Here is a 115,343-nt window from a genome sequence, read left to right as displayed (position 1 = left end):
AGTGAGTGCTGCTGCAGCTTCTTGTGCCGGACCTTCACCAAAAATCTTCCAGGGGCGGGTTTTGTAAATACTTTCACCATTCTCCCGCATCCATTGGCCAATCTCTTCTACAATTTTAGTTTCCAGTTCATCCATGGTTCCGTCACCCCTTAATGGTATGTTTAACATCAGGTTTCCATTTTTACTGACCACATCGATAAGTGTATGTATAACAGACTGTGGAGTCTTGTACCTGTTCTGATTATAAACTTCCCGGTTATAATGCCAATCTCCTATACAAGTATCAGTTTGCCATGGAAGCGGCTCAATGGCATTGCTTTGCCCCCGCTCAATATCCCATACCATAGCCTTACGCTGTTCCACATCCAGAATTTTACCTGTAATTACTGCCTGAAGGCTTCCTTTGTCCTTTATACTTTTATTATAGAAATGAGATGCGATCTTTAGTCCGGCATCACTAATTGGCCATAACGGAAGTTGAGAATCATCAAAATAAACCATGTCTGGCCCATATTTATCAATGAGTTCGATTGTACGTTTATAAAATTTTTCGATATATTTTTGATCGGGTATGCTCACACCATTGCCCCAATTCCATTGGCGATGTATGGCACCATCATCCAGGCTATCTTTCCCTAAAGCATGGTTCTGGGCATAAAGTTCCTGAGGATCAAGCCCCTCCCACCATTGGCCTTTACCCTGAGCTTTTGTAAGCTTTCCATCATATGGAACACCTGCCAGCGGCCCCGTTTTATCCGAACGTTGCGCTGTTTCCAGCCAGCTCCAGGTATGTGCCGCATGTACGCTTACGCCAAAGTGTAACCCTCTTTTGCGGGCTGCATCAGACCAGCCTTTAACAATATCTTTTTTGGGGCCAACTTTGGTAGAATTCCAGTTTTTCTGGTAAGTACTGTCATATAAATCCAGATTATCATGATGGTTAGCCAACGCCATAAAATATTTTGCGCCTGTGCGGTGATAAAGATCTACAATGGCCTGTGGATCCCATTTTTCTGCTTTCCAGGTATTAATCACATCCTTAAAACCAAATTTTGAGGGATGACCATATTTTTTAAGGTGAAACTTGTATTGACCGGAACCTTCCATATACATATGCCTGGCGTACCAGTCGCCTGCCTCTGGCTGGCACTGAGGCCCCCAATGTGCCCACATCCCAAATTTTGCATCGCGAAACCACTCGGGTGTCTGATAGTTTTTTAAGGATTCCCAAGTGGGTTGAAAGGAACCCTCTGGCAAACCAGTATTGGGGCTACCTATAATATGTTGGAGTAATGATGCATTGGCAGCCTGTGTAAGATAAAGTCCGGGGATACCTGCCGCAATGTACCTAAGTAATGTTCGTCTCTTCATAATATATTTGGCAAAAAAGATTAGAAACAAATATACATGCCTCCCTACTTACAATTCTTGTATCAGTGCGACAAATTATTGTACTGATCCGACTTTTCACTAAATAGCCTAACCATAAATTTGCTAATTTTTGCTAGAAATCAGAGAATAGATTTCGAGATAGCAAAAGCACAAACGACTCTTGACAACCTACTGATGGACCAGAATAAATCTGCCGTAACTAAGGCACGGCAGAAAATTTTATTTTTTAATTACTGTTGCTTCTGCAGCTTTAGGAATCTTTAACCCGGAGGTAGATAATTGATTTGTATTTCTATAAACAATTACCGGAAGTACGGCATCTTCTGGAATACTCAGGTCATTCAGTTTTAATCCAGAAACATCATCAAAAATCATAGCCGGACGGAAATCAGCAGCTTTTAGGCTTATTTTAACATTAATCAGTTTAATATCTTTTGCATGTCTTACGTATAATCCCCAGGATGGTAATTCGCCAAACATGGTAAATTCCGGATAACCTGCAGCATTTTCTGTTACTGTAGATAACGAATCAATACTGTGGTAGGCCTTTGATTTGGTAGCTCCACCGCCATAAGAGATTTCGATATCTTTTAAGGTAACGTTTTCTACCAAATGACCTGGTAGCCCTGTAATGGAGGCGGGTACCAGATTATGTGCAGCTACTTTTGGTGCAGGCCCTTCAAGGGGATAACCAATATCTGGCTTACCTGCCGGAACCTCTACCTTCACATCCTCAATCCATACATTTTTAATGGAGCTATATCTTTCATCCTGATTTCTATGACCAAGCCTGATGAATACGGCGTTTCCGGTATTCTTTCCACGCACATTCGTAACCTTAATATTTTCTAAAAAGCCTCCATCAACAGCTTCAATCGCAACTGCAGAACGGTAAGTATCAAAAACAGTAAGATTTTTAGCGGTAATATTCCTGAAGCCACCGAGAGAAGCGGTACCAATTTTAAATCCGTTTGCACTAGATCGCATGATGCAGTTTTCAATCCACACATCTTCACAAAAACCATCCTTAATTTCCGATTTCAGACAGATAGCATCATCAGCAGCATTAAAATAACTGTTGGTAATGCGTACCTTTTTAGAGTCTACAATATCAATGGCATCATTGTTCCAATAGGCGGTGCTCAATACGGTCATACTATCGATTACGACATTGTTGCACTCTTTATAATTCTGTACCCAGCTAGCGGCATCCTTCAGTGTAATTCCTATTACGCGAACACCCTGGCACCCTTTAAAGAATATAAGATTAGGCCTGTTTTCTTCACGGGGGCGTTTGGCCAGGTATTGCGTATCCTGCAATTCTCCTTTTCTAAGCAGCTCGAACATGTTAAACATCAATTCATGTGCCTGGCCATTTATAATACCTTTACCTGTAATGGCGATATTTTTTTGCCCATAGGCAGAGATAACCGCCATTCTTTCTGGCGTGTAGTCTTTACGCATGGTGCTCCCTAACAAAACAGCCCCTTTTACCAAATGGAGTTCTACGTTATTTTTTAAAGTTAACGGGCCAGTAACAAAATTCCCTTCTGGAATGGTAACTTTTCCTCCGCCCATAGTAGAAGCCTCGTCTATCGCTTTTTGAATAAATATGGCATTATTATCCATTCCGACTTTTGCACCATATTGAATAATATTAAAATTCTTTTGTGCGTGAACAGCTGTTGCCGACCATAAAAGTGCAATAAGGAGTAGTGTGTTCTTTATCATATAGGGATTGTGTTAATGCCTGCCATCTTTTGTTGAGGCGAATTTGTTATCGAGAGATGAAAAATTGTGATATAAGCGCCACCATTTAGTGGCGCTTTGATATTTATTTAAAAATTTAATTATCAAACTCAGGTTAATAACCTGGGTTCTGCGGAAAGGCAGCACCCGAGTTCAGATCAATCTGACTTTGAGGAATTGGACGAAGCAAGTGAAAGCTTTTTAAGGTATTAGATGCCTTGGCTTCATCGTTATAAGTAAGCACTCTGGAAATCAATTTACCCGTTCTCTTCAATTCATACCACCTAAATTCCTCACCTGATAGTTCGCGGGCACGTTCATCAAGGATATCATCCAGGCTTAAACTGGTCACCTGCATTTCTGCAGCATATGATAAACCTGATGCAGGGTTTGTTCCTGTTTTTGCTGCACGGGTACGAATGGCATTGAAAAACTGCAAGGCTTTTGGCAAATTTCCGGCCTGCAGAGAAGCCTCTGCAGCCAACAGATAGGTTTCTCCTAAACGAAAAATATAAGTATCTCTGGTTCCGCCATTATCGGCAAAGGCCGCATTTGGATCTCTAAATTTTTTAAAGAGCGGGAAGGTTCTGGTATTTCCGCTAAATGGTGTAGTGCGGTATTCGCCTGGATTGAACACGTAATATTTACGGGTAGCTTTTTGTGCTGTGGTAAATGCCACATCAGGATAGTAAACAACGGTATCTCCGGCTACAAAACTCTTCCCATTTGCGCTCCCTGCCGTTTGCGCAATCAATGCAGTCCAAACAGTAGCTTGATAACGACTGTCTCGGGTTTTATCAAATAAGCTAAAAAAGTATGGATCAGGAACCGAGGCATGTGCTGTGGCGGGCCTGTTATAAAGTACCGACCGACCGATTGGTTGTATAACTGAAGTATCCCATAAGAAATATTGTTGCAATGCATTTCCTACAGCAGCGGTACCTGCAGCAATTGTTCCTCCTGCCACACTTGGCAAACCAGCCTTACCCAAAAAATAAACCTGATTGGAAGCGACATTTGTGCTGTACTGTACAGAAAATATCACTTCAGAATTGACCTGAAAATTTGAAATGGAAGGATCAAACATACTGGCAAAAGTCGGCCTTAAAGAATATGTTCCTGAATTAATCAGGGCATCAGCAATACTTGCCGCCTGGTTAAAATCTGCAACACCTTGTCCATAAGTTTTGTAACCTCGGGTGAGGTATACTTTGGCTAAAAGATGCTGTGCGAATCCCCTCGTAATCCTTCCAAAGTCTGTTGTTACCACTGGTAAAGTTGCTATTGCCTCATTTAGGTCTTTGATAATTTGCGTGTACACTTCACTTTCAGGTGTACGACTGAATGAGGTACTTACATCCACTGTCCGCGTTAATACCAAAGGTACATCGCCAAAGGTTTCTGCCAACAGATAATAGCAATATGCCCTCATGGCCTTTGCCTCTCCTATTCTGGCATTTAATGTAGCTGCATCCATGTTCTGCACCTGAGTTGCCCAATATAAGGTGGTATTGTTACCGCCAATGGTGTAGTAGAGTTGTTTCCAAAGGTTATCCACATCAGCTAGGGATGAATTGAGCGATACATTGTACATGTTCAGCGCATTTACATCCGTTGTTTGCAATGAAGAATAGGTATCTGTTCCCAGGTTGTACAGATTGCTCATGCTGGCAATATAACGGAGATTGGGGTAATTTGACCTGGAAAGATCTTCAAAACCTTGTTTGGTTACATAATAAAGTTGGTCTGTTGCAGCACCAAGGTTAGTTTCTTCAATATACTTTTTGCAGCCTGTGCTACCTGCTACCAAAGCTAAAAACAGAATGGGCAGCATTTTATTTTTTAAATATTTCATATCAAATATCTTACGATGTAGAGGAAAATTATAAAGTTAAATTAACACCAAAAATGAACGTACGGCTTCTGAATCCCTGTAATCCAAATGAATTTAAATCAGCCGTTTCCGGATCCCATCCAATAAATTTAGTCCAGATGAATGGGTTGTAAGCAGTAGAATAAACCCTCAAACTGCTCATGCCCAATTTTTCTGCAAGTGCTTTCGGCGCAGTATAACCTAGAGTCATGTTACTGATTTTGGTGTAAGATGAGTTTTGGTAGGTGGCTATTGTTCTTCTTGTGGCATCGGTTTCAATGGCGTTATTTGCCCAGGTATTACTTGGGTTGGTTGGTGTCCAATAGCTGCGGTCATAGGCGCCAAAGCGGGCCCTGTTCTGATCGCCATTTAAAAACTGATCTAAAAATGTACTCTGCTGCATGGTGCCCTGGCGTGTATAAACTGTAATGCCGAAATCGAAATTTTTGAAGGTAAAGTTATTGGTAATTCCACCGAACCAATCCGGAATATCGCTACCCTGAATTACCCGGTCATCAGCAGTAATCTTATTATCATTGTTTACATCAAGCATTTTATATTGACCCGGTTTCTGTCCGTAAACCGCTGCCTGTGTTGCTTCGCTGGTTTGCCAAACGCCTATAATTTTATAGTTATAAAGTACACGGGCCTTTTCGCCAATAAAGCGGGCATTACCCACATCGTTGGCTCCATTTCCGAATAAATCAATAATCCGGTTATTATTTTTTGAGTAATTGATGTTAGTGGTCCATTTAAAATCTTTTGTAGTGATGTTTACTGTATTCAATCCAAGTTCTACGCCACTGTTACGGATAGTACCAATGTTAGCAGTAACACTTGCATAACCATTTGCCGCTGGAATTTGCTGTGGCAATAAAGTACCATTAGCAGTTTTGTTGTAATAATCAAAAGTTAGGGCAATGCGGTTAGCGAGCACATTAAGTTCCATCCCGGCATTGTATTCGGTCGTTTTTTCCCATGTTAAATTATTTGGCGCCAGGTTAACCACGCCAGAACCATTTGCCGTTGTGCCATTAAAGTCGTAAAAACTGGTTGATACGGCAGACTGGGTAACATATGGATAAAAATAGGTTCCATTAACCGCAGCATTACCACTCTTACCATAACTGAACCTGAATTTCAGGAAGCTGATAAAATCAATATCTTTAATAAAATCTTCTTCACTGGCTACCCAACCCACTGCTGCAGAAGGGAATAACCCCCATTTATTCCCTTCTGAGAAAATAGAGTTGCCATCTGCACGACCGGTTAGGGTTAACAAATATTTGCTTTTATAAGTGTAATTGGCCCTGGCAAAATATGAATTAATGGTTTGTTTGCTGTAGGCACTGGAAACAGTGGTTGCAGGTGCAACTCCGTTAATGGTGGTTACATTACCCACGTTATACCAGAGTGAACGATATGGCAAACCAGAAACCGTAATCAGGTTGTTATCACTCTGATAATAATTCATGGAGCTACCCAGGGTAAACTCAATTTTATGAACATCCTTAACCGTTTTATTGTAAATTAAAAGGTTATCGAAAGTATAGTTCACCAAATGGCTGGCACTATTGGTTGCTGCATTTGGCCTGGTGCCTGCTCCAATTTTAGAGTAGGTATCTGTGTAAGTTCCAGCACGCTGGAAAGTAAGGTCGGGTGTAAAAGAAGAACGGAACTTCAGGTCTTTAAAAAGAGTAAGTTCTGCGAAGATATTAGGCAGCATCCGCACATATTGTGTTTTGCGCACCTCATTATCAAAATCAAACAATGGATTGGTGATCTGTGCCTCTGTTTCGTAAGCAAAAAAGCGTTGACTGCCATCAGCATTATAGGCACTACCTGTTGGACGCAAACGGTAAGCGCTTCTAAAAGCCTCTCCACTACCCAGATTCAAATCGGTATAAGCACCATAAAGGGAGGCTCCAACTTTTATCGTTTTGTTAAAAGTTTTTTCCAGCCCCACCTTCAAAGTATATTTCTTAGTGTTTTCTACCTTAACGGTTCCTTCATAAAGCTGATAACCTGCAGATAAAAAGTAAGTGGTTTTGGCATCTCCGCCGGTAATGGATAAATTATGATTGGTTTGCAGGCCATTCTGTTTAATCAGGCTTACCCAATCGGTATAGTTTCCGCTGGCGATATTGGATAATTCTGTTGGTGAAAAAATCTGGGCATCTGTATAGGTTACCGCTGGCGTAACATTACTTCCCAGCGTTTTGTAAAACTCCCTGGCATAATCTACAAATTCCGGTCCGGTCATTACATCGGGCAAATTGTAGGCGTTTACAAAGCCAACATAACCATCATAACTGATTTTTGTCTGCCCGCTGTTTCCCCGTTTGGTAGTTACAATCACCACACCGTTTGCACCACGTGATCCAAATATAGCCGTAGATGAAGCATCTTTTAACACATCCATCCGCTCAATGTCGGCCGGATTAATGTCATTGATGTTGGATACCGGAATACCATCTACCACGTAAAGCGGCTGTGTATTTCCATAGATGGAATTTACGCCCCTGATTTCAATGGTCATATCCGCACCTGGCTTGCCCGAACTTCTTTTTACATCTACACCTGCCATTCGGCCCTGTAAGGCTTCCTGAGCATTTGGCGCACGTGATTTTACAATGTCTTCAGCATTCAAAGAGGCAACACTTCCAGTTAAATCACTCTTTTTCTTGGTTCCATAACCCACTACCACCACATCATTTAATGATTGATTATCGGCAACAAGCTTAACCATAAGCGGTGTAGTTCCATTCACGGGAAGCTCTTGTGCATTATAGCCAACATACCTAAATACCAGCACATCACTATTGCCCGAAACAGAAATTTTAAAATTCCCGTTTGGATCGGTAATGGTTCCTTTACTGGTACCCTTAATGGTTACGCTTACACCCGGAATGGGCAAATCCTTTTCATCTACCACTTTTCCGGTCACCTCAATGGCTACAGATGGTTTGTTAATCCCCGCCGTTGTTTCCAGCTGGGCATCAATCAGGATAACTTTTGTTTTAAAAACCTGGTAGGAAATATGATACTGTGATAAAAGTTTATCAAGCACTTGCTTGATGGTTTGCTGATCAAAAGTTGCTGAAATTTTTTCACTGGACTGTACCACATCCTGGTTGTAAATAAATTCAACCTGATGGGTTTTAGCAAGTACTTTCAACACCTCGTTCAGCGTTTTATCTTTTACCGAGAGGTTAATTTTCTTATTCAGTATCTCCTGCGCAGCAGTTGGTTTAGAATAAGTAATACCCGTCATCAGTATAATGAATAAAATTTGACTGAGTGTAATTTTCATAATCTTGCACCAGGGGTGCGAATGAAGTAAACAAAAATTCATAAATTTGAGAAGATTGTATTTTGAAAAAAAATATAATAAGAAGCCCTTCACCAATTATATTGATGTGCTACATGGGCTGAAATTCCAGGTACAAAAGTGTGACAGCACTTTTGTACCCTTTTAGGAAATACGGTAGCCGTTAAGTTTTAATTGAATTGCTCATCATCATTTATTTATTTGGTTAGTTATTTATTTATTGGTTTTATAAGCGTGATTTGTTCGCCGCTTATCTCATAATCTATGCTCATAGAAGCTTTTAAAACTTCAAGCACTTCCGGCAAGTTAAGTCCGGAGAAGTCAGCCGTCATCTCCTCATCCTTCAGGTGGTTATCCTGAATTTTGATGTTAGCATTGAACCTGGTATTTAACTCCTTTACTATAGTAGAAAATTTTGTGTGATCATAGGAAAGATTAATATGTTTCCATAAATCCATATCCTGCATATCTGTTCTTGATGTGGTTGAAAGCGCGTCATTAATTCCATCATATGTAGCCTTTTGATTTGGTTGCAGCATAACCTCTCCTTTAGTTAGTTGAGTAGTATTGCTTTCAACTGTTTCATTTTTTTTACTTACAGATACTTTCCCAGTAATTACTTTTACCACGGCCTGGGCAGACTTACTATAATCAATTACCTTGAAACTGGTGCCCCATACCTTTGTGATGATATGAGCACTTTTAATGATAAAGGGTGATGATGGATTCTTTGTGATTTCAAAAAAACATTCTCCATCCATAGATACCGTTCTCGAAGCCTTGTTAAAAGCTTTGGGTACAGAAAGCATTGCATTTGGCTTTAACCATACCAGGCTACCATCGGCCAGGGTTTGCTTAATAATTTTTTGGGTGTTGTTGGTATAATGAATGACAGATTCAACCTGACCATTTTTTTGATGCTGATGCTGCGGATTAAAAATCAGTACTTTAATTAATATTAAAACAATTGATGCAGCTGCAATGCCAATCCACCATTTTTTAGCCGGCGGAAACATTTTTACTTTAACGGCATCATCATTCAAATGTGAATTTTCGGCTTCTATTTTATTGACCATACGATCCAACATTCTCTTTTTCAAAATGGCGTTATGGCTTGGAGAAAGGTTGTCGAGGTATTCAGGCTGATTTTCTTTTGATTGGTACCACTGATCTACAATGGCAATTTCCTCTTCAGAACAATGTCCTTTAATATACTTATCCAGTAAATTAGAAAGCTGGAAGCTCGTCATAACTGCAAAATTAATGTGGGTTTATATACTGGTTATATGAGGTAGTCGAATGAAACCACCAATACCCTTGGTTTATTTTCAAAAAAAATTATTTTATTAAAATTGCCAGCAGGAGCATAGAAAAATCAGCCAGTGAAATTTTAAGTAATTTCAATGCATGGGTTAGGTGGCCTTCAACTGTTTTTTCAGAGATGTTTAACAGGGATGCTATTTCTTTATTGTTTTTATTTTCTATTCTGCTTAACTGATAAACAGATTTACACTTGGGAGGAAGTGTATCTATAATTTTTTCAACCAAACGCCTCAAATCCATCAGATAAATATGCTCTTCATTTGAGTTATCTGCTGTTTCTGCTAATCGGCTTACTTGAAGATATTTGTCTTTTAACAATTCTTTCCGGTAATAATCAATAACAGAATATTTAATTGCCGTATGCAAATAATTGCTTAATCCAACGGATAATATAATCGTAGCTCTTTTTTCCCAATATTTAAGAAACACATCCTGCACCACCTCTTCACACAAAGCATCATTGCGAAGCCGCTTATGGGCAGCATTATAGAGTTTTGACCAATAGCGTTCATAAACTTCAGTAAAGGCATCAACATTGTTCTCCCTTATCAGGCAAATAAGGTCATGATCAGAATGTTTTGAAAATGCCCCCATCACTCGCTATTTTTTTTAATAATTTTAAGGTATAAAGTAAGTAAATTATTCGTTGATAACAAACTCCGGAAACAAGATCAGTTGCCATCGCCTAAAACGATAAAGCCCGGATGGAAATTAATTAGCAAAGGACCTTATTTGATTTCTGATTTAAAATGATAAACGCCTGATCCAATATGATAAACTGCATAAGGGGCCTCATATTTTATCCATTTAATACCGGGTACCTGAATGGCTTTTTTCGATCCTTCCATTACAAGATCAGGATTTGCTGCAGGCACATATATTGTGGCCTCGGTATTTGCCGGAATTTGAAGATCAAGAGATAACTGGTTTCCATTGCGGAGCCAGTAACTTTTAATCTCTCCACTCACACTTTTATAACTTCCCTTTATCCATTTTAAATTTCCGGTTACTGTTGGCTTAATAATCATTTTTCGAAATCCAGGTCCATTTTCATCCTCACTGATACCCGCCAAACCATGAAAAAACCATTCATTAATCTGCCCGGACATGAAATGATTTTGAGAACCAAAACTGCCCACACTGGCATCCCACTTTTCAGTAAGTGCTGTTGCGCCCATTTTAAGCTGATAGCCATAACCCGGTCGGTCAGATTGATTGTTCATATCGTAAATCACGTCCGAATAACCTTCCCTGTCCAGCGCTCCTAAAAGAAAACGGTACCCCACCTCGCCCGAATTAAATGAATTACCAGCTTTTCGGATATCAGCCACCAGGTTTTTAATCAGCGCTTCCCGATGTTCAGGCGCAGCAATCTTTAAAAATAATGGCATGGCATAGGTGGTATTTGAGCCAGTTGAATAGCTATTGGTAGCTGGATTAAAAAATTCATCATTAAAAGCTTTTTTAATGATTTCAGCTTTCTTTAAATATGCTTTAGCCTCTTCGGGCTTACCAATTAAAGCGGCCATCTTTCCCATTAACTGATAATCATAAAAATAAATGGCAGAAGCGGTAAAGCTAATCGGCGTTAGTTGTGATCCCCAGGCAGGCTTAGGCCCAATATCATACCAATCGCCAAGCCCTGAATGCAACAGATTTTTCTTTGCTGATGCATCCAGAAAGGCCAGATATTTCTGCATTTTAGCATAATAGTTTCTGACCAGGGAAACATCGCCATTAAATAAATATTGTTGCCATGGCACAATGATGAATGAACTCCCCCACTCTGGTGAGTTTCTAAAGCCATTATTAATAATATCTGCCCCGGCCATAAAAAACTCTGGTGCAATGTTAGGAACAAGGCCATTATCCAGCTGGCTATCAGCCATATCATTCATGATTTTACGGAACATGGGCGCAAGATCAAAGTTATATCGGAGTGATGGGCCGTTTAAATGATACTGTTCCAGCCATCCTTGCTTTTCACGCTGCGGGCAGTCTGTCATTACGCTCATCATGTTACTGCGCTGCGCCCATCTCACCAATGAATAAATGCGATTAAAAAGTTCGTTGCTGGATGAGAAACTACCAATCGGTGCAGCAGATGAATGTACGACAACGCCTTTAAGTTCTTCCAAAACAGGATATTGAGAGTCACCTTCGGCAGGAAAAAGTTCTACCTCCAGGTATCTGGCTCCCTGATAGAAAAATTTAGGAAACCATTTTTCTACTTTTGATGATCCCATTGTGTATTGCCACCATGCCGGACGTACGCCATCCTGGGTAACTGAAGCACGATCAACATGTCCGTCAGGTTTCAATAATTCTGCCGGAGTAATTCTAACCATTGATCCGGCATTGCCTTTTACCATAATTTCGGGCATGATGGATGCATTCTGACCTAAATCATAAACCCAATTATTTGCCGAAAGCTGAGTCGCTTTTATCGGTGTTAAATTTTCAATAGCCATAATTGGGGCAGCGGCGCATGACAGGCCCTTGAGTTTCCCTCCAGGCGTACTACATGTTTCGGCAGCCGCCCATTGAGTTTTGGGAATAAAATTTGGTTCATCCCACCCTTGCTGAGCTAAACGCTCATCATAATCTTCACCACCAAAAAGGTTGGAATAGGTTACCGGGCCTGGCGATACTTGCCAGGACTGGTCTGTACCCATTACTTCAGCAGAACCATCTGCATATTGCAAGTGAATGCTGGCAATTGCCTTTAACTGACCATAAGAAACCAAAAACTTTACATACCTGACCGAATCAGGCTGGATGTTATACATTCCATTGCTTAAGATTATACCAATGGCATTTTCTCCATTTTTAAGCTGTGCTGTAATATCAAAGGTATCATACAAAACGGTTTTAGTGTAATCAGACCAGCCTGGTGACAAAATATCTTTTCCTACCTTTTCGCCATTTATGGTCAATTCATATTGCCCTAGCCCGCTGATGTGAATAATAGCACTTTTAAGTTTGGGCTTAACCATAAAAGATTTGCGCAACAACATGGAAGAGAAATTCGGATCTGATGATTTAGGTCCATACATTCTATATTCAGGCAAATCTCGCTTAAGGTTAAAGTCTGATTTTGCAGATTGATATTGATGCGCAAATTTTTCTGCACCTTTTGCAGAAATCCATTTAGCATGGATTGGCGCATCACCTAATAACCCGGTAATCCACCTGGCGGGCAGACTATAATCCGAAGAGATTCCTTTTTCATCCCAGATCTTTACTTTCCACCAATAGAATGAGGTGGATTTAAGTATTTTACCAGCATAATGAATGTTATTCATCTGTGCTGATTTTACTTGTCCAGAGTCCCAAACATCTCCAATGTTTTTAGCCAGGTTTTCTTTACTCGTAGAAACGATGATGCGATAGGCCGTTTGTATCAGTCCTCTTCTATTTGCCTTACTTTGGATTGTCCAGCTTAATGATGGGTTTAAAACATCAATTCCCTGTGGATTTTCAATAGATTCGCATTTTAACTGCTGTGGCTTTACAGATGTAACTAAAATAGCTTTTGCTTGCATTGTGAACCCGATAATGATACAGGCAATATTTAAAAGCAATGATAAATAACGGTGGTATTTAGGTTGATCAACTGATTTCATATCAAATAATTATGACCTTTTGTAATGACGAGTGCAAAGGTTTCAATCGGGCCTCACCCGGAATTTTACGATTCAGACAAGATAATAAAAAAATAAACTTCAACTTAACATCTATAAATACCTTATTAATCGTTAATGTTTATGACTTGTAATAAATTGAGAAACCCAGGCTAGCCTATTTATTAAATTAATATCTTAAAATATTATGAAAGTTTGGCTCATCAGTTTCTTTTTCCTTTTAGTTGGCACAGCTGTCTCTTATGGCCAGATAGATACCTTAATTAACGTTGGAAACTATAAACTGCACTTTAAAATACTGGAGGGAAAGGAAACACCAATATTGTTCGAATCTGGCGGTGGGCTTGATGCGAGCCAATGGGATTCTATTTCTACCGTACTTCATCAAAAATTAAATGCAACAATCATTACTTATGATCGGCAGGGCTTTGGCTTAAGTGGATTGGATACCGCAGCATATCATATCCAAAATGAAGCTAAAGGCCTCACATTTGCCCTTCAAAAACTTGGCTATGCGCATCAAGATCTATTATTGGTTTCTCACTCATTAGGGGCATTTTATTCTACCCTGTTCGCATCAAATCATCCAACCTCTGTTAAAGGGATGATCATGTTAGACCCCAGAATCTCCTCCTATGCAGATATGCGCTTTGCCCGTAAAGTATTTAAAAACTTAAACCTAAGTAATTTTGGCAAAAATGAACTCGGTTTATATTATGTGCTTGCTCAAATGGAGCAGAATAGTAGCTTCATCAGAAAGAAAGTTATTCCATCCAATATTCCGGTATTGGTAGTGATGGCTGAAAAAGGACCATTTGATAACCAAGTTGACAATGATCGATTTCAAGAAGCTCAACGGCAGTTTATTAAAAAGCGGGAAAAAGGAAGTTTGATCTTAGCCAAAGGAAGTTCTCATAACATACCACAAGATCAGCCTGAATTGGTGATTTCGGAAATTGAGAATTTTTATAGGAGGTATGTGTTGGAATAACCAATTGATAGGTTATGGCAATCGCAACTCCCCTCCTTTTTTTTAAGGATGGGTGCCTGAAAGGCAGGGTGGTTAGCCCCTATCCGCCTATCGGCACCTTTCCCCTGAAAGGGAAAGGGCGATGAAAAAATATTTAATTTCGGTCGGTATTATATCGATAGATAAAGTCACCTTCTGCCAGCAGATAAAATAATCCTCCAGCGTATTATATCACACGCTATATAAACCAGTAAATTCAGCTTTCAATTATGCTCCATTTTGAAAAAATTTTTGATTTTAATTCGGATACTAAGTAGTTATTTTAGTTCAAATACATATTGACCAGCACTTATATTAATGGTATTACCAATTTGCTTTCCATCTAAATAAACCTTTGTACCTGCGATAACCGGAATTTCGACACTGGCAGTTGAATTTGCAGGGATCACCAAATCATATTTCACCCCTTTAGCGGTTCGTTTCCAGGAAGATAGGATAGCGCCATAAGGCCCGTTATGAGTTGCTTCAAAATGATTTAAACCTGTAACAAAATGTGGTTTCAACAAAATATTCTTAAAACCAGGCTGTTTTTCATCAATTTTTATTCCGCCGATTCCTTTAAAAAACCAGCCACCTATTTCTCCAAACATCATGTGGTTATCAGAAATATCACGGGTAGCCTGCATGTCCCAATTCTCATGTAAGGTAGTGGCTCCGTTAACAATCCACCAGCCCCATCCCGGATACGTTTCTTGTGATGCCAGCTGATAAGCAATATCACTATGACCATTATCACTTAATGCATTCAAAACTGCCTTGGCACCCAATACGCCAACATCAATGTGCATCCCATCTGCTTTCACCCGTGCAGCTAAATTATCTGCTACCATTTGTCGTGAGGCATCAGGTACAATATTCCATTGCAATGCCATTGATAATTCTGTTTGAACGCCTTTGCCATAAATGCCTGTGGCCGGATTAAAAAACTTGGCATTGATGGCCTTTTTAATCTTATCGGCCAGTGCGCTGTATTGCAAATAGTCGTTTTGATGACCAAAAAGTTTGGCTGCTTTTGCCAGAATATCGACATCTACATAAAAATAAACAGAAGAAGTGTATTCTAAATCTGAAGTTGATTTAACCGGAACCCAATCTCCCCTTCCAAATGTGGTCAGGTAGCCTTTGCTTGTGCCTTCTACGTAGTCGACATAACTTTTAATGCTCTGGTAATTATCGCCCAATAGTTTACTATCCCCATAAAACAGGTAAATATTCCATGGTATAATGGCTATGGTACTCGTCCAGTCTGTGCCGTTTGCCGTTCCATAACCCCATCCACTTGTCGGGATGATATCAGGTAAAACGCCGTTTGGTTGCTGTTCATCTCGGTGGTCACCCATCCATTTTTCATAAACGGTGATACCGTCGAAATTATATAAACCGGTTTCAACTGCAAAGTGTCCATCACCTGTCCAACCATTTTTTTCCCTTTGCGGACAATCAGTCGGAAAACCATAAAGATTTGATAAATAAGAATTATTTGTAGCCCACCATAATTTATCCACCAGGCTGTTGGATGATGATATTTTACCTACGGCAGGTACATCGCTATGCATAAAATAACCTACCAGACTTTTTCCACTTAATACAATTGGCTTAGAACTCATCACCTCCACATATTGAAAACCCTTATAATTAAAAAGGGGCATAAACGTTTCCTCACCTTCGCCGTTCAGGATAAAAATATCAGTTTGAAAGGGATCGGTTTGATCTTTCGGACGGTGATAAACATCTATATTCGATAGATCGCTATGGCCATTTGCATATAAACGTTCGGCATGCCTTAAACGGATTACGGTACCTTTTTCTCCCTTAACTTTTATCTGACTTACGCCTGCTATATTTCTACCCAAATCAAATACATAAGTGGTATCGTTGAATTTACGTATGGTTTTTACTGTAATTTCCTCCACGTTTCTAATGGGATGCATCACCTGCGAGACAATATTTTTGGATGGAGCGGCCCTTAAAGTGATGCCACCCCATTTTGAATCGTCAAAATCTGCTGTATTCCAGCCTTTCTGTTCTAATCGGGCATCGTAATGTTCGGCGGTATAAATGCTATTCGAAATGATCGGACTTAAACTTGTTTTCCAGTCATCACCAGATTTGATCACTTCTACGGTGCCATCTGTATAGGTAATTCTTAAATCGAGGCAGAAAGTGGGCCTGGCCCGCCATGGCGCTTTATCAAAATTCCAAACTGCTAAAGATTGGTGGTTATACCAGCCATTGCCTAACAATACGCCAATGGCATTATTGCCTGTTTTCAGGTTTGAGGTTACATCATAGCTTACATACAGGTTTCTCCTGTCGAAACGGGTATACATCGGATCAAGGCGATGATCGCCAACTTTTTTCCCGTTGAGATAAAGTTCGTATAATCCTGCCGCCGCGATATAGGCCCTCGCTGATTTGATTTGCTTTGCCGGACTAAAAACTTTTCTAAAATAGGGCGCTGGCAGTGTGTTAATGTCATTCCGATCACTAATCCAGGTTCCTTTCCAGTTTTCCATGCCCATCATCCCCATTTCAAAATTAGCGATAGCAGTTTGCAAAGGCTTTCCTTCCTTATCCCACAACACCAATTGCCAGTAATATTTTGTAAACGGCCTGAGTGCTGCACCTTTATAAGTGATTAAATTAGTCGCAGCCAAAATCTTTCCCGAATCCCAGACAATGCCGGTTTTATTGATCAGCTGAATAGAATCCGTTCCTACTAAAATCCTGTAAGCTTGCTGAACAGCGCCTTTTCTATGATCAAGCATCTGCCAGGAAAGCCGTGGTGAGGCATTATCAATCCCAATCGGGTTCACGAGGTATTCACATTTTAAAGCCGAGGGCTGGGCTGCCACAGCAGCTATGCTGAAGAGCGTTAATAAAAAGAAATGGGTAAGTAGTGAAATCAGGCGAATGTGGAAATTCATAAATGTATTAATTGTAGAAATAAATAATAGCGTATTCTCTTTTAACCACCCCGCCCTTTGGGTTACCCTCCAAAGGGCGGGAATGGCGCCCGTAACTCCCCTCTTTCACAAGGTCGGTCGCGGACCGGGATGTTAAATCAGTAAAGAGTTATCCAACTCAAGTTATAGGATAGTAAAGCATACCCTTACCTTAAATTCTCATACCCTTACCGGCATTATTTTACGCTAGTTGCTAAATTTAGTGAAATCAAATTGTCTTGCGGCATCATTCTAAACACGGCCCCGTTAGATGGCTTTGAAAAAGCACCTTTATTTATTAAAAGGCTGTAATCCATCCCTTCAAAATGATAGGCAATATTGCTTTTGTTGATGTTTTAAAAGGAAGCGTTGCGCCCGGTGCCGAATTTAAAGCCAGGTACCAGTTCAATTTTTCCTTTGTAAAAATCTTGATGGTGAAGGTTTGTTCATTGAAATCCATTTGCAGATTTCCTATAAGCGGCATCTAAATTTCAGAGCCTTCTGCACCTTCCAAACAAATAAATTTCCCTCACCGGTTTTGATAGGATTTCATAATCATAGGCATAATGAACACAGAAATTGATAAATCCTGTAAGAATAGTTTTGAAATAGTATTTGTTATTTTACACTTATGCTGATCATCATTAAAAAAATGAGAAATAATAACAACTTGATTACACAGGTCTTCAATTAATTTTTTTAGGGAAGGCATGAAGACTTCTTAATCTAAGTCTTAAGCAATGTGTTTCAAAAGACGTAAAACATGTAACTTAGCTTTTGACAAATGTACCTTTTAGTTCAGCAATCTGATTCCCCCATTCCAGTATTGAATTTAAAAGCGGTATACATGACCTACCGAATTCTGTTAAACTATAAATGACTTTAATAGGAGGTTTTTCTCCAAATACCGTTCTGGAAACCAGTCCATCTTCTTCCAGTTGCTTTAACTGTAAGCTCAAGGTTCTTTCAGTAACTCCGGGCATTTCTTTTCTAAGCTGATTGTATCGTTTTGAAGCATCTTTCAAATGATACAAAATCACAGTCTTCCACTTGCCACCAATCAAATCCATCGCAATACTCACGGTACAGGGATAGAGCTTATTATCTATACTTACAAAATCATCTTGACATTCAAAGCTTGTTTTTTTCATAACACATACTATCCAATTGGATAGTTATTGCAAATTTATTTAACTATAAATAATATTGCAACTATAATTTTTATAGTACTAATTTTTAATAGAATGATAGCATCTAAAAATAATAACTTGGAAAAGCCGCTAATCACAATTGTTGGCGTTTTAGGTAAACAAGGCCAAAGCGCTGCACGAACACTTTTAGAGAGCGGGCGGTATCGAGTTCGTGGAATTACCCGTCGTCTTGATTCTCAGGTAGCTCAAGAGTTAATTGATCTCGGAGCAGAACTGATTAGCATACCCCTTAATTCAGGCCATCAACAAGATTTTCAGAAAGCCTTTAGGGGCTCATATGGAGTGTTTATGATGACGCCTAATATATCTCCACCACAAACACATGAATTTGAATTGGGTAAAGAGCTGGCAGATGCAGCTGTTTTTGCTGGCGTACAACATTTAATTTTCAGCAGTCTGGAAAATGTAGACAAACTTACTAATGGAAAAATGTTCGCACCTCATTTCACAGATAAGGCTGAAATAGAAGAATACATTCGCACGTTGCCCATCACCAGTTCCTTCATCTATATGGCATTCTTCTATACTAACCTCATGGAATTTTATACACCCAGGTTTGATGGGGATAAACTTATCTTTCCTATTTATCTGCCAAGAGATTTTAAGGCTCCCTTTGTCGATCCTCTAACGGCCACAGGACCTGCTGTTTTAGAAATATTCTCTGATCCAATAAAATATGCAGACCAGGCACTACCTGTTATTGGCGATTTCATTTCTCCTCAAGAGATGATTGATACTTTTGTAAAAGTTACCGGAAAAAAAGCAGTTTACAGTTCTGCCTATACCAAGTCAGAATTTTTACATCATTTTCCATCTATGGAAACCAATGATACTTTGGTAAATGAAATTGTAGGAATGGCAAGTTTCGCAGTTGAACATGGTTATTTCAACAAAGACCGCGACTGGCAATGGAGCCGTAAAGTAAATCGAAATAGCCTGAGCTGGGAAGCTTTTCTTCTAAAAACCAACTGGAAGGGTGAACAAATTTTATTCTGATTCGAAGATTTATTATACATCAGCTTTAGCACTATCTTTTTTGGGGTGTTAACGCTAAAAATGATAATGGCCAGAATATCCATCCTGGCCATTTATCAATCATCATTAACTATAAATTTTCTATTTTTTTAATTACCGAATATTTTTATTGATCCAGTTTTTGATGATGATGAGGGCATCTTCAGAAAAACCAGTTTTGATTTTTGAACTTTCGGCGTTATCGCAGGTTACACAGGTTAGAAATAAATGATTCAGCCCTGGCAACTTGATAGTGGTTACTTTTTTATTTCCTCCGGCTAACGAATATTTTTTCCAGTTCGACAAATTCTCATCGGCAGCAACCATTAGATCTTTATCGCCATTTAGCGCCAGAATAGGTACCTTGATTTTAGAAATGGTTTGTTCAGCATTGTATTTTATAAAATAGCGATACCAGGCACCAGTTGCGTTGCGTACATAGCTATAGATTGGAAATCGAAAATGATCGAACTGAATATTCAATGTTTTAAAATATGCATCATCTTTTATTTTCCAGGTTTTGTATGTATCATTCAATTTCACTTCCATGCTATCAGAATCTGCATATTTCAGAGCAGTTTCAAACATGATTCGATTAATTTCATTTGATCGTTTTTTATCGTAATCAGGCAGAATAGAGTGATTAACCAGATCTTCATTTTGCTTAATCTGTGCATCAAATCCGTTCATGGCCAATCCAGCTAAACTGATTAGAAACTTAACATCTTTACTTTTTGCTGCTGCCAATGAAATAACGGCCCCACCCTCGCTATGACCTAATAAACCAATCTCTTTAGGATTAATATCTTTTCTACTCTTCAGGTAGGCTATGGCATCAATTGCATCATTGGCAAAGTCTGCTGTGGTTGATGTTTCATATACGCCTGTTGTTTTACCTTCCCCACGGTCGTCTGTTCTCAGAACTGCAATTCCATGCTGATTAAGATAACTTGCTATTTCAAGGAAAATTTTATGCCCCGCCATGTTGCCATCGCGATCTTGTTTCCCTGTTCCTGAAATGATGACCAATGTAGGAAAAGATTTAACACCCAAAGGTTTGCTGAATGTGCCTCCGAAAGTAATTTTTCCATCTGTACTTCTAAAAGTAACGCTATCACTAACAATTTTTGTTTGTTGTGCAAAGGAGGTAAAGCCGGAAAATAGGATTAGAATAAAGAATAATTGTTTCATTATTGAATTGTTTTAGTGATGTCTACCATGGTCGAAATCTCGTCTGCCAATTCAGTGGCACTCCCATTAAAACCAATTGATCTGAATCTTGCTATTCCATTATGATCGACAACTATTTTTTGTGGAATACCGGAAATCTTGAATGTTTTACAAACTCGATCAAAAACTTCACCGGTTGCTTTACCATCTGCTGCTTTGTTATCAAACAAAATATTAAAAGGATAATTATTGGCCTTAATGTAGGCTGCAATTTCTTTTTTATAGGTTTCACCACGTTCCTCGGTATCTACAAAATAGAAAACTACATTTGGGTCTTTTGCATATTTCTCCACAGCAAGTTTCATCCCTGGAAAGGATGCTTTACAAGGAACGCACCAGGTTGCCCAGAAATCAAAAACAACTGTTTTGCCTTTGAAATCACTTAGCTTAACCGTTTTTCCATTTAAGTCCTGCATCGCAAAATCTACCATTGGAATTTCCATTTGTTCTTTTAAAATATCATCCTTCATTTTTTTACTATCAGCAGTATTTTTAAGGCTTGCCAGATAGGTGTCAAAACCTTCTTCATTGCCTTTTGCTTTTATATAGGAGTTTTTTAACATGGCTAGCATTTCTGTACTGGCCTGGTTTTCATAAACGCTTTTAGCCAATAATGTAGAAAGGCGCTCTTTATCGCTAAGTTTATCTAAAGTGATTGAAAGCTCATTATTAAATGCTGCATTTTTATATCCTAAAATCGGTTGCGCATTGTCGGCATAAGTTAAAGCGGCTTTATATCTCCCCGCACTGTTTAACAGATGGATATGATCGGTAACCATTTGTTTTGCCATGTTATTGTTTACCATTTCAACCCACTCCTTTGGAGATAAATAACTATAATCTTCTGGCCTGTTTGCCCTGATAAATTCCAATCGTTTTATCAATTTCTCCGAAACAGCGAGCAAGGTTTTTTCATCTACTTCCTTTCTTTTCAAAGGAATATCTACAATCTTATAGTATAGGTTATTGATCATTCCATAAGACAGCTCATTTAAATGTTTGTCTAAATCAGCATAGTTTTTATCTGCGTAACTACTGAAAATAATAATATTCTGCTTAATGATGTCGTAGTTAATTCGGTTCTCTTCATTAAATGTTTTATCTGTTCCTTCTTCCGGAAAATCAGCTAAAAATTTTTTAAATCCAGCCAACATTATTTTCATATCGTTGCCTCTGGGTATGGCTTTAAATGCAGCCAAACGTGCTAAACTGCCTTTTGGAAATTTTTGCGCCAATACCTTGTCAACTGAATCGGCTGTTTTTTTATCCTGTAATAATCCCAATAAAATCTTTCTGGCATTCAACAGATCACTTTCTGTTGCATCAGCTCTTTTTAAATAGGTTAGAACACGTTGTAATCTGGGTAGCGCATCTCCTTTAAAAGTTGCATTAACAGCTATTGCGTAAGGATAAACCAAAACTGATTTTGATTCCTGATTGAAACTGATTTCCTGATTTAACCAGTGGTAAGTAGCAGAGTCTTTAATCCCCTCAAATTTGATATAATCTGGAATGTCTTTTCCATATTTCGGTGAGCGTGAAAATGCCCAACCAGCGTACGCACCCTTAGCCATCAAACCAGCCCTTTTCTTATCCCTCATCATAAGAAAGTAACCTTGATCATGATTATTATCTATGAGCGTATCCGCCTTAAATTTAAAAGCGAGTAAACCACAATCTTTTGGAACCTTTACTGTAACACTCCAATTATTTCCAGTCCCATTTAAGGTAATATCACTGGCATACCATTTATAATTTTGATAGCTGTACATTATCGCTGATACGTTTTTCTGATTTTTTAAAACAGTGCCACTTGCATCATATTCTATTTTGATCGTATCGCCATTATTTACAAATTCAGGCACAGACCTAAAATTGGGTTTAGTTTGCGATGAGGCAACCGTAACAAAAAGAGAGAACGAAATTAAGAGTAGGAAGAATCTGATTTGTATTTTCATCTGAGTTTCATTACCTGCCAGACTTTCGCCTGGCAGTAATTTATAATTGTGTGTTGTGTTTAAGGATTTTTTTCCAGTTCTGGATTTAAATTGGTTAGGTATTCTGCAATTGGGAATACATAACGGTTACTGTTTGGTGCTAGCGTATAAGTTACGCCACTAACGGTACGGGTATATGTTTTTTGAAATGCAGTTTCACTCTTCAAACGGCGCATATCCCACCAACGCAGCATGCGACAGAAAAATTCACGTCTGCGTTCATCAATAACTTTACTTAATGCGTCAGCCGGAGATGTTGCCGTTAATGGTATATAATCAGCTGGCTTAAAGCGTTTAATTCTCAAGTTATTTACCCACAGCATGGCATTGGCTGCATCATTATTTCTTGCATAGTACTCGGCTTTAATTAACATCATTTCAGGAACATTTGGTCCAACGTTACGGTTTTCACCAATTCTAGCTTCCCTGTATGCATAACGACCAGTGTAAGTTGATGATATGGTTGATGCCGGAACAGTAAATAATGTGTAGCGCTGATCAGTAGTGCCCAAAACAGCCAATAAATCATCACTTAACCGTAAAGCAGTTGGCGCAAAACTTAAAGCATTGCCATAAGCTGTTTTGGATAATAAAATCTCCGGATCGGTAATTCGACGTGGATAATTAGCACTGCTCACGCTCGTTAACGCGCCTAAATCATTTAAAGTACTGCGTAAAGACAAAGCTAGATCTGCATATCGATTTGCATTTGCATAATCATTCATATACAAATAACAACGGGCCAGTTCTCCATAAGCGCTTACTTTTGATGGTAAGGTATTATAAGCTTGTGATGCTGGTAATGCTGGGATAGCACTGGTTAAATCTTCAATAATCTGGTTATAAACCGCCTGTATAGATGGTCGGCTTAAACTTTGTGTAACCGTTTGTGTAAGAATTAAAGGCACACCCAGATCTGATGCTGCAGTTGAGCTATTGTAGGGTTTGGCATAGGTATTAATCAATGCCAAATAGGAATCGGCTCGGTGTACTTTTGCCTCTGCGGTCATTTCTGCCTTTTCTACATCTGTTCCCGTTGCTGATGGCAATTCTGCAATAATGGTATTGCTGTACAAAATGTTATTATACATCCGGTTCCAGTTATCATCTTGTTCATAGGTTGAACCTAAGGTATAAATAACTGGTTTCCAAGTATAAGAATTGATAAAATAAGCATAAAATAAACTTCCTGAAAGGGAGTTTATTTGGGCTGCATCGGCAATATTGATATCATCAGATGCAAAATCTGCCAAGTTCGGGTTAGATTCGAAGTTACTCGTTCCATTTAACAGGTAACGATAATTGATTGCCTGACTTGGAACCAAATTTCCTTGCGTTTTAATCTCGACGTATTTTTCGCATCCAGATGCAAATAAAGCAGTTAAACCAATAATGAATAATTTGTATGATGTTTTCATGTTGAGTTCGATTAGAAGTTAACATTAAGTGAAAAATTATAAGAAACTGTTGCGGGCAAGCCCAATGTAGTTGAATTTAAGCCACTCGTAAAATCAGGGTCTATGCCTTCTTTATTAGCAGTCCACAATAAACCAAGATTACGAACAGCAAATGCAAAATTTGCGCCTTTAACTGCTTTGGTGATATGCTCAAAAGGTATTCTGTAGGATAGTGAAAGTTCTCTCAACCTGATATAATCTCCTTTTAAAACATTGATATCTGATTGCTGATAACGGGTTAAACTAACGGTGGCAAAACTACCAGCAACCCCGGGAACTGAGGTGAACTGCTCATCACCAGCTTTTTGCCAACGCTTAGCTACGTCTTCACTTAAATCATAAATGACCCCCACCCGTGATGATGGATAAGAACTTACGGTTGGTTTTAAGAATACGTTACCAAATTGATAAGTTGCCACAGCCATTAAGGTAAAATCTTTAAAACGAACTGTTTGCGTATAACTACCAAAATGTGGTGCTATTGTTCTGCCCGCATAGGCTAGGGCATCAATTGAGTTTAAGTTTACATTTGGGGCAATTTTGTTTCCATTTTGATCATAAATCAAAGTCATACCTGTAGCATCCAGACCGGCATTGCGATACACTAAAAGTTTATCGGTTGGGTAACCTGCAATTAACGACCCATAAGCAGGATTTGCATAAAATGACGAAGTAGGTATAAAACGGGTATCTTTGACATCATTGGTATTATAAGCATACGTTAATCTTCCATTGATATCCCAATTTTTAGCGACGTAAAAAATACCTCCTAATGATAAATCAACTCCTCGTCCATTTAATTCGCTGGTATTACGGGTTAAACTTGTTACACCGTAGGTTCCGCTAATTGGAAAATTATAAAATAAATCTGTACCATGTTTACGATAAACTTCTACCGAACCATTAATTCGATTGTTTAAGAATCCAAAGTCTAAGCCTAAGTTAGTTACATAAGTTTTTTCCCAACGTAGTTCCGGGTTTGCAGGTGCAATAATACTTGATGTACTTAAACCTGTTGAAGCATCTACCCCACCCAAAGAGATATAGGTAAAAGGATACAAAGAAGTAGAAATGTTCCCATTTACCCCATAAGTTCCCCTCAAACTAAAATTAGAAACCCATTTTATATTGTTAAAAAATGATTCCTTTGCGGCATCCCATTTTCCGCCAAATGAATAAAGCGGCGTTGCCCTGAATTTCCGATCTACCCCAAAGTTATTATAGTCATCATATCTAACGCTGGCAGAAACCGTATATTTAGATTTATAAGTATAAGCTGCATTACTGTAGTAAGATAAATATCTCCGGGTTTTATCCTGTTGGCTAGGCGCTCCGCCAATACTGTTTGTTGAGCCAGAAATTGTAGTATATGGGGTAAAGAAATTCACTGGGCGGGCAATACCTGTGCCCATATTGTATCCATAAAGCGTAGACAAGCTTTCACCCTGTTGCGTTTGTCTGATTTCAGAACCGGCAATTGCGTTGATTTGGTGATTGGTACCTAAGGTTGTATCGTAATTTAATTGCCCCCTAACTGTGTAATTATTGGTATTGCCGTTACCTACATTATAGATCCCACTACCGCCTGATAAACCCAGGCTGTTTGTGGCTCTTCCTGATGTAGGAATCGGTGTAAATCCATTTACAAAATCCCGGTAGTAATAGGTATTATCGTTATAAAAGTTTCTACTGGTGATAAAACTCCGTTCTGTATTGAAGAAAGCATTAGCTGAAAGCCCTTTTAGAATAGGTACATTTAAATTGAAATTGGCTGAATAGTTATTGTCTCTTTGACTATTATCAGCGTTATCAATTTCATCTAAAGCATTATATCCCCAGTTTAAGAAACCGCTTGGATATATCGTGTTTAACCAGCCGGTGTAAAATCTTTTTGAATAAGAAACGCGGTTGCCATTATCATCAACAATTTGGCTATAAGGCATAAATGTTGCCAATGTTGGGCTATAAAGGCTATTTAAGCTTATGCCGTTAGTTTTATAATTTAAAAATGCCCCTTTTAAATTTGTAGTTAAGGTAGCGATCTTGAATAACTTAAATGTATTATTTAGCGTTACTGTTAGGCGTTGGCCGCTATTGCCCACAGCATAAGGGTTTTCTTTTGAATAAGATGCTGCATAGAAATAGCTAGAGAAATTATTGCCGCCACTAATTGAAAAATTATAGGTTTGTGATGTAGCGGGCTTTAACAGGTATTGCTCAATCTGGCTTCTGCTATTTCTGGTAGAGTATTGTTCAATAATGTTATTGTAAGCCGCTTGAGTAATGGTTCCAGCCCTGAGTTTAAAAGTTAAATCTGTTACATCAGCTACATTTGTACTAAGAGCGGTAGTACTGCTAGGTGCCGAAATTACGTTTTTTGCTACCAGCTCTTGTTCATAAGCAATTGCTTGCGCAGCATTCATTGTCCTCAAATAACCCAGATCCGGATGATTGGAAACTGACGCATTTATTGAAAAATTAATTACGGGTGCCTGGCCAATTTTACCTGTTTTTGTGGTAATAACCATTACGCCGTTAGCAGCTCTTGTTCCCCATATGGAGGCCGCAGCAGCATCTTTTAAGAAAGTTACGGACGCCACATCATTAGGGTTGATAGCAGAAATATCATTTTCGGTAATTGCACCATCAACAACAATCAATGGAAGTAATTCTGTTTCAGGTGAAATGGTACTCGTTCCCCTTACAAGAAAGCTATAATCGCTACGTCCCCTGGTACGCGACCCTCCATTAATAGACTTACGTGTATTACCATAAACAAAGCTGTTATCACCAGAATTAATGTTGATTTTAACACCGGGCACCATAGATTCCATACGGTACAATAAATTCGGAACAGGAACTTTTTCCAATTGTGCAGCAGTTACCAATTCCGCAGAACCCGTACTTCTTTCCTTTGATATTTTTTGTAAACCTGTAGAAATTACATTTACTTCGCTAAGCTGATTAGCTGTAGACGCTCTCATTACTATGGTTAAATTACCTTGCGGACCATTAATAGGATAGTTGTAGTTTTCGTAACCGATATAGGAAAAGCCAAGCATAGTATTGCCAGGTTGAACCCGCATACTAAATCGTCCGTTTGCATCAGTAGCAATCACAGTATTGGATCCATTACCTTTAATTGATGCCCCGGGAAGCGAATTACCGGTTTCATCTATCACTTTTCCAGTGATGTAAATCTCATTGTTTTCTGCTCCTGATTGCCCTGCAGGTGTTGTTCTGGGCGCAAACAAACGTTCATCACGGGTTACGATAGTATAGTTTCCATCACTTACATATAAAAACAACAAGTTGTTAGGATATAATACTTGTTTCAAAGCTTCGTCTAAACTTTTCGCTTTTGTGCTTTCAGCTGATGTTGTTTTCCCTTGAACAATGTCGTGTTCATAAGCAAATTTGGTGTTATATTTCCTGGAAATGATATTTAGCGCAGCCTCTACTGTTATCCGATTTACAGATTGTTGTGCCATTAATGGCACTGCAAATCCGATAATTAATAACATAGAGAAACAGCCGAAAAATCGGGTAAATCTTTTTTTCATTTTGTACTGGTTTGGTTTGGTTGTTGATTTTAGTTAAACAGTTGTTATCTGTTCTTCAGGTAGATTGTTTTTCCTTCTTTTTGTATGTTTACATTTAAAATGTTTTTGAGGGTAAAGAGTAAACTTTCTTCGCTTCTTATAGATATGGCGCCATCTATTTTTTTATTTCCAAGTGCAGGACTATCAAGAATTACTTTATAGCCATACAAGTCTTCAAATTCTCTTAAAATTTCGTTTACAGTGGTTTGGTTCACAATGATTTTTCCACTTAACCAGGCGGTTTGATTGTTTAAAGTATTAGCCTTTTCAATACGGTTTCCATCATGATCAAAATCGATAAAATCGCCTGGATGCATCATGTAGCTTTTGCCAGTTTTATTTGAACTCACCCGAATTTTACCTTTTATTAAGGCTACAGCGGTTATATTGTGACGGTATTTGAGGTTAAATTCTGTTCCCAGCACCTGGACTTTTGCCCCATCTGTTACGGCAACAAACAGTTCCCCTTTTTTTACCTGATCAGGATTGATATTAATGTGTTTTACCTTGAAATAGGCTTCACCTTTTAAGTGAACTTCTCTGCGGGCTTTCCATTTAAAAGCACGGGCATAAGTTAAAACTGAATTCGCATTTAATTGAATTTCTGATCCATCAGGCAAATGCACCAAACGGTTTTCTGCGAAATTGGATTTAACTGTAACGGTAGAAAGGAAAAACCATGAAATAAAGGCAAAAACCAACAAACTGGCAGCAATTCCCAAATTCAATACTAAACGAATGGTTTTTCTTTGCTTATTTTTTTGGATAACATCAATTGATCCATTAATATCCAGCAAAAGCTGATCACGAAAATTAATTGTTTCAACTCTTGGTTGATCACTTAGAATAATTTGTAGTTGTAATTTTGCCTCGTTAAACGATTTTAAATTTTCTGGAGCAGTAGATTGCCAAATATCCCAAAAAGAAACATCAGTAGAATTATTGTATTTTACATAACGCAAAAAGTCTGCGTCATCTAAAAAATTCTCAGTATTGTATGAAGTATATGTTTTGTTTGGCATAACTTTGAATGATTTAATGATCATTCAATTATACAAACAGGAAAGAATTAAAAATTACCCCACAGAAATTGAATTATTTTAATCTTTTTTCAAAAAAAATCAAAAAACTATCTTTTTATCGCCAACAAAACCGCCAAGAGCATGGCTTTATCTACATTTAGTATTTCTCTTAAGGCTTCTAATGCTCTTGCACTAAGTTTATAAGTCCCTTTTTTACTTAAATCCATTATCTCAGCGATTTCATCATAATCCATCTCTTCAAAATACTTCAAGTAGATAATTTCTTTTTGCCTGGGTGTAAGCTTGTTCATTGCATCGCTAAGCTGCATTACCTTTTGGCTTTGTTCTTCTTTCTTAATGTATTCAGCTTCAACGGTGAACTTTAAATCAAAAACTTCGTTCTCATGAATATCAACCTTTTGGATTTTTTTTTCCTGGGCTTTATAATTAATAATACTATTGCGTAAGGCAGATATTAAATAATATTTGATGTTATCAGTTGGTTTAAGTGTTTTGTGATTAACCCAGATTTTCACAAAAAGATTATGCAAACAGTCTCGCACTGCATCTTCATCTTGAAGCATACGCATACCATACTGATAAAGTGGAGATAAGCTTCTTTCGTAAATTTCATTTAACGCAAGCCTATCCCCATCTAACAGGTTCTGCCAGAGATCATAGTCAGTAATTGCTTTTTTCAATGAGATTGATAAGGGTTATTCAAAGTAATAGAAAAATTAGGTTAATTTTATTTATTAAGAACATTTTTTTTTGAAGATTGTCAAGCTCTTCTGAATATTCTATTTCAAAATAACCAGTACACCCTTTTATTAATGAGAAGTTTAAAATTATTTTTTCAACCTATTTAATAATTGATGTTACTGTAGTCCTTGTCCAAAAAGATTTGGTTTGAATAGGAATTCCCTTTTTTTAAATTTTTATGAATTTGAGAATAAGATTTTCGCTTGGCCGGTAAATTTGCGATTGATCTTTAGAAGTCTGAGGCCGTATTTTGGCAGACTTTGCAGTTGATAGACAGTTAGTTCCTGTCTATCAATGCATTCTGAGTTGTGGTGGAGAATATCGGATTCGAACCGATCACCTCTTCACTGCCAGCGAAGCGCTCTAGCCAAATGAGCTAATCCCCCTTGTGCTGCAAAAATAGTAATTTGTTTAGCTTATGCAAATGATAATTCATAATTATTTAATATCATTTACAAAGCCTTAAATTTTAATAGCAAAGAATGCCATCATCACCACTACGCTTAATGCAGATGGCAAGGGATAGTTGATACAAAGGAAAAGAATAAAGGTAGCCATCAAAACCAATACCATAAACATCATTGCCTTCAAAAACGTATCCATGTAAAACATGGCTATGATGGCTAGCGTGTAAATGGGAACAGAGATGGTCATCAGAAACATTAAACCTAAATTATAAGCTTAATGTTAAGTCATCATTATATTGAAATTAACTTGCCGTTTTTTTTGATTAAGAAGGTCCTGATAAGTATTAACAAATTCCGAAACATGGAATCCATCCATCAAGGCATGGTTTACGTGAATTGAAACAGTCATAATTTTACAACCATTCTCCTCCCTAACCTGACCAAAAGATATTTTCGGGCAACTGTCTTTAAAAGAAAAACTACGGGCATGCGATAGTGATTTGAAATTAAGCCATGGCAATGCTGAGAAATGGATCACATTTTCACCGGAAGAAGAAGGTATAAGTCCAGTGCTATTTTCCACCTTCTTAATTTCTTTTATGGCTTCGGCTTTAAATAATTCAAAATCCGGATAGAAATCCAGGTATCCAAAACCGAAAGTTCCGTTAGCTCTGTTAATGGTGGCTGAGGCATGAACCTGCTCATAGACCCACACATCGCCATCTATAATGCGATAACGAAATGGCTCAACCCTATTGGCTGCCTGTAAGGATTTGTACAGGTAAAGCAAGAAGAATGATATGCCTTTTTCTTTCGCTTCAAGATAAGTTAGCGTACAATCTACGTCAACTGTCACTCCAAAAAAGGGTTCTTCGAATGTATTAAAAAATTCAAAATGATCTTTTCTACTCCAATTATTTAAATCTAATTTCTCTCTCATGGTATTAATTTTAATAAAACTTCAGATAGACTTTCCATCTGATAAAAATTAGGATGCTCAATAGTATGATCAATATGTTCATGCATCCAGGTGGTATGAAATGGAATGTGAACCGCACTTCCGCCAATGGCCAAAACAGGCAACACATCCGATTTTAAGGAATTACCAAGCATCAAAAACTCATCGGGCTTACAATCCAGGTGCTTAATTAATTTTTGATAATCATTTTCCTGCTTATCGCTCATAATCTCGATATGATGAAAATAATGATCCAGACCAGACTTCGTTAATTTTCTTTGCTGATCAAGCAAATCGCCCTTGGTGGCTACCACCAGTCTAAATTTTCCATATAAAGCTTTAAGCACCTCCTCCACACCATCAAGCAATTCAACAGGTTTATTTAACATTTCCTGCCCTAAATCAATAGCCTTTTGAATAATTAGAGGATCTACCTTTCCTTCGGTAATTTGCAAAGTAGCCTCTATCATACTCAACATAAAGCCTTTAATGCCATAACCATACAAAGATAGATTTGCAATTTCTGTTTGATATAACTTTGCTATAATGCTATGCCTTGGTAGAAAATCTTCTAATAATGCGGCGAACAGTTCTTCTGCTTCACGAAAATAGGGTTCATTTACCCAAAGGGTATCATCAGCATCAAATGCAATGACCGAAATTTGATTATTCATGTTTATGCTTAAATTTAGTGCGACAAAAGTAAAATAACAGCACTATTTAATAAAGGACATTTGTCCTCCATCAGCCATATGCTAAGAACGAACCTGGAATTTCTTTCCTTTATTGAAAAGTTTTATGCCGAAAACGCGGATTCCAACATTCTGCAAAAAACATTTGAACCCGGCCATAAAATTATTCAGCAAGGTGAAACCATCTCCCATGTTTACCTGATAAAGGATGGCATAACGAAATGTTTTATCTCTGAAGAAAATGGAAAGGATTTCATCATCGAATTTTTAGGCAAAGGTGAGGTGATGGGCGAACTGGAAGCGCTAAAGAAAATAAATTGCCTCTGCAACGTTGAAGCCATAAGTGAAGTAATGGTCTATTCAATTCCTGATTACAGGTTCTTTGAATTAATTGAGAAAAACACGGCCTTTACAAAAATCCTGTTGCAGGAGTTATCTACAAGAATCATTCAGACCAGCACCAGGGCATCCTATCAACAATTATATACACTGGAATATGGTCTATTAAAATTACAACAGCTTCAGCATGAAGCTCAAATTACCATCTCTAAAGAGGATATGGCCGCTTACTTAGGCATCTCAGTAAGGAGTTTTAACAGAACATTAAAGGCTATTATGAAAAGAAATACTATGTAATAATACCGCAGAAGCAGGGCTTAAAAGGAAAGACTACCCAAATCAGAAAAATAAATCTAGTGTAATTATATTTTTAATAAAATGATATGTCACTGTAACGTTTTTAATAATTCTTGCGTTTAAAGGTATAAATAAATAATATTAAGAATATATTTGCAACGTTTAACTAACAAATTAACCTCTAAAACACAATGAGCATATTAATTTCTAACCTAATTTTCTGAGAGGCTATATAAGCTTGCAATTGCAAACTTTAACTATTGCTTAATATTAATTGATAAACCTGTGCTTCGAAACAGATTTATATTGTTGATTTAATAAAAAAATTATGAGTGCTTATATAAACATATATACCAATTCTTTAAAAGACGAACTAATTCCTGAAATTTTAGAGCGCTTAAATCAACACGAAAATGTATTGAGTCTGGAGAAGTCATTTACATTTGAAAATCCGAGAAGTATCTTATCGTTAATATTCCGATGGACTAAACCCAGTATTGAAATATTAAATACAAGTGATTTAAAAGTCCAGTTTAGCACATCCTTTAAGCCATTTGAGCTTGCAGAATTTAAAAGAAAAAACTTCCGTCAGAAAGTGGTTAAACAAAGTTTCATTGATAAGCTATTGCGCAAGAAAAAAAAGAAAGTATATAAGCCCATAAAAATTAGCGCTGAAGTAGAAGTACAACTTAAAAGGTATAATAAAGTTTTCTCTATTAAATACTATCCTGGAAATTTGTTCGAACACCACCTGGCTTCTTTATTTGGAAGCATTGTAACTGAAATGGGCCTGGGCATTTGTCATTTCACAAATGATGATGTTTGGTATACGCATAAAAATGCTGTTGCAGAATGTATGGCAAACCTCTATTCTTTAGAAGAACTATCAAACGTAGTAGAAGAAAAGCCCCTTTCAATTCCACTTGTAAAAACACACTCTTAATTCCGCTTCATCTTCTCTAACTTCAAGCTCTTTAGCAAAGCATTACTATAAATCAATAACGCTTACTGCTTACCAAAGCCATTTTTTGGTTGTTGGGTCATTGCTATACCATTAGAATGACAAACATTTTATATTTTAGTTTGTTAAAAAATATACAATAGGTTTGATGTTCCCATCGTTAAATATGGGATCAAATCTAAGGAATGCCTGATCCAACTGAATTCAATTAATGATATACACCGAAATAATATTTAACAGGTTATTTTTGTTTACAACTACCTTTCCTTTGGATGGGTTGCTGCAGACCGGAGTGTAAAAAGTAATAAGCAATTATCGAACTCAGGTTGAAAGGAAAATTTTTATTTTTGGAATAAATCATCATCCATGGTTTATTCCAACGTAACTATAAATTAAAAGAAAGAATATGAATGTAGAGCAAGTTTTTAAAAATAATGAAGAATGGATTGGCAAAAAATTAGCTAACAATCCGGATTATTTTACTGAATTGGCAAAAGGACAAACTCCTGAGTTTTTATATATTGGCTGTTCTGATAGCCGGGTAACTGCAGAAGATTTAATGGGGATACAACCTGGCCAAGCTTTTATCCATAGAAATATTGCCAACCTGGTAAATAATGTAGATTTAAGTGTAATGACGGTTTTAAATTACGCAGTACGCCATTTAAAGGTTAAACACATTATTGTTTGCGGCCATTACAATTGCGGAGGTGTAAAAGCGGCCATGCAACCAGCAGATATGGGTATTTTGAACCCTTGGCTTAGAAACATTCGTGATGTTTATCGCACACATCGTGATGAATTGAATGCCATTGAAGATGAGAGTAAGCGCTACAATAGATTAGTGGAATTAAATGTACAGGAACAGTGCGTTAATTTACTTAAAACCGCAGCTGTACAAGAAGCAATCACATTAAGAGGTCTAACCGTGCAAGGTTGGGTTTTTGATATCCATACAGGTCGCCTAATTGATTTAAAAATCGATTTTGATAGTATTCTGAAAGACATTAAAGAAATTTACAACCTTTATTCGTAAAATAAAGATTTTTAAAGAAGAAGACTGGTATCTGAAGTAAAGCGTGTTTGCACGTGCTAACTTCGGATACCAGTCTTTATTTTTTTTGACTCTGGACTTAAGACTCCAAACTAACTACCGTCCCATCCAGCCGCCATCAACGGTTAATATTGTTCCATGAACATAGTCACTGGCACTTGAAGCCAAAAATAAGGTTGGGCCTTTAAAATCTTCTGGTGTTCCCCATCTTCCGGCAGGAATACGAGATAATATGGAAGCACTTCTTTCCTCATCATCACGTAATGCTGATGTATTATCTGTTGCGATATAACCTGGGGCAATCGCATTAACATTTACACCTTTCGAAGCCCACTCATTAGCAAATGCTTTTGTTAATGAAGCAATAGCACCTTTACTCGCCGCATAACCAGGAACGGTAATACCACCTTGAAATGATAACAAAGATGCTGTAAAAATAACCTTGCCACTGCCTCTTGACACCATATCTCTCCCAATTTCCCGGGTTAAAATAAAAGGTGCATTTTGGTTAACGGCAATTACTTCATCCCACATCTCATCCGGATGTTCTGCAATGGGCTTACGTAAAATGGTTCCGGCATTGTTCACCAAGATATCAATGATGGGATGATCTGCTTTAACTTTTTCCGCAAAGGCCAGTGTAGATTCACGCTTACCAAAATCACATTGATAGGCATAAAACTTTCTACCTAAACGGATCACTTCATTTTCTATTGAGCTTCCTTCGAGTTCCAGGCTTGCTGAAACACCAATGATATCAGCACCAGCCTCGGCCAAAGCCAAGGCCATTGCTTTTCCAATTCCTCTTTTACAACCTGTTACTAATGCAGTTTTACCTGCCAAATCAAATATATTAGCTGACATTTTTGTTTAGTTATAAATGGTATTCAACCTGCTAAAATTGGCAGAAAGCTTAAATACCATTTTTTAAAAATTATTTTAATTCAGTTATTGCACAATGATCCATATCACCATAATCAAGATTTTCACCTGCCATACCCCAAATGAAAGTATAATTACTGGTTCCGGCGCCAGAATGAATTGACCAGTTTGGAGAAATTACGGCCTGATCATTTTGCATCCAAATGTGCCGGGTTTCTTGTGGCTGCCCCATGAAGTGGCAAACACTCTGGCCCTGTGGAACTTCAAAATAAAAATAAGCTTCCATCCTTCTATCATGTGTATGTGCTGGCATGGTATTCCAAACACTTCCTGATTTTAGTTCTGTCATCCCCATTTGTAACTGGCAGGTTGGCAAAACACTGTTAACCAAAAGCTTATTAATAATCCGGTGGTTAGCCGTTTCAGTAGTTCCCAATTCAACAATTTCAGCTTCAGCCTTACTTACCTTTTTGGTTGGATAGGTATGGTGTGCAGGCGCTGAATTGAGGTATAGTTTTGCAGGTTCATTGGTATTTACCGAGGCAAACGAAACTTCTTTTGTTCCCTTCCCGATATATAAAGCCTCTTTGTAGTTAAGCTCATATTGTTCACCATCAGCGGTGATAATTGCCTTGCCACCAACATTGATCATTCCCAATTCTCTGCGTTCTAAAAAATAACTGGCTTTTAAATCGTCAGGGTTGGGTAAAGCTAATTGCTGATTTACGGGCATTGCTCCGCCAACAATATATCTGTCAAAGTGCGATAAGGTTAAGTTAACTTGGTTAGCTTCAAAAATGCTTTCGATTAAGAAATTTTCCCGCAGTGCTGCGGTATCCATTTGTTTAACTTCTTTCGGGCTCTGAGCGTAACGGCTTTCGAATTTATTCATTGGTTAAAAATTTGAGATGTGGTTGGGGTTGAAGGATCAACCCTCTATTGCAAATATATTTAACCCATCGCTATTAAAGGCATTAATATTCAACTTTGTATCAAATCTCGGCAATATAGATTATCCCTCCCCTGTATTGGGTAATGAAACTTGTGGTCGCTTATTTTGTTATCAAAGAAATTCAAATAAGATGTCAAACCGTTTTTTACACTTCCTATTTTTTGTACTGATTTCCTTAACACTATTTTCCTGCAAAACTGGTTCTGTGAATCTGTTTAAAGCCGCTACTCCTCATGAGCAATATCAGCGAAAGTTAATTAATGCCGGCCTTGATCAAACAGCTATGGGTTCAGCCTGGATTAAATCAGCATCATTAAGCCTCGAAAAAGCTTTAAATATCACCTTGCCTTATCAGGAAACAGGCTATTTTGCTTCGGATAAGGCGCCAGCTGCTGCTTATCAATTTACGGCAACCAAAGGTCAGAAGATCAATATCTCCATTACTAAAAAACCTGCTAATGCCGCAATGCTTTATCTTGATGTTTGGCATTTTCCTGTAGGCGGAAGCAGTAAATTAGTGGCATCAGCAGACACCTTAAATAACCCCATTCAATATGAGATAGATGTTACGGGAAATTACCTGATCAGATTACAGCCAGAACTTTTACAAAGTGTTCAATACACTTTAGAAATTACTACCGGGCCATCTTTATCATTTCCAACATCAACTAACAGCAGTAAAAGTATTGGCAGCTATTGGGGTGATGGCCGGGATAATAATGCCAGGAAACACGAAGGTGTAGATATTTTTGGAAAATTTAGAAGCCCAGTGCTCGCCATTGCTGAAGGCACCGTTACCAGGGTAAATGAAAATAACCTGGGCGGCAAAGTAGTTTGGTTAAGGCCAAAAGGCAAAGATTATACGCTTTATTACGCACATTTGGATGAACAAATTGCTTCGGAGGGACAGGAAGTAAAGGTAGGCGATACCATTGGCTTAATGGGAAATACTGGTAATGCCAAAAATACAGCCACCCACCTCCATTTTGGAATATATGCTCCTGATGGCGCTATGAATCCCTTACCTTTTATTGATCCGGTTACCAAAACACCTCAAAAGATTACGGCCTCAGTTAATAACCTCAATAAAACCTTAAGAACTTCAAAGGCTGTTAACTTTTTAAATGCACCCTTACCAGATGCTGCGGTTGTTGAGCGTTTAAGTATCGCTTCTATTGTAAATATTCAATCGGCCACGGGCACCTTTTACAAAGCCGAACTACCAGATGGTAAAATTGGATTTGTGCAAAGTACAGCATTAAGCGAAATCACCAGGCCCTTAAAAAAGATTAAAATTAATATGTTACAAAAAATGGTTTATGATCAGCCTGAGCGAACCGCAGCCATAAAAAAGACCTTAACAAACGGGCAATTAGTGAATGTATTGGGTAGTTTTGGAGATTATCAGTTTATTAGTGATGAAGGTGCACTAACTGGCTGGATTGTTAAGTAATTTTGAAAATGAAAGTTTATCAGCAAGCCCTTTCACTAAGAGAAAGAAAAAGAGGATTTCACATCATCACCGATGAAGTAGAAAATGCCCTACCGGAAATTAGTTTAATCAAAGCCGGAATTTGTCAGGTATTTATTCAGCACACATCTGCTTCTTTAACCATTAACGAAAATGCAGATCCTACCGTACGCGTAGATTTTGAAATGTTTTTTAATAAGACAGTACGGGAAAACGATCCGGCTTACAAGCATGATTATGAAGGTTCGGATGATATGCCGGCACACCTTAAATCGGCATTGCTGGGTAGTTCAGTAACCATTCCTATACGCAATGGGCAGTTGGCTCTTGGCACATGGCAGGGTATTTATCTAGGTGAGCATCGAGATTATGGTGGATCCAGGCAACTGATCATTACGGCCTGGGGAGAATAGTGGTATCAGCATAAATTCCCAATCACTTATACAAAAATGACTGGGAATTTCGCTTTTATTACCTCGCTTAACTTACCAGAGAGTTATTTGAGTATTTATCTTGTGTTACTTCCTAAGGAATTAATCATTAGCATTATTTACTTTCTTGTTCCGCTCTCTTTACCTCTTCAATTAATTCTGGATGATTATCCTGAATAGAAACACGGCCTGTTTCCACTTCTACTTCCTTCATCGTTACCGCATAATGAGAAGGATAAATTTCAGATCCGTAGGCGATGGCATATGCCTTAGTAAATTCAGCACCAAAATATAAAATGATAGATGAGTAATAAGTCCAAAGTAATACCACTACTAATGAACCTGTAGCACCATAAGTTCCGCCCACATCACTCTGTCCGATATAAAGAGAAATGGCAAACTTACCAATCATAAATAGAATTGCAGTCACAATTGCGCCGGCAATTACATCTCTCCATTTAATAATCGCATCTGGTAAAACCTTAAATATCACACCAAATATAAGAGAAATCACAGCCAGTGTAACCAACTGATTAATGACATAAAAAACATAATAAGATACGTCTGCAAAGCGTGCCTGTAATCTTCCGCTAAAGGCATCTAAAAGTGATGTTACGGCCAGTGAAACCAGAAGTACGAATCCTAAACTGATGATCACAGAAAAAGATAAGAAACGATTTTGAAGCATTTTTACCCAGCCTCTTTTTGGTTTGGGCTTAATTCCCCAAATGGTATTAATAGAATCTTGAATATCACCGAAAATGGTAGTAGAACCAATTAATAAAGTAATTATACCAATAATTAAGGCGATGGTACTTTTACCATCCAGATAAGCATTTTTAATTAATGATTGTAAAGAGGTAGCAGACTCACGACCTAAAAATCCTTCTAATTGAGTATAAACCTGCCCTTCGGCTATTTCCCTACCTAAAAAAACACCACACAAAGAAATGATCACCACTAAAAGTGGTGCCATAGAAAACACGGTATAATAAGCTAATGAGCCACTAAGTTTGGTCACTTTATGATCGCCAAAGCCTGTAAAAGCTGCCTTAAGTACGCCCCATATTCCTTTAAGAGTGATTTTATTTTTCGCCATAGGTAAATTAGATAGGTATTATATAATACTATCTTTAACCTCCTATTAACTGAATTGTTTAGATTTTATCAAATTGACCAACAAATTTATGTTCTGTTTATCCATTTACAGGAATAGAAAAACAAAAAGTAGAGCCTTTACCTTCTACAGAATCTACCCAAATTTTTCCACCTACCCTTTTTACAATTTCTGATGAAATATAAAGGCCTAAACCTAAGCCAGGAAAGGTGTGCTCTTTATCTCCACTAACCCTATAAAACTGTTCAAATACATGGTCTTTTAAATCAGGGCTAATACCAATACCATAATCCCTGACGGATACCTGAACATGATCACCAAGATCAAGCGTATTGATCACTACTTCATTAGCGTCTGGAGAATACTTTACAGCATTGGTTAACAAATTGGTTACCACCTGGCAAATCCGATCCCGATCTCCAACAATATTCTTTTTGAAACTGAGTTCAGGATGGATAAGGTGTTTAAATGAAGTTCGCTGAACATCTTCAATTACTTCTTCCACCATTTCATTAAAATCAAATTCGGTTTCATTAAACTGTAGCCTTCCTGAATTAATCTTTGTTACATCCAGTAAGTCGTTAATTAGATTACTTAACCTGTTTACCTGCTTGTTCATCCGACCTAAGAGATCGGCATTTTTGAAATCTCCTGAACGCTTAAACATCGATTCCATCACCTGTGCATAAGCTTTAAGACTAGTTACAGGGGTTTTCAACTCATGACTTGCAATGCCTAAAAAATCATCCTTTTGTTTTTCCAGTTCCTTTTGGTGATGGATATCCGTATTGGTTCCATACCATTTTATAACATTTCCATCGCTATCTTTTAGGGGAATTGCCCTTACCAAATACCATCGGTATGTGCCTGATTTATCTAAGCTACGGAACTCAATTTCATAAGGATTTCCAGTTTGGAGAGATGAATTCCAGGTTTTTATTGCATGCTGAACATCATCCGGATGTACATTTTCTATCCAACGGCTACCTAATGTTTCTTCATCACTTTTACCTGTTTGATCAAACCATCTTTTATTGATATAATCAAGGTATCCATCCGGCTTACTGGACCATACTACCGGAGGCACACTATTGGCTAAAAATTCGAGCTCCTGCACAGCACTTTGCAACGCTAAATTTTTATCAGCAAGCATTTGCCTAATGTTCAACTCTGGCCGTAAATCTCTCGCTATTGCTGCAATAGCCACAGGGGTATTGGTAAATTCTTCCCTAATCATATAAAACTGCTTATGGATAGGGATAATTTCTTTAGTTACCTGATGGATCAATTCCAATTCTCCAGACCATTTCCCTTCTGTAAAAAGAACAGGGAAGATCTCTTGTCTAATTATTTCATTAGATGATTCGCTGTGATAGTCAAAAAGTCTATAACTTCGAATTTGATCTTGATCAATGCCAATCAGGGCAATACCTGAAGGATTGATGTATTGAATATGACCATCAATATCACAATAATTACAAAAATCTTCACTGCTACTAATAATAGCTGCCAATTTCTGAAGATCTGCTTTCACTTTAATATCCGGACGTAAATCTCTTGCAGTGGCTCCTCTTCCAATAACTTCACCAGTTTCCAGGTCTTTGATTAATAGATAACTTACCATACAGGGGATATTTTCCTTTGTTTGATAGTTAACCAAAGTGATATGACCAGTCCAGCCATTTATCTCATCAATTTCTTTAATGATGTGATTTTGAACACGATCTAACTCATGAGGGGTATAGAAATCTTTAGCACTAAATTTACTTACATCGGCATCCAGTGCAACACCCAACATTTTTCTGGATGACTCATTCATATAAATGACTTTACCTTCCAGGGTTGTAATAGTCATGTGATCAGCATTCTGATTAATTAAGGTTAAAAGCTGGTGCTCCCTTTGCCTGGCCCTTACATCGTGGGTGATATCCTGTACGATGCCAGAAAAACGATAGGCTACATTTTCCTCATTAAAATAAGCTTTTCCTTTACAATGAACCCACCTCACCTGGCCATTTACCTGACTGGTGGTTCGGTGCTTAATATCGTATAGGCCATCATTGTGGCCATTAATCGCATTAGCCATAGCATCACGAACCAAAGCGACATCTTTGGAGTGAATACTGGATAAAAGCGTTTCATACTTAATAATAGCATCCGGATGAAAGCCAAAAATAGATTTACATTTCTCATCCCAGTTTACCTGTTCATGAATTGGATCTAAATCCCAGGTACCGATTTCAGCCGATGAAAGCGCAAATGATAAGCGTTGCTGCGTTTCAATAATCTGTTTTTTTGCATTAACCAGTTCGGTTAGGTGTGCTGCGGTATTAATGATGGCAAAAATTTCGCCCTGCTCATTTTTTATAGGCTTATAGGTAAAGGTGAAATAGAAAGTTTGCAAAACACCATCTACCACCAGATCTGCCGGAGATTCTTTAGTGTGATAGGTTTCCCCACTTCTAAAAACATGGCTTAAGATGTCAAAAAAAGGCTGCCCTTCCAGTTCCGGGAGCGCATCCATCAGTTTCGTTCCAAGGATGGATGCAGGTTTACCCCACAAATCAAGCATAGCCTGGTTTGCAGCACTTACCACCATATCTTCCCCTACATATATAGCTGTTGGCATGGGCGATGCCTCTACAAGTGAATTATATCTTTCCTGCTCAGAAAATAGCGATACCATCGAATAAGTTTGTTCAATAAAGATAACAAATACTATCAAATGAAAACTAAAAGCAAAAAAAAAGCCTTGATAAAATCAAAGCTTTAGAGAATATTTTATTGTTATTTGCTTTTAATCCAGGTAGCGACATCATTAACCACCACTTCTGAAACACTTTTAGGGATCTGGTATTGTGCTGTACTTCCTTTTTCGGTTTGTACACTTAACAAGTGATTGAGTTCCGGATAATATTTAAGCTGAACATTTTTCTTCTTTCCTAGTGCCGCATTCCAGAGATCAAAATCCGTTTTACTTACCTGAAAATCATTTCCACCCTGCAGTATATAAATTTTCTGCTTACTTAGCCCTTTCGCCACATTAACCTGGTTGTAAGCATTTAAGTCAGCCCAGTATTTTGCAGGTATACCCAATATAACCGAATCTGGTTTGATGGTTGTGCCCAATTGCGCAATTCTGCTTTTATTAATCTGTTTAATGGCTTCATCTAGTTGCGCCTTATTGGCAGCTGAAGTATCTTTAGAAAACTCAAACATATATTTATTCTGCTCCAGAATAATATCAGTTAGCTTTCTTGCTGGTGCTGCTGCCATGATAATGCCGGCAAGATCTGGTATGTTAGTTGCGATTCTTGGTGCCAACATACCACCCAGACTATGTCCAAATAGGTATACTTGCTTTACATTTGCACCCGTAATGGTTTTGGCCAGGGCAATTGCAGCCGAAGCATCATCTAGCACTTCCTCTTTTACGGTGTAAATATTCGAAAATTCATTTGGGTATACTAATGTTCTTTTCACATAACGTACTGATCCGATGCCTTTTGAAGCCAGGCCACTGGCCAAATCTTTAAAAGGTTTATTTGCGCCAATGGTTTCATCCATATCGCTAGGTCCTGAACCATGAACAAAAACCACTACCGGAAAATTTTTAAGGTTTTTAGGTGTGGTAATAATGGCCGCCAGTTGCTTGCCTGCTCCACCAATATAAACTGATTTTTCACTATAGAGATTCGTGTCGGCATAGGTAGGTTTTATATAAGCCGCTGCACTTTTAGGTGGAACTAGAAAAATACCTACAATTTTTTGAGCTTTATTAAAGCCTAAAATAAAATTCTGATCTGCATTACTGAATTTACCTTCAACCGTTACTGCAAAAAATTCACCTTGTGATTTACTTTGAATGGCATCAAAAGACTCTGCCTTACCAAATTTGGTTCCCATATCTAACCAGAGCTTTTTTAAACCGTCTTCAGTTAGCTTTGATTTTAAAGTATCATCAAAAATGGCATGTGCATCTGCAAATTTCTCTTCTTGTAATAATTTAAAAAAATCATTTGCGCCATTAAACAGTTGGATCACATTTTGAGCAAATGCGCCAGTGGTAAATAAAAGCGCAATAATAATTAAGATACTTTTTTTCATCTATGGTTTGAATTGTATTAGGATACTCAAAGTTAATAATATTTGCTTCTCAAAAGGATTTAGGTCTACCAGCCTTTTCGCTTTAACTTTTTTTAACATTTAATTGATGGTTAAATCAAGAATAATTAATTTAATAAAAAATATTACCAATTAATTATTAACAACTGATAAACAACAAGTTGATGTTTTAAAAATTTAAAATTTTCGCAATCTGCATCATGATTTGGGTTTCGATTATTATTTTTTTTTAAAATAAAATACTTGCCTGGGCAATAATTCCAGATCTGTGCGTTTATGTATGTGAGAGCGTTAATTTAGATGACGGGGATACTGCCTTAATGGTGGAATCCCCGTTTCTTTTTTTAAGAAGATTTTTAGCAAGTCTTACAATAAAAAAAGGGACAATTACTAAAATGTCCCTTGTTCACTGATATGATAGAGTGATGAATTTTAAAATTTAATTTCTTCCTTTTTTGAAGATGGGTTTTGAAAATAATAATTAAATTTCTTAGTCTTATTTGGTTTCATGATTACATATAAACCAAGTGCAATTAAGATTAATGCGGCGCTGATTCTGGATAAATCAAAGTCGAATACCGTAATATCTTTTAAAGTGAAAATTGCTCCGATAATGGTAAGTGCCAGCCAGCTGCTGCCTTGAAAATTTTTACGATAACCAATCCACAAACCTGCACCTAACATAACCGTATGCCAGCTTAAGATCCAATGCGGAATATCTAAACCTGTGTTTCTTAATAAGAATACGGAACCGATGAATACAATTAAAATGCCTAATCCAAATTGTTTATTTTCTTGATTGTTTTTAGTTAAATTTTCCATGATTGTTTTGATTTATATTCAAATGTATCATGAAAAAGAAAGCGGAAGAATGCCTTATCCCTCAGTTACTTTAATTTATCGGTGAGTTAAATAAATTGATCGGTTAAAATATTTTCCAATATCCTATGTTAGTGTATTAATCGGTTAATGGAGATGTTTTAGACTGAAAGTTCCTGAATCAAGTTCAGATGGACGCATAAGACAGAAGTTCATTATTCAAAAATGATAATTTCTGATTGATCACTCATGATAACCCTGGAAGTTAAATCAATAAATAAACCGTGAGCCAATAATCCATCAATTTTGTTTAACGCATCAGCAAGTGCTTTAGGATCATCTATCAAGCCAAAATCTGCATCAATAATAAAATTCCCGTTATCTGTGATGTAATCTATTTCGTTACTTTTTCTTTTCTTCCCTTTACCATTCAGTTTTGAGATCTGATCAAAAACATATTGATAGGCAAATGGAATGACCTCGATTGGTAAAGTAAAGGCACCTAGTTTTTTTACCTTTTTCGAAGCATCAGTTACAATGATGGCTTTATTACTCAACGAAGCCATAATTTTTTCTCTAAATAAGGCACCGCCGCCTCCTTTTATTAAATCTAAAGATTCTGTAAATTCATCTGCACCATCTATACTAATATCTACAAACGAAATTTCTCCCAGTTCAAGCACTTCAATTCCTAAAGATCTGGCCAGTTCTTCCGTCCGGATGGAACTTGCCACTGCTTTAATACTAAGGCCCTCACCTACCAGCCTACCCAGTTCTTTTATGGCAAATGTTGCAGTAGTTCCTGTCCCCAATCCTACAATATCTCCGTTTTTCACATATTTTACTGCAGCCTTGGCTGCCGCAAGTTTTTCTGCATCTTGTTGGTTTTGATTGATAACTCCCATGAAGTAAAACTAATAAAATTTGTCGAGCGTTTTTGTGGTGCGTTATTCGTTGATCGTTTTTAGCTAGTCATTTGATGTCATAAAAACCAAGCTATATTTAAATTCAGGTACAAAACGATAAGCCAGATCAAAAGCAAAAAAAATTATTGCGCAATGCAATAATTTCCTTTAAAGTTAGTTTATATTATTGAGAGCGTTAATTTAGATGATGGGGATTCTGCAATTGTGGAATCCCCATTTCTTTTTTCAGCCTCATTTTAAAGATAAACCAGACTGCATTATTAACTACAGTCTGATTCTTTTTATTTCTCTGTTGATAATGAATAAGGAAAATCAACTGGTTTAGATCCCCTCACTTTATTCGGAGTGGCTGTCATATTGAAATTCAATACCGCACCTTTTTGTAAGCCACTATGGCTGATCCAGTTTTTAGAATAAGGCTTGCCATTCATTTGTAGCGACTGCACATAACGGTTACTATCACTGTTTGCCGCAGCATTGATGGTAACTGTTTTACCATTTTCCAATGTTAAAGTTATCTTTTTAAATAACGGAGCACCTAAAACATACTGATCAGTAGCAGGCGTTACCGGATAAAATCCCATCGCTGAGAAAACATACCATGCAGAAGTTTGTCCGTTATCCTCATCTCCGCAATAACCATCTGGTGTGGGCTTGTACATTCTGTTCATGGTTTCCCTTACCCAATATTGGGTTTTGTAAGGTGCACCACCATAATTGTACAGATAAATCATGTGCTGAATAGGTTGATTGCCATGCGCATACTGACCCATATTTGCAATCTGCATTTCACGAATTTCGTGAATCACACCACCATAAGCACTTTCATCAAATACTGGTGGCATAGAAAACACAGAATCCAGCTTGGTTACAAACTGATTATGACCGCCCATTAACTGAGCAAGACCATCTACATCCTGAAATACAGACCAGGTGTAATGCCAGCTATTTCCTTCAGTGAAAGCACCACCCCATTTAAAAGGACTAAAAGGCGTTTGGAAACTTCCATCTTTATTTTTCCCTCTCATTAATCCGGAAGCCGGATCGAAAAGGTTTTTGTAGTTCATGGCTCTTTTCTTGTAAATATCAATTTCAGATGCAGGTTTACCCAACGCTCTTCCCAATTGGTAAATGGTAAAGTCATCATATGAATATTCTAATGTCTTAGCCGCATTTTCATTTTTCTTCACATCAAAAGGAACGTATCCTAACTCATTGTAATATTTCACGCCATCGCGGCCAACCGCTTCTATTGGTCCTTCATTATTGGCTCCATGTTTTAAGGCTTCCCAAAGGGTTTGTATATCATATCCACGCAATCCTTTGATATAGGCATCAGCAACCACAGATGCAGAGTTATTCCCCACCATGATATTGGCATAACCCGGACTGCTCCATTCTGGCAACCAGCCTCCTTCTTTATAATCGTTAATGAGGCCTTCCTGCATTTCTTTATTGATCGAAGGATAAACTAAATTCAGGAACGGATACAAAGCCCTGAAGGTATCCCAGAAACCAGTTCCGGCAAACATATAGCCAGGCAAAGTCTTTCCATTATAAGGACTCCAATGCACCACTTTATTATTGGCATCTATTTCATAAAGCTTATTCGGGAAAAATAGCGTACGGTATAAACAAGAATAAAAGGTACGGGTTTGATCAATTGATCCGCCTTCTACCGCAATTTTATTGAGGGTTTTATTCCAGATCGCCCTTCCCTTCACTTTTGTAGCATCAAAACCATCATTAGCCAATTCTCTTTTCAGGTTCAAATCTGCCTGTTCAAAACTAATGAAAGAGGAAGCCACTTTAGCCGTTACCTGTTCGCCTTTAGTGGTTTTGAAACCAATAATGGCGCCACTGTGGTCGCTTTCTAATTCCAGTTTATCGTCATTTAATTTATTTTCGCTCCAGGTTTTGGCCAGTTTGAAATCTTTATTAAAGTAGATTATGAAGTAGTTTTTAAAGTTTTTAGGTAGCGGTCCACGTGCATATTTTGTGGTATAACCAATAATCTTACGTTCTGCAGGAATAATCTTGATATAAGATCCCTTGTTCAGGGCATCTACTACTACATATGAGCTATCAGTTTTAGGAAAAGTAAACCTGAATTGCGCTGCACGCTCAGTTGGTGTAATTTCTGTAGTTACATCTGCATCAGCCAGGTAAACACTATAGTAATAAGGCTTTGAAACCTCTGCCTTATGGCTGAACCAGCTGGCACGGTCATCTTCTGCAAATCTAAGTTTACCGGTTACCGGCATGATGGAAAACGCAGCATAATCATTCATCCATGGAGATGGCTGATGGGTTTGTTTAAAACCGCGGATTTTATCAGCATCGTAAGTATAGGCCCAACCATCACCCATTTTACCAGTTTGGGGTGTCCACATGTTCATGCCCCAAGGCAAGCCAATGGCTGGATAGGTATTGCCGTTTGATAAGCTTGGCTTGGACTGCGTGCCCATCAAAGGATTGATCCAATCTACGGGGTCAATAATTTTGCCAACCGTTTGCGCAAAGCTTGCTGATGCAGCAAAGCTGAGGAAGGCAATAAATAGTTTTTTCATTCGTGTATATCGGTTTATGTGTTTCTATAAATTAAAGTTGAGGATTTTTAGTGTAATCTGCCCAAAGTGCATCCAAATCTTTGCCTGTTAATGTAGTCCAGATTTCTGGCTGATAAGTATGATCTCTTAAAGATGCATCAACTTCTTTGATGGTACCTGCCTTTACATTTTTTTCTATCCAGGCAAAAAACCTTGCCGTAATTCTGTAACTGTTCTGATAACTGTGTTCAGGTTTTAAAGCTGGTAAGGTCCATTTTGCACCTGCATTATCTACACCGAACTTAAAGCGTGCATAATCTGCAATACCCTCTGTAAGCCAACCTGGCCCAACACTGTTGCCATAATCCTGAACAATGTGCATCACTTCATGCGTAACCACATCAATATCTTCAGGATGCTTGTCCATCCAGATCGAACTATAGGTTACTTTACCATCAGCAGTTGCTGCCACGCCTTTATAAGCTGTATCTACAAAAAACTGAACTGATTTTAAAGTATTTGGGTTATACTCCTTTGCCAGCTTTGGATACACCACAAAAAACGTTTCTATTAATCTTTTCTTTAGTTTTGGATCAAGCGCAGCATCATTACTTTCAAAAGATAGCGTGTAGCCATTTTTTTTAATGGTTTCCTGTGCCGAAAGCTTCGATAAAGGTAATAGGGCTGTAATGGCTAATGAAGCTAAAAAGGATATTTTTTTCATTTAAATTTGTTTTTCTTTCTTTTGGCTAGCGTATGATGACGCAAAATAAAGATAATATGTAAAACGTTTTAGTAATTACTCAAAAATTTTACGTTAGCTGATAATTCAGGTTATCAATTGTGATAAAATGCAGTTTATGGATCTTGACAATAATTTAACCTTTTGCTGCTTTATTACTATATTTCAACTCAATCTGATCTGGATTTTTAGCATATGCTTCCCACAATTGATCAATAGATTTTCCGGTTAAACTGATCCAGCTTTGCGCAGTATATTCATGTGCCCTCAATTGTTTATCCAGTGCAGCAACCTTGCCCGGCTTAACATTTTGCTCCAACCAGGCGAAAAACCGGGCTGTAATCCGATAGCTATTCTGGTAATTTTGTTTTTCATTAAAAGCAGGTAAACTCCATTTCGAACCTACATTATCTACACCGTATTGGTAACGAACATAATCTGCAATGCCTTCTGTCAACCAAACCGGCCCAGCGCTATATCCGTATCCCTGTACAATGTGCATGGTTTCATGCGTTACTACATCAATATCCGTTGGATGTGCCTTTAGATACCCGGCACTAAACAAAATGCGGTTACCGCTGGCTTCAGCCACAGCTTTATAGGCCGTATCTACCACAAAAAGTACATTATGGGTAGATTGTTTATTAAAATTTTTAACCAGGGTTGGGTAGATTTCAAAATAGGTATCAATTAAATTTTGCTTTAACTGAGGATTAAGAAACGGATCTTTGCTGATAAAGGTGAGTTCATAACCTTTCTTTTTTTGCGTTGAAAAACTTAACCAGTTATTGGTAAAAGCACGTCGTAACTGTTTTTCAATTTTCTTTTGTGATTTCCCTTTGATCCAATCTTCGTTAACAATGATTTCACCCGCTTTGGCTTTAATATCTGCTGTCTCATTTTTAGAAAACTTTAAATCTGCATTGCGCTTGGTGCGGTATCCATCTGCCGCTGCAAACCAGGGATAAATGTTATAAAATGCAGTCACAAGCTTATCTTTCGTTTTTTGATCAACACTATTTTGATCATCCTTTATCCAAATTTGATAGCCTTTCTCTTGTGAGAATGCTGATACAGAGGCTAACCAGAATGCTGCCAGTGTAATAATTTTTTTGATCATACTTATTGTGTTTTAATTGCTTATGAATAAATTGTATTGATTTTTAAAATGAGCTACATTGCAGATAAAGACAACGCTGCGTAACTTTCATTTGTACGCAACGCTGTCTTTTAATCATGTTCTTGTTTACCAGCCCGGATTTTGAACCAGTAACGGAACTTTCTGTATTTCGGCATTTGGAATGGGCCACAAATAATGTCTGTTTTGGAACACCCTGTTTTCTTGCGTAACAATGTTGTAAAAACCGGTGGCTAAGTTTTTAGAAATGTCTAACCCCAAAACCTGAATGTCGGTTTGAGCGGCAATCTTCCATCTGCGTGTGTCGAAATAGCGGTGGTTTTCAAAAGCGAGCTCTACCCTTCTTTCCCTCCTGATGGCATCTCTTAAATTTGCAGGTACAGGAAGCTGGCTACTACCAGAACCATAAGTAGGTACACCAGCGCGTTCACGAATTTTATTGAGGTATATCAAAACTTCCGGATCACCAGCATTGGCTTCATAAGCGGCTTCAGCATAATCTAAATAAATTTCTGCCAGTCGAATAAAAATGTTGGTTCTGCCACTTGCCTGCCAGCCACTTGTAGATAAATTTTTACGTTGGGTGTAACCTGTTGTACTGTAATCATCATTTCCAATATTTGCTCTTCCGGCATTGCCATTAAAAGTAAAATCAGTAATGATGTTAGAATTTGGATTGATCCATTTTCTTCCTGTGTAAGTAATGCCTACATAAAAACGGGGTTCACGGTTGACGTACATATTTGAAATAGACCTGGGCGTATCGCCGGTTTCCGGACCTTGATAATTACTAAATCCTGTACGGGAATAACCTGATGTAACATCATCAGTTGCTTTACCATTTGCCATAAAATAAGCTTCTACCATTTGCTGCGTAGCTGCCCTGAATGATCCACCTTTGTCGCCGCCACTTGCACCTGTATGGTTTGGCGACATATCATACTGTAAATAAGTAATGTTGGCATTTCCTTTGGCAAAAATGACTTCCTGGTTCCAATCGGTTAGCATGACATCCCTGCAAGATAGAAATGCAGTTTGGAAAGCGTTTGTACCGCTTTTGGTAAATAGCTGGAAAGATGGATAGGTATTGATAAAAGCTTTAGCCGCATCAGCAGCTCTTTTCCATTTTTCAATACTATAAGTCTGATTGATTAATGGCGTTCCATCTGCATTGCGCAGGGATGCATAATCTGTATTGCCATTAAAAAGCGGACTGGCAGCTGTTAAATACAATTGTACTTTAAAAGCCTGCAGAACAGCCTTATTTAAATGTCCGTAATCATCATTTGACTGTGGTAAGGCTGGTAATCCTTCTGCAGCAGCATCCAATTCAGCGGCAATGAAGGTTACACAGGCATCAAATGGACTTCTCGGCACACTAATGGCACTCACTGGTGCATCAGGGATGTTTGGATCATTACCCAAAAGTGGAACAGGACCATATGTACGGAGCAAATAGTAATAATAAATGGCTCTTATTCCACGTGCTTCATTGCGGTAACGGCTCACATAATCGATCCCGTTTAGGTTACAGTCATTACAACGACCTACGTTTGCCATAAAATTACTGGCCGCCTGGATGCCACGAAAATAATTCGTCCACATGTCGTTCACCAAGCCAGAAGTAGGATCCCAGTTACCGGTATTGATATTGTTTGCAAAGTTATTACCAGTGATATTCACCTCATCTGAAGCACCTGTCCACGGGCCGGCATTACCCAATCCGGGCGAACGTTGGTTCATTTCATCTGGCAAAGTTGAATATACATTCGCAAGGAACTGATCAACGGTTGACTTCTGTGCAAAACCCTGATCGAAGGTTAAACGGTCATCAGGTACCTGATCTAAGAATTTTTTACAGCCATAGTTCCCTGTTAAAAATAACGAGGCCAGGGCAAAAAGATATATTTTTTTCATTTTATTAGAAGCTAGCGGTTAAACCTAAAGTGTAAGTGGAGGTTAGCGGATATTTGGTTCCGTTGCCAGATGCAAGTTCCGGATCCCAGAGTTTAAATTTGCTGAAGGTTAGTACGTTGTATCCTGTGGCATAAACACGTAATCCTTTAATGCCAGCTTTTTTAATCCCATCCTTAAACGTATAACCCAACTGTGCATTTTTCAGCCGCAGGTAACTGATATCGCGCAACCACCAGGTACTGGTTTGATAGTTATTATCATTTGGTCCGTAAGATAACCTTGGGAAAAATGCATCCTGCCGTGGATTATCTACCGTCCAGCGATCTGTAGTGATGGCGTGTAGATTACCTAAGCCACCCGATGCACGGAAAGGTTGAATAGCATTACCTTCCAAAACAATATCGGCATTATTCTGACCTTGAAAGAAGGCGCCTAAATCAAACTGTTTATAGCGCATGGTAAAGCCAAAGCCATAAATAGATGAAGGTACATCGCCACGACCGATAATGGTACGATCAAAGGCATCAATCCTGCCATCGCCATTTAAATCTTTGTATTTAATATCTCCTGGAAGTAATTTACCAAATTGTGCCGGACTGCTATTGATTTCTTCCTGACTGGTAAATAATCCTTCGGCTATATATCCAACCCTTGCCAGTGGTGTAGAGCCGCGAAGTTCCATCCAAGGGTAACGGGTTGGCGCCTGGTCATTCTCTACGATTACAGCTTGATTATAGGTATAATTGGCCCGAACTGAAAAATCAAAATCATCAGAAATTTTTGCGTTGTACTCTAGCGTACCATCTATTCCTTTATTTTTGGTTTCTCCAAGGTTACCAGATGGATTGGAAACCAAACCAATATAATTTGGCACTACTCCCCTACCCAAAAATTGCCCGGTTCTATTTTCTTTAAATAAATCTACAATGAGGGATAAATTATTATGGAGTGTTCTTAATTCGATACCTAAATCTTTCTTACGGCTTTCGGCCCAGGTAATGTCAACTCCATAAGCCGTTACATTAAGTCCACGCAAATTTACATTTCGGGTTTGCCCAAAAGTATAGCCCGGTACGTCGGCATTGTTAAACCTGTCGCCAATTTGCGTGAGGTAATAAAACCGTTGAGAATCATTGGTTACATAGCCATTTGTACTTGCACCACTACCCGCAATACCATCAGAATATCTAAATTTAACCAACTGGAAGATGTTTTTTAGGGGTTCAAAAAATTTCTCATTGGACAGGATATAACCTACGCCCACCGCCGGGAAGAAGCCATAACGCTTATCAGGTGCAAAGTTTTCAGAACCATTATAACCACCGTTAAACTCAATAAAATAACGGTTATCATAAGCGTATGCTACCCTTGCCGCAAGGCCTTGTAAACGGTAAGGTATAGATAAGGTAAAAGTGCCGCTGAAGGGGTTTAGGTTATCGCTTTGGTTGTAAAGTAATAATCCGGTCACATCATGTTTTCCGAAACTTCTCTTGTAATTAAACCCAAACTCTCCATATAACTTTTTATCTCCATCATTCGTTACAGCATATCCCAAAAAAGATTGACCTGTATAAATCCGATCATAATTATAAGTACCATCTGCGTTTACAGGATTACTGCTTCTGATCCGAAAAGTATTATCCAGTTTGTTTCTGTTTACACTGTTCTGGTTCTGGGCGTCAAAAGAGAACATCCCTGTAAATGATAGTCCGGGCGTTACAAATTTTAAGTCCTGAGATAAACGAAGGTTGGAATATACTTGATTAGTGTAGTTTGTACGGTAGCCACGGCGGGTAACTTCCGCATAAGGATTTCGCTGATCGCTTTGCGCACTGATGCCCGGAATCAATCCATTGGGATATAACACTGGGTAAGTGGTGGGATTAATTAAAAACATCTGATTATAAATACCCTGCGTGTTTTCTGCACCTGGATTTTGCCCTTGAGCCAGAATACCTTTGATTCCTAAATTCAGTTTAGTGGTCCCGGTAATGTCCCAATCCAGATTGGCATTCACATTAAAGCGTTGAAAAGTCTGTTTTGTGCTGTAGGATTGGGAATCATCAGTGGTTAGTAAGCCTGTTTCATCATAATAGCCTAATGAAACATAATATTTAGCGGCATTTACACCGCCAGAAAGATTTGCTGTGGCGGTACGGTTCTGGCCCACATCATCAAAAATTTCATCCAGCCAATTTACATTCGGGTAACGATAAATGTCTTCGCCTGATGCGGTACGGTTAATATAATCCTGTGTATATTGAGGGGTGTAAGGTGCATTGCTTCTTACAGATTCTGTTAATTTTGCCTCATTGGCTAAATTCATATAATCAATTCCATCAATTAAGGTAGGTTTTTTAGTGAAGCGAGTGATGCCTTGAAAGAAATCTACGTTTACAGATGGAGATCCGGTTTTACCTGCTTTGGTAACCACCAGGATTACGCCGTTAGCACCACGAATCCCATATACAGCTGTTGCTGCTGCATCTTTTAATATTGTAAAGGATTCGATATCATAAGTATTTAGTGTGTTTAAATCACGACCGGGAACACCATCTACGATAATTAGTGGTGCACTGCTGTTGCCGCCAATGGCAGAAATTCCACGAATCCAAATATCGGCGTTACTGGCGCCAGGCTCTCCGTTTCTGTTCACACCAATTACACCAGAAATACGCCCCGCCAGCATGGAACTGATATTGGCTACGGGTTGCCTTAATTCTGTAGCTTTAATGGTAGACTGTGCCCCAACCAGGCTCTCTTTTTTTTGAGTACCAAATGCAACGACTGCTACTTCCTGAAGGTCATTGCCTGCTGTAGGTTTAAGCTGTACCTGTAACAGAGTTTGTGTACCTACCATAATTTCCTGCACATCATAACCTACATAAGAGATCAGTAGCACTGAATTTTGATCTGGAACGCTAATGCTAAATGCACCGTTAACATCTGAGGATACGGTGATTGATGTTCCTTTCACTTTGATCCCTGCACCTGGAAGTGCAATTCCATTCTCATCTTTAACAATTCCTCGAATAACAATCTCTTTCTGATACGGATGTTTAACAGTTGGGTTTATACTAGAGATGTTGATTGCCATGGCTGACGAATCATAACAAATGCCGAAGACTAGTGATGCCACTGAAAGTTTAAGGGCACACTTCTTCCACCAAAGCTTTCGCTTTAGAAAAGGGTTAAAATTTTTCTTCATAAATTTAGGGTTAGTTTGTTTAGTTTTTTCCGCACATGCGGTTGGTTAGTTAGGTAATTGGTTTAATTCATATCTTTCCGGTGTTTGGTTAATAAAATTTAAATAACTTTAATAATAAACTAAAACGTTTTAGCATTAACTGATAAAAAAAACTGCTTTTTGGGCAGACTTTTACTTCTTAAAAATCAAGAAAATATTTGATCAGTTATGGTAATTACTAAAACGTTTTAAACCAATACAATAATAACAATATTCATTTAATAAAAATTATTTTTCTAGAAAAAAATTAGCTTTTAAGCTTGTATTCCATTTATATTAAGAAGCTATCATATATAGTGCTGCGGGGCATCTGGTAAACCAAAAAAGGGTAGAAAATTCTTCCACCCTTTTTAAAATAAAATCTTGGTCAATTAAATAACACTCACATCACAACAACTGGCAGCTCCAATTAAAGTGGCATGCTCTTTTAGTTCTGAAACTTTAATACTGGCATCAATATCATTACCCTTTAAGGCAGCAATGAGTTCTGGCGCAAAAGCAGGAAAGGCTTGTGATATATTTCCACCAATGATAACGGCATCTATCTTATGTTCATTAATAGTAGGGATAAGAAATTGGGCCAGGTTATAGCCAAACTCCATAAATACACGGGTAGCCAAATGATCTTCGTTTACAATTTCGACCAATTCTTTTACTCCAGCGAGTTCTTTTCCACTGAGTTGCAGATATCTTTTTACAAACCACCGGGTAGACAGGTAATCTTCAGCAATACCATCTAGAAACGGAGCATTCCATAAATCGGCATCTATTGCCCTTGTTTTTAAACTCAATGATGACCCAAGGCCAGTTCCCAGGGTTAAACCCAGTACATTCGAATTTCCTTTTGCAGCACCGGCGAAAACCTCACCTTGCAAAAATCCTGCAGCATCATTAATGAAATGAATATTTTCCAGAGGAACATCTAAACGTTTGGCCAATTCTGCTTTAACATTTACCTGATAAAGTGATTTAAACTTATCCTGATCCTTGATTAGGGATATTCCTTCCTGGTAATCAAATGGGCCAGGCATGGCAATTCCAATATTTCGGTTACCATTTTTTATATTCTTAAATGATTGATTGATGACCTCACACCAGGCTGATAAGATATCTTCTTTACTCTCCTGAGAATTTACAGGGCTACGTTTGATTGAATCATCAATCAGACTTCTTGTTTCTAAATCTACTAACGCGGCTGTTATATGCGAGCCGCCGATATCTACACCCAGTGCTACAGGCTTTTCCATTATTTATGTATTTCTATTTTAATTTATTTCAAATGTATCGTTAAACGTTTTACTAAACGAAAAATAAGATCAACTTGATGCAAGATTTGTATCACTATTTATTGCTCCACACGGGCTTTCAAAGTAATTTAACTGAATACCTGCCTTTGAATAAAATCTTTTATCGCTGCGAAAATAAAGAATCTAAACCAGCAACAAAATTTTCATTGCATGGATGAATAGCCAAACGTTGCTTTTTATGATTTTATTTGAAACCAACTACAATTTAAGCCGCCCTTGAGGATTGATTTTCTACTTTATATCCCATTTGTCGGCCAGCATTTTTATAAAATATCCGCCAACAACGCTTCTAGCCTGGAACCCCACCTGCTTACCCGTTTTGGTTTCATGCCAATCTGTTAACGGTACTTTACTCGTTGTTTCTGTAGCAAATTTGTGAATAGGGCTAATAAATTTCTCAAAATCAGCCTGATTGTCTGTTAATGTGGCTGTCCACATAATCCAGTCCGATTTAGTGTAGTCTTTCCGGCTATCTAATGGCAAGCCAAACTCATTTTGTTTCGTCAGGTAAAAATCTATTTCCTTTTTATACACTTCTTCCGGAAATAGATTTAGTTTTAAAAGCTTATCCCAAACGAGGTTATATTTCTGGCTCCAGGTATTTTTATCATTAAAAGTTAAGGCAAAATGATCACCACTGTTTGCTAAAGTCTGCCAGTTTTTTGCCATTTCTAACGCTGCATTTTTGTATTTAGTTGCGATATCTTTTTTACCTAATTTTTCTGCCATTTGTGCATAAGCGCCTAAACCCACAATTGCCTTTACTGATAAGTTCGCATTTCGGGCTAGATGACCTGCAAAATCATCTGTACACAATTGATTGGCCGGATCAAAACCTTCCTTTAAAAGATAGTCTGCCCAGATGGACATCACTGCCCAATGTTTATCTGCATAAGTGGTATTGCCATCTGCCCTGGTAATTGCTGCAGCTAAAATAAGCATGTTACCTGCTTCTTCTACAGGCATATCTTCTCCATAAATTTGTCCGTTGGCAATTGGATAGACGCCAATATCATGCGCTGGATAAGGTTTTTTCCACCTCCCACTTTCCGCATAATAAAAAATACCATTGAGCATACCCTTTAATAATTCAGGGTTGTATAACAAATATTGGGGTGCTGAAGGATACGTTACATCAACTGTATTGATAAAGCCACCACTAAAATTTTCTTTTGAGAGAAATAACAGATCTCCATTTGGTGCATAAACAATTTTATGTGCAGCTATACTCTGCCTGTACACCAGTTTACATAAATCTGCATATTCCTTACCACCAGATTGGGTTGCCTCAGCCAGCAGTTTGGCATCAAATGCCTTTGTCTTTGCCTTCAAAGATTCATAATCCTTACTGGCAGACACCAGTTGATCTTCAAAAGCATTCGCTGCAGATTTTCTCCAGATGGGAAGCAATTGATTCCCAAAATATTCGATAGATTTCAGGTCATCATAGCCCAACATGAGATATTTCTCTACTGGCTTAGAATTAACCGTTCCAAATGGAATCACTGTACTTAAGTTTTGTGTTTTAACATTCAAAGCCTGTGTGGTTTGTGGGTATTTTCCTGTTTTGAAATTGCGGAGATTATTCGTCGGTGTGCCCAAAAATTGGGTGGCCTTAAATTGAGCTGGCACAGCGATATACAGGTAACCCCAATCAATTCTTAAGTCATCGTTTTTCTTTTTCAGAACAGGTTGTTCAACTGATCCGGCTTTTAAAATGGAAAGGTTATTTTGGCTCTTTTTCCAAACAGAAACTGGTTGATTGGGCGTATTTACAGCTAGATTAGATGATGCACCGAAATAAATATCTACCTGGTGCGCTTTTGCATCAGCTGATTTTACGGCATAAGTAAGGTAACTAATTGGTCTGGCTGTTAAATTGAGGTCATTCAGCAGCAAAGGTGAAGTAAAAGTTAAGTTTAGATTTACACCTCCCGCCGTAAAGGTATAAATGGTATTGGTGGCCCCCATCGAAACATTGGTTTGCTTTGCGTTCAAAATAGTGGCGCCTTGCGGAACTTCCTCTACAATGCCTGCATCTAAGAACCTTCCGCCAGCTGTGTTTTTACAGTCTATGGCTAAAATGTTATCACCCTTTTTTAAAATACCATCAGCTAATGGAATGTAAATGTATTCGTGTACCCAGCCTTCTTTTTCATAAACCTTTTGACCATTAAGATACACCATAACATTATCATCATGGTTGAGCTTTAAATATTTCTTAGCTGATGTTTTTTGAGCGAGGTTAAATTTTCTTCGGTAAAAGATTTCATCCGTATCCCATTTGGTTTTCGACTGCTGGTCATCACCAAAAGGTGCCGCGCCACTTTTCCAATTATTATCATTAAAGGTTAAAGTATTCCAATGATCTGCTGGTTTTTGGATAGTAAAGCGAGCTTTATAGCTTAACTCATCAGCCGTAGGCAAAATGGTTTTATAGGTTTTACTATCTGCACCTAAAAAACGGTATAGCTGGTTATCTACTTTTATAATTCCGGTGAGTGCTTGCTCTTTACCTGTCCAGTGCTTGGTAGCGGATTGATTTAATCCATCGCCAAAAGACCAGATGCTTAAGTAAGTGTCATGTGTGATTAAGGGGTAAGCAGGCGCTTTATCTTGTCCGAAAGAACAAAAGTTCAAGAATATTAAAACTGCTAATAAAGAAAGGTTTTTCATATAGGTCGTATTGGTTAGTTTTCTTAAAATAAATATTTCACTGATTCAATCAGTTGCTAATTAAACAGCATCTAGTTAATAAGTAAAACGTTTTACTATCCAATATTAAACACTATAGATTGCAAATACAATGGTTCGCAGTAACATTTATATGACGGAATTACTTGCTCGATTTTTTTATCTGGTTGCTGCTATTAGCTTATCAGTTTATTGTGTCGGATATGATAGGTGATTGATCAATTCAATTAGCGATAACGCTAATTGAAAGAAAAACCAATCGAAAGAAGAACGACTGAATTTATAATTATCGCTGAATGATTTTAGCAGGAAATACGATTTGCTCGTTGTCTAGTTTGGTTTTAGAAGAAAGCTGCCGTAAAATTAATTGAATAATGGCTTCTGCAATTTCTTCCAATGGTTGTTGTACTGCTGAAATACCTGGTGTATGCAATTCAAAAACCTCATGGTCATCATATGCAATAACACTCAAGTTTTTTCCGACTTTAACGTTGGTTTGCTTTAGCACTTTTAGTCCGCTGATGGCCAGATAATTGGTAGCAAAAAGAACAGCATCTGTTTCTACGGTGCGAAAAAGTTCTTCCATTTGTGCCTTGGTTTCATTTTCTTCCTGATTAAAATGAACTTTTAAAACCAGATTTTCATCATAAACGATGTCATGATCCTCAAGGGCTTTTTTATATCCGTCTAAACGGGCGGTAATCTGCTCGACATCAATATCAGTGGTAACGAGTGAAATTTTCTTTTTGCCCTGTTTAATAAAACTTTCTATAGATTCATAAGTGGCCTTGAAATGATCTGCACCCACATAATTTGTTTCTAAGCCAGGCAAACTCCTATCAAATAAAATAACAGGTTTACCATCTGCCAGTAACTGTTGAATGTCTTCTTCCAAACCCTTAATTGGTGATATAATATAACCATCAACCTTTCTTGATTTAAACATATTAATCAATTCCTTTGCCTTTTCAACATTATTTTCAGTACTGGAATAGATAATTTTATAGCCTTTTTTATAGGCCTTATCTTCAATAAGTCTGGCTATTCTAGAAAAGAAGGAATTGGAGATATCTTCTATAATCAATCCAATGATATTAGAATTTCCTGTTCTCAGGCTTCTGGCGATTTGATTTGGCTTATATCCGCTTTCGGCAATTATTTTTTCTACCTTTTTAATCACGGCTTCACTAATTGATTTATCCCTGGCTTTACCATTAATGATAAAAGAAACTGTGGTGATGGATACGCCAGCTTCAACGGCTATATCTTTTATAGAAAGGGTTTTCATTTAGGAGACTTATTAACTGGGTACATTTCAGGTCAATCAATTTGATATAGCCTGCGATTTGGCTAATATAATGTATAATCATTAATATTAATCGTTTAACCTAACGGAAACTTGATTTATGTTAAAAGAAAAAAGACGCCGTTTGGCGTCTTTTAAATTGATGTTAATTAATATCCCGGGTTTTGGGTTAGTTTTGCATTTAAATCTCTCTGTCTTTGTGGTATTGGATATAGAGACCTGAATGATGCAGATGGCGAATGATCCCACCATTTCTCTGTAGTTAGCTTACCAAATCTGATTAAGTCATCTCTTCTATATCCTTCAAATATGAATTCTCTACCCCGCTCTGCCAGAAGTTCATTTAAATTTAATGTACTTGTGGTGTAGGCTTTTGAAGGCCATACTGCCGGATCGTATGCTCTTGATTTACAATCATTAATTAATTGTACTGCCTCTGCAGTTGCAGCACCGCCATTTTTACGCATAATGGCTTCAGCTTTCGCAAAATAAATCCAGGTTAACCGGTATACATTCCAATCGGTATTATTATAATTTGGATCTGGCTCTACCCTTACGCCATTTACAATTCCTGGAATAGAATTGCCCAATTTATATTTATTAAATCTAACACCACTATTTTCTTCACCTTCACTCATATTAGATACGGTTGAGCCTTTAGAATTCTTTTGGATATTATCTACAAAAGTAAGTGGTTTACCAGCGTATTCTACCGTACCTAAAACGTCAGACCCATCTACAAACTTCTTCTGAGGACCAAATAATAACCAGCCGGTTTTACGTAAATCTTCAGTTTCATATTTGTTGTAAACCTCTGGAATCAGAACGATGCCATCATTACCGTTTCTACCGCCACCATAAATATCACGTTGTGCAAAGTGGTAAAATTCTCCCGTCCATGAAGGTTCGAATTTTGCCCTGGTGAAATCGTAAGCAATCGAAAAGATAACTTCTTTTGATAAATCATTGGTGTTTTTAAACTGGTCGAAAATATTTGGATCAAGTGCCATATTTCCATTTTGTCCACCTGCTTCATTATTAATTAGTTTGTTAGCAGCCGAAATACAATCATCCCACCGTTGTGTACCTGTCCACACCTCCGCATTAAGGTATAACTCCACCAACATGGCATAGCCACTCGCCTGGCTCATTCTACCCAATTGTGATTTGGCTAATTTGGGTACGTTATTAATGTTATCCAGAATTTCCTTTTCTATAAATGTAAATACATCTTTTCTTGGTGTTGTATTGGGCAAGATCGGATTTGAAGGATCAACGGCTCCGGTAGCAATCGGAATATTACCGAATAAATCCATTAATTTCAGGTAGTGAAAAGCACGGAGCAATTTTAGTTCTGCTACATAAGCATTTTTCTCTGCTTGCGTAATGCCCATTGAGGCAATATCTCTTGATTCGATATTTACAATAGGGTCATTACAATAACCTACTCCACCATACATTAAAGACCATGCATTATTAATACCTGCCTCATCTACCGTCCAGGAATGGTAATGTAATCTTTTCCATTTACCACCATCTTCTCCATGTGGGCCTTTAGTAGGCCATGCCAATTGATCGCCTGAAAGTTCTGCCAAGCGCCACCAGCCATCCTGACCGGATGGTGTTACCCAGGCATTGGCGTGGGTATATGGTCTTAAAACCGCAGAAATTACTTCGTTTTTATTGGTATAAAATTTATCAGCCGGAATGATATCATATGCATTCTCATCTAATTTGGTACAGGCAGAACCTATTCCAATAACGAGTGCAAAGGCCGTGAATATGATTGATTTATTTTTCATTTGATTATATATTAAAAGCCTACGTTAACACCAAAAAGAAATGATCTGGTACTTGGGTATGCACCACGGTTATCAATACCTGGGCCTAAGCCAGTATCCTGAACAAAATCAGGATCATTACCAGAATAGCCGGTGATGGTTGCCAAATTCTGACCAGTAGCGTAAACACGAAGATTACGAATGTATTTTGATTTTAATTTGAAATTATACCCAAGTGTTACCTCATCAATTTTAACATTGGTACCACTTTCTATATAATAATCAGAGTACATAAATGTATCGTTGATCTGGCTATATTTACCAAAGGCATCTCTTAAATAATTAGACCCTGTAATGGAAGGATTTCCATAAGTTAATGCTGTGGTATTTAAGATATCATAATCAAATTTTCCTCTTAAGAAAACCCTGAAGTCGAAGTTTTTATAAGTGAAATTGGCGGTATAAGAAGCATAATATTTAGGGATTGCGTTTCCAATTGGCGCAAGATCTGATAAGTTCTTATCTTTAGAATAATTAATCTGATCATTACGAACGGGTACTCCATTTCTGTTAAAGAACAACCATTTACCGTCTGCATCAAATCCGGCGAAACGTTTACCATAAAACGTTCCAATAGCCTCACCTTCATAAGTGGTAATGGCCTGACCTAAATCACCTGCACCACCAATATCACCGAAAGTTCTATAATTTACGGCAAAAACATCATTTGAGTACGAGTTCAATGTATTTTTGATCGTACTTCCGGTAAAGTCCATACTAAAGGTGAAATCTTTTGTTTTAACGGCCTGATAGCTTAACGCCAATTCAATACCTCTGGAAGAAATATTCCCTACGTTGGCATAAATAGTGGTTTGTACGTATGGAGGCTGAGGAGTTACATAAGTATCTAATAGATCTTTTGTTGTTCTATCAAATAAATCTAATGAACCCGTTAGTTTACTATTAAACAAGGTAAAATCTGCACCAATATTGGTTTCTCGCTTAGATTCCCATTTTAGGTTAGGATTTGGATTTCTCGTTGGACCATAGGTTTCACGGTAGGTTCCATCCGGAAATAAATACTTACCTCCGCCACCCAGGGTAACCCTTGATGCATTGTTGGCAAAACCTGAATTACCTGTTACACCATAACCTGCCCGTAGCTTTAAGTAATTAACCCATTTTACATTCTCCATGAATTTTTCTTCTGTAACATTCCAGCCCAGAGATACTGCCGGAAAGTTACCCCATTTGTTATTGGCACCAAAACGTGAAGAACCCTCATGCCTTAAAATTAACTGCACTAAGTATTTGTTATCAAAGGCGTAATTTACCCTACCAAAAAATGCAATTAAGGTATTGTCATTTTTAAAACTGCCCATATCGGCCTTGCCATCTGCCAAAGCCTGTCCGGCGCCCAGGTTATCTTCATTGAACTGGTCATTCAAAAAACCTCGGGTACTTGCCTTTGCACCTTCTTCTATATTGTAGCGATAACTATAACCAGCCAATGCCGTAAAAGAATGTTTATCGGCAACAGTAGTGTTATATTGTAATGTTGGTTCAAAAGCATATGCCTGAGAAAGAAAATTATTTTTGAAAGCATAACCACCACCTGGATAATCACTGTTTTCTATTGAATTTTCACTGCCTAATGTAGCATACCCACCATCAACAAAATTATCGCGTTGCATTGAACCAAAAACGCTGGCTTTAAAACCTTTGGCAATATCGAAATCAGCTTTTAAATCTGCTGAAGTCGTTTGCTGTTTTCTATAGCTGGTATTGTTAAACAACCTTGCATATTGATTCGTACTCTGATTATCATAGTAGTAAGAACCATCTGGATTAAAAATTTGCTTTGTTGGGTTTTTAGCTAACTCTTCTTCCCAACCACTTGCATTTAGCTCATTATTAAAGAAATCGGTTGTTCCACCGTTAGATAATAAGTTGGCATTATTAATATTAGTAGCTAAGTTTAACTGGATATTTAATTTATCATCAAAGCCTTTTTGGTTAATGTTTAAACGACCTGTATATTCTTTTCTTCCGTTTTCCTTCGCAATTCCCTGCAAATCACGATAATTTAAACTGGCTCTATAGCTGGTTTTATCTGTACCACCTGATAAGGCCAGATTATGATTTTGTGATAAGTTATCTCGGTTAATTAAGGATCCATAAAGATCTTCATTACCACCGTAATCTACTCCATTAATTTCGCCGGAGTTTAGTTTTGCTCTAAACTCATCAGGCGATAAAAAATCTAAGCGTCTTTGAACAAACTCTTTACGAAGGTAGCTGGAGTAATTAAAAGTTGGCGGACCTGGTTTTCCCTTTTTAGTGGTGATTAAAATTACACCTGCATTTGCACTGGTACCATAAATAGCGGCACCAGAACCATCTTTCAATACATCTACAGATAGAATATCATCTTGCTGCAATAGATCTGGATTACCACCTGGAATTCCATCAATTACATAAAGTGGACTAGCGCTTCCTGATACGGAAACCACCCCACGAAGTTGAACACTTGGTCCGGAATTTGGATTAGAACTTCCTGCCCGGGTAATGTTTAATCCGGCAACTTTTCCTTGAATAAGGTCTAACGGGCTTCGGGCACCACTTTGTCTAAACTGAGCAGTATCAACATGGGCAACAGCTGATGTTACCTCCTTTGATTTCATGGTACCGTAACCCACTACCACTACATCACTCAAGCTCTGAGCGCCTGAAGGAACCAGATTAACGGTTAAAGGCGAAGCACCCGTTCCTGCTGCAATAGACTTGGATTGGTAACCAATATAACTAAAAACCAAAATATCGGTTGGTGAAGAAACACTGATGCTGAATTTACCATCTCCTTGCGTTACGGCTGCACCGGTTTTACCCTGAATTTTAATTCCGACTCCTGGCAATCCGATTTTTTTTTCATCTAGAACAACTCCTGTAATGGTCTTTTGAGCTACTGCTGTATTCGGTGCAGTAGTAGCTCCGGCCTGAGGAGGTGGTGCTTGTACAGGACTTGTACCGCCTAAAGGGTTTACGGGAACTTTTACAGAATCAGCTGGCTTTGGAACCGGAACTTTTTTAGTCGTATCCTGTCTCTTCGTAGTGTCTTGCTGAAAATAAAAGCGACTTACTTTGAATTTTTCGCTTTTAAATTCTGCAAACAGCTGTTGGCTTGAAAGTAGGAACAGGCATAGAAACCCTGTTATCCTGAGTAAATTAATTTTCATTAGCAATTTTTATAGGTAAATGTGGATAGAATTAGACTCTATAAACGATTGGCCTGTAAAGCAGATATGCTTTCTCAAAATATGGGCATATGTATTCATTCGTTAACAGTTATTCGGTTAGTGATCTGATGATATTTTTTAACAGGTCAATATTAAGAAAATATCAATCTATTAAAACGATTTAGTAAGTAAAAAATATGTTACAAAAACGTTTTAGTATCTTATAAAAAGAATAATCTAAGTTTTAGTTATACACGCAGCTGATACAGAAGAAAAACTTCATTACCAATGTTTTCCGGTGATTTCGCCTATTAAATCAAGATCACAAGTGCTACAGAAATTCATTAATGTACAGGAGAAATAAGTGTTTGAATTGCTATTAATGTTTCCCGCTAATGTGCGGTGATTTCGCAGATTAGATTAAAATCTTTAGTGATAAGGAAATTTATTAATCTGTGGGAGAAATAAGCATTTAGTTTGCTATTGATGTTTTTCCCGCTGAAGTTCGCTGATTAGGTTATTTAAGATACGAATAAATCAATCTAGCTGTTTTTGCTGATGCACCTGGCTTTCCCATCAAGCCTAACAATTCTTGATAGTTACGGAGCATTTCATTTCTACCTTCCCCATCCAAAATCTGCACCAGCTCTTGGTTCAACCTTTGCGGATTGCAGTCTTCCTGAATCAGTTCAGTCACGATTTTCTTATTCACAATAAGGTTAACGAGTGATATAAATTTGATTTTCACTAGCATCCTCGCTATGGCAATAGATATGGTGCCTCCTTTATAAACCACTACCTGTGGCACTTCAAATAAAGCAGTTTCAAGCGTAGCTGTACCAGAAGCTACAATTGCTGCATGAGCCACATTTAACAGATTATAAGTGTTATTAAAAAGTAAATGAACTTTCTTCTGTCCGGTAAATTGCTGGTAATAACTTTCAGAAAAAGTTGGCGCAGCTGCAATGACAAAAGTATAATCCGGATGATTTTCTGTTACACTAAGCATTACTGGTAACAAACGCTCTATTTCTTGCTTTCTGCTTCCCGGCAGTAAGGCTATTATTTTCTGATCACCTATTTGATGGTTTATCCGAAAATCTGCATCAGGATTGAATTGTGCAATTTCATCCAACAATGGATTGCCCACATAATCTACCTCCATCCCCCACTCGCGGTAAAAGTCTACTTCAAAAGGCAGGATACAAAACAAGTGGTCGACTATTTTTTTTATTTTAAGCACCCGCTTTTGATTCCATGCCCATACTTTTGGCGAAATATAATAACAAACCTTAATGCCTTTGGCTTTTGCAAAATCGGCTATTTTAAGGTTGAACCCCGGAAAATCAATCAAAATCAACACATCAGGTTTCCAGCCAAGTACATCTTCCTTGCAGGCTTTCATGTTTTTAAAAATGGTTCGCAAATTCAAAACCACTTCTGTAAATCCCATAAAAGCCATATCAGCATAATGCTTCACCAGTTCTCCACCTTCTGCCTGCATTTTATCGCCACCAAAATACCTGAAAACAGCATGACTATCCTCTACTTTTAAAGCCTTCATTAAGTTTGCTCCATGTAAATCGCCGGAAGCTTCTCCTGCTACGAGGTAATATTTCATAATTCTTATGTTATAACAAAATCGCCATTGCGAGGAGGCACGAAGCAATCTTTTATATTTTCATCTTTATTCATTAATCCTTTTTTGTTCTGGAAAGATTGCTTCAACACAGCTCACACTTCTCTTGTTCAGTTCGAAATGACGCCTGTTTTTTTAGAAAACTTTATAAGCAAAGAAAATAAAGGCACATAAAAATGTAGCGGCTAAAATTCCTCTCCCAATGTTAAGCTTATGGTATTTGAAAAAATATTGCATCACATAGGCATTAACTGCTATACTCCCAATATAAAGTAAATCTGCTTTCGCCAATACTGCAACATGATGAATGATGTACCAGGCCAGGCTGCATAAAATTGCCGGAATAATTAAACCCAGGCCGAGACCAATCCAAACAGAATCATTCAGTTTCCTCAACTTATTATTCATTATTGATCAATTATCCTAAGTTAATCCCATCAGGTGATGAAACCTGAGTGCCATGATCAGATTTAGCTTTAATCACTATTTCAAAATCCCAGCTGCTTAAGGTTTGAATGGCGTGATGAGCGGTTAAATCAAATTGAACCGGAACAATGGAAACATATCCATGCGCTAAAGCCCAAACATCGGTATCTTCACCACGATCAAAATTTTCGAACACACCGGTAAGCCAGTAATAAGGACGGTTATACGGATCGGTTCGCTCATCAAATTCCTCCATCCATTTAGCATTCGCTTGCCTGCAGATTTTTATACCTTTTAAATCTCCACCTTTAGGGAAATTAACATTTAATAAAGTACCCTCTGGCAAACCATTTGCTAAAACCTGTTTACAAATGTTTTTAATATATTTTTTGGTATGACTGAAATCTGCATCAGCAGCAAAATCATCCATAGAAAAACCAATGGATGGAATTTTTTCAATGGCTCCTTCTACCGCAGCAGACATCGTACCTGAATAAAGCACATTAATAGAATTGTTCAATCCATGGTTAATTCCAGAAACACATAAATCGGGCTTTTTACCTTTAAATATTTTATTAACGGCAATTTTTACACAATCTACCGGTGTACCACTGCACTTATACATTTCTACACCCTCATAAAGCATCACTTTATCAAAACGAATGGGCTTACCAATCGTAATGGCGTGCCCCATTCCACTTTGTGGACTATCTGGCGCAACTACAACTACATTGCCGATTTCCTGCATCACTTCCATTAGGTTTTTTATTCCTGTGGCCGTAATTCCATCATCATTAACCACTAAAATATTTGGCTTAGAACTTTGCTTTGTCATGCTGGCAAAAATACAGATAATTAAATTCAGGGCACAATAAACGCCAATTTAATATACTATTTTCATTGGTTCACTATATTTTGAGTGAGATTTGTAAAAAGCATTTCATTCGATAAAAGAAAGCATATATATTTGGGTGAAAATGAGTGCCTTATTTCACTATTCCAGCAATAGGCCAATAGGTGCTATTTCCTTAAACCAAAAAAACAATTCAATGAAAATCAAACTATTTACTTTAGCTTGTTTTCTAATTACAGGTACAATTGCCCAGGCACAAAATACCTATCAATGGAAAACAGGATCATCTGGTGGCTACAGCTATAAATATGTAACTAACGACCCTACCAAAACTCGTTTTTATACTTTAAAAAATGGCCTGACCGTTATTTTATCACAAAATAATAAGGAGCCAAATATTGTTTATAAAATGGCCGTTAGGGCAGGAAGTAATACTGATCCACGAACCAATACAGGCTTAGCACATTATCTGGAGCATTTATTATTTAAAGGAACTGATAAATTTGGTACTTTAAATTATGCAAAGGAAAAACCATTGTTGGATAAAATTGAGGCCCTTTATGAAACCTACAATAAAACCACTGATCCCGTAAAACGCAAAGAAATCTACGCTGAAATTGATAAAGTTTCTGGTGAGGCTTCTAATTATTCTATCGCAAATGAATACGATAAAATGATGAAATCAATTGGAAGTGGTTCAACAAATGCGCATACTTCGGTTGAGGAAACTGTTTATGAAGAAGATCTTCCATCTAATGCGGTTGATAAATTTTTATCTGTTCAGGCAGAACGTTTCCGTTCACCAGTTTTCCGTATTTTCCATACTGAATTAGAGGCTGTTTATGAAGAGAAAAATATCGGGATGGATAATGATGGACGTAAAATGTATGAGAAAATGCTTTATGCTTTATTCCCAACACATAATTACGGTCAGCAAACCACCATTGGTACCATAGAGCACCTTAAAAATCCTTCTTTGGTAGAGATCAGAAAATACTACAACAAATATTATGTGCCTAATAATATGGCCCTGATTATGTCTGGTGATATTAATTATGATGATCTAATCAAAAAGGTGGATAAAGATTTTTCATACATGGTTCCAAAACCATTTGCACTTTACAATCCGGCAGCAGAGAAGCCACTTACACAAGTACAGAAAGTTGATATTTATGGGCCAAGTGCGGAGAACCTATATGTAGCTTACCGAGGTTTTGCTCAAAATACTCGTCAGAGTTTATTGCTTGATTTAATTGGCAGCATCTTATCTAATGGCAAGGCTGGTTTAATGGACATCAACATCAACAAACAACAGAAAATGTTAAGGGCTGGTGCAGGTTATAACCAGATGAAAGATTATGGGATCTTTGTTTTATCAGGTTCACCTAAAGCCGGACAGAGTTTAGAGGATGCACAGAAATTATTATTGGAGCAGGTTGATTTGCTTAAAAAAGGTGAGTTTGATGAAAGTTTGATTAAAGCTACTGTGGCCAATATCAAACTGGCTGAATTACAGGCTTTCGATAATAATGATGTACGTGCAGATTACACCATGACTGCATTTATCCAAAATCGTGGAACTGAATGGGATAAAATGCTGGCCTCAACCGATGCGATGGGCAAAGTAACCAAAAAGGAAATTGTAGATTTTGCTAACAAATTTTTTGTTAATAATTATGTTTCTGTTTTAAAACATAAAGGTGAAGATAAAAGCATTTTGAAGGTTGAAAAACCAACCATCACAGCGGTTAAAACCAACACCAACGAAGTTTCGCCATTTACCAAAACCATTATTGATGCTCCGGTTAAACCTATTGCACCTAAATTTTTAGATTATACCAAAGATCTGAATTTTGGTAAAGCTGGCATTGCTGATGTAATTACTGTTCAAAATACAGAAAATGGCATCTTCCGCATGAACTATCGTTTTGAGATGGGATCTTATAATTACAAATTATTACCTTATGCATCACAATATCTGGCTTTTTTAAGTACTGATAAATATTCCGCAGAAGATATTAGTAAAGCTTTTTATAACCTGGCTTGTAATTATACCTTAAATGTTGGTACAGATGTAACTACGGTTAGCTTATCTGGTTTGCAGGAAAACTTTGATAAAGCTGTTGCTTTGTTAGAAGATGTATTGGCAAACTGTAAGCCAAATGAAAAAGCACTGGAAGACCTGAAAGGAAGAATTTTAAAATTAAGAGATAATGCTAAATTAAATAAATCATCCATATTGAGTGGTTTAATGAGTTATGCACAATATGGTTCTGATAACCCGTTTAATTATGGCGTAACCAATGATGAAATCAAGAATATGAAATCATCTGACTTAATTTACTTATTACACAATTTAACCAATTACCAGCACACCATTACTTATTACGGCCCTAAAACTTTAAGTGCTTTTTCTACAGATATTGTTAAAGTACATCCATTAGCTAAGGAATTTACACCAGTAGCACCGATGAAGAAATTTGTATACACCAAAACAGATTCTAACAAGGTATACTTTGCAGATTACGACATGGTGCAGGCAGAAATCCGCTGGGTAAGAAATGGTGGTTTGTATGATCCATCAAATGCAGCTAAAATTAGCTTATTTAATAATTATTTTGGTGGTGGCATGGGTTCTATAGTATTCCAAACCATTCGTGAATCAAAAGCCTTAGCTTATTCAACTTTTGCAGTTTATTCTTCTCCAAACAGTAAAGAAAAAGAAAATGCCGTAATTGCTTATGTGGGTACACAAGCAGATAAAATGAATGAAGCTGTAGCCGGAATGAATGAATTGCTTACCACTTTACCTGAATCGGATAAGTCGTTCAATCTTTCTAAAGCTAATTCATTAAATAGTTTAGAAACTTCCCGCATTACAAAAGATGGTATTATTGCCAGCTATTTTTCAGATAAAAAACTAGGCTTTGATCACGATTCGAGAATAGATGAATATGCAAATCTTAAGCCATTAAACTTTACTGATGTAAATGCTTTTCACCATGATAATTTATCAGCGAAGCCTTACAATTATTGCATAGTTGCTTCAGAGAAAAAAATCAATCTTGCTGATTTAGCCAAATTTGGTCCTGTAACTAAATTAACTTTAGAGCAGATTTTTGGGTACTAAATAAGAGCGAAAAGCTTAAAGGTCAAAGCGGAAAGCTTAAAACCTAATAAAAAAGCGGTTTCTGGAAACAGGAATCGCTTTTTTATGTGGGTTCATTTATTAACGTTGGTCTGTGGATTAGAGCGGAAAGCATAAAGGTGAAAGCTTAAAGGATAATAAAAGTGGTTTCTAAAAACAGGAATCGCTCTTATTATGAGGGTTCAATTTGTTAACTTTGGTCTGTGGATTAGAGCGGTAAGCATAAAGGTGAAAGCTTAAAGCCTAATAAAAACATTTTCTGAAAACAAGAATCGCTTTTTTTATGAGGGGTCAATTTGTTAACGTTGGTCTGTGGATTAGAACGGAAAGCTTAAAGCCTAAAGCCTAATAAAAACATTTTCTGAAAACAGGAATCGCTCTTATTATGAGGGGTCAATTTGTTAACGTTGGTCTGTGGATTAGAGCGGATAGCTTAAAGATTAAAGCCTAATAAAAACATTTTCTGAAAACAAGAATCGCTTTTTTTATGAGGGGTCAATTTGTTAACGTTGGTCTGGAAATGTCTTCCAGATCACCGATCTGTGGATTTGTAATCCACCTAAGTAAAACACCCAAATTCCTCTTAAATCCAAACTTACATGGATTAAAAAACTACAGCCATATTAATGCATTCATAATTTCCTGGATAGAAAATTCAGCTCCGCAAACAAATTCATCTGCGGCGCCATAATAAATCGTTAATACATCTCCATTTACAAGGTGACCATTAGTAAACACCACTTCACCAAAAAAACCATTTATTTCATAATCTGCTGTCGGTACCATAATCGGGTGCGATGTTTGGGCTAATATTTTTGAAGGATAAGATAAATCCATTAAGAAAGCACCCAAACAGTATTGGTGTTTTTCATTTGCACCATGATATATAGAAAGCCAGCCTTGTGCCGTTTTGATTGGAGATGCTCCAGCTCCTACACGTTTGCTATCCCATTGATGATTCCTGGTTTTGATCAGGCATTGATGGTTTCCCCAATGAATTGCATCAGGCGATTCGGCCAGCCAGATATAATTTCCACCTAAATCAACACTACTCGGACGGTGAAGCGCATAAAACTTTCCGTTAATTTTTTCTTCAAAAATAGCACAGTCTTTATTGTGAGGTGAAATAATCATTCCATGGTTTTTAAAGATCTTCCAATCTTTTGTGGTTCGAAGCCCCACACCTACCCCATGTGCAGATACTGCAGTGTAGGTAAGATAATAAGTATCATCAATTTGGGCAACCCGGCAGTCTTCTATTCCAAAGGTTTCATTTTTGCCCTCACCCTTCAATAAAGGAAATCCTTCAGGCTGATAGAAATGAACACCATCTTCACTGCAAACCAAACGGAGGTGCGAAAGTGTGGTTAAATAATCCGTTCCTTTATAATGAATGACCCTTGGGTCGTCTGCTATTAATTCAGGATCATTTTCTTTTATCGTTATAATCTCAATTCCCCCATCCTTTAACACAGGAAAAGAAATGGTACCAGGTTCTTGATTGGGCCGCTCTGCCACCCGGATGATCATCCAGACTTTTCCCTCAAATCTAAATACACCTGGATTTAACAAACAGGCAATTTCTAAACCCGGTCTGCTGGGAACTAAATCCACAGGCGATAAAATGGGGTTTTCTGAAAACCGTTTTGCGTATTCCTTCATACAATTACTTCAAAATTGCTATTGCTTTAAATTCAATCAGGCTATTTATATTGCTTATTTTGATATTTTAAACAATCATCAAGCCGTTTCCACCACATAATCATCAATATAACTTACTAGTATACTCTTTCATTTAATTTTACAACAGTTTCCTTTCATTTCTAAAGAAAAAAAGTTTATAATTTTCATTAATTAACAGCAAACCCAAACAAAAAACAGGAGTTTTACAGCTTTTGTTTTAATCAGACCACGATGAAATGTTAAAAAGCACCCAAAAGTCGCCATTTATATTTTTATCTGTTTTTTTTAATTAAATTGATATGTCTATCCTCAAAAACAAGCAACATGTACTAACTAAAACTAAAATTTAATGAAAAAACTACTACTTAGTATGATTTTAACTTTCGGATTAATTTCGTTTGCTTTCGCACAAAGCAAAGTTATTAGCGGCAAAGTTACCTCAGGCACTTCCGGTCCTATCCCAGGAGTGAGTGTGTTTGTAAAAGGCTCACCAGCTAATATTACCCAAAGTGATGCTACTGGTAACTACAAATTAACGGTTCCAAATGAAGCGAAAATACTTGTTTTTAGCTTTATTGGCTATACCACAATCGAACTGCCTATCACCGGAACAACGGTTAATGCAAATCTTAAAGAAGAAAACACTACACTTTCTGATGTAGTGGTGGTGGGTTATGGTACGCAGAATAAACGGGATGTATCTGGATCGGTTGCTTCTGTAAAATCTAAAGATCTGGAGAACTTACCTGTAACCAGTTTTGAACAAGCCTTGCAGGGTAAAGCTGCCGGTGTGCAAATATCTGCCCAGAATGGAAAACTCGGTCAGGGCATTACTGTTCGGGTTCGCGGTGCCGCATCTGTTACTGCGGGTAGCGAACCGCTTTATATTGTAGATGGAATTCCCATTACTTCAGGAAATTTCTCAGCAACATCATCTCCTACAAGTGCTCTGGCAGATTTGAATACCAATGATATTGAATCTATCGAGGTGTTAAAAGATGCATCAGCTTCTGCCATTTATGGTGCCAGGGCATCAAATGGGGTTGTGCTAATTACAACTAAACAAGGTAAGACAGGTAAAACCTTAATTCAGTTTAATGCGCTTGGAGGAATAAGTACACCTTCAAATCATAGAGAATTTCTGAATGCCGAACAATATGTTCAACTCATCAGAAGAGCCGGACAAGGTGCTGCTAATCAGGATTTTTTAAATGGAGATTATACAACCTTACAGGAAGCACTTGATGACTATAGTACAATCGTTGAAAACAGATTAAACCGTTATTCTGCAGGAAACAATGACTATCAAACTTATAAAGTGAACACCAATTGGGAAAGAGAATCGTATCAGGATAATCCTGTAACACAACAATACGATTTGAACTTTACTGGTGGAAACGAAAAAACAAAATTTTATATCGGCGGACAAGCCCTGGATCAAAACGGTATTATTGTTGGCAACAGCTACAAGCGTTACAGCGGAAGATTAAACCTAACCAATAAAGCAACAGATTTTTTGGAGGTTGGTGTGAATTTGAATTTTTCTAATAGTATCAATAACCGTCTATCCAATGATAATGCATTTTCCAGTCCACTACAATCGGTGGCCCTATCGCCTATTACGCCATTTATTGATCCAAGATCTGGCTTAATCAGCGGAACTTTACCTGGAGCTGCAACAAATTATCCTGTTTATTATAATCCATTTATTGGTATCGAAAATGCTGCATACAAAGCAACAGTGTACCGCACCATTGGGAAAGCATTCGCCAATGTTAATATTGCTAAAGGATTAAAATTCAGCACAGATTTTTCTATTGATAACTTAAACCAGAATGAAGAAAGTTATTATGGCTCACTAACGTTTAGGAATACGGGCACTTCCAATGGCGATGGACAAAATATCTCTACATTTGTGATCAATGCCAACACCAACAATTTCTTTAGCTACAATACCACAGCTGGCAAAAGTACTTTTGATGCTATTTTAGGAACAAGTTATCAAAAATCTACTACCAAGTTTAGCACCATTGAGGGGCAGGATTTCCCAAGTGATGCCTATGTTAAGTTAGGCTCTGCTGCAACTAAGGTAATTGCCTCGAGTAATGAAAGTGCCTTTAGTTTTCTTTCCTATTTTTTCAGAGCCAATTACAAATACAATAACCGTTATTTAATTGGCCTTAGTGTTAGAGCAGATGGTTCATCCCGCTTTGGTGCAAACCACAGATATGGATATTTCCCTGCCGGATCAGTGGCCTGGATTGCTTCAGAAGAAGACTTTTTGAAAAGCAGTGAAACGATTAGCTTATTAAAATTTAGAGCGAGTTATGGCCTTACAGGTAATGCTGAAATTGGTAATTATTCAGCAAGAGGCTTGTTTGCCGGAACGGGTGCTTATGGTGGCATAGCTGGCCAGATTCCATCACAAATTGCCAATCCAGACTTAACCTGGGAAAAAACAAAACAGCTGGATCTTGGATTTGATTTTGGCTTATTGAAAAACAGGATTACTGGTACATTTGATTTCTATCAGAAAAATACCACAGATTTATTGCTGGATGTACGAATTCCCCAAACAACAGGCTTTGGCATTAAGACACAAAACCTAGGTGCCTTGAAAAACAATGGGTTTGAATTGGGTATTAATACTGAAAATTTCGTTGGTGCCTTTAAATGGTCTACTGCCATTACAGGTGCCATCAACAATAACAAAATCACCAATTTGGGTGGGCAGATCCTAAACTCAAATGAAATTAATGCCGCAGTTGAAGGACAGTCCATTGGTGTATTTTATTTACCAGAATATGCCGGTGTAAACCCAGCCAATGGAGATGCGCTGTATTATTTTAATACCGTGGACCAAAGCACAGGAAACATTAACAGAGGCACAACCACTAACATTAATGAAGCAGCAAGAATATTTGCCGGCAACCCTAACCCTAAATATACCTTCGGTTTGAACAATACATTTTCTTATCAAAACTTCGACTTAACTGTATTTTTTCAAGGTGTATCTGGCAATAAAATATTTAATGCTGGTGGACAGTACATGAGTGCAAATGGCTCAAACGGATACGACAATCAGACTGTTGATCAAATGCAATACTGGAATAAGCCAGGTGATATCACTTCAGTTCCTGAACCTAGGTTAGGTTCAGGAAACGGGGTAGGATTCTCAACCAGATATATATCAGATGGTAATTATGTCCGCCTAAAAACCTTAACACTAGGCTATACCTTTCCTGCATCAGTTTTAACGAAGATTAAACTCAGCAAACTGAGACTTTATGCCACAGCCCAGAACCTGGCAACGATTACGGGTTACAAAGGCTGGGACCCGGAGGTTAATGCAGATTATCAATCTACAAACATTAACCAGGGGGTAGATTTTTATTCTGCTCCACAGCCACGGGTAATTTCACTTGGTATTAATATAGGCTTATAATTTACAGACGAATCAACATGAAAAATACATATAAATATACTTTGCTCTTTGCATCTGCAGTACTTTCTGTAGCCTCATCATGTAAAAAAGCACTTGAAATTTCTCCGGTAAACACTATTGAACAGGGTAATGCATTACGCAGTTCAAAAGATGTTGAGGCTGCTTTGGTAGGTTCATATTCGGCACTTGGAAGCAGAAATCTTTACGGTGGCAGACCATTTTTAATGGCCGATTTTTTAGCCAATACCGATGCCATTGAATGGTATGGAACTTATGCTGAACTTACTCAAACCATCAATAAATCGCTATTAAAAACCAACACTTTTGTAAATAACGTTTGGGCCGATAGTTATACCGCAATTAATGATGCCAATAATGTGCTGGCAGCGATTGATAAAGTAGATGCCACGAAAAAAAATAAAGTTGAAGGTGAAGCCAAATTTATCAGAGGATCGGTTTATTTTGACTTAGTGAGATTATTTGGGAAGGCTTATAACGATGGATCGCCGTCAACTAATCCAGGGGTACCTATAGTACTAAGTCCTACTGTAAATATTACTGACGGAAGTTATGTTAGCAGAGCAAATGTTGCCGCTGTATACGCGCAAGCTATTGCTGATTTAACCGATGCGGAGGCTAAGTTACCAGCAACTAATGGTTTCTTTGCTACAAAATTCGCGGCGGCAGGTATGCTGGCCCGAATATATCTGCAAATGGGGAACTATGCAGCAGCTGGAGCAGCAGCTAATCGTGTTATTACATCTGGCAATTATAACTTAACAAGTACTTTTATTTCAGCTTTTCCTAAAATGCCCGAATCAGGAAATTCAGGTCAACCAGCAGACAATACAAAAGAAGATGTCTTTGCAATTCAAGTGAGAACCTTAACAGGCTTTAACGGTTACAATGAATTTTATGCCTCATCAACCTATGGTGGTCGTGGAGACGCAGTAATCTCGAAAGCTTGGATTGACCGTACATATAGTACCGATGACGATCGTATTAATGCCTTTTATGATGATGGAGATATGTTCACTTCTAAGTTTGGCAATCAGTATGGAAATGTTCCAATTATTAGATTGGCTGAAATGTACCTGATTAGAGCTGAATGTAATGTACGTTTAGATCCTGCTGCACCAATTGGTGGGCAAACTCCTCTGCAGGATTTGGCCGTAATTAGAGATAGGGCTGGGTTAACGACAACCACAGCAACTTTAACGGATATCCTGACGGAAAGAAAACTTGAACTTGCCTTTGAAGGCTTTACGTTACATGATGCCAAGCGAACTCAAACCAATATCGGATCTATTCCATGGAATGCAAATCAACTGGTATTTCCAATTCCGCAAATTGAAATTGATGCCAATAAGAATATCGTTCAAAACCCAGGTTACTAATCGCTAAATCATCTAAACAAAAAATGCTCCCGAAATTCGGGAGCATTTTTTGTTTAGATCAATATGATATTTATTTCAAAGCCTTCGTAGCTTCAATAATTTCGTCTACAATAGCTGGATCTAACAACGTAGAAGTATCTCCCAAATTTGAAGTATCACCCTCTGCTATCTTTCTTAAAATTCTCCGCATAATTTTACCAGAACGTGTTTTAGGCAAACCAGAAACAAAAAGAATTTTATCGGGCTTAGCAATTGCACCAATTACACGGGTTACGGTTTGAAGAATATCCTTCTTTGTTAATTCAGCTTCACCATGCATTTCCGGATTAATTACAAAGGCATAAATGCCTTGCCCTTTAACATCGTGTGGATAACCTACAACTGCACTTTCCACCACTCCTGCGTGCATATTAATGGCGTTTTCTACTTCAGCAGTTCCGATTCTATGCCCTGAAACATTTAAAACGTCATCTACACGACCTGTAATCCTATAATAGCCATCCTCATCGCGAAGGCAGCCGTCTCCAGTAAAATACAAATTTGGATAAGTAGAAAAATAAGTCTGTTTACACCGCTCGTGGTCTCCATAAGTAGTTCTTAACATTCCCGGCCATGGAAATTTAATACACAGATTCCCCATTACATCATTCCCAACAATTTCCTGACCGTTTTCATCCACTAGTATAGGTTGAATTCCAGGTAAAGGTAAAGTAGCAAAGCTAGGTTTAGTTGGCGTTACAGTAGCGATTGGCGAAATCATAATCCCTCCGGTTTCCGTTTGCCACCAGGTATCCACAATAGGTGCTTTACCCTTTCCAATTTTTTCATCGAACCAATGCCACGCTTCTTCATTAATAGGCTCACCTACCGACCCTAAAACGCGGATACTGCTTAAATCTTTGCCTGCCAATGGTTCATCGCCATAACTCATTAAAGACCGAATCGCCGTTGGCGCCGTATATAAAGTATTTACTTTGTGTTTTTCTACTATATCCCAAAAGCGTGATGGGGTTGGATAAGTAGGGATGCCTTCAAATAAAACGGAGGTGGCACCTTGAGAAAGCGGACCATAAACAATGTATGAATGCCCGGTAATCCAGCCAATATCTGCCGTACAAAAATAAACTTCGCCTGGCTGATAATTGAATACATTAGCAAATGTATAACCGGCATAAACCATATAACCGCCGCAAGTATGTACCACACCTTTTGGTTTTCCTGTAGATCCTGAAGTGTAAAGAATAAAAAGCATATCTTCTGCATCCATTTCTTCCGCTTCACATATATCATTAACATGTTTCACTTCATCTTCCCACCAAACATCACGGCCTTTCAACATAGAAACCGGAGTGCGCACATGGGTTAACACAATACATTTTTCTACGGTTGGGCAACCAATTAAGGCGTCATCAATTACATCTTTTAACGGAATCTGTTTATTTCCGCGATAAGCCCCATCTGCAGTAATCACTACCTTACATTGCGAATCATTAATCCTGTCTGCAATTGATTTTGCAGAAAAACCGCCAAAAATTACAGAGTGAATGGCCCCAATTCTTGCACATGCTAAAACAGCGATAGCCAGTTCAGGAACCATTGGCATATAAATACAAATACGGTCGCCTTTTTTTGCGCCATTGCGTTTTAACACATTGGCAAAACGGCAAACGCGTTCATGCAGCATTTTGTAGGTAAGGGTTACACTTTCTTCTTCGGGATTGTTGGGTTCCCAGATAATTGCAGGTTGATCACCCTTTTTTTCCAGGTGACGATCAAGGCAATTTTCAGTAATGTTGAGTTTAGCGCCTTCGAACCATTTAATATTGGGCTCTTCAAAATTCCATGATAGTACCTTGAACCAGGGTTTACGCCATTGAAAATTTTGCGCAACCTCGCCCCAGAACTGTTCAGGATTTTCTACGCTTTTTTTGAAATCTTCCTCGTATTGCTTAAAAGATGTAATTTGCATTGCTCAATTATATGTTTTGGATTAGTATCGGCTAATTTAACTAAATAATGATAAGGAGAAATATCCTAAAGAGATTAAAATGAATCCTGCATCATATTTAAAAAATATGTGAAAATATTTACAGGCTCTCTTGCGCTTTTCATTTATTATTCAGATATTTGCACACTCTTAAAAAAATTAAGCGGACGATATTAACAACTATATTTACAAGTCATGTCAAGAGTTTGTGATTTAACAGGAAAAAAAGCAATGGTAGGTAACAACGTTTCTCACTCAAACGTTAAAACCAAACGCAAATTTTACCCGAACCTTCAACTTCAGAAATTTTATATTCCTGAAGAAAACCGTTGGATTACGTTGAAAGTTTCTACTTCAGCGATTAAAACCATTAATAAAGTGGGTATCAGCGAAGCCATCAACCGTTTCGTTAAAAAAGGATTTTTGTAAAAACATTAACTGTTGAGATTAACAGTTTAAATTTATATTATAATGGCAAAAAAAGGTAACAGAGTTCAGGTTATTTTAGAATGTACTGAACATAAAGAAAGTGGCATGCCAGGTATGTCTAGATATATTTCTACCAAAAACCGTAAAAACACCACTGAGCGTTTAGAATTGAAAAAATTCAATCCGGTGTTGAGAAAAGTAACCGTACACAAAGAAATAAAATAATTGAATGAATAGATTGATTGAATGATTGAGTTAAAAAATTCTCTCATTCCAACATTCTCTAATTCGATCATTAAAAACATAAGAACATGGCAAAGAAAGTAGTTGCAACCCTTAAAACAGGTACAGGTAAAGAATATTCGAAAGTAATTACAATGGTTAAATCACCTAAAACTGGTGCTTACTCATTCAAAGAACTTATCGTTCATAACGACCACGTAAAAGATGCTATTGCATCTAAATAAGGTTAATATTTTTGATCTTGAAAATATTAAAGGCCGTTCCGTTTTAACCGGAAGGGCTTTTTTTGTTAGTGAAATTTACGATAGAAAATAATTGATTACCTTTGAAAAAAGTAGAGCCATGGAAGCGTATAAATTTAAAACCAAAGTTTCTGAAAATGGAACAATTGTTGTTCCAGATGGCTTTGATGTAAAAAACAAAGAAGTAGAAGTGATTATTTTGGATGAGGTAGTTTCATTTCCAAAAAAGATGACAGGAGCAGAATTTGTTGAAAAATTTGCTGGAGTCATTAAAAATATTGATGCTGACGAAGCAAAGTGGGCGTATCTAAAAGAAAAACATAATCTATGACAATTCTATTAGATACCAACATCATTATCGATATTGCTTTAATGAGATCACCATTTTTTCAAGATTCATCTAAATTTTTTGCACGTATTGATGGAAACCACATTAAAGGTTGCATAACCGCATCATCATTAACGGATATTTACTGTATAATCAAAAAGAATTCAGATTATAAAAAAGCTATTTCATTTATCGAATCGTTAATCATGACAATAGACGTTTTGAATGTAAATAGAGATACCATAATGCTTGCCCTCCATTCCAACTTTTCTGATTTTGAAGATGCTGTTCAAAGTTCAGCTGCAGAATTAAATCATGTTGATTTAATTTTATCAAGGAATGTAAAATATTTTACAAAAAGCAAAATACCAACTTTAACACCTACTGAATTCCTAGAAAAATATAAACAATAATGGGCTTATTTGATTTTTTCAAAAAGAAAGAGACTGCACCTGAAGCTCAGGAAGCTTTAGATAAGGGTTTAGAGAAAACTAAAGATGGTTTCTTTAATAAAATTACCAAAGCCGTTGCCGGTAAATCTACCGTAGACGATGAGGTACTTGATAACCTGGAGGAAGTTCTAGTGACTTCAGATGTTGGCGTAAAAACCACCCTAAAAATTATTTCGCGTATTGAAGATCGGGTCTCAAAAGATAAATACCTCAATACTTCCGAACTGAATTTCATTCTTCGCGATGAGATACAGCTACTTCTATCAGAAAATAATAGCAATGATTTTCGTCAGTTTGAATATGGCGATCATAAACCCTATGTAATTATGGTAGTTGGTGTAAATGGTGTGGGCAAAACCACAACCATTGGTAAACTGGCACATAAATTAAAGGAATCGGGTTTAAAAGTTGTTTTAGGCGCTGCCGATACTTTCAGAGCCGCTGCTGTTGATCAGATTAAGCTTTGGGGTGAACGTGTAGGGGTTCGGGTTGTGGCGCAAGCCATGGGTTCTGATCCTGCATCAGTAGCTTTCGACACTTTACAATCTGCTGTAGCTGCTGGTGAAGATGTAGTGATTATTGATACAGCCGGACGTTTACATAATAAAGTAGGTTTAATGAATGAGCTGGGTAAAATTAAACAAGTGATGCAAAAGGTTGTACCCAATGCGCCACATGAGATTTTATTGGTTTTAGATGCTTCTACCGGTCAAAATGCTTTTGAACAATGCAAACAATTTACAGAAGCCACAGATGTTAATGCATTAGCCATTACTAAATTAGATGGTACAGCTAAAGGCGGTGTAGTGATTGGCATTTCCGATCAGTTTAAAATTCCTGTTAAATACATAGGTGTAGGAGAAAAAATTGGAGATTTGCAGCTTTTTGATAAGAAAGAGTTTGTGAATAGTTTATTTAAATAGAATTTGAGTCGTCGTCATTGCGAGGTACGAAGCAATCCTTCTCGATTAGTTAAATCGTCACTTTAAGATTGCTTCGTACCTCGAAATGACGCTGTGTAGAAGAAGCTAGCAAAATTAAACCAGGATTATTGATTAACTTTGGCAAAACTTATTTTGAAGTAAAGAGAATACCTGTTTGATTCTTTAAAGTATCCACACATTAAAATCTGTGACATCGCTAAATCTGTGTAATCAAACCGCAGGATAAGCGCAATTATTACAAATATGATTACCAAAATAATAAAAAGTAAGTCTGCCATTAAACAACCTAAAATAAACGTAATCACTTTAGGTTGCTCAAAAAATATTTACGATTCTGAAGTATTGATGGGACAGTTACGTGGAAACAATTTAAATGTTGTTCACGAATCTGATAAAATGGGGAAAGATGATATCGTAGTCATCAATACCTGCGGATTTATTGATAATGCTAAACAAGAATCTATTGATACCATTCTGCAGTTCAGCGAGCTAAAAGAAGCTGGCAAAATAGGTAAGGTTGTAGTTACAGGATGTTTATCAGAACGTTATAAACCAGAATTAGAGTCGGAGATTACCAACGTAGATGCTTTTTTTGGTACAAATGACTTACAAAATATATTGCATGAGCTTGGTGCGAACTATAAACATGAATTAATTGGTGAACGTTTGCTCACTACCCCATCTCATTTTGCCTACTTTAAAATCGCCGAAGGCTGTAACCGCCCATGCTCATTTTGCGCCATCCCGCTGATGCGTGGAAAGCACATGAGTAAACCAATGGAAGAATTGGTTAACGAAGCTAAAATACTGGCTAAAAATGGTACGAAGGAATTAATTCTAATTGCACAGGATCTAACTTATTATGGACTAGATTTATATGGCGTTCGTAAATTAGATGAATTGATGCGCCGCCTTTCAGACGTTCCCGGAATTGAGTGGATTCGCTTACAATATGCTTATCCAAGTGGTTTCCCAATGGAAATTTTAGACGCCATGAATGAACGTGATAACATCTGCAAATACCTGGATATGCCACTTCAGCACATCACAGATAATATGTTGAAATCAATGCGTCGTGGTACCACTAAACAAAAAACAATAGACCTTGTAAATCAAATCAGAGATAAGGTGCCCAATATAGCTATGCGTACCACGCTGATTTGCGGTTATCCTGGAGAAACACAGCAGGATTTCGAAGAAATGGCTGCCTGGGTAGCAGATACTAAATTTGATCGCTTAGGTTGCTTTACCTACTCACATGAAGAAAAAACCCATGCACATACATTGATTGATGACGTACCAGAAGAAATAAAACAACAGCGTGTAGATGATATTATGGAAATTCAGCAGGGCATTTCTTTTGATATCAATCAGGATAAAGTTGGTCAGACTTTCAAAGTTCTGGTAGATAAAAAGGAAGGTGATTTCTTTGTAGGAAGAACAGAATTTGATTCTCCAGAAGTTGATAATGAAGTATTGATTGATGCCACCACAGGTTATGCTGCAAATGGAAGTTTTGTTCAGGTTAAAATAGACCGGGCCGAAGATTTCGATTTGTACGGTACCATCGTTTAAACATACCTTAAAAACATTAATGAATCCTGAAGGCTTTCCCTTCAGGATTTTTTTTATCGTTATTTTTCTTGATTGCTGTAGCGCTAAATGCACAATAGCCGTTTAACTTCCAAAACCATTAAACATGAAAAAAGTCTTTATTATCCTCGCTGTGATGTTTGTTACTGGAATCAGCTGTAAAAAAACAATTGATCCAGGTGGAGGCGCATGTGCCTGCTCCCCTATTATAGAATCTTATTTAATTTTATCCATTAAAGGAAGTAATGGTTCAGATTTATTAAACGTAACAAATACTGGTGCTTATAGCAAAAATCAGATTCAGCTCTACTATGTTGACAAAAACGGAACTGTTCAACCAGTAGAATTTGAAATCAGACAGGCATTCTCATATGGCACCACAACCTATGCCTTTAATCAGTTATTTTCTTCCCGAATGGCATCGCTTGCTCAAGTCAATATCAACACTTTTTTCCTTAAACTTGGTGACCGCCAACCCTTGGAACTAACCTTAAAGATGAATGGAATTAAAGCTGAAAGGCTATTGGCCAATCAGATTGAAGTGCCACTGGAGACTTCTGCACCTAATGATGACATATATATAAAAAGCATATTTTCCCTGAAATTATAACCATAAAAAAAGCAGCTCATAGTGTTGAGCTGCTTTTCTATTCAGTTGCCAGATACTATTTTTTATGATCTGGTCTGTTTTTAATTTGGCTAGGTTTTAACCAAATCTTTGCACCTTTGGAGTTAACGTAGTACTTTTCGTTTTTAGAATTGATGTATACGTCAGTACCATCTGGTGCCATTTTACCTTTCCAGGTTTTGTCTGCAACCTTTGAACCACCTTTGACAGCAACTTCGGCCGTTTTATTACCTACAGATTTTGCACCTTTTCCAATGGCTTTACCTGTGTGGTCTAATGCTTTTCCTACTTCTGTCTTTTTCTCTTGTGCGCCGGCACCGAAGGTTAATCCTCCAATTAAGGCAAATGTTAATAATCCGATTGAAAATTTCTTTTTCATGGCCTTTATATTTATTTCAGGTGATAACAGTCGATGATTAATTTTGTTTTAATTTACAACGACACAAAAAGTTAAATATTTTAACATTGCCCTTTGCAGTGTTTGAGGCAAATAAAAAAAACTTATCAGAATAAAATTAATAGATATATAGCTAAAAATGATCAGCAGTTGTCACTTTAATTGCCCTGAATGAGATTAATTTAATTTTTCAGCGAGTAACTTCATTTCAATCCTAGGTGAACGGTTTCCATATAAGATATTATGTACAGCTTTACAAATCGGCATATCAACATCATGTGCCTGGTTTTTAATATGCATACATTTAACAGCGTAATAGCCTTCAGCAACCATATTCATTTCCAGCTGTGCTGATTTAACGGTGTAACCTTTACCAACCATATTTCCAAAGGTACGGTTGCGACTGAACTGGGAGTATGCGGTAACCAGAAGATCCCCTAGATAAGCTGATTCCATGATGTCTCGGTTAATGGGATGCACAGCATCTACAAATCGTTTAATTTCACGGATAGCGTTGCTGATGAGCACTGCCTGAAAATTATCACCATAACCTATTCCATGGCAGATGCCACTGGCTACAGCGTAGATGTTTTTTAAAACCGCTGCGTATTCCGTACCAAAAATATCATCAGATACATTGGTTTTAATATATCGGGTATTTAGAAATGCGGCAAATGTGGAAGCTTTTTCTACATCAGTACAGGCAATAGTAAGGTAAGAAAGTTTCTCAAAAGCAACTTCCTCAGCATGGCAAGGGCCACTCACCACCAGAATATTTTCATATGGCACCTCGTAAACCTCATGCAAAAATTCGCCTATAATCAGATTATCCTCCGGAACAATTCCTTTAATAGCTGAAATGATTTTCTTTCCTTTTAAATCTTCTGCTTTGATTCCTTTTAAACTTTCCTTTAAAAAGGCAGCAGGCACATTTAAAATCACGAAATCTGCTGAATTAATGATACAGGTAATATCTGTAGAGATTCTATCCTCTGGCAATTTGATTTCAACAGAACTTAAATAATGCGGGTTATGCTTAAATTTTTTAATGTGTTCTATTGCCACTTCGTTACGCATCCACCAATAAATTTCCTTCTCAGATAAGTTATCTGATAGCATTTTTACAATAGCTGTAGCCCAGCTACCGCCCCCTATCATTGCTATTTTAGGTATCATTTTATAAAAAAGGTTTAAGGTAAAAGGTGTAAGATTTAGGGTTCAGACCATATGTCTTAAAACCCTAAACCTTACACCTTAAACAACGCAAGTTACTATTTCTAGCGATTATTTATAAACTACTTTTTACCGTCTTTGCTAAACAATTGGTCTTTAGCGGTTTTTTCTACAATCATTCCATCCTTTAATTTATTTTGAATGGCTGAATACGGTCCGGTTACAATTTCATCTCCAGCTTTAACACCAGATTTTACGATGATAAACTGATCATTCTGGATTCCGGTAGTAACTTCAACTTTTTTAACTTTCATGGTTTTAGCATCGTAAGTATATACGAACTGCTTAACCTTTTTATCTGATAATTTAGATTTCTGCTTATCTGAGTTTTCCTGATTGCCCTGATTTTGATCTGCGCTCTTTCCACTTTCCGTAAATACAGCTTGAATTGGAATGGCTAAACCATTAATAGAAGCACTTTCAATATCAACGGTGGCAGACATGCCCGGACGGAAGATAGATTGCTGTTTACCTTCCATTACTTCGGTAATTCTAATTTTTACAGAGAAGTTGGTTACCTGATCTACAGAAGTGCTGGTAGTGGTACCAACAGCGGTTGATGAACTGGCGATTTCAGTGACTATACCTCTGAATTTTTTATCCGAAAAGGCATCAACCTCAATTGAAGCCTTATCTCCAACCTTAACCCTGGTAATATCATTCTCATTTACATCAACATTAACTTCCATGGATGATAAGTTCGATATCCGCATAATTTCGGTTCCCGCCATTTGTGAGGTACCTAAAATACGATCGCCCAACTCAATAGAAAGTTTTGAAACTACCCCATCAGCTGGTGCGTAAATGGTGGTTCTGGCTAAATTAGCACCTGCTTCTTTTACATTTGCACCAGTTTGCTCTAGGGTAAATTTAGCTCCTGTTACACTCTCTTTAGCACTGGCTAAAGTAGCTTTTGCTGATAGGTAAGCTGCTTTTGCTGCATCAAATTCTGATGCTGATATTACTTTTTTATTAAAGAGTTCTACATTACGTTTATAGGTTGCTTCTTCATTGGCAAAATTGGCCTGGTTTTGTATCAATTGTTGTTGGGCAGCTGCAACACTTGCCTTTTGTGCATTAAAAGTGGCTACGCTTCTTTCATATCCGGATTGCAAAATATCTGGACGAACTTTACAAAGCAATTGACCCGCTTTAACAATATCGCCTTCTTTAACCTTCAACTCTACAACCTCTCCTGAAACCTCAGAGCTTAATTTAACCTCTGTTTCTGGCTGAATTTTACCACTTGCAGTTACCGTTTCCACCACAGTTTTAGCTGATGCTTTTTCAGTCGTCACTTTCTCTGTTTTAGCTCCGCCTATCACTCCGGTAAGTTTCAGTACGATTAAAATGGCAATGATCACACCAATGGTAATTAATATGTGCTTCAGTTTCATAATTGTTTATTGTGTTTCGTTAGTTTATTTATCTCCAGTTGATGACCCTTTAATTTTGTGTGCTATAGCTTTAAAATTGTTAAGCTTAGAATGTAATTTGTTTCCCTAAATAATAATCAATCACTTTGGCTCTGAATAAAAGATCATATTTTGCCTGAATAAAATCTATTTCAGCTTTATTTCTATTCGTTTGTGCTGTGCTATAATCCAATGAATTTACCAGGCCAACATTATAGCGCTGCTCTACTACATAAAATGCATCTTTTTGAGCATCAAAGGCATTCTGCGTAGAACTGAAACGACTTTCGGCTGCTTTTAAATCCGTAGTGGCCTGGAAGATAACCTTATTTAAGTTATTCTTCGCAAGCTGTTCTGATGTTAACGTATTCTGATAAGTTATTTTAGCCCTGCGCACACTTGAGCGAGCAGTAAATCCATTAAAAATAGGAATCTGTAAACTCATCCCAATACTTTGCCCTAAACGTTGATTGATCTGATCTGCAAATGATGACTGAGGAAATACTCCTGCATAATCAAACTGATAAGAATAAGAAGTATTAAGTCCGGCACCCAGGCTCAATGAAGGAGAATAGGCTCCTTTTGCAACTGCAATCGCCTGTTTAGCCGCCAATGAACGCAAATTTGCGAGTTTTATATCTGGAAAAATATTTAAGGCATTATTATAAATTTCTTCAGCATTAGCTGTAGAAGATGCAGCTTTAACATTATCTATTAAGGGAGCCTGCACAACAAATCTTTGGTTGGGTTGCATTTCCATTAGCTGGCCCAACGTTAAATAAGAAATTGACAACGCATTTTGGGCATTTGTTAAATTAAGCTCAGCTGTGGCTACCTGAGATTTAGCCTGAGATACATCAGCAAGGGTTTTATTTCCTGCATCAAGTAAAGCATTTTCCCTGATTAGAGTTTTATTGGCTATATCCAGTTGTTCTTTTGATGCTCTTTCTAAGTCTGTATTATATAAAACCTGAAGGTATGCAGTAACCACATTCAAAATTAAATCATTTTTAATCTTGTCCACATTGGTTTGATCAGCTTGTAATAATAATTTGTTTTGTCTGATCTGATTAATTTTAGAGAAGCCTTGAAACAAATCAACATTGGTACTCAAGCTACCACTGGTGTATAAAGATGTTTGATTGGTAACCTGAAAAGTGGTTTGATCCAAACCACGTCCGAAGGTTAAATTTGGACTAACACTTGCGTTTAAATTTGGGTAAAGTGCATATTTAGATTGCGTTAAATTCTCTTGGGTAATAGCGGCGCTAAATTGGGCTTGTTTAATGGTGAGGTTATTATTTAAGGTATTATCAACAGCCTGCTGTATGGTAATTACTTGCTGAGCGCTAGCCACTTGGTTTAAGGCCAAAGCAATCAAAAATGCAGATCCGGTAATTAACTTATTCTTAGTAAACATCTTCATAATTTGTTTTCAAATCTATATAAACAACTTTAATAATTTAAATCTGTACAGGCATTTACTAACTTTGGGGTTAATGTACCTGATCAAATCACCGCTTCTGCTAAAATGGTATTACCCATCCTTGTTGTGGAATAAATCCCGCACCGAAAAAGTTATTTATTTGACCTTTGACGATGGACCTATACCCAATGTTACAGATTTTGTATTAAAAACTTTAAAAGCTTTTCATGCAAAAGCTACTTTTTTTTGCATTGGTGATAATATTGTAAAGCATCCCGAAGTTTACGCTAAAGTTATAAACGACGGTCATGCCATCGGCAACCATACTTTTAACCATCTAAAAGGCTGGAAAACCGATGATGAAACCTATCTTCAAAATACTTTAAAATGTCAGCAACTTACTCAGACTAATCTTTTTAGGCCACCTTACGGAAGAATTAAGAAAAGTCAGATCAGGAGTCTTCAGTCCTTAGTCCCAAGTCTGAAGTCAGACTCACGACTTCAGACTCCAGACTCCAAACTGAACATCGTCATGTGGGATGTACTCAGTGGTGACTTCGACATTAATCTCTCTCCAGAAAAATGCTATCAAAATGTAATTAAACACACCGAAAACGGCTCTATTATTGTTTTTCATGATAGCTTGAAGGCTTTTGACAGATTGGAATATGCATTACCACGGGTTTTAAAATATTTTACGGATAAAGGTTTCACTTTTTCAACGCTCTGCATTTAGCGATTGCTATGCCAATAACTTAAAGGTCAGTTTCTAATGTATTGAGTATAATTTTTGTATATTCTTTTTAGATCAATGTCCGGAAACGAACATTAACGTTCGGTAATGAACACTCACATCAAAATCTAATTGTTTACACTTTTATCCCTTGAATATACATTTTTAATCGAACTTTAATAGGACATTATCCCTCAAAAAACAATCGTTTAAATATTAATAGCGCTATTATTTAGAACATTTCCAAATAATACAATGATCTAAGGATGACCGGAACAGGTGCTTTTTTTTTGTAAATTCGCAGCTATTAGAATAGAAGTATTACCTTTTAACCAATAAAAATCGATGGCTTTTGATATAGACATGATTAAAAAGGTGTATGCAAACTTCCCTGGCCGCATTGATGCAGCTCGTAAAATAGTTGGCAGACCTTTAACATTATCAGAAAAAATATTGTATGCTCACCTTTGGGATGGCGATCCTAAAAAAGCATTTTCACGCGGAACAGATTACGTAGATTTCGCACCAGACCGCGTTGCGATGCAAGATGCTACCGCCCAAATGGCGCTTTTGCAATTTATGCAAGCTGGTCGCCCACAAGTGGCTGTTCCTTCAACTGTTCACTGTGATCACTTAATTACCGCAAAAGAAGGTGCTTCAATTGATTTACCTCATGCTAGAACTGAAAGCGCTGAAGTTTTTGATTTCTTATCATCTGTATCAAATAAATATGGTATCGGTTTCTGGAAACCAGGAGCAGGTATTATTCACCAGGTGGTTTTAGAAAATTATGCATTTCCAGGTGGAATGATGATTGGAACCGACTCACACACCGTAAATGCTGGTGGTTTGGGTATGGTAGCTATTGGTGTTGGTGGTGCTGATGCTTGTGATGTAATGGCTGGCTTACCTTGGGAGCTGAAATTTCCAAAGTTAATCGGTGTTAAACTAACAGGTAAATTAAACGGATGGACTGCCGCTAAAGACGTTATTTTGAAAGTGGCTGGTATTTTAACTGTAAAAGGTGGTACTGGAGCAATTGTAGAATACTTTGGCGATGGTGCAATTAACCTAAGCTGTACAGGTAAAGGTACCATTTGTAATATGGGTGCTGAAATCGGTGCAACTACATCTACATTCGGTTATGATGAAAGCATGGAACGTTATTTACGTGCTACAGATAGAAATGAAGTGGCTGATGAGGCGAACAAAATTGCAGCATATTTAACGGGTGACAGCGAAGTGTATGCTGATCCTGAAAACTATTTCGATCAGGTAATTGAAATCAATCTTGATGAATTAGAGCCATATTTAAACGGTCCATTTACACCAGATTTAGCTACTCCTGTTTCTCAAATGAAAGTGGAGGCAGAGAAAAATGGCTGGCCATTAAAAGTAGAATGGGGTTTAATTGGTTCTTGTACTAACTCTTCGTATGAAGATTTATCAAGAGCAGCATCAATTGCTAATCAGGCCATTTCTAAAGGTTTGGTAACTAAAGCAGAATTTGGTATCAACCCAGGATCTGAACAGGTACGTTATACTGCTGACCGTGATGGTTATTTAAAAACTTTCGAGGATTTAAATGCAACGATCTTCACTAATGCCTGCGGACCATGTATTGGGATGTGGGATAGAACAGGTGCAGAAAAAGCAGAGAAAAATACAATCGTACACTCGTTTAACAGAAATTTTGCTAAACGTGCTGATGGTAACCCGAATACTTTCGCTTTCGTAGCTTCACCAGAAATGGTTGCTGCTATTGCAATTGCCGGAGATTTAGGTTTCAATCCTTTAACTGATACCTTAACAAACGATAAAGGTGAGCAAATCAAATTAGATCCACCTACAGGCGATGAATTACCTACAAGAGGTTTTGCGGTTGAAGATGCAGGTTATCAGGCACCAGCTGCAGATGGTTCTTCAGTAGAAGTTTTAGTTTCTCCATCTTCGCATCGTTTACAATTACTAGATCCTTTTACACCTTGGGAAGGCACTGACTTAAAAGGTTTAAATCTTTTAATTAAGGCTAAAGGAAAATGTACAACGGATCATATTTCAATGGCTGGTCCATGGTTAAAGTTCCGTGGTCACTTAGATAATATTTCTAACAATATGTTAATTGGAGCAGTAAACTACTTCAATGATAAAACAGATAATGTTAAAAACGAATTAACGGGTGAATATGGTCCTGTTCCGGCTACACAACGTGATTATAAAGCTGCTGGCATTGGTTCAATTGTAGTTGGTGATGAAAATTACGGTGAAGGTTCATCTCGTGAACACGCAGCTATGGAGCCTCGTCATTTAGGTGTTCGTGCGGTATTGGTAAAATCTTTTGCCCGTATTCACGAAACTAACCTTAAGAAACAAGGTATGTTGGGCTTAACTTTTGCGGATAAAGATGATTATGATAAAATCCTTGAGGATGATAAAATTGATATCTTAGGCTTAACCGAATTTGCTCCAGATAAACCATTAACATTGGTTTTACACCATGCTGATGGTACTGAAGAATCATTCCCGGTTAACCACAGTTATAATGCTCAGCAAATCGATTGGTTTAAGGCCGGTGGAGCATTGAACATTATCAGAGCTGAAGCAGCTGCAAAAGCGGCGCTTTAATTAAGTGTAAAGTCTTCAGTCGAAAGTCTGGAGTTATATAAAGAAATCCCGTTTTGAGTAAAATCAGAACGGGATTTTTATTTTGGTCAAGGCTCTAAAGTCGATATTCAATCTTTCTAGCTTCGATTATCATCTCCCAAATCAGCGGGAAGATAATGAACAACCTATTTCTAGTCTCTATTTTTAAAGTTCTCCCACAGATCTAAAATGATAAAAATCGCTGATCAAAACAGATCAATGCCTAAACATAAAATGAATTGAGTAAGGGTATGATGGATAGCAATGAGCTGTAAAGAATTTCTTAATAAACCTATCGATCCCTTTAAATCTGGGCCTCTTATCTCCAAAAATCCGCGGGAAAATAATGTACAGCTATACACGATGCTATAATCTTCAATCTGCGCTTATCTTCTCCAAATCAGCGGGAAATAAAAACTAATTCCTTAAAAACTCCTGCCACCAGTAACCTGAATATTTAATTGTTCTGGTTAATGTTTTAAAATCGGTATGAACCAAACCGAATCGGGCATTAAATCCTTCCGCCCATTCAAAGTTATCCATTAAAGTCCATACCATATAACCGGTTATATTGATCCCTTCCTTCTTTGCCTTTAACAAAGCGCTTAGATACAGTTCAAAATATTCAATCCGTTCAGCGTCTATAATATTCCCATCTATAATCTTATCATGGTAAGCGGCGCCATTTTCACTAATTACTAAATTTTTAATATTTGGATAGGCTGCAAACTGTTCAATAATCCTATAAAAACTATCTGCATTAATTTCCCATCCCATTGCGGTATGCGGTTTTTTCCGGCTCTTTGCTTTAACTTCCCAAGCCTGAATAACAGGAATAAAAGCATTGTATTTTATGGTTAAAGGGAAATAATTCTGCAAGCCAATAAAGTCGAAATCAAACTTCATCCGTTCATTCAATCGCCAGGTACCATATTCAATTTGAAATTTCTCCAGCACATCCCAGTTTTCTGTTGGGAAACCTAAACCCTGTGCAGGTTCAACAAATAACCTGTTCATTAAACAATCTACCCGCTTCGCAGCCAGGAGATCATTATCACTCTGGGTATAAGGAATAATCTCAGAACAAGAGTAAGTGGTACCTATATTGGCACCTTGAATTTCAGCACGAAGAATCTTCCCGCCTTCAGCCTGTGCAATGGCGGTGTGTAAGACAGCAGGAAAAAAGTTGCTTAACCCAGTTTTGCCAGGAGCATGAATACCCAGCATATAACCCAATGATGTGAATCCGAATGGTTCATTTAATATCAGCCAGTTTTTAACCTTATCTCCATATTCAGCAGCACAGATGCTCACGAAAGCATTAAATGCGGCGTTAATGCCGAAACTTGTCCAGCCACCTTCATTTTCCAGTGCCTGAGGTAAATCCCAATGATATAGCGTAATGCATGGTGTAATGCCCTGGGTAAGGCATTCGTCGATCAAATGATGATAAAAGCTAATCCCTTGCTGATTAACTTCGCCTCTCCCCTCAGGTAAAATTCTTGTCCAGGCTATAGAAAACCGAAAAATCTTAAACCCTAAAAGCTTAACCAATTGGATATCTTCACGGTATTGGTGATAGAAATCGCAGGCGATATCTAATTTATGCCCCTTTTTTATCTTTCCACTTCTGGCAGAAAAGGTGTCCCAGATGGAAGGGCCTTTGCCATACAGCTGTGCGGCACCCTCTATCTGCGTTGCTGCTGTAGCCACACCCCAGGAAAAATCATTACCAAAATCACTTGCTTTAATCATCTTATCAATTGATTGAGCGTAAGTTGCGAGTTTATTATTAAGAAATCATTAACAATTGAGATAGCATAAAGATTTTTTATCCGGTTTAAACTGATAAAAATATTATTTCTGCGATTCTATGTCTAAAGATCTGACCATAAGAAGTAAGTTATTCTAAAATTAAACCAATTTCTTTCAGCAAAATTGCAGCATTAAATGTAGTGCAAGGACCTTGTTTCAATTTATAATCAAATTTCATTTCTCCATCAGCAATTTGGATATCAAAATGAAAATTTCGAAGAGTTTGTTCGTGATCATTCTTAAGATCAGCCAATTGCAAGTCATGTGTAGCAAAGAGTGCCGGCGTGCCTTCTGCAATCAGTTTTTCTACAAAAACCTTTGATCCCAAGTATTTATCCCGGCTATTGGTTCCCCGCAACATTTCATCAATTAATACAAAAGTATCTTTATCACTTACAACATGATCTAAAATCATTTTTAAACGGTTAAGTTCCGCTTTAAATGTAGAAGTACTCTCATTCAGCGAATCTTTAATTCGCATGTAGGTATTGATCGAAAAAACGGAAAGGCTCATTGATTGTGCACATACTGGTGCTCCGGCATAAGCCAGTACCATGTTAATGCCTAGCGTACGGAGGAATGTACTTTTTCCTGCCATATTAGAACCCGTTACAATATCTACGGTAGGCTTCGCTTCTAAAGAGAAGGAATTGCTTATTCTTATCTTTGGTAAAATTAAAGGATGACCAACTGCTGTGGTAGTTAAAGCAAATACATCTGTAATTTCTGGAAAAACCCATTCTGGTTCATTATGTGCTAAAGTAGCCAGGGAAATTAATTCTTCAAAATCACCTAAGTGATTAAGTGCTGAAATTACATCACTTGATGAAGATTGATACCATTGATTCAATTGAATGCAACATTTAAGATCCCATAAAGACAGCGCATTAAGCACTGTACCCACTACAACATTTAATCTGGTATCAAAACGCTGTATAATTTTAGATAAACCTTTTATCTCTTGACTAACCGGCACTTTTGAGTGAAACAATGCAACGATATAGGCGCTTGTCCATTGGTGATTTTCCGTCCATAAAATCGCATCTGCATAACCATTCAATAAATTTGAACTTCCACCGAAGCTATAAAACACCTTATCTATTTTTGAGTTTTGCAATACTGTAACGCCAATGTTAACAATCATATATAGGGTTAGTATATTCCAAAAGGTACCACTTATAAATATTGCAGCTAGAAATATGAATGCAGAAATATAGGGCGTAATGGCAACATAGTATTTCAAGATCTTCTTACGAATAAAACTCAACTGTTCACCAAGCTGAAATTTGAGCTGAATTTTAATCTGTTCAATTTTTTCAACATCGTGCCCATGTAGATTAGCCCTAAAGTCAAAGGTATCTTCAATTTTAGTTTCCATTTCTTTTACGGCTTCCTGCCTTTCTATAATCCTGCTCCTAAATGATTTCTCTGCTAAACTTTTAGCCAGCAATTCCTGGCCATTTTTAGTATAACACCTGTTTAAAAAGCCATAAAGCGATGCATTTCCAAAAATATCCAAATCAGAAGAATAAGGATGCGATTCTGATTCATACAATTTGCCATCATCATAACCATTTGCCTCACCATTTAAAATGTTCCATTCATTTTGATAAACCCATAACAGTTCTTTTCGATACTCAATCTCACGATCCAGCTTACTTTGCTTTTTAACGATATAAGCGAAGACCAGAACGGGCAATAACATTAGCACTTGAAGCAGTGTTCGCCAGCTATCGTCAGCAGAATTTAAAAGCAAAACGAAAAACAGAATTTCTATTAAAAAAAGCCCTATCCTAACCAAAGAGAATTTATCTATTCGTTTTTTTGTATGATCAATCCGGTTTGTTACTTCAGTAATTTTTTGGTTATAACCAGATATTATTTGTGCTTGTGTTTTTAACATTATCTTTGAATCGCTGAAAATTCTAAAGATAGCAAAATATTAAATGAAGATTACTTTAATAGCCATTGGCAAAACTGAAGACAAGTATTTAATTGAAGGAATTGATAAATACATTAACCGTTTGAAGCATTACATTAATTTCAGCTTTTTAGCTATTCCTGATGTAAAGAATGTAAAAAACCTGAGTGAAGCGCAACAAAAAAACAAGGAAGCAGAATTATTACACAAACAAATCAATAATGGTGATGTTGTTATTTTATTAGATGAAAAAGGAAAAAAATATTCTTCTATAGCCTTTTCTGATTATTTGAATAAACAGATGATTGGAAGTGTTCAACATTTAATCTTTATCATTGGCGGTCCATATGGATTTGATGATGGCATTTACAAAAGAGCAAATGGCCTGATTTCATTATCAGACATGACCTTTTCACATCAAATGATTCGTTTGTTTTTTGTAGAACAGTTATACCGTGGATTCAGTATCTTAAAAGGTGAACCATATCACCATGCCTAAGCATCACAAAAACGGACAGATTTTTAAATTACAAAGTATATATAAGCTGTGTGGAATTGCCCCCTCCATATCATCATTAAATAAAAAACCAATATGTTAGATAAATATAAAAGACAATACAGGTTTAGAAGTAATCAAAGTGGAAATAACAGGATGCTTTGGATTAGCATTATTGTATCCTTTATTATTGTAGCTATTTTATATTACTTCTTCTAAACCGAAGTCATAAAAAAACACCAGACGGTAAGCCTGGTGTTTTAATTGAATTCAAATAAAAGAGCTAAACGCCTTTTTTACTTGTCATACTTGCTTTTTTAGCTGGTGCAGAAGTTTTTGTAGTGGCTTTAGCACTTGCTGAACCTTTTGAACTCGAAGCTTTTTGTTTTTTATCTGCGGCAACTTTTTCCTCTGCCAAACTAACCTCAGCCGGAGAACCTGGTGTTTCAGGAGTATCTTCTGTGAATAATGGCAAATCTTTCAATAAGTTATACCAGGTGATGATTTTTTTCATATCCGAAGCATAAACTTTTTCCTGATCATGACCAGGAGCAACTTCTAAAAAATATGAACGTAAATCACCTTTTAAATCTGGTGTAGTTCCTTTTTCAGAAATTTTAGCGAAAATATCAGATAACTTGATTTCTTCATCTTCACCATATACTGTAATATCTTCTAATGAAGCTAATTTTGTATTGGTAATATTGGCTACTACTTTAGTTTTTTGAGCATCTAAACCCTCTAAAATATAGCCCACTTTATTTTGTCCAACCAGTTTAAATAAACCTGGTCTGCCAGATACGGCAACAATTCCTCTTAAATTCATAATATATTTGTTAAGCGGTTAGCGGCTGGTGAATTGCGAAATGAAACGCTTATCGCCAAACGCTCAACGCAATTTAATCTTCAACTATTTCAATACCTAAAATTTTATCTCCCTGGCGGATATCATCTACAAGGTCAACATTTTCAATTGCTTTACCAAAAACAGTATGGTTACGGTCTAAATGTGCAGTATTTGCTCTGCTATGGCAGATAAAAAACTGAGAACCACCAGTGTTACGACCTGCATGAGCCATTGATAACACACCACGATCATGATATTGATTTTCGCCATCAAGCTCGCAATCAATCTTGTAACCCGGACCACCAGTTCCTGGCATACCAGTAGCACCATCCTTAGAATTTGGACAGCCAGTTTGAACCATAAAATCAGGAATTACACGATGGAAAGTTACCCCATCATAAAAGCCTTCGTTGGCTAATTTTTTAAAGTTTGCAACTGCTTTAGGAGCATCTTTTTCAAAGAACTCAACAGTCATATTTCCTTTTTCGGTTTTTATTATTGCTTTACTCATATCAATTTTGGTACTAATTTATAATTTAACGCCTAAAAAAACCGTTCAATTTTTTCAGGTAAAAGGCAAAAATAACAAAATTGTATTACATCTGATACCATTAAATTTTTCTAACCAATTTAAATGAGGTATTTTAGTATTTTAAGCAACATCATTTTGAAAAAGAAATATTATATCCTGTTATTTTGTCTGCTTTGCACCCTTGGCGTTCGGGCATCTTCCCTGTTAATTTACATGGATGAAGACCAGAAAAACCATTTGAAAGCTTATGGCATAGCCTATTGGACAATTAGCAAACAAGTAGAAGTAGATTGGCTTTTAAATTATCGAGGAGGAAGCTTCCTGATTAAATACAATAAAAATGTTGAAGATGAATTAAAAATCCGAGGCGTTTCATATGAGGTAATGGCCGACAGCAAGGTAATTAACCTTTTAAATGAAATTAGCGATCCATCCGTTAATATGGAAATGGTTAAATTAGAGAAGACACCTAAAATTGCAGTGTATTCACCTAAAAGTAAATTGCCCTGGGATGATGCGGTGACCTTGGTATTAACTTATGCCGAAATTCCTTATGATGTTATTTATGATGACGACATTATCCAGGATAAATTAAGTAAATATGATTGGCTGCACCTGCACCATGAAGATTTCACCGGGCAATATGGTCGGTTCTGGTCTAATTTCAGGTATGCTAAATGGTATCAGGATGATGTTAAAAATCAGGAAGCCCTCGCTAAACGATTGGGCTTTAAAAAGGTTTCTGAAATGAAGCTCGCGGTTGCCAAACATATTAAAGAGTATTGCGCCGGTGGTGGTTTTATGTTTGCCATGTGTTCCGGAACAGATAGTTTTGATATTGCTTTAGCTGCAGAAGGTGTAGATATTTGCGCACAAATGTTTGATGGCGATGGCGCTGACCCAAATGCCCAATCTAAACTAGATTTTAATAAAACGCTCGCTTTTCAAAACTTTAAATTGGATAATAACCCAATGAACTACGAATTTTCTGATATTGATGTTACCCAGTTTAGAACACTAAATCAAGGTAATGATTATTTCACCTTATTTGATTTCTCAGCAAAGTGGGATTTGGTTCCAACCATGCTCACGCAAAATCATGATAAGGTAATTAAAGGTTTTATGGGACAAACAACCGCATTTAAAAGGAGTTTGGTGAAACCTAGTGTAACCGTGTTAGGTGAAAATAAAGGTGCCGCAGAAGTAAGATACCTTCATGGAGAGATTGGCAAAGGGCAGTTTACTTTTTATGGCGGGCATGACCCGGAAGATTATCAGCATGCGGTTGGCGACCCGCCTACAGATTTAAATTTACACCCTAACTCTGCCGGATATCGCCTGATCTTAAACAATGTTCTTTTCCCGGCTGCAAAGAAAAAGCCACAGAAAACATAAGCAGGCATCAAAAAAGAGAGACTAATATCTTCAATTTAATCATATTCCTGATTTGTATACACTTCACAAAGGTGTATGTAATGTACTATGAATTTACACTTCAATCTTAAATCATTGTAAAAAAGCACTGGCGAACAATGATTTAGCTTTAAAACATTTATACCGTTAAACAATTGGCACAGCTTTTGGAAAGGAGGGTTTAATTAACAAAAGGTTTTGGCCTTCATTATTTAAACAAGAAAAATTATCTAAAAAAGATATTATGAAAAAGTTACTATTAAGTGCATCAGTGGTATTATTGGCAACAGGTGCTTTTGCGCAAACAACAACAATGAGCGGATCAGATGCAAGATTCGGAATTAAAGCAGGTGTTAACTTGGCTAGATTTCATTCAAGTGGCGATAACAGCAACGAAGCTTATAACGATAATGTAAAAGACAATGTCGGTTTTAATGTTACAGCTTTTGCAGATTTTGGTGTGGGTAATAACTTTTTTATCCAACCTGGAATTTCATTACAAAACAAGGGCGCTAAGTTTGAGTCAACTACCTCGCTAACGGCGAACAACATCACTACAACTACTGTATCAAGTAACAAAACTAGTTTAATGACTATTGAGGTTCCGGTTAATGCCGTGTTCAGAATCCCAACTGGCGATGCTGGAGCAATTCAAATCAGTGCAGGTCCTTACATTGGTTTCAATGTTTCTGGAAAAAACAAATTAGAATCTACTGCTACAGCAGTTAATAACACAAACAACTCTAGCTCAACAATCACTAGTTCGGGTGAAAACGATTTATCTTTTGGTAGTGCTACTGACAAAAATTATAGCAGTACAGAATTTGGTGCGAACTTCGGTTTAGCTTACCGTTTAAATTCAGGTATCTCAGTTGGTGCTAACTATGGTTTAGGCTTATCGAACCTTATACCTAAAGATTCAAGAACGAATAACGATAATAAATTGACTAACCGTGTATTAGGTTTCTCAGTTGGTTATTCTTTCTAAGAAATCATAAAAAATCTAAAAGCCGTTCTGATTCATTTCAGAACGGCTTTTTTTGTTATTGTTCAATGGACTAAAGCTTCATTAAGTTATAGAATCAAGTTAAGAAACCGAATAGACAATTAAGACTTTGAAAAATTCTTTCACGATCGTTGTTAATTGATCAAAGCTTAAGAAGCGTTCTGATATTTTTACCGCTTGGCTGTCATTCTGAAGCATGAAGAATCTCTATCTGATTAGCACTAAAGTTCAATTCCTTATGTCTTAGCATATGGTTTATACAAACTTACTTGACTTTACATTAATATTCTTCGTTAATCTCTGAATCAAAAAATTAATCGTAAAAATTCCAGCTTACCCCAAACTTTAATAAAGCATCTTGCATTGGGTAACGGTTAACCGTATAATAACCCGGAACAAATAATCCCTGATTAACGAAATCATATTTAATAAACAGATTAGCCCTTTTTAAATTTGCCTTTACAAAAACATCAACAATAGGCGTCGATTGATAGACCGTGTTACTGCCAATATAAAATTGTGCTGTTGCTGGTGAATATGAATAATTTGCATACTCAGAATTATACCTTACATCAAAACCGATATTAGCCTTAAGCACCTTAAAAAAGGTGTTATTCAGGTAAAAACTATTATAGGTATAAAATTCTGGCGTTCTTAAAATATCATTCTGATCTGTTTTCTGGTAAGCTAAATAGTTTTCCAGCACAAATCTTCCAAAACGCCACTTTTTCGAAACATCAAACCTAATCAGGCTGATGTCTCCATCAACCTGCCTGGGTATAATGGCATTGGTTCCATCGCTATTATCCAAACCAAAATATAAATAATTACTGGTTAAAAAATACTTTGCACCGGCAGTAAATTCATATTTATCGTTTATAAAGTTAAATGATAGGTTGGCAATTTTTGTATTCTTAAAATCTGTATTGTCCCATCTGTAATGGTTACCATGATAATAATTAAACAGTTGTGCAGGAGATTGATTCTGTACATATGCACCTAGTTCGATCCTACCTACTGATTTACTTAATAGAATTTTACTTTTGGCTTCATACAAGTAATCCCCGGCATTTTCACCTTGAATAATTTGTTGCAGATCAAGGTTAAAATCAATATTATTTGAAAAACGATACCCAGCAGAACCTAAAACCGTAATGTTTTGATAAGTAAATTTACTTTCCTCATAAGTAAGGCCATCAGGCTTAAAACCTAAAAACCTATGCTGATAATAATCATGACGGATGCCCGCATCAACCTTTAATTCATTCTTAATTACTGTCGAATTTTTTGGGCGCAAAAAGAAACTATATATAAATTCATTTTTAAGGTGCTTCACCTTCGTTGAATCGTTGGTGAAGGTGGCGTCTGCCAGTCCTACCGGCATCACATTATTAACATCAAGTTCATTTTTATAGAAGCTATAATTATCGCTGTTATACTCTACTGTATAAGTTACCTTATTTGTAGGTAAAACAGAATTATTAGCATTAGCTGAAGTATCAATGCGGCCAACGTAATAAGTTTGCTTTAAAAACAAAGTATTTTTACGATACAGGTTCCTGGCTGTACTTAAATTAACAGCCTCAGCGGTTCTTTCAATCTTTTGATAGCCCGGTTCAAATATTGCCGGGTCGGTGTTTGAGCCATTCTCATAAGCCCGCATGGTATTAAAAATAACCGATGCCCACATATTATAACGCTTACTAGGCGATTGATACCATGAAAATACAGCAACATTTAAATTATCTCCACGCTGCCTACGGTAAAAACCACGCGAATCTCCACGGTTAAAATTAACGCCCACATTCCAGTTCTTTTTGATATTCTGACTATGAATCATTTTAAAAAGCTGCTCTTTCTGTCCGGCACTGATTAAATATAAGCTGGTAAATGGTGTCCTGGCCTGATAATAAACGATATCATCCGGTGTAAGGGCATAATAATCCAATGAATGAAAGCCTACATCGAAACCAATTCTTTTGCTTGGCTCATAAAGTAACTGCCTGGCAGAAAGCCCCATATTCCCGTTATTTATGGTGGGATGCTGAGGCTGTAAAAGCGGACTATAATTCTGAATATTAGTGGTAGAAGTATCAAGAGGCAGCAATACAATACTATCCTTACTTAAACCAAGTTTGGTATAACGGATAAATTTTGCAGTATAGACAATAGAATCTTTCCCATCAAGTTTTTTCCTGATGGAATCTGCTTCCGTTTTATTATTAATACTGGTTTTTAAATCCTGAGCAAAAGCCCTATTAATACCCGTAAGCAGTAAGATGAAGAAACAAATTTGAACCAGTTTACCCATTTTACAATTCAGCAACTAAGCGGATTAAAATTTCTGTCATTTTTGGTTCTGCTTTGGCTGCAGCTTCTAAAATTTCATCTAAGTTAAAGGGCTGTAAATCTTCCGGAAATCCCTCATCGGTTAAAACTGAAATGGCAAATACAGGTAAGCCTGCGTGGTTGGCAACAATTACTTCAGGCACGGTACTCATACCAACAGCATCGCCCCCAATTAAGCGTAAATATTTATATTCGGCCTTGGTTTCTAAATTCGGACCGGAAACGGCAACGTAAACACCTTTATGGCATTTTATATCTACTTCTTCAGCAATCTTTAAGGCCTTTGCAATGATCGCACGTTTATAAGGTTCGCTCATATCCGGAAAACGTGGGCCAAGTGAACTTTCAATTAAACCACGTAAAGGATTTTCGGGTTGAAGGTTGATATGATCTTCAATAATCATTAAATCACCTTTTTTAAATGCCGGATTAAGCGACCCTGCTGCATTAGATACAATTAGGTTTTTAATCCCCAAACCCTTCATTACCCGAACAGGGAAAGTAATTTGCTGCATGCTATAACCTTCATAATAATGCAAACGGCCTTGCATGGCTATGATTTTCTTTCCGTTTAACGTTCCAAAAATTAACTTACCGCTATGAAATTCTAAAGTAGAAATTGGAAAATTAGGGATATTAGAATACATCAACTGATGTTCGATTTCAATTTCCTTTACCAATCCACCCAAGCCAGTGCCTAAAATAATACCTATTTCCGGCTGAAAGTTCTCGGTTTTACGTTTAATGTACTCAACGGTTTCTTCTATTACTCTTAACATAGTTCAAAATAAGTTCATCAAAGGTAATCTTATCTTCTTCAAATAATTCAACCTCAATGGGTAAAAAATATACTGGTAAATTTACCAGTAAATCTTTAAATCCCGCAGCATTTAAACGTTTGCTATCCTTTTCTGTTGTGATGATGATTTTTTCTTTTTCATTACCCGATTCAAAAGCACTTTTAAATTTCTTAATATCATCTGTTTTAAAGGCATAATGATCTGGAAATTTCTCGTGCTTGATCGTTTTGGTATATTTTTCCAACTCCTCAATTAAAGGATCAGGATTAGCTATGCCCGTTAGCAAGTATACTTCAAAATCTTTAATGGATGCAAGTGAACGGTTTTCAGGAAGATACAGGTGTTTCAAATTGCCGTATTTAAGATAACTGTGCAGCACTTTTTGTGTATTATTGGGCTGCAACTCATTCACAGATGCTTGTTGTGCTACATGCAAAAGCGGAACAGGTGATTTGGTAACCAGCAAAACTTCAGCTCTTTTTCTCGATGAAAAAACATCACGCAAATTCCCGGCTGGCAGTAGAAACTGCAAGGTACCTAGTTTACGAAACTCAAAAAGTAAGATATTAAGACCTGCCTTTACACGTCGATGCTGAAATGCATCATCTAAAATAATCAGATCATGGTTTTCTTTAAGTTTTTCTATGCCTTTAACCCGATCTTCACAAACGGCTACCGTTACCCCTTCAAACTTTTGATAATATTGTAAAGGTTCATCTCCAATGCTTTCGGCAGTTGCATCATGATCAGCCAATTTAAATCCCTTCGTTTTACGGCCATATCCTCTGCTTAAAATAGCAATTTTATAATTTGCTAATAACCTAACCAGATATTCAGTTGTTGGCGTTTTCCCAGAACCACCAACCGCTAAGTTGCCCACGCAAATTACTGGCAATTCAAACTTAACAGAAGGCATTAATCCCCAATCGTAAAGCTTTTTACGAAGTGTGATGGCCATTCCATAAATTAAGGAGAAAGGAAGTAGTAAAAGGCGTAAATAATTAAATAGCATCATCGTATGTTCAAAATTACTGATTATTTAAAAAAGAAAAGCATCGCGATATGGCGATGCCTTTTAAACCAACCCTGAAATAAGGCTAAATGTTTTTTTGATTTTATTACAGCAATTAATGTAAACGTCTGTTTCCAGGGTAAATCGACTATTGTAAACACATGCAGCTTGCATGATATTTTAATAATCAAGGCTCATAAAACAAACGCTAATTTCACGCCAACTAACCAATTTAGATATTGGCGTTAATTACAAAATATTTTTTTGTTATAATTGTTATCATCAAAATGCAAGATCATGTCTCCGAATAAACGTTTAGTGATTGGCCAAGGTCAAATCAGTGGTTATATCTCTATTTTCCTCGCTGTTTTAGCATTGCTCGGAATTCTTTGTTTTTATTACCCTGAAAAATTGACCACTCCAGAATTCCGCGAAATTTATACTAAAGATAGCATGGAAATACTTATGCTGGGTGGTGTAATTGCTTCCTTTTTCTTTGCTGCCTTAAGTATAATTTTAAGTAAAAAACTCAAATGGGGCTGGCCGGGTTTTGCATTGGCAGCACTGGCTGTTATTTTTGGTGCTTTAAGTGTTGAGGGCAGGGATGTAGCAAAATCAAGCTGGCATTTTGGTTTAGATTGGATGATTCTGGATTTGCTCTTAATGGTCGCTATTTTTGTTCCGCTCGAATTATTTTTCCCAAAGAACAACGAACAAACCAAATTTCACGAAGAATGGCGTACGGATTTAACCTATTTTGTAATCAGCCATTTGTTTATCCAATTTTTTGGGATCATCACTCAAAAGCCTGCCGTGCTATTTTTTGGGTGGATGGGATTAGATAAATTGCACACCTGGGTACAAGGCTTACCTTTTATAGTGGCCCTGTTCCTCGCTTTTTTTACTACCGATCTATTTCAATATTGGGCACATCGTTTTTTCCATACCCGTGTGGCACTTTGGCGTTTTCACTCCATCCATCATTCCACGCAAAATATGGATTGGCTGGCCGGAAGCCGAACGCATTTTATTGATATCTTTTTCACCAGAGCAATGACTTTCATTCCGCTTTATATTTTTGGTTTTTCATCAACCGTATTTAATGTGTATATTATTTTCATCGCCATCCATGCGGTGTTAATTCATGCCAATACCAGAATCAATTTCGGCCCGATTAAATATATTTTTACTACGCCACAATATCACCACTGGCACCACTGCGAAGACCCCAAATATTATGGGCATAACTTTGCATCTATCTTTCCGTTCATTGATATGATGTTCGGCACTTATTATTTACCTAAAAACGAATGGCCAGCTGGTACGGGTGTTCATGAGGCTTCCTATCCGAAAGGCTTTATCAACCAATCTATCTATCCGTTTACGAAAAGTCCGTTCGATACCGATTTAAACATGGAAGAGCGGAGTGACAGATAGGTTCATCATGTAAATTTGTGGAGAAGACCATTTTTAATCACAGTGATCAATTAGCCTCCGGTTCACCACGAGTACATTTCGGTAAAAGCAGTAGATAAATATTCAAACTCAAGTTCAGGTATTCTTCATTTAATTACCTTAAATTGCATCATATGCTTGATGCCGATGTGATTATTGTTGGAGGAGGCCTTGCCGGATTGGTTAGCGCCATTCATTTGTCGCAGGCTGGAAAATCGGTAATTGTTATCGAGAAAGATGGCTATCCTCACCATAAAGTTTGCGGCGAGTATGTCTCAAACGAGGTTTTGCCATACCTCACAGCGTTGGGTGCAAATCCTGCTGTTTTAAATCCAATAGAGATCACTAAATTTGAAATGAGCACACCAAAAAGTGCGCTGATTCATGCCGATTTACCTTTAGGAGGTTTTGGATTGAGTCGTTTTACCTTTGATCATTTCCTGCAGGAAAGGGCAAAGCAATCAGGTGCCATCATCTTCCAGAATACCGTATTAGATATAGTTTACAAGGATGATATCTTCCATGTAATAACAAAAGATAAAACTTATAAAAGCCGCATCGCAATTGGAGCTTACGGTAAAAGATCAGCTTTAGACCTTAAACTTAAACGCCCTTTTATTAAAGAAAAGTCTGATTGGCTAGCGATTAAGGCACATTATAGCGGTGATTTCCCAAATGATCTCGTTGCCTTACACCATTTTAAAGGTGGTTATTGCGGCGTATCAAAAGTAGAGCATCAGCTAATCAATATTTGCTACCTGGTTAATTATACCTCTTTTAAAAAGTATAAAAACATCAAAGAACATCTGGAAAAGGTATTGTATCAAAACCCACACCTGAGGGCGATTCTTGAAAACAGCACCATGCATTTTGCTGCACCCCTGAGCATCAGTCAGATTTCTTTCGAACAAAAAGAATGCGTTAAGAACCATATTTTGATGGTTGGTGATACCGCCGGATTGATTCATCCACTCTGTGGCAACGGAATGGGAATGGCGATCCATGCAGCTCAAATCGCAAGTACACTCATTTTAAAATTTTTTAATGGTGAGATTTCCACCCGTAACAACCTGGAGCAAGCTTATAGTGCTGAATGGAAATCCCATTTTAATTCAAGATTAAAAACAGGTAAGCTCCTTTCGGGGTTATTAAGGTATGAAGGCCTTTCTGATTTTCTAATCAACTGCATTACGAAATTCCCGGCACTTTTGCCACAAATTATCAAACGTACACACGGAAAACCAATAACCATAAGTTAAATGCCAGTAAACACCAAAGTAAGAAGTGATGAGCCCGAGATAATGGATGATTTTGCCCTTGAAGGAGAAATCCTGAGAGATGCGCTGGACAAAATTGCAAGTATAAATAAATTGCTTGGCGGAAACAATGTTACCCTGCATGGTGTTAAAACTTTAATCAATCACCTGCACCATGAAAAGGAAATATCCATTTTGGATGTAGGTTGTGGAAATGGCGATATGCTGAGAACATTGGCAGATTACGGACAGAAAAACAAAATAAACTTTAAGCTAACCGGGATTGATGCAAATGCTTTCACCATCAAACACGCTGAGGGCTTATCAACAACTTATCAAAACATCAGGTATGAGTGTATTGATATTTTTAGTGATGCCTTTAAAGCGAAAGATTTTGACATCATTTTATGTACATTAACCCTGCACCATTTTAAAGATAGTGAAATTTTAGCCTTAATAGATTCATTTCAAAAGCAGGCTAAACTTGGGATAGTAATTAATGATTTACACCGCAGTAAACTGGCATATTATTTATTCAATGCGATCTGCTTTATTTTTAAACTTAATGAAATGTCACGTAAAGATGGACTGGTTTCCATTTTAAGAGGATTTAAAAAAGCTGATCTGCAGCGATATTCAACAGAATTAAAATTTAAAAATTTCAGTATCCGATGGAGATGGGCTTTCCGTTACCAATGGATTATCAAATCAATATGAGCGTAAAAATTAAAGCCGTTAGTAAAGCCTTACCTCCTTTTAACCGTGCCACTGAAGAAATTGTACCATTCCTGGATGCCTGGTTAAGCGGACAGGATGAACGGTTTATCCGGAAGGTAAAAAAGATTTTTGAAAATGCGGCGGTTGATAAACGCTATTCATTTATGTCGCCCGAAGAGGTTTTCAGCGATGCGTCATTTGAAGAAAGAAACAAAATTTATATCCGGGAAGGAATAAAACTGGGTGCTAAGTGTTTGACTGATGCCTTGGAAAAAGCCAACTGGAAACCTGAAGAGCTTGACTTTATTATCACAGTAAGCTGTACAGGAATCATGATTCCTTCTCTTGATGCCTATTTAATCAATCAATTAAAACTTCGCCAGGATATCGTTCGCCTTCCGGTAACAGAAATGGGTTGTGCCGCAGGTGTTTCAGGAATGATTTACGCCAAAAACTTTTTAAAAGCAAACCCCGGAAAAAGAGCGGCAGTTGTAGCAGTAGAATCACCCACTGCGACATTTCAGCTAAACGATTTCTCTATGACCAACATTGTAAGTGCTGCTATTTTCGGCGATGGTGCAGCTTGTGTGCTATTATCTTCTCACGAAGAAGATGAAGGCCCTGAAATTCTTGCCGAAGAAATGTACCACTTTTACGATGCGGAACATATGATGGGCTTTGATCTCACCAACACAGGTCTAAAAATGGTTTTGGATATTGAAGTACCACAAACGATTGAAAAACACTTTCCTGATATTATCCATCCTTTTTTGGCAAAGCAAAACCTGAAGATTGAAGACATTAATTATTTGATCTTTCATCCCGGAGGGAAAAAAATTGTACAAATGGTAGAGAGTTTATTTGGTGCACTAGGCAAAAATATTAACGATACCAAAGAAGTTTTACGCCTTTACGGGAACATGAGCAGTGCCACCGTTTTATACGTTTTGGAACGTTTTCTGGATTCAAAACCCGCTAAAGGTGAAAAGGGTTTAATGCTAAGTTTTGGTCCGGGTTTTTCTGCACAACGAATTTTAATCCAATGGTAAAATGATACCCAAAGAAATTATAGCCATTCTGCCCTATTCAAAACCATTTCTTTTTGTTGATGATATAGAAAGCATCAATGAAGATGGTGTAACAGGTTCTTTCACCTTTAATCCGGAACTTGAATTTTACAAGGGTCACTTTAAAGATCATCCCATTACACCTGGCGTTATTTTAACAGAAACCATGGCGCAGATTGGACTGGTGAGTTTAGGGATTTTTTTGCTTTCGGCCGAAGAGCAAACTTTTAAAGGTCATGTGGCCATGACTTCTACCAATGTAGAATTTTTAAGGCCAGTTTTTCCGGGTGAGAAAGTAACCATAATTTCTGAAAAGATATATTTTCGGTTCAATAAACTGAAGTGTAAAGTCATGATGCAAAATCAGGCAGGAGATAAAGTTTGCTACGGGGAATTGGCTGGGATGTTTATCAAAAACGCCAATGGATAATCGAGTAGTCATTACCGGATTGGGAGTGGTTTCCCCAAATGGCATTGGGTTGGATCAATTTCTATCCGCTATAAAAGAGGGTATTTCTGGAATTAAACATCAGCAAAATTTAAGTGATCTGAAATTTTCTTGTCAGATTGCCGGATTGCCGGAAGTATCTGATGAACTTGCTGCCCAATACTTCAGCCCATTGGAGCTACGGAATTTCAACAGCTCTGGCATTTTATATGGTGTAATAGCCGGCATGGATGCCTGGAAAGATGCAGGCTTACCCTTAAACGAAACGCATGAACCCTTCTGGGATTATGGAATGGTTTTCGGTGCCGGGACTTCCGGGATAGACCGGTTTAGAGAAGCCATATACACGATTGATGAACTCGAAATCAGGCGTTTGGGCAGTACCGTTGTGGCGCAAACCATGAACAGTGGGGTAAGTGCTTACCTATCAGGAAAAATAGGCCTCGGAAATCAAATTTCAACCAATTCATCAGCCTGCTGCACCGGAACAGAAAGTTTACTTACCGCTTTTGAACGTATAAAAAGCGGAAAGGCAACTGTGGTTCTGGCTGGTGCCACGAGTGATAGTGGCCCCTATATCTGGGGCGGTTTCGACGGAATGAAAGTTTGTACCTATAAACACAATGAAACCCCAACAAAAGGTTCGCGACCTATGAGTGCTACAGCAAGTGGCTTTGTACCCGGGAGTGGTGCAGGTGCTTTTGTAGTAGAGTCTTTAACGCATGCAAAAGCCAGGGGTGCAAAAATTTATGCTGAAATTTTAGGCGGACATGCCAACTCCGGCGGGCAGAGAGGTGCCGGAACCATGACTGCCCCTAACTCAACTGCAGTTCAAAGGTGTATCAGCAAAGCACTTGAAAATGCCCATGTTCAAGCCAATGAAATTGATGCCATCAACGGTCACCTCACCGCTACAGCAATGGATGCCCTGGAAATTAGCAACTGGACAATGGCATTGAACCGAAAGGGAAGTGATTTCCCATATATTAATGCTTTAAAAGGAATGACAGGCCACTGTTTAACGGCATCAGGAAGCATAGAATGTGTGGCATCTGTGTTGCAAATCCATCATAATTTTCTGTTTCCAAATGTAAATTGTGAAGATTTAAATCCAGCCATTACGGCGTTAATCGATGCTGAAAAAGTTCCGCAGAAAATGAAATCAATAAAAATCAATACCTTAATTAAGGCAAGCTTCGGTTTTGGCGATGTAAATGCCTGTATCATCCTTAAAAAATATACCTCATGAGTAACGAAGAAATCATCCATAAACTAAAACCAATTATCACCACTTACGCGCCGGCTTCAGCTGCTCTGGAAAACCTGAACGAAGAATCCGATTTTATCAAAGACTTAAATATCAATTCGGCCAACCTCGTAGATATCATTTTAGATGTTGAAGAAGCATTCGGCATTACCATCGATAACACGTCAATGGAAAAAATGCTTACCGTTAAGGCATCCATTGAAGTGATTAAAGAAAAACTAAGTGAAAAATGATCGGCAACGATGTGGTTGATTTAGATCTCGCCAAAGTACAAAGCAACTGGCGACGAAAAGGATACCTGGATAAAATTTTTAGTCCGGCCGAGCAGACTTTAATTGCAACCGCAGACTGTGCAGATGAAATGGTTTGGATATTATGGAGCATGAAAGAAGCAGCTTATAAAATAGATAATCGAATCACAAGCATACGAAACTTTGCTCCGACAAACTTAGCTTGTAGCCTGGCCTTTTATAATGATGAATTGAATGGTTCCGTAAGTATTCAAGACCGTCTTTATTTTACGAAAACGAGTGTTTTGCCAAATTATGTGCATACGATTGCCACTCCGGTTTATAATCAGATTACCAAAATTAGCATAGAAATTTATTCGCAACCCAATCACCCCATTGATTATAAAAGTTTGAATGCCGGATGTGTGAGCCACCATGGGCGATATCTGGCTTTGGTGTATTGATCAGTTGTATTATGTGATCATAACCATTTGTAATGGTGGCATTATCATCTCAATCTCGTCTACCTTTTTGATGGTAATTAAGAAATGTGCATGATTATTTTATTTTGCCGAATTAGTTTGGTGCCTCACTAATGTGTGATATAGTAAAAGGCCTTACCTAAAAGTAAACCAGCAGGAAGAGAAAGCAGCATGACCCCAAATGCTAAAGATATAAGGTTTGTTATGAATAAGCTTTTATTATCTGTCCTCACAAAAACAGAAGTAATACAGGGTATAAGGAGCAAAATTACAGCACTTATAAGTAAAGAAATCATCATGATAATTTTAGTTTAAAACACAATTTATTCTGATTAATGAATGTAAAATTCGCCATATTTGCCTTCAGCAACTTTGTTCTTGGCTGCTGAAATCATTTTATAATTTTTTGCTACTACTTTTTTTGCTTTCTGATCAAATGATATTTCATCTGCGGTGATATCAAACTCTTTACATGTCAGTTTAGCATGACCGTATAAAAAAATAAGAGCTTTATCTTTACTAAATTTTGTAGAATCTTTAGCAGACCATTTAATTAAATCATCTCTCGTCTTAGCGCTATCAATTCTGCTTAAAGTATATAAATCTGGCTTCAACGAAGCTGAAGATTTTTTATCAGTAAACCCTGTTGAAATCACAAACAATAAAGTCAAACTAAAAACATTAAAAGACAGGTTGGCCATTTTCATCATTAATTTCATGATATTAAAGTTGTTCTAAATTTCGTTGTTTAACACTTTTATAGAGTAGGTATGCAAACATAATTATAGATATTATTAAAAAGCTATATTTAATAAATCTCTGATCAATCAATATTCCAATAACCAATAAGATTGACGCCAAAGTATTATTATAAAAGATTTTCATATTAATATAGTTTGCATATGGTGAATATTTCTGTGAATGATACAAGTATCTCTTTTTAAAACCAAAATAAAAAAATATTACACGAACCCGCCGATTGTAAGGACGAAATTACTTTTTGACTAGTAAAGCTTTATAAAATTAATTTGCATTATTTTAGATATATGCCTATTGCTGATTTAAAATGCATGGTATAATTGATTGAATAATAAAATTATTTCTATCAATGGAACTGGATTATTTTAAAGGACATCTCGATAGAAATATTAATGGTAGAAAGGTTTTTTAAATACCATGAAAGTCAAATCATTTCAATAATACTTATCAATTGAAATCATACTATCCTACTTAAGTTTAAACCTGCGCACCGTTTTCTTTACCAAATAAATAGAATTCCATCCCCCAAAAACCCTTATCTTTGCGCAACTCATAAAAAATACACTATGCTTAAAGGATTTTTTAACGTACCCACTCCGGTAAACGAACCTATATTAAACTACGGCCCAGGCAGTAAAGAACGTGCACTTCTAAAAGAAGCACTAGCTGAAGCCCGCTCACACCAACAAGATATTCCAATGTACATCGGCGGGAAGCCTGTCCATACTGATAAAAAAGGAAAAGTAGTTGCCCCACATGATCATCAACATATCTTAGCCCAATACAGCATTGGCGATAAAACACACATTTCACAGGCCATTGATGCGGCTTTAGCAGCGAAAGAAGATTGGGAAAACCTTTCATGGGAACACAGAGCAGCTATCTTTTTAAAAGCCGCAGATTTAATTGCAGGTAAATACCGTTACAAATTGAACGCTGCAACCATGCTTGGTCAAAGCAAAAATGCATACCAGGCAGAAATTGATGCCGCCTGCGAACTCATCGATTTCTTACGTTTCAACGTAAGTTACATGGCCGACATTTATAAACAACAACCTCCTGTATCTCCCCGTGGAAGCTGGAACCGTGTAGAGCAACGCCCGTTAGAAGGCTTTGTATTTGCATTAACACCTTTCAACTTTACCGCAATTGCAGCAAACTTACCAGCATCAGCCGCCATGATGGGAAATGTAGTGGTTTGGAAACCTGCAGATACACAGGTTTATGCCGCTAACCTTTTAATGGAAATTTTCCGTGAAGCAGGCTTACCTAATGGTGTAGTTAATTTAGTATATGCTGATGGACCTGAAACTGGTGATGTTATTTTTAACCACCCTGATTTTGCCGGTATTCACTTCACAGGTTCTACAAAAGTGTTTCAGGAAATCTGGAAAACCATTGGTACCAACATTCATAAATACAGATCCTATCCACGTATTGTAGGCGAAACCGGCGGTAAAGATTTTATCCTGGTTCACCCTTCTGCACAAGCTGATATTGCCAGTACTGCAATTGTTCGTGGTGCTTTCGAATATCAAGGACAAAAGTGTTCTGCAGCATCAAGAGTGTATATTGCAGAAAGCATCTGGCCTGAAATTAAAGAATTAATGCTTCGTGATTTAGCCACCTTTAAAATGGGCGGTACAGAAGATTTCACCAACTTCATCAATGCCGTAATTGATGAACGTTCTTTCGATAAATTAGCGAAGTACATTGACCAGGCGAAACAAGACGAAGGCGTAGAAATCATCGCTGGCGGAAATTACGATAAGAGTAAAGGCTATTTTGTTGAGCCTACGGTTTTAGTGGTTAACGACCCGAAATATACCACCATGTGCGAAGAATTATTTGGCCCGGTATTAACCGTTTATGTTTATGCAGATCAGGATTTCGATTCTATTTTAGAAGTTATCGATACCACTTCGCCATATGCCTTAACGGGTGCCTTAATTGCACAAGACCGTTATGCAATTGATAAAGCATCACATGCCTTACGTAATTCTGCAGGCAACTTTTACATCAATGATAAATGTACAGGAGCAGTAGTGGGTCAGCAGCCTTTTGGTGGTGCCAGAGGTTCAGGTACCAATGATAAAGCGGGTTCAATGATCAACTTATTACGTTGGGTTTCGCCACGTACCATTAAGGAAGTTTTTGAATCTCCGACAGATTATCGTTATCCTTTTTTAGCAGAAGATTAATCTATAACTTAACATATTTTTTAAATCCCCGGGCAATCGGGGATTTTTCTTTTAAAAGCAATCGGCAATTCCATGCCCGTCTTAACGTAAACTTTGGTACCTTAAAAAATAAAAACCCTCGACTAATACCGAGGGTTTTTATGGCTATTTGCAAGTTAGATAAGTATTTAAAGTCCTTAACACCCGGTCTGCGACCACCCCTCTAAAAGATGGGAATGGCCTTTTTTTTCGCCCTATCCCTTTCAGGTGAAAGGTGCCGATAGGCGGATAGGGGTTAACTAATGGCGATCGTAATTCCCTCCGATGCATCGGAGGGCGGCCCAAAGGGAGGGGTGGTTAAAAGCGAGAATAAACCGTTTAAATGTTATTTTGAAGCATATTACCAATCAAATCTCAACTTAAATATATCATCAAAATACCTTAGCCTATCTTAAATGCAGGCGTTACATCATCCAGGCAATTGCTAGTTACTTCCATATCTTTAATAATTCCTGTTTTCAAACTATAAACCCATGCATGAACCGATAATTCCTGACCATTTGCCCAGGCAGCCTGTACAATGGAGGTGTTCATAATATTTGATGCACCTTCAATTGCATTCAATTCCACCAGTCTATCAAACCTTTTTATAGGATCTTGAATGGCAGACATTTCCAATTCGTATGTGCGGTATACATCACGGATATTCCTCAACCAGTTATCAATAATGCCTACCTGCTTATTGCCCAGTGCAGCTTTCACACCACCGCATCCATAGTGGCCACAAACAATTACATGTTTAACTTTTAACACATTTACTGAATAATCCAGAACGGAAAGCATATTCATATCAGTATGTACCACCACAGTGGCAATATTCCTATGAACGAAGATATCGCCTGGTTTAGTGTTCGTAATTTGGTTGGCAGGTACACGGCTATCAGAACAACCAATCCACAAAACAGGTGGATTCTGACCGTCAGAAAGTTTATCAAAAAAGGCCGGATCTTTATCAATCGTATCCTTTACCCAATCTTTATTTCCCTGTAGTAATGCTTCGTATGATATATCTTTTGT

86 protein-coding genes and 1 tRNA gene (2 of these 87 cut by a window edge) are annotated in these 115,343 nt (G+C 37.4%); 32 read left to right on the top strand and 55 right to left on the bottom strand.

Annotation, left to right across the window (positions count from 1 at the left end):
* The 7 genes from AN34_RS05015 to AN34_RS04985 form a co-directional block, all read right to left on the bottom strand.
* Positions 1–1,371, bottom strand: the 5' portion of a protein-coding gene (locus tag AN34_RS05015) for an alpha-L-fucosidase (protein ID WP_029282920.1). The gene continues 291 nt to the left of window position 1, outside the view; only the first 1,371 of its 1,662 coding nucleotides appear in the window; its start codon is at positions 1,369–1,371; its stop codon lies beyond the left edge, outside the window.
* 240 nt (positions 1,372–1,611) lie between these two features.
* Complete coding sequence (locus tag AN34_RS05010) at positions 1,612–3,123, bottom strand: glycoside hydrolase family 28 protein (protein ID WP_029282917.1); 1,512 nt, start codon at positions 3,121–3,123, stop codon at positions 1,612–1,614.
* A gap of 133 nt (positions 3,124–3,256) precedes the next feature.
* The gene (locus tag AN34_RS05005; protein WP_029282915.1) at positions 3,257–4,996 is read right to left on the bottom strand and encodes a RagB/SusD family nutrient uptake outer membrane protein; all 1,740 of its coding nucleotides are present in this window, start codon (positions 4,994–4,996) and stop codon (positions 3,257–3,259) included.
* Positions 4,997–5,024: 28 nt separating this feature from the next.
* Complete coding sequence (locus AN34_RS05000) at positions 5,025–8,327, bottom strand: SusC/RagA family TonB-linked outer membrane protein (RefSeq protein WP_029282913.1); 3,303 nt, start codon at positions 8,325–8,327, stop codon at positions 5,025–5,027.
* 227 nt (positions 8,328–8,554) lie between these two features.
* Entirely contained in the window at positions 8,555–9,595 is a 1,041-nt protein-coding gene (locus tag AN34_RS04995) for a FecR family protein (protein WP_029282911.1), read from the bottom strand.
* Positions 9,596–9,683: 88 nt separating this feature from the next.
* The gene (locus AN34_RS04990) at positions 9,684–10,262 is read right to left on the bottom strand and encodes an RNA polymerase sigma-70 factor (RefSeq protein WP_029282909.1); all 579 of its coding nucleotides are present in this window, start codon (positions 10,260–10,262) and stop codon (positions 9,684–9,686) included.
* Between the two features lie 134 nt (positions 10,263–10,396).
* Entirely contained in the window at positions 10,397–13,294 is a 2,898-nt protein-coding gene (locus tag AN34_RS04985) for a family 78 glycoside hydrolase catalytic domain (protein ID WP_051666243.1), read from the bottom strand.
* A gap of 205 nt (positions 13,295–13,499) precedes the next feature.
* Here AN34_RS04985 and AN34_RS04980 point away from each other — a divergent pair, with 205 nt between their 5' ends.
* Positions 13,500–14,303: an alpha/beta fold hydrolase gene (locus AN34_RS04980; RefSeq protein ID WP_029282905.1), complete on the top strand. Its 804-nt coding sequence runs from the start codon at positions 13,500–13,502 to the stop codon at positions 14,301–14,303.
* A gap of 296 nt (positions 14,304–14,599) precedes the next feature.
* Here AN34_RS04980 and AN34_RS04975 read toward each other — a convergent pair whose 3' ends face one another.
* The 3 genes from AN34_RS04975 to AN34_RS04960 all read right to left on the bottom strand — a co-directional run bounded on the left by AN34_RS04975 (position 14,600) and on the right by AN34_RS04960 (position 18,438).
* Positions 14,600–17,269, bottom strand: coding sequence for an alpha-L-rhamnosidase (locus tag AN34_RS04975; protein ID WP_051666241.1), 2,670 nt, complete (start codon positions 17,267–17,269; stop codon positions 14,600–14,602).
* Positions 17,270–17,585: 316 nt separating this feature from the next.
* Positions 17,586–17,747, bottom strand: coding sequence for a hypothetical protein (locus tag AN34_RS04970; RefSeq protein WP_157263187.1), 162 nt, complete (start codon positions 17,745–17,747; stop codon positions 17,586–17,588).
* Positions 17,748–18,057: 310 nt separating this feature from the next.
* Complete coding sequence (locus tag AN34_RS04960; protein WP_029282899.1) at positions 18,058–18,438, bottom strand: helix-turn-helix domain-containing protein; 381 nt, start codon at positions 18,436–18,438, stop codon at positions 18,058–18,060.
* 117 nt (positions 18,439–18,555) lie between these two features.
* Between AN34_RS04960 and AN34_RS04955 the strand changes: the two genes are divergently transcribed.
* Complete coding sequence (locus AN34_RS04955) at positions 18,556–19,494, top strand: NmrA/HSCARG family protein (protein ID WP_197285481.1); 939 nt, start codon at positions 18,556–18,558, stop codon at positions 19,492–19,494.
* Between the two features lie 132 nt (positions 19,495–19,626).
* Here AN34_RS04955 and AN34_RS04950 read toward each other — a convergent pair whose 3' ends face one another.
* From AN34_RS04950 to AN34_RS04905, 10 genes are all read right to left on the bottom strand, one after another.
* Entirely contained in the window at positions 19,627–20,703 is a 1,077-nt protein-coding gene (locus AN34_RS04950) for a S9 family peptidase (protein WP_051666239.1), read from the bottom strand.
* On the bottom strand, positions 20,703–22,700 hold the full coding sequence (locus AN34_RS04945) for a TlpA disulfide reductase family protein (RefSeq protein WP_082468325.1): 1,998 nt from the start codon (positions 22,698–22,700) through the stop codon (positions 20,703–20,705). Before AN34_RS04945 ends, AN34_RS04950 begins: the two co-directional genes overlap by 1 nt.
* 59 nt (positions 22,701–22,759) lie before the next feature.
* Positions 22,760–24,157, bottom strand: a complete 1,398-nt coding sequence (locus AN34_RS04940) for a RagB/SusD family nutrient uptake outer membrane protein (protein WP_029282891.1) — start codon at positions 24,155–24,157, stop codon at positions 22,760–22,762.
* 11 nt (positions 24,158–24,168) lie between these two features.
* A complete protein-coding gene (locus AN34_RS04935) occupies positions 24,169–27,759 on the bottom strand; it encodes a SusC/RagA family TonB-linked outer membrane protein (protein ID WP_082468324.1) in 3,591 nt (1,196 codons plus the stop codon).
* A 44-nt stretch (positions 27,760–27,803) separates the two neighbouring features.
* Positions 27,804–28,820 (bottom strand): FecR family protein, encoded by a 1,017-nt coding sequence (locus tag AN34_RS04930; RefSeq protein WP_197285480.1) that lies wholly within the window; start codon positions 28,818–28,820, stop codon positions 27,804–27,806.
* 107 nt (positions 28,821–28,927) lie between these two features.
* A complete protein-coding gene (locus AN34_RS04925; RefSeq protein ID WP_029282885.1) occupies positions 28,928–29,521 on the bottom strand; it encodes an RNA polymerase sigma factor in 594 nt (197 codons plus the stop codon).
* 370 nt (positions 29,522–29,891) lie between these two features.
* Positions 29,892–29,968: transfer RNA gene (locus AN34_RS04920), tRNA-Ala, on the bottom strand.
* 76 nt (positions 29,969–30,044) lie between these two features.
* Entirely contained in the window at positions 30,045–30,236 is a 192-nt protein-coding gene (locus tag AN34_RS04915; RefSeq protein ID WP_036676567.1) for a hypothetical protein, read from the bottom strand.
* Between the two features lie 33 nt (positions 30,237–30,269).
* The gene (locus tag AN34_RS04910; protein WP_029282882.1) at positions 30,270–30,929 is read right to left on the bottom strand and encodes a chloramphenicol acetyltransferase; all 660 of its coding nucleotides are present in this window, start codon (positions 30,927–30,929) and stop codon (positions 30,270–30,272) included.
* Positions 30,926–31,621 (bottom strand): HAD family hydrolase, encoded by a 696-nt coding sequence (locus tag AN34_RS04905; RefSeq protein WP_029282880.1) that lies wholly within the window; start codon positions 31,619–31,621, stop codon positions 30,926–30,928. The genes AN34_RS04910 and AN34_RS04905 overlap by 4 nt, the downstream gene beginning before the upstream one ends.
* A gap of 78 nt (positions 31,622–31,699) precedes the next feature.
* Between AN34_RS04905 and AN34_RS04900 the strand changes: the two genes are divergently transcribed.
* From AN34_RS04900 to AN34_RS04890, 3 genes are all read left to right on the top strand, one after another.
* The gene (locus tag AN34_RS04900) at positions 31,700–32,275 is read left to right on the top strand and encodes a Crp/Fnr family transcriptional regulator (protein ID WP_029282877.1); all 576 of its coding nucleotides are present in this window, start codon (positions 31,700–31,702) and stop codon (positions 32,273–32,275) included.
* Positions 32,276–32,603: 328 nt separating this feature from the next.
* Positions 32,604–33,218 carry a hypothetical protein gene (locus AN34_RS04895; RefSeq protein ID WP_029282875.1) on the top strand — a complete coding sequence of 205 codons (615 nt, stop codon included), beginning with the start codon at positions 32,604–32,606 and terminating at the stop codon, positions 33,216–33,218.
* A gap of 424 nt (positions 33,219–33,642) precedes the next feature.
* On the top strand, positions 33,643–34,272 hold the full coding sequence (locus tag AN34_RS04890) for a carbonic anhydrase (protein ID WP_029282874.1): 630 nt from the start codon (positions 33,643–33,645) through the stop codon (positions 34,270–34,272).
* Positions 34,273–34,386: 114 nt separating this feature from the next.
* Here AN34_RS04890 and AN34_RS04885 read toward each other — a convergent pair whose 3' ends face one another.
* Both AN34_RS04885 and kduI read right to left on the bottom strand, forming a co-directional pair.
* The gene (locus AN34_RS04885; protein WP_029282872.1) at positions 34,387–35,154 is read right to left on the bottom strand and encodes an SDR family NAD(P)-dependent oxidoreductase; all 768 of its coding nucleotides are present in this window, start codon (positions 35,152–35,154) and stop codon (positions 34,387–34,389) included.
* Between the two features lie 70 nt (positions 35,155–35,224).
* Complete coding sequence (kduI, locus tag AN34_RS04880) at positions 35,225–36,064, bottom strand: 5-dehydro-4-deoxy-D-glucuronate isomerase (protein ID WP_029282870.1); 840 nt, start codon at positions 36,062–36,064, stop codon at positions 35,225–35,227.
* A gap of 190 nt (positions 36,065–36,254) precedes the next feature.
* Here kduI and AN34_RS04875 point away from each other — a divergent pair, with 190 nt between their 5' ends.
* Together AN34_RS04875 and AN34_RS04870 are read left to right on the top strand one after the other, a co-directional pair.
* Complete coding sequence (locus AN34_RS04875) at positions 36,255–37,577, top strand: M23 family metallopeptidase (protein ID WP_029282868.1); 1,323 nt, start codon at positions 36,255–36,257, stop codon at positions 37,575–37,577.
* Between the two features lie 8 nt (positions 37,578–37,585).
* Positions 37,586–38,008 carry a secondary thiamine-phosphate synthase enzyme YjbQ gene (locus tag AN34_RS04870; RefSeq protein WP_029282866.1) on the top strand — a complete coding sequence of 141 codons (423 nt, stop codon included), beginning with the start codon at positions 37,586–37,588 and terminating at the stop codon, positions 38,006–38,008.
* A 133-nt stretch (positions 38,009–38,141) separates the two neighbouring features.
* Here the strand turns inward: AN34_RS04870 and AN34_RS04865 are convergent, their stop codons facing one another.
* From AN34_RS04865 to surE, 18 genes are all read right to left on the bottom strand, one after another.
* The gene (locus tag AN34_RS04865; RefSeq protein ID WP_051666234.1) at positions 38,142–39,125 is read right to left on the bottom strand and encodes a YihY/virulence factor BrkB family protein; all 984 of its coding nucleotides are present in this window, start codon (positions 39,123–39,125) and stop codon (positions 38,142–38,144) included.
* Between the two features lie 97 nt (positions 39,126–39,222).
* Positions 39,223–41,829 carry a PAS domain-containing protein gene (locus tag AN34_RS04860; RefSeq protein WP_029282862.1) on the bottom strand — a complete coding sequence of 869 codons (2,607 nt, stop codon included), beginning with the start codon at positions 41,827–41,829 and terminating at the stop codon, positions 39,223–39,225.
* Between the two features lie 101 nt (positions 41,830–41,930).
* Positions 41,931–43,250, bottom strand: coding sequence for a DUF3887 domain-containing protein (locus AN34_RS04855; RefSeq protein WP_029282860.1), 1,320 nt, complete (start codon positions 43,248–43,250; stop codon positions 41,931–41,933).
* Positions 43,251–43,700: 450 nt separating this feature from the next.
* Complete coding sequence (locus tag AN34_RS04850) at positions 43,701–44,090, bottom strand: hypothetical protein (protein ID WP_029282858.1); 390 nt, start codon at positions 44,088–44,090, stop codon at positions 43,701–43,703.
* A 212-nt stretch (positions 44,091–44,302) separates the two neighbouring features.
* Positions 44,303–44,992: a ribose-5-phosphate isomerase RpiA gene (gene rpiA, locus AN34_RS04845; RefSeq protein ID WP_029282856.1), complete on the bottom strand. Its 690-nt coding sequence runs from the start codon at positions 44,990–44,992 to the stop codon at positions 44,303–44,305.
* 302 nt (positions 44,993–45,294) lie between these two features.
* The gene (locus tag AN34_RS04840) at positions 45,295–47,583 is read right to left on the bottom strand and encodes a GH92 family glycosyl hydrolase (protein WP_029282854.1); all 2,289 of its coding nucleotides are present in this window, start codon (positions 47,581–47,583) and stop codon (positions 45,295–45,297) included.
* Positions 47,584–47,614: 31 nt separating this feature from the next.
* Entirely contained in the window at positions 47,615–48,286 is a 672-nt protein-coding gene (locus AN34_RS04835; RefSeq protein ID WP_029282852.1) for a basic secretory protein-like protein, read from the bottom strand.
* 154 nt (positions 48,287–48,440) lie between these two features.
* Positions 48,441–49,424, bottom strand: a complete 984-nt coding sequence (locus AN34_RS04830; protein WP_157263185.1) for a basic secretory protein-like protein — start codon at positions 49,422–49,424, stop codon at positions 48,441–48,443.
* Positions 49,425–49,550: 126 nt separating this feature from the next.
* Positions 49,551–51,359: a RagB/SusD family nutrient uptake outer membrane protein gene (locus AN34_RS04825; RefSeq protein ID WP_029282848.1), complete on the bottom strand. Its 1,809-nt coding sequence runs from the start codon at positions 51,357–51,359 to the stop codon at positions 49,551–49,553.
* A gap of 4 nt (positions 51,360–51,363) precedes the next feature.
* The gene (locus tag AN34_RS04820) at positions 51,364–54,567 is read right to left on the bottom strand and encodes a TonB-dependent receptor (protein ID WP_029282846.1); all 3,204 of its coding nucleotides are present in this window, start codon (positions 54,565–54,567) and stop codon (positions 51,364–51,366) included.
* Between the two features lie 410 nt (positions 54,568–54,977).
* Entirely contained in the window at positions 54,978–55,853 is an 876-nt protein-coding gene (locus AN34_RS04815) for an ROK family protein (protein ID WP_029282844.1), read from the bottom strand.
* A 291-nt stretch (positions 55,854–56,144) separates the two neighbouring features.
* Positions 56,145–58,589 (bottom strand): glutaminase family protein, encoded by a 2,445-nt coding sequence (locus tag AN34_RS04810; protein ID WP_029282842.1) that lies wholly within the window; start codon positions 58,587–58,589, stop codon positions 56,145–56,147.
* A gap of 304 nt (positions 58,590–58,893) precedes the next feature.
* Entirely contained in the window at positions 58,894–59,895 is a 1,002-nt protein-coding gene (locus AN34_RS04805) for a LacI family DNA-binding transcriptional regulator (protein ID WP_029282840.1), read from the bottom strand.
* Positions 59,896–60,062: 167 nt separating this feature from the next.
* Positions 60,063–61,715, bottom strand: a complete 1,653-nt coding sequence (locus tag AN34_RS04800; RefSeq protein WP_029282838.1) for a RagB/SusD family nutrient uptake outer membrane protein — start codon at positions 61,713–61,715, stop codon at positions 60,063–60,065.
* A gap of 11 nt (positions 61,716–61,726) precedes the next feature.
* Entirely contained in the window at positions 61,727–64,930 is a 3,204-nt protein-coding gene (locus AN34_RS04795; protein WP_082468321.1) for a SusC/RagA family TonB-linked outer membrane protein, read from the bottom strand.
* Positions 64,931–65,447: 517 nt separating this feature from the next.
* Positions 65,448–66,551, bottom strand: a complete 1,104-nt coding sequence (gene lpxB, locus AN34_RS04790; protein WP_029282833.1) for a lipid-A-disaccharide synthase — start codon at positions 66,549–66,551, stop codon at positions 65,448–65,450.
* A 153-nt stretch (positions 66,552–66,704) separates the two neighbouring features.
* Positions 66,705–66,977, bottom strand: coding sequence for a hypothetical protein (locus AN34_RS04785; protein WP_029282831.1), 273 nt, complete (start codon positions 66,975–66,977; stop codon positions 66,705–66,707).
* Between the two features lie 10 nt (positions 66,978–66,987).
* Complete coding sequence (gene surE, locus AN34_RS04780) at positions 66,988–67,830, bottom strand: 5'/3'-nucleotidase SurE (protein ID WP_029282829.1); 843 nt, start codon at positions 67,828–67,830, stop codon at positions 66,988–66,990.
* A 214-nt stretch (positions 67,831–68,044) separates the two neighbouring features.
* On the opposite strand from surE, the gene AN34_RS04775 reads away from it, so the two are divergent.
* Entirely contained in the window at positions 68,045–70,978 is a 2,934-nt protein-coding gene (locus tag AN34_RS04775; RefSeq protein ID WP_029282827.1) for a pitrilysin family protein, read from the top strand.
* Between the two features lie 630 nt (positions 70,979–71,608).
* On the opposite strand, the gene AN34_RS04770 is transcribed toward AN34_RS04775, so the two are convergent.
* The gene (locus tag AN34_RS04770; protein WP_029282825.1) at positions 71,609–72,658 is read right to left on the bottom strand and encodes a glycoside hydrolase family 130 protein; all 1,050 of its coding nucleotides are present in this window, start codon (positions 72,656–72,658) and stop codon (positions 71,609–71,611) included.
* A gap of 370 nt (positions 72,659–73,028) precedes the next feature.
* Here AN34_RS04770 and AN34_RS04765 point away from each other — a divergent pair, with 370 nt between their 5' ends.
* Positions 73,029–76,124 (top strand): TonB-dependent receptor, encoded by a 3,096-nt coding sequence (locus AN34_RS04765; protein ID WP_029282823.1) that lies wholly within the window; start codon positions 73,029–73,031, stop codon positions 76,122–76,124.
* 17 nt (positions 76,125–76,141) lie between these two features.
* Entirely contained in the window at positions 76,142–77,521 is a 1,380-nt protein-coding gene (locus AN34_RS04760; protein ID WP_029282821.1) for a RagB/SusD family nutrient uptake outer membrane protein, read from the top strand.
* 70 nt (positions 77,522–77,591) lie between these two features.
* On the opposite strand, the gene acs is transcribed toward AN34_RS04760, so the two are convergent.
* Positions 77,592–79,490, bottom strand: coding sequence for an acetate--CoA ligase (gene acs, locus AN34_RS04755; RefSeq protein ID WP_029282819.1), 1,899 nt, complete (start codon positions 79,488–79,490; stop codon positions 77,592–77,594).
* Positions 79,491–79,703: 213 nt separating this feature from the next.
* Between acs and rpmB the strand changes: the two genes are divergently transcribed.
* The 8 genes from rpmB (at position 79,704) to AN34_RS04720 (ending at position 84,349) form a co-directional block, all read left to right on the top strand.
* The gene (gene rpmB, locus AN34_RS04750) at positions 79,704–79,937 is read left to right on the top strand and encodes a 50S ribosomal protein L28 (RefSeq protein WP_025145121.1); all 234 of its coding nucleotides are present in this window, start codon (positions 79,704–79,706) and stop codon (positions 79,935–79,937) included.
* A 42-nt stretch (positions 79,938–79,979) separates the two neighbouring features.
* On the top strand, positions 79,980–80,162 hold the full coding sequence (gene rpmG / locus AN34_RS04745) for a 50S ribosomal protein L33 (RefSeq protein WP_010599807.1): 183 nt from the start codon (positions 79,980–79,982) through the stop codon (positions 80,160–80,162).
* 86 nt (positions 80,163–80,248) lie between these two features.
* Entirely contained in the window at positions 80,249–80,404 is a 156-nt protein-coding gene (locus AN34_RS21390; protein WP_010599808.1) for a DUF4295 domain-containing protein, read from the top strand.
* Between the two features lie 118 nt (positions 80,405–80,522).
* On the top strand, positions 80,523–80,753 hold the full coding sequence (locus AN34_RS04740) for a hypothetical protein (protein WP_029282817.1): 231 nt from the start codon (positions 80,523–80,525) through the stop codon (positions 80,751–80,753).
* On the top strand, positions 80,750–81,163 hold the full coding sequence (locus AN34_RS04735; protein WP_029282814.1) for a PIN domain-containing protein: 414 nt from the start codon (positions 80,750–80,752) through the stop codon (positions 81,161–81,163). Before AN34_RS04740 ends, AN34_RS04735 begins: the two co-directional genes overlap by 4 nt.
* Entirely contained in the window at positions 81,163–82,125 is a 963-nt protein-coding gene (gene ftsY, locus AN34_RS04730) for a signal recognition particle-docking protein FtsY (protein ID WP_029282812.1), read from the top strand. Before AN34_RS04735 ends, ftsY begins: the two co-directional genes overlap by 1 nt.
* 264 nt (positions 82,126–82,389) lie before the next feature.
* Positions 82,390–83,721: a 30S ribosomal protein S12 methylthiotransferase RimO gene (gene rimO / locus AN34_RS04725; protein WP_029282811.1), complete on the top strand. Its 1,332-nt coding sequence runs from the start codon at positions 82,390–82,392 to the stop codon at positions 83,719–83,721.
* A 124-nt stretch (positions 83,722–83,845) separates the two neighbouring features.
* The gene (locus AN34_RS04720) at positions 83,846–84,349 is read left to right on the top strand and encodes a hypothetical protein (protein ID WP_036676560.1); all 504 of its coding nucleotides are present in this window, start codon (positions 83,846–83,848) and stop codon (positions 84,347–84,349) included.
* A 55-nt stretch (positions 84,350–84,404) separates the two neighbouring features.
* On the opposite strand, the gene AN34_RS04715 is transcribed toward AN34_RS04720, so the two are convergent.
* From AN34_RS04715 to AN34_RS04700, 4 genes are all read right to left on the bottom strand, one after another.
* Entirely contained in the window at positions 84,405–84,746 is a 342-nt protein-coding gene (locus AN34_RS04715; RefSeq protein WP_029282807.1) for a hypothetical protein, read from the bottom strand.
* Between the two features lie 195 nt (positions 84,747–84,941).
* Positions 84,942–85,940 (bottom strand): NAD(P)H-dependent glycerol-3-phosphate dehydrogenase, encoded by a 999-nt coding sequence (locus tag AN34_RS04710; protein ID WP_029282806.1) that lies wholly within the window; start codon positions 85,938–85,940, stop codon positions 84,942–84,944.
* A gap of 119 nt (positions 85,941–86,059) precedes the next feature.
* Entirely contained in the window at positions 86,060–87,394 is a 1,335-nt protein-coding gene (locus tag AN34_RS04705) for an efflux RND transporter periplasmic adaptor subunit (RefSeq protein WP_029282805.1), read from the bottom strand.
* A gap of 85 nt (positions 87,395–87,479) precedes the next feature.
* The gene (locus AN34_RS04700; RefSeq protein WP_231625485.1) at positions 87,480–88,832 is read right to left on the bottom strand and encodes a TolC family protein; all 1,353 of its coding nucleotides are present in this window, start codon (positions 88,830–88,832) and stop codon (positions 87,480–87,482) included.
* Between the two features lie 79 nt (positions 88,833–88,911).
* Here AN34_RS04700 and AN34_RS04695 point away from each other — a divergent pair, with 79 nt between their 5' ends.
* Together AN34_RS04695 and AN34_RS04690 are read left to right on the top strand one after the other, a co-directional pair.
* Positions 88,912–89,574 carry a polysaccharide deacetylase family protein gene (locus AN34_RS04695; protein WP_029282801.1) on the top strand — a complete coding sequence of 221 codons (663 nt, stop codon included), beginning with the start codon at positions 88,912–88,914 and terminating at the stop codon, positions 89,572–89,574.
* Positions 89,575–89,916: 342 nt separating this feature from the next.
* The gene (locus AN34_RS04690; protein WP_029282799.1) at positions 89,917–92,196 is read left to right on the top strand and encodes an aconitate hydratase; all 2,280 of its coding nucleotides are present in this window, start codon (positions 89,917–89,919) and stop codon (positions 92,194–92,196) included.
* A 435-nt stretch (positions 92,197–92,631) separates the two neighbouring features.
* Here the strand turns inward: AN34_RS04690 and AN34_RS04685 are convergent, their stop codons facing one another.
* Both AN34_RS04685 and AN34_RS04680 read right to left on the bottom strand, forming a co-directional pair.
* Positions 92,632–93,969: a GH1 family beta-glucosidase gene (locus AN34_RS04685; RefSeq protein ID WP_029282797.1), complete on the bottom strand. Its 1,338-nt coding sequence runs from the start codon at positions 93,967–93,969 to the stop codon at positions 92,632–92,634.
* Positions 93,970–94,117: 148 nt separating this feature from the next.
* Positions 94,118–95,932, bottom strand: a complete 1,815-nt coding sequence (locus AN34_RS04680; protein WP_029282795.1) for a DNA mismatch repair protein MutS — start codon at positions 95,930–95,932, stop codon at positions 94,118–94,120.
* Between the two features lie 43 nt (positions 95,933–95,975).
* Here AN34_RS04680 and rlmH point away from each other — a divergent pair, with 43 nt between their 5' ends.
* Complete coding sequence (gene rlmH, locus AN34_RS04675; RefSeq protein WP_029282793.1) at positions 95,976–96,449, top strand: 23S rRNA (pseudouridine(1915)-N(3))-methyltransferase RlmH; 474 nt, start codon at positions 95,976–95,978, stop codon at positions 96,447–96,449.
* 280 nt (positions 96,450–96,729) lie between these two features.
* On the opposite strand, the gene AN34_RS04670 is transcribed toward rlmH, so the two are convergent.
* Entirely contained in the window at positions 96,730–97,272 is a 543-nt protein-coding gene (locus tag AN34_RS04670) for a DUF5606 domain-containing protein (RefSeq protein ID WP_029282791.1), read from the bottom strand.
* A 73-nt stretch (positions 97,273–97,345) separates the two neighbouring features.
* A complete protein-coding gene (locus AN34_RS04665) occupies positions 97,346–97,804 on the bottom strand; it encodes a peptidylprolyl isomerase (protein WP_029282788.1) in 459 nt (152 codons plus the stop codon).
* A 234-nt stretch (positions 97,805–98,038) separates the two neighbouring features.
* Between AN34_RS04665 and AN34_RS04660 the strand changes: the two genes are divergently transcribed.
* Complete coding sequence (locus AN34_RS04660; RefSeq protein ID WP_029282786.1) at positions 98,039–99,220, top strand: hypothetical protein; 1,182 nt, start codon at positions 98,039–98,041, stop codon at positions 99,218–99,220.
* Positions 99,221–99,482: 262 nt separating this feature from the next.
* Positions 99,483–100,226, top strand: coding sequence for a porin family protein (locus tag AN34_RS04655; RefSeq protein ID WP_029282785.1), 744 nt, complete (start codon positions 99,483–99,485; stop codon positions 100,224–100,226).
* Positions 100,227–100,557: 331 nt separating this feature from the next.
* Here AN34_RS04655 and AN34_RS04650 read toward each other — a convergent pair whose 3' ends face one another.
* The 3 genes from AN34_RS04650 to lpxK are packed head-to-tail and all read right to left on the bottom strand — an operon-like array spanning position 100,558 to position 104,408.
* On the bottom strand, positions 100,558–102,570 hold the full coding sequence (locus AN34_RS04650; protein ID WP_231625484.1) for a putative porin: 2,013 nt from the start codon (positions 102,568–102,570) through the stop codon (positions 100,558–100,560).
* On the bottom strand, positions 102,557–103,372 hold the full coding sequence (locus AN34_RS04645; protein WP_029282783.1) for a purine-nucleoside phosphorylase: 816 nt from the start codon (positions 103,370–103,372) through the stop codon (positions 102,557–102,559). The genes AN34_RS04650 and AN34_RS04645 overlap by 14 nt, the downstream gene beginning before the upstream one ends.
* Entirely contained in the window at positions 103,344–104,408 is a 1,065-nt protein-coding gene (lpxK, locus tag AN34_RS04640) for a tetraacyldisaccharide 4'-kinase (protein WP_231625483.1), read from the bottom strand. The genes AN34_RS04645 and lpxK overlap by 29 nt, the downstream gene beginning before the upstream one ends.
* 294 nt (positions 104,409–104,702) lie before the next feature.
* On the opposite strand from lpxK, the gene AN34_RS04635 reads away from it, so the two are divergent.
* The 8 genes from AN34_RS04635 to AN34_RS04600 all read left to right on the top strand — a co-directional run bounded on the left by AN34_RS04635 (position 104,703) and on the right by AN34_RS04600 (position 111,309).
* Positions 104,703–105,842 (top strand): sterol desaturase family protein, encoded by a 1,140-nt coding sequence (locus AN34_RS04635; protein ID WP_029282781.1) that lies wholly within the window; start codon positions 104,703–104,705, stop codon positions 105,840–105,842.
* Positions 105,843–105,994: 152 nt separating this feature from the next.
* Positions 105,995–107,119, top strand: coding sequence for an NAD(P)/FAD-dependent oxidoreductase (locus AN34_RS04630; RefSeq protein ID WP_029282780.1), 1,125 nt, complete (start codon positions 105,995–105,997; stop codon positions 107,117–107,119).
* Positions 107,120–107,833, top strand: coding sequence for a methyltransferase domain-containing protein (locus AN34_RS04625; protein WP_029282778.1), 714 nt, complete (start codon positions 107,120–107,122; stop codon positions 107,831–107,833). It abuts the gene before it with no gap.
* Positions 107,830–108,882: a type III polyketide synthase gene (locus AN34_RS04620; RefSeq protein WP_029282776.1), complete on the top strand. Its 1,053-nt coding sequence runs from the start codon at positions 107,830–107,832 to the stop codon at positions 108,880–108,882. Before AN34_RS04625 ends, AN34_RS04620 begins: the two co-directional genes overlap by 4 nt.
* A 1-nt stretch (position 108,883) precedes the next feature.
* Positions 108,884–109,330, top strand: coding sequence for a 3-hydroxyacyl-ACP dehydratase FabZ family protein (locus tag AN34_RS04615; protein ID WP_029282774.1), 447 nt, complete (start codon positions 108,884–108,886; stop codon positions 109,328–109,330).
* On the top strand, positions 109,323–110,597 hold the full coding sequence (locus tag AN34_RS04610) for a beta-ketoacyl synthase (protein ID WP_029282772.1): 1,275 nt from the start codon (positions 109,323–109,325) through the stop codon (positions 110,595–110,597). The genes AN34_RS04615 and AN34_RS04610 overlap by 8 nt, the downstream gene beginning before the upstream one ends.
* Positions 110,594–110,848 (top strand): acyl carrier protein, encoded by a 255-nt coding sequence (locus tag AN34_RS04605; RefSeq protein WP_029282770.1) that lies wholly within the window; start codon positions 110,594–110,596, stop codon positions 110,846–110,848. Before AN34_RS04610 ends, AN34_RS04605 begins: the two co-directional genes overlap by 4 nt.
* Positions 110,845–111,309 (top strand): 4'-phosphopantetheinyl transferase superfamily protein, encoded by a 465-nt coding sequence (locus AN34_RS04600; protein ID WP_029282768.1) that lies wholly within the window; start codon positions 110,845–110,847, stop codon positions 111,307–111,309. The genes AN34_RS04605 and AN34_RS04600 overlap by 4 nt, the downstream gene beginning before the upstream one ends.
* Positions 111,310–111,659: 350 nt before the next feature.
* Here AN34_RS04600 and AN34_RS04595 read toward each other — a convergent pair whose 3' ends face one another.
* Complete coding sequence (locus AN34_RS04595; RefSeq protein WP_157263183.1) at positions 111,660–111,998, bottom strand: hypothetical protein; 339 nt, start codon at positions 111,996–111,998, stop codon at positions 111,660–111,662.
* Positions 111,999–112,652: 654 nt separating this feature from the next.
* On the opposite strand from AN34_RS04595, the gene pruA reads away from it, so the two are divergent.
* Positions 112,653–114,287: an L-glutamate gamma-semialdehyde dehydrogenase gene (gene pruA, locus AN34_RS04590; protein WP_029282764.1), complete on the top strand. Its 1,635-nt coding sequence runs from the start codon at positions 112,653–112,655 to the stop codon at positions 114,285–114,287.
* Between the two features lie 420 nt (positions 114,288–114,707).
* Here the strand turns inward: pruA and AN34_RS04585 are convergent, their stop codons facing one another.
* A protein-coding gene (locus tag AN34_RS04585; protein ID WP_029282763.1) for a carbonic anhydrase crosses the window boundary here: on the bottom strand, positions 114,708–115,343 show its 3' portion. 21 nt of this gene lie beyond the right edge of the window; only the last 636 of its 657 coding nucleotides appear in the window; its start codon lies off the right edge, out of view; it ends in the stop codon at positions 114,708–114,710.

The sequence above is a fragment of the Pedobacter sp. R20-19 genome, assembly GCF_000708265.2.
GTDB lineage: Bacteria > Bacteroidota > Bacteroidia > Sphingobacteriales > Sphingobacteriaceae > Pedobacter.
The sequence above is the reverse complement of the archived record's forward strand: the minus strand, read 5'-3'. Positions and strand labels throughout refer to the sequence as shown.

Excerpts from the sequence above, each read along its gene's own strand:
- AN34_RS04975 (WP_051666241.1), bottom strand. The coding sequence starts at position 17,269 with ATGAATTTCCACATTCGCCTGATTTCACTACTTACCCATTTCTTTTTA.
- pruA (WP_029282764.1), top strand. The coding sequence starts at position 112,653 with ATGCTTAAAGGATTTTTTAACGTACCCACTCCGGTAAACGAACCTATA.
- AN34_RS04855 (WP_029282860.1), bottom strand. The coding sequence starts at position 43,250 with ATGAAAAAAAGTATCTTAATTATTATTGCGCTTTTATTTACCACTGGC.
- AN34_RS05010 (WP_029282917.1), bottom strand. The coding sequence starts at position 3,123 with ATGATAAAGAACACACTACTCCTTATTGCACTTTTATGGTCGGCAACA.
- rpmG (WP_010599807.1), top strand. The coding sequence starts at position 79,980 with ATGGCAAAAAAAGGTAACAGAGTTCAGGTTATTTTAGAATGTACTGAA.
- AN34_RS04620 (WP_029282776.1), top strand. The coding sequence starts at position 107,830 with ATGAGCGTAAAAATTAAAGCCGTTAGTAAAGCCTTACCTCCTTTTAAC.
- AN34_RS04945 (WP_082468325.1), bottom strand. The coding sequence starts at position 22,700 with ATGAAAATACAAATCAGATTCTTCCTACTCTTAATTTCGTTCTCTCTT.
- AN34_RS04700 (WP_231625485.1), bottom strand. The coding sequence starts at position 88,832 with ATGTTTACTAAGAATAAGTTAATTACCGGATCTGCATTTTTGATTGCT.
- AN34_RS04825 (WP_029282848.1), bottom strand. The coding sequence starts at position 51,359 with ATGAAAAAAATATATCTTTTTGCCCTGGCCTCGTTATTTTTAACAGGG.
- AN34_RS04775 (WP_029282827.1), top strand. The coding sequence starts at position 68,045 with ATGAAAATCAAACTATTTACTTTAGCTTGTTTTCTAATTACAGGTACA.
- AN34_RS05005 (WP_029282915.1), bottom strand. The coding sequence starts at position 4,996 with ATGAAATATTTAAAAAATAAAATGCTGCCCATTCTGTTTTTAGCTTTG.
- AN34_RS04950 (WP_051666239.1), bottom strand. The coding sequence starts at position 20,703 with ATGAAACAATTATTCTTTATTCTAATCCTATTTTCCGGCTTTACCTCC.
- AN34_RS04820 (WP_029282846.1), bottom strand. The coding sequence starts at position 54,567 with ATGAAGAAAAATTTTAACCCTTTTCTAAAGCGAAAGCTTTGGTGGAAG.
- AN34_RS04830 (WP_157263185.1), bottom strand. The coding sequence starts at position 49,424 with ATGATCAAAAAAATTATTACACTGGCAGCATTCTGGTTAGCCTCTGTA.
- AN34_RS04670 (WP_029282791.1), bottom strand. The coding sequence starts at position 97,272 with ATGAATTTAAGAGGAATTGTTGCCGTATCTGGCAGACCAGGTTTATTT.
- AN34_RS04895 (WP_029282875.1), top strand. The coding sequence starts at position 32,604 with ATGAGTGCTTATATAAACATATATACCAATTCTTTAAAAGACGAACTA.
- AN34_RS04680 (WP_029282795.1), bottom strand. The coding sequence starts at position 95,932 with ATGTTAAAAACACAAGCACAAATAATATCTGGTTATAACCAAAAAATT.
- AN34_RS04850 (WP_029282858.1), bottom strand. The coding sequence starts at position 44,090 with ATGGAAAATTTAACTAAAAACAATCAAGAAAATAAACAATTTGGATTA.
- AN34_RS04970 (WP_157263187.1), bottom strand. The coding sequence starts at position 17,747 with ATGGATTTCAATGAACAAACCTTCACCATCAAGATTTTTACAAAGGAA.
- AN34_RS04800 (WP_029282838.1), bottom strand. The coding sequence starts at position 61,715 with ATGAAAAATAAATCAATCATATTCACGGCCTTTGCACTCGTTATTGGA.
- AN34_RS04940 (WP_029282891.1), bottom strand. The coding sequence starts at position 24,157 with ATGAAAACATCATACAAATTATTCATTATTGGTTTAACTGCTTTATTT.
- AN34_RS04835 (WP_029282852.1), bottom strand. The coding sequence starts at position 48,286 with ATGAAAAAAATATCCTTTTTAGCTTCATTAGCCATTACAGCCCTATTA.
- AN34_RS04615 (WP_029282774.1), top strand. The coding sequence starts at position 108,884 with ATGATACCCAAAGAAATTATAGCCATTCTGCCCTATTCAAAACCATTT.
- AN34_RS04900 (WP_029282877.1), top strand. The coding sequence starts at position 31,700 with ATGCTAAGAACGAACCTGGAATTTCTTTCCTTTATTGAAAAGTTTTAT.
- AN34_RS04865 (WP_051666234.1), bottom strand. The coding sequence starts at position 39,125 with ATGGCGAAAAATAAAATCACTCTTAAAGGAATATGGGGCGTACTTAAG.
- AN34_RS04785 (WP_029282831.1), bottom strand. The coding sequence starts at position 66,977 with ATGAATAATAAGTTGAGGAAACTGAATGATTCTGTTTGGATTGGTCTC.
- AN34_RS04740 (WP_029282817.1), top strand. The coding sequence starts at position 80,523 with ATGGAAGCGTATAAATTTAAAACCAAAGTTTCTGAAAATGGAACAATT.
- AN34_RS04905 (WP_029282880.1), bottom strand. The coding sequence starts at position 31,621 with ATGAATAATCAAATTTCGGTCATTGCATTTGATGCTGATGATACCCTT.
- AN34_RS04635 (WP_029282781.1), top strand. The coding sequence starts at position 104,703 with ATGTCTCCGAATAAACGTTTAGTGATTGGCCAAGGTCAAATCAGTGGT.
- AN34_RS04910 (WP_029282882.1), bottom strand. The coding sequence starts at position 30,929 with ATGAGAGAGAAATTAGATTTAAATAATTGGAGTAGAAAAGATCATTTT.
- AN34_RS04960 (WP_029282899.1), bottom strand. The coding sequence starts at position 18,438 with ATGAAAAAAACAAGCTTTGAATGTCAAGATGATTTTGTAAGTATAGAT.
- AN34_RS04875 (WP_029282868.1), top strand. The coding sequence starts at position 36,255 with ATGTCAAACCGTTTTTTACACTTCCTATTTTTTGTACTGATTTCCTTA.
- AN34_RS21390 (WP_010599808.1), top strand. The coding sequence starts at position 80,249 with ATGGCAAAGAAAGTAGTTGCAACCCTTAAAACAGGTACAGGTAAAGAA.
- AN34_RS04765 (WP_029282823.1), top strand. The coding sequence starts at position 73,029 with ATGAAAAAACTACTACTTAGTATGATTTTAACTTTCGGATTAATTTCG.
- AN34_RS05000 (WP_029282913.1), bottom strand. The coding sequence starts at position 8,327 with ATGAAAATTACACTCAGTCAAATTTTATTCATTATACTGATGACGGGT.
- ftsY (WP_029282812.1), top strand. The coding sequence starts at position 81,163 with ATGGGCTTATTTGATTTTTTCAAAAAGAAAGAGACTGCACCTGAAGCT.
- AN34_RS04695 (WP_029282801.1), top strand. The coding sequence starts at position 88,912 with ATGTACCTGATCAAATCACCGCTTCTGCTAAAATGGTATTACCCATCC.
- rpmB (WP_025145121.1), top strand. The coding sequence starts at position 79,704 with ATGTCAAGAGTTTGTGATTTAACAGGAAAAAAAGCAATGGTAGGTAAC.
- AN34_RS04985 (WP_051666243.1), bottom strand. The coding sequence starts at position 13,294 with ATGAAATCAGTTGATCAACCTAAATACCACCGTTATTTATCATTGCTT.
- AN34_RS04995 (WP_029282911.1), bottom strand. The coding sequence starts at position 9,595 with ATGACGAGCTTCCAGCTTTCTAATTTACTGGATAAGTATATTAAAGGA.
- AN34_RS04720 (WP_036676560.1), top strand. The coding sequence starts at position 83,846 with ATGAAAAAAGTCTTTATTATCCTCGCTGTGATGTTTGTTACTGGAATC.
- AN34_RS04770 (WP_029282825.1), bottom strand. The coding sequence starts at position 72,658 with ATGAAGGAATACGCAAAACGGTTTTCAGAAAACCCCATTTTATCGCCT.
- AN34_RS04990 (WP_029282909.1), bottom strand. The coding sequence starts at position 10,262 with ATGGGGGCATTTTCAAAACATTCTGATCATGACCTTATTTGCCTGATA.
- AN34_RS04760 (WP_029282821.1), top strand. The coding sequence starts at position 76,142 with ATGAAAAATACATATAAATATACTTTGCTCTTTGCATCTGCAGTACTT.
- AN34_RS04645 (WP_029282783.1), bottom strand. The coding sequence starts at position 103,372 with ATGTTAAGAGTAATAGAAGAAACCGTTGAGTACATTAAACGTAAAACC.
- AN34_RS04685 (WP_029282797.1), bottom strand. The coding sequence starts at position 93,969 with ATGATTAAAGCAAGTGATTTTGGTAATGATTTTTCCTGGGGTGTGGCT.
- AN34_RS04605 (WP_029282770.1), top strand. The coding sequence starts at position 110,594 with ATGAGTAACGAAGAAATCATCCATAAACTAAAACCAATTATCACCACT.
- rimO (WP_029282811.1), top strand. The coding sequence starts at position 82,390 with ATGATTACCAAAATAATAAAAAGTAAGTCTGCCATTAAACAACCTAAA.
- AN34_RS04655 (WP_029282785.1), top strand. The coding sequence starts at position 99,483 with ATGAAAAAGTTACTATTAAGTGCATCAGTGGTATTATTGGCAACAGGT.
- AN34_RS04625 (WP_029282778.1), top strand. The coding sequence starts at position 107,120 with ATGCCAGTAAACACCAAAGTAAGAAGTGATGAGCCCGAGATAATGGAT.
- AN34_RS04815 (WP_029282844.1), bottom strand. The coding sequence starts at position 55,853 with ATGGAAAAGCCTGTAGCACTGGGTGTAGATATCGGCGGCTCGCATATA.
- AN34_RS04870 (WP_029282866.1), top strand. The coding sequence starts at position 37,586 with ATGAAAGTTTATCAGCAAGCCCTTTCACTAAGAGAAAGAAAAAGAGGA.
- AN34_RS04665 (WP_029282788.1), bottom strand. The coding sequence starts at position 97,804 with ATGAGTAAAGCAATAATAAAAACCGAAAAAGGAAATATGACTGTTGAG.
- AN34_RS04660 (WP_029282786.1), top strand. The coding sequence starts at position 98,039 with ATGGATGAAGACCAGAAAAACCATTTGAAAGCTTATGGCATAGCCTAT.
- AN34_RS04735 (WP_029282814.1), top strand. The coding sequence starts at position 80,750 with ATGACAATTCTATTAGATACCAACATCATTATCGATATTGCTTTAATG.
- AN34_RS04610 (WP_029282772.1), top strand. The coding sequence starts at position 109,323 with ATGGATAATCGAGTAGTCATTACCGGATTGGGAGTGGTTTCCCCAAAT.
- kduI (WP_029282870.1), bottom strand. The coding sequence starts at position 36,064 with ATGAATAAATTCGAAAGCCGTTACGCTCAGAGCCCGAAAGAAGTTAAA.
- lpxB (WP_029282833.1), bottom strand. The coding sequence starts at position 66,551 with ATGAAATATTACCTCGTAGCAGGAGAAGCTTCCGGCGATTTACATGGA.
- AN34_RS04930 (WP_197285480.1), bottom strand. The coding sequence starts at position 28,820 with ATGCCAAACAAAACATATACTTCATACAATACTGAGAATTTTTTAGAT.
- AN34_RS04980 (WP_029282905.1), top strand. The coding sequence starts at position 13,500 with ATGAAAGTTTGGCTCATCAGTTTCTTTTTCCTTTTAGTTGGCACAGCT.
- surE (WP_029282829.1), bottom strand. The coding sequence starts at position 67,830 with ATGACAAAGCAAAGTTCTAAGCCAAATATTTTAGTGGTTAATGATGAT.
- AN34_RS04915 (WP_036676567.1), bottom strand. The coding sequence starts at position 30,236 with ATGACCATCTCTGTTCCCATTTACACGCTAGCCATCATAGCCATGTTT.
- AN34_RS04805 (WP_029282840.1), bottom strand. The coding sequence starts at position 59,895 with ATGAAAACCCTTTCTATAAAAGATATAGCCGTTGAAGCTGGCGTATCC.
- AN34_RS04860 (WP_029282862.1), bottom strand. The coding sequence starts at position 41,829 with ATGGTATCGCTATTTTCTGAGCAGGAAAGATATAATTCACTTGTAGAG.
- AN34_RS04600 (WP_029282768.1), top strand. The coding sequence starts at position 110,845 with ATGATCGGCAACGATGTGGTTGATTTAGATCTCGCCAAAGTACAAAGC.
- AN34_RS04885 (WP_029282872.1), bottom strand. The coding sequence starts at position 35,154 with ATGTCAGCTAATATATTTGATTTGGCAGGTAAAACTGCATTAGTAACA.
- rlmH (WP_029282793.1), top strand. The coding sequence starts at position 95,976 with ATGAAGATTACTTTAATAGCCATTGGCAAAACTGAAGACAAGTATTTA.
- AN34_RS04715 (WP_029282807.1), bottom strand. The coding sequence starts at position 84,746 with ATGAAAAAGAAATTTTCAATCGGATTATTAACATTTGCCTTAATTGGA.
- acs (WP_029282819.1), bottom strand. The coding sequence starts at position 79,490 with ATGCAAATTACATCTTTTAAGCAATACGAGGAAGATTTCAAAAAAAGC.
- AN34_RS04630 (WP_029282780.1), top strand. The coding sequence starts at position 105,995 with ATGCTTGATGCCGATGTGATTATTGTTGGAGGAGGCCTTGCCGGATTG.
- AN34_RS04840 (WP_029282854.1), bottom strand. The coding sequence starts at position 47,583 with ATGAAAAAACTATTTATTGCCTTCCTCAGCTTTGCTGCATCAGCAAGC.
- AN34_RS04705 (WP_029282805.1), bottom strand. The coding sequence starts at position 87,394 with ATGAAACTGAAGCACATATTAATTACCATTGGTGTGATCATTGCCATT.
- rpiA (WP_029282856.1), bottom strand. The coding sequence starts at position 44,992 with ATGGGAGTTATCAATCAAAACCAACAAGATGCAGAAAAACTTGCGGCA.
- AN34_RS04810 (WP_029282842.1), bottom strand. The coding sequence starts at position 58,589 with ATGAAAAACCTTTCTTTATTAGCAGTTTTAATATTCTTGAACTTTTGT.
- AN34_RS04710 (WP_029282806.1), bottom strand. The coding sequence starts at position 85,940 with ATGATACCTAAAATAGCAATGATAGGGGGCGGTAGCTGGGCTACAGCT.
- AN34_RS04935 (WP_082468324.1), bottom strand. The coding sequence starts at position 27,759 with ATGAAAAAAAGATTTACCCGATTTTTCGGCTGTTTCTCTATGTTATTA.
- lpxK (WP_231625483.1), bottom strand. The coding sequence starts at position 104,408 with ATGATGCTATTTAATTATTTACGCCTTTTACTACTTCCTTTCTCCTTA.
- AN34_RS04795 (WP_082468321.1), bottom strand. The coding sequence starts at position 64,930 with ATGAAAATTAATTTACTCAGGATAACAGGGTTTCTATGCCTGTTCCTA.
- AN34_RS04890 (WP_029282874.1), top strand. The coding sequence starts at position 33,643 with ATGAATGTAGAGCAAGTTTTTAAAAATAATGAAGAATGGATTGGCAAA.
- AN34_RS04690 (WP_029282799.1), top strand. The coding sequence starts at position 89,917 with ATGGCTTTTGATATAGACATGATTAAAAAGGTGTATGCAAACTTCCCT.